The sequence below is a fragment of the Streptomyces inusitatus genome (assembly GCF_014651115.1).
GTDB classification, from domain to species: domain Bacteria; phylum Actinomycetota; class Actinomycetes; order Streptomycetales; family Streptomycetaceae; genus Streptomyces; species Streptomyces amakusaensis.
Window position 1 is genome coordinate 115,343 of record NZ_BMWG01000004.1, and the last position, 115,343, is coordinate 230,685.

Consider the following 115,343-nt stretch of genomic DNA (forward strand, 5'->3'; position numbering starts at 1 on the left):
GGCGAAGTCGCCCAGGTGCTCGGTGACGAAGGCCAGGGACTCCTCGTCGAGGCGGACCTTCGCGTACGAGAGGTCGTCGTCGTTCAGCAGGATCACCGCGGGCCGGCGGGTGCCGGCCGGGAACGGCACCTCGGTCAGCTCGCCGTCGACGTCCAGCTCGATCCGGTCGGTGCGGACCAGCTTGCCGCTCGCGTCGAGGTCGTAGCAGCCGATCGCGATCCGGTGCGGCCGCAGCGTGGGCTCGCCCTTGGCCCCGGCGGGGAGCGCGGGGGCCTCCTGGCGCACGGCGAAGGAGGTCACGAAGCCCTCGGCGGACACCTCGATCTCCGGCCGCAGCACATTGATGCCCGCCGTCTGGAGCCACTTCTGCGACCAGGTCGTCAGATCGCGGCCCGAGGTCTTCTCCAGCGCGCCCAGCAGATCGGTCAGCCGGGTGTTGCCGAAGGCGTGCGCCTTGAAGTACGCCTGGACGCCCCGGAAGAACTCGTCCTCGCCGACGTACGCCACCAGCTGCTTGAGCACGGAGGCGCCCTTGGCGTAGGTGATCCCGTCGAAGTTCACCAGGACGTCGTCGATGTCCCGGATCTCGGCCATGATCGGGTGCGTGGACGGAAGCTGGTCCTGACGGTAGGCCCAGGTCTTCATGGAGTTGGCGAACGTGGTCCACGAGTGCGGCCAGCGCGAGCCGGGGGCGGCGGCCTGGCAGGCGATCGAGGTGTAGGTGGCGAAGGACTCGTTCAGCCAGAGGTCGTTCCACCACTCCATGGTGACGAGGTCGCCGAACCACATGTGGGCCAGCTCGTGCAGGATCGTCTCCGCACGCACCTCGTACGCCGCGTCCGTCACCTTCGACCGGAAGACGTACTGGTCGCGGATGGTCACCGCGCCCGCGTTCTCCATCGCCCCCGCGTTGAACTCCGGTACAAACAACTGGTCGTACTTCTCGAAGGGGTACGCGTAGTCGAACTTCTCCTGGAACCAGTCGAAGCCCTGCCGGGTGACCTCGAAGATCGCGTCCGCGTCCAGATACTCGGCGAGCGAGGGCCGGCAGTAGACGCCGAGCGGCACGGACTGGCCGTCCTTCTCGTACGAGCTGTGCACCGAGTGGTACGGGCCGACGATCAGGGCCGTGATGTACGTGGAGATCCGGGGCGTCGGCTCGAACCGCCAGAGGGTGCCCTCGGGCTCGGGGGTGGCGGAGTTCGAGATCACCGTCCAGCCCTCGGGGGCCTTCACCGTGAACTGGAACGTCGCCTTCAGGTCCGGCTGCTCGAAGTTCGCGAAGACCCGGCGCGCGTCCGGCACCTCGAACTGCGTATAGAGGTACGCCTGCTCGTCCACCGGGTCGACGAAGCGGTGCAGGCCCTCGCCGGTGTTGGTGTACGCGCAGTCCGCGACCACCGTCAGCGTGTTCTGCCCGTGGTGCAGATGGTTCAGCGCGATCCGCGAGTCCCGGAAGACGGCCGCGACATCGAGCGACTTGCCGTTGAGCACGACCTCGTGGACGGCCGGGGCGACCAGGTCGATGAAGGTCTCCGCGCCCGCCTCGGCGGAGTCGAAGCGCACATGGGTCACCGAGCGGTAGAGACCGCCCTCCTGTGCTCCGCTCAGGTCGAGATCGATCTCGTACGCGTGGGTGGTGATCAGGCGCGCCCGCTGCTGCGCCTCTTCGCGGGTCAGGTTCGTGCCAGGCACGCGGTCATCTCCTCGGGTTCGTGACGTTTGCCGCCATCCTTCCACGCGGCACATCCCAAGGGCCCGCGGGTAATCGCGTCGGCACGGAGAAACCCGAGGTCCGGTGCGCCGCGCCCCCGGCCCGGGGCGGGCAGGGGGCGCGGCGCACCGGGGCGGGGGTCAGCCCCGAAGCTCGTCGGCCACCAGCTCGGCGATCTGGACGGCGTTCAGCGCGGCGCCCTTGCGGAGGTTGTCGTTGGAGAGGAAGAGCGCGATCCCGTGCTCCACCGTCTCGTCCGCCCGGACCCGTCCGACGTACGAGGCGTCCTTGCCGGCCGCCTGGAGCGGGGTCGGGATCTCCGAGAGCTCCACCCCGGGGGCCTCGGCGAGCAGCTCGTACACCCGCTCGACGCTCAGCGGGCGCTCGAAGCCGGCGTTCACCTGGAGCGAGTGGCCGGAGAAGACCGGCACCCGTACACAGGTTCCGGACACCTTCAGCTCCGGCAGCTCCAGGATCTTGCGGGACTCGTTGCGGAGCTTCTGCTCCTCGTCGGTCTCGAAGGAGCCGTCGTCCACCAGGTTGCCCGCCAGCGGCAGCACATTGAAGGCGATGGGCCGCTTGTAGACGCCGGGCTCCGGGAAGTCCACCGCGGAGCCGTCGTGGGTCAGCTCGGTCGCCCGCTCGGCGGTCCGCTTGATCTGGCCGTCCAGCTCGGCCACGCCCGCGACACCGGATCCGGACACGGCCTGGTAGGTGGTGGCGACCAGGGTGATCAGCCCCGCCTCCAGCGACAGCGGCTTCAGCACCGGCATCGCGGCCATGGTGGTGCAGTTCGGGTTGGCGATGATCCCCTTCGGGCGGTCCTTGACCGCGTGCGGGTTCACCTCGGAGACCACCAGCGGCACCTCGGGGTCCATCCGCCACGCCGAGGAGTTGTCGATCACGACGGCGCCCTGTCCGGCGACCTTCTCCGCCAGCGCGCGGGAGGTCGCGCCGCCCGCCGAGAAGAGCACGATGTCCAGCCCCGAGTAGTCGGCCCCGGCCGCGTCCTCGACGGTGATCTCCCGCCCCTCCCACTCGATCGTGGACCCGGCGGACCGGGCCGAGGCGAAGAGCCGCAGCTCGGCGACGGGGAACTTCCGCTCGGCGAGGATGCTGCGCATGACTGTGCCGACCTGACCGGTCGCTCCGACGATTCCGACCCTCACCGATGTCTCCTCTGTGCGTTTTGTGCCAATTTTACGAGGCTGAGTGCACCCCATGATGCGTATGTCCCCGGCCGGATTGTCCAGTCCGTTGTCCGAGGGACGGACGGTGTGACGCAGGACATGCCCGGCGACGGCGGCGGGGCAGGGGAAAGGGGGGCGTCCGGCTTGGGACGCCCCCCTCGGTTCAGCGTGTCGCGGTTACGGCGTGACCTTCTCGATCACGACGCTGCCCCCGCCCGCGGCGGTGCCGCGCGCGTTGACCAGCCGGGCCTCGCCGAAGAACTGACGTCCCTCGGGCGCGGCGCCGGCCACCACGACGTTCGCGCGGGCCTGGGCGGTCTCGCCGTAGCCCAGCTTGACCGCGCTCGCCGCGTCCACCTTCAGCTCGCCGAGCGACGGCGCGAAGAAGACGTCCCGGTAGGCGTACTCGGTGGTCCCGGCCGGGACCGAGTAGCCGTCGACCACGATGCGGTAGGTGCCCGCGGCCGGCTTGGCGAGGCTGACGGCTTCCTCGGAGTCGCCGTCCGCGGCCTGTCCGACCAGCGTGCTGCCCCGGTAGACCGCCAGGTCCAGATCGGCCTTGGCGTCCGAGACCCCGCCGATCGCGACATCGAGGCGCTCGACGCCCTCGCCGATCACGACGGTCGTCTCCTGGATCTCACCCTGCTTGACCGTCGGCCGGGCCGTCTTCGCCGAACCGAGCGAACCGCCCGCCAGCTTGCCGTCCACGGCCGCGCCGCGGTTGGTCACCGTCCACTCGACGGCGGTCGGCGTGCCGATCTTCGCCTCGGCGAGCTTCTGCGGCTCCGGCGCGAACTCCGCGCCCAGCACGGTGACGTCCAGCTTGTACGGGTTGTCCAGCAGCGGAGAGGTACGCCGCGACTCGACCTCGATCTCCCAGACGCCCGGCTGCGGGTTGGCGTACGAACGCAGGTCCGGACGGCACTTGTTCGCCGGGTTGTTGTAGTTCGGGTAGCAGTTGACCGTCGCGCTGTCCTCCATCTGCACCCCGTACGGGTGGAGGGAGATGAACCGCGTCTGGCTGCCCTCGGCGAGGGAGCCGAGCGCGACCTCAAGGGTCTTCGCGCCCTGCGGCACCGTGACGAAGTACGAGTGGTGGCTGTTGCGCTGCACGGTGTCGGAGGCCGACAGGGCGTACTGCGTCTTCGCCAGCTCGGTGGAGACCACGACGGTCGACAGAACCTGCTTGTCGACGCCCTCGGTGCGCGTGTCGTCCAGCTCCAGGATGGCGCTGTGCACCCCGGCCGCCTTCGGCCGCGCCTGCACGGTCACGGTGACCGGCTGGTTCAGCGGCAGCCGCACCCGGTCGCCGTTCAGCAGCCGGAAGGTGCTGCCCGGGTTGTTCTTCCACTTCAGGTCGTGCCAGCGCGCGCCCGCCGGACCGGTGGTCCTGGTGACGGTGATGTCGTACGTCTTCGACTTGCCGGCCGTCAGACCGCCCTCGCGGTCGTAGAGACCGGTGCCGAAGCCCGGGGTCTTCAGCGCGCCGTCGATCGCGGTGTCGACCGGGGCCTTGACGCTGTACTCGTGCGCGGTCGCGCCGGCCAGGACCGACTTCCAGGCGTCCACCACGTCGATCATGCCCGCGCCCTGCTCATGGGCCTTCACACCGGGGATCTTGTTCGCGGTGCTGGTGACCGCGGTACGCAGATCGGCCGGGGACAGCTCGATGCCGCGCTGCTTGGCGGCCGAGAGCAGCAGCGCGCCCGCGCCCGCCACCTGCGGCGAGGACATCGAGGTGCCCTGCATCATCGTGTAGCCGGGCGGCAGCGCGTAACCGGACTCGGCGACCGGTCCGCCGGCCTGCCAGGTCTGGGTGGTCTGGATCGCCGCGCCGGGACCGGTGATGGTCGGCGTGAAGCCGCCGTCCTCACGCGGGCCCCGGGAGGAGAACGGCATCATGGCGTTCTTCTTGGTGACCGCGGAGCCGTAGTTGGAGGCCCAGGTCTCCTTGGTGATCGACGCGCCGACGGAGATCGCCTTGTCGGCGACGCCGGGGTCGCCGATGGTGTTGACGCCCGGGCCGTCGTTGCCCGCGGAGATGACGAGCTGGACGCCGTAGAGGTCGATCAGCCGGTTGTACATCAGGGCGCGGGTGTTGTTGCCGTCGTTCAGTGCGGGCAGACCGCCGATGGAGATGTTGACGATGTCCACACCGCGCTCGATGACGAGATCGGCCAGACCCTCGGTCATCGCGATGTTGGTGCAGCCGCCGGTCCAGGAGCAGGCGCGCGAGGAGACCAGCTTGGCCCCGGGCGCGGCGCCGTTCATCTTGCCGCCGAACAGCCCGTTGGCGGCGGTGATGCCGCCGACGTGGGAGCCGTGCGAGCCCTCGATGACACCGATGCTGACGAAGTCGGCCGTCGCTCCGGCAGCGTTGTAGACGACGTCCTCACGGACCTCGATCACGAACGGGATGCGCTCGGCGACCGGGGTGGCCGGGTCGTCCTTGCCGAAGTAGCCGATCTGGAAGCCGTTGCGGTACGGCTTCATCACCTTGTCGTCGGTGAAGTCGCCGTCGTTGTCCAGGTCGACGCGGACGGTCCGGGTGCCGGTGTCGTACAGCGTCGCCCAGCTGTCGGTGGTGTCGCCGTCGCGGTTGAGGTCGCCCGCCATGTCGCCGCCGAGGGTGGCCCGCTCCGAGAAGACGCTGAAGCGGTACGAGCCCGCCGGGGCGGTGTAGGCGCGACCGGCCTCGGTGAACGAGGGGCCGGTGACGCTCTTGTCCATCCGCAGCCAGGTGCCGTCGCGGTCCAGGACCGGGTCGGTCGCCGTCACCCAGTCGACGATCTTGCGCTCGCCGGTGGTGGTCTTCTGGAGCGCCGGGTGGGAGACGTCGATGCCCGAGTCGAGGATGCCGATGGTCACGCCGCGGCCGTCGTACTTCGGGTTCTTCTTGACGAAGTCAACCGCGCCCGTCTCGAAGGACGGGTTGTACGGGTTCTTCGCCGGGGTGTCCTTCCCGGGAGCCGGGTAGGCCGCCGCCTGCTTGCCCGCCTTGCGCGCCGACTTCGAGGCGTCGCCGCCGGGGGTCGGGTCCTCCAGCTCGATCTCGTGCTTGAGGTCGATGCCCTGCACACTGGAGAGCTTCGCGGCGGCCTTCAGCGCGCCCTCGGCCTTCGCGGTGGGGATCGTGGCGCGGACATAGCCGAGCTTGTCGTACGTCTTGCCGACGAACGCGCCCTCGATGGCGTCCAGCTGCCGGGACACCTGCTCGGTGGCGCCGGGCGCGGTGGCGACCATCACGGTGACGGTCTTGTCGCCCTCGGCCTGGGCCTCGGCGAGCAGCTCCTCGTCGGCGGAGCCGAGCTTGTCGGCCGGCTTCGCCGACTTGACGGGCGAGACGGCGGCGGGGTCTTCGCCCGTGGTGGCGGCGAACACCGGCACGGTGCCCGCGGCCACCAGCGCGGCGACCATGGAGGCCGCGGCCGCGATACGGCCCGCGCGTCTGGGACCTGGCACGGAGCGCCCGGATATGGAGCTCTGGGAATCGGGGGTCATCAGCATCCCTGGTTGTGAAAGAGACGTTTCCCTGGCGGTAATCAGTCAGTCCGGATTTCGGTGCCGGATGACCGCTCAGCCTCTCTTATGGGACCGGGTTTTGTGGAGAGCTGACGGATGTCTGATGTGGTCATGGCATAGATCCGCCACTGTGCAGGACCTGCCACAGAGAGTAAACAGGGATCTATCGGATGATTCCCTCTCGCCCGGGCCCTGTTCAGCGCGGCAGCACCACCACATACGCGGCGGGCTCACGGTCGCAGGCGGCGGTCAGCGCGGTGCGCACGACCATCGCCTGCTGCTCGGGCGACTCCCGCAGCCGGTGCGGGGTGAGATGGACGACGGTGATTCCCAGCCGCTCCAGATGCTCGCGCTTACGGGCGTGCTCCGACCAGCCCGCGTCCTTGTCGCGGCGCGGGGCCCGGGTGTTCAGCTCGACCGCCACGGCGTGGTCGGGCCAGTAGGCGTCCACCCCGCCCAGCCGGGGGCCGCCGGGGATCCGCAGCTCCACATTCCACACCGGGTCGGGCAGCCCGTACTCGCGCACCATCGTGTAGAGCCGCTCCTCGGCGAGCGCGCGCCCCTCGGCGAGCAGCCGGTCGACCGCGTCCACCACATGGGGGCGGTCCAGCAGCCGGGCCCGGTTCAGCTCGGCGACGACCGCGCCGGGCTCGCAGTGACCGCGCCGGACCGCCTCGGTGAGCAGCGCGCTCACCGCGCCCGGGTCGGTGAGCCGCTCCACGGCGTCGGCGACGGCGCGCTCGACGGGGGCGACGGGCAGCCCGGTGACCTCCACCGGCTCCGGCATCTCCTGCGCCCGGACGATCCGGGCGCAGCCGGTGGACCGCAGCCTGCGGGTCCGGTCCACCAGGACGTCGATGTGCTCCAGGTCGAGCAGTGGGGGCGCGGCGGCGAACTGGTGGAGCGCGAGGGCGGCGAGACCGGTGATCATCGCCGTGCCGTACGGGGGAGCGGTGCCGCCCTGCGAGGTGCCGCCCTGCGAGGGAACGGCGGGCCGCCCGGCGTAGAGCAGCACCCCGTGCAGCCGCTCCTGGCTGGTGGCCGCCGAGCGGTGGAGCAGATAGACCCCGGGGAGCAGGGCCTGCCAGGGGCCGCCGGGCCGGACGCGGGCGGCGGCCTGGGCGGGTGTGAAGCCGTGCGCCCGGAGCTGCCCGGCGGAGAGCACACGGGGGAGGGCGACGGGGGCGGGGGCGCGGGTGTCGTGTCTCATGCACGGGGCATGCCCACGGCTCGCCGTACCGCTAACCTCCGTGACGAAGCTGTCGAGGGACTGGGACGCGCTCGCCCTCAAGTCCCTTGGGATACGGGCCTCTCGGGCTCCGAAACCTTCTGGCGGGGATACGTCCGCCCGGGTGGCGCGCCCCGCTGAAACATTCCGCGGCCACTTTCGCGCGGCCTGTTTCCGGGCGGCCCGTGCCCGTCCCCGGACCTGCCGCCGGGGCGGGGGTCACGTCCCCCGCCCCGGCGCATGCGGGTCAGCGGGCCGAGGCCGCCTCGGCGTCCCGAGCCTGCCCGCGGAGCCCGCGCGCGAGGTCGTCACGGGCCTCCAGCACCAGCCGGCGCAGCGCGGGCGCGGACGACTCGTGCGCGGCCAGCCAGGCGTCCGCCGCCGTCAGCGCGGACTGCCCCTGGTACATGGGGAAGAGGCCGGAGACCACGTCCATGCCGATCTGGATGGACCGCTCCGCCCAGACCCGCTCGATCGCGGCGAAGAACCGGTCGGTGTACGGGGCGAGCAGCTCCCGCTGGCCCGACTTCGCGAACCCGGCGATCGTCGCGCCCGCCAGCGCGTTGGAGAGCGTGTCCGACTCCACCACCTGCGCCCAGGCGCTTTCCTTGACGGCGGCCGAGGGCCGGGCCGCCAGACAGCGGAGCTGGTGACGGCGGCCCGAGGCGGTGTCGTCCCGGGAGAGTTCCGCCGCGATCGCCCGCTCGTCGGCGAGCCCGTGCGAGGCGAGCGGCTCCAGGAAGGCCCAGCGCAGCTCCTGGTCCACCTCCAGGCCGTCGATCCGCGCGGTGCCCGCCAGCAGCCCTTCGAGCAGTTGCAGATCGGCGGCCGATTCGGCGGCGGAGGCGAAGAACCGCGCCCAGGTCAGCTGGTGCTGGCTGGCCGGCTCGGCCAGTCGCAGCTCCCGCAGCGCGCCCTCGGCGAGCAGCCGCCCGCCCTCCTCGCGCCACTCGGGGGCCGCGTAGTGCGTCAGCGCCGAGTGGGTCCAGGCGTGCAGCATCTGGAGGACGCCGATGTCGCTCTCGCGCCCGGAGAACCGAAGGACCAGGTCGACGAAGTCGCGGGCGGGCATCAGCGCGTCCCGCGTCATGTTCCACAGCGCCGACCAGGCGAGCGCGCGCGCCAGCGGGTCGGTGATGTTCCCCAGCGAACTCCGCAGGGTGGCCAGCGAGGTCTCGTCGAAACGGATCTTGCAGTAGGTCAGATCGTCGTCGTTGACCAGCACCAGTTCGGGCCGCTCGGCCCCGATCAGCTCCTGGACGTCGGTCCGCGCGCCGGTGACGTCGACCTCGGCCCTCGCGTACCGCACCAGCTCCGTGCCCTCGTGCCGGTAGAGCCCGACGGCCACCCGGTGCGGGCGCGGCTCGTCCCCGTCCTGGACGACGGCGAGTTCGGTGATCCGGCCGCCCGCGTCGCAGGTCACCACCGGGGTCAGCGAATTGACGCCGGCGGTCTGGAGCCAGGAGCGCGACCAGGCGGCCATGTCCCGGCCGGAGGTCTCCTCCAGCACCGACAGCAGATCGCCGAGGCGGGTGTTCCCGTACGCGTGCCGCTTGAAGTACCGGCGCGCGCCCTCCAGGAAGGCATCCTCGCCGACATAGGCGACCAGCTGCTTGAGCACGCTGGCGCCCTTGGCGTAGGTGATGCCGTCGAAGTTGAGCTTGGCGTCCTCCAGGTCACGGATGTCGGCCGTGACGGGGTGGGTGGAGGGCAGCTGGTCGGCGCGGTACGCCCAGGCCTTGCGGTTGTTGGCGAAGGTGACCCAGCCGTTGGTGAAGCGGGTCGCGCCGACCATCGAGTACGAGCCCATGAAGTCGGCGAAGGACTCCTTCAGCCAGAGGTCGTCCCACCACACCATGGTCACGAGGTCGCCGAACCACATGTGCGCCATCTCGTGCAGGATGACATTGGCCCGGCGCTCGTAGGACGCCTGGGTCACATTGCCCCGGAAGACGAACTCCTCGCGGAAGGTGACACAGCCCGGGTTCTCCATGGCCCCGATGTTGTACTCCGGTACAAACGCCTGGTCGTACTTGCCGAAGGGGTACGGGTAGTCGAAGCGGTCGTGGAAGAAGTCCAGGCCCTGCTTGGTGACGAGGAAGATGTCGTCGGCGTCGAAGTGCTTGGCGAGCCCCTTGCGGCACATCGCGCCGAGCGGGATCTCCAGCACCGTGGAGTCCTCGAAGGTCCGCCGGTAGACATCCGTCTCATAGTGGTACGGACCGGCCACCACGGCGGTGATGTACGTGGAGATCGGCTGGGTCTCGGCGAACCGCCAGACCCCGTCGGCCTCCCGCTCGCCCGCGCTGTTGCTCCAGACGGTCCACTCCTCGGGAGCGGTCACCGAGAAGCGGAAAGGAGCCTTCAGGTCGGGCTGCTCGAAGTTGGCGAACACCCGCCGGGCGTCGGCCGGCTCGTACTGCGTATAGAGGTAGACCTCGCCGTCCTCCGGGTCCACGAAGCGGTGCAGCCCCTCGCCGGTGCGGCTGTAGGCGCACTGAGCGTCCACGACCAGCACATTGGACTCGGCGAGCGAGGGCAGGGCGATCCGGGTGCCGTCGAAGACCTCCGCCGGGTCCAGCTCCGTGCCGTTCAGCGTCACCGAGGTGACCCCGGGCGCGAGCAGATCGGCGAAGGACGAGGCCCCGGGGCTCGCGCAGCGGAACCGGAGCGTGGTCACCGAGCGGAAGGTGCGGGGACCGGCGTCCGCCGTGTCCTCAGGGGCGTCCCCGACGGCGGAGCGCAGATCGAGATGGACCTCGTACCCGTCGACGGACAGCAGTTCCGCCCGCTGGCGGGCCTCGTCGCGGGACAGATTCTCACCGGGCACGGGAGCACTCCTTCAGATCTCATCGGTGAACGCGGTTCTCCGGCAGGGCGGGCGCGCGATCGAACGTACGCCCGAACGCGGTGGTCGGCACAGCGCCGGGGACAGCGACAAACGCCCCGATACTCCCATGCGCGTCCGCTCACCGGTATCCCGGGAATCGGATCCCGACCGGCGGCGTTGCCCCGATGAGGCGCGGAGTGCGTTCCGGCGAAGCACTCCGGCGACATTCCCGATGAGGAGAGAGATGTCCGACAACGGCAAGACTCCGGTGGACTTCTGGTTCGATCCCGTGTGCCCCTGGGCCTGGATGACCTCCCGCTGGGTGCTGGAGGTGGAGAAGGTCCGCGACATCGAGGTCAGCTGGCATGTGATGAGCCTCGCCGTGCTCAACGAGGGCCGGGAGGACGAGCTTCCCGAGGAGTACCGCGACAGCCTGAAGCGTGCCTGGGGTCCGGTCCGGGTCGCCGTCGCCGCCGCCGAGCAGCACGGCGCCCAGGTCCTCGGCCCGCTGTACACCGCGCTGGGCACCCGCATCCACAACAAGGGCGAGGGCCCCACCCCCGAGGCGGTCGCCGGCGCGCTGGCCGACGCGGGCCTGCCCGCCTCGCTCATCGAGTACCTGGACAAGGGCGACTACGACGCCGAGGTGCGCGCCTCCCACAAGGAGGGCATCGACAAGGTCGGCCAGGACGTCGGCACCCCGGTCATCGCGGTCCCCGGCGCGGACGGCGAGCAGATCGCCTTCTTCGGCCCGGTGGTGACCCCCGCCCCGAAGGGCGAGGAGGCCGCCAAGCTGTGGGACGGCACCCTGCTGGTGGCCTCGGTCCCCGGATTCTTCGAGCTCAAGCGCACCCGTACCGCCGAGCCCGACTTCTCCAACCTCTGAGCCCGCTGAACCCTTGAGCGGCCGGTAACGGGAAGAACCCCCGCGAGTCACGTCCTCGTGGGGGTTCTTCCGTTCATCCGTCCGCACGTGAAGGCTGAGAAGACGATCACGAGCAGGACGACGGGGGACGCGCGGGCCGCGCCCCGGTGTTCCGGGGGCGCGGCCCGGCGCGTCACGGCGCGATGAGCGGGGTGCGCTCCTTGGCCTCGGCGTAGCGCTTGGCGACGTCCTGCCAGTTCACGACCTGCCACATGGCGTCGATGAAGTCGACCTTCTGGTTCTTGTACTGAAGGTAGAAAGCGTGCTCCCAGGCGTCGAAGACCAGGATCGGCACCGAGCCCTGACCGACATTGCCCTGGTGGTCGTAGACCTGCTCCACGATCAGACGGCGGCTGACCGGCTCGTACGCCAGTACGCCCCAGCCCGAGCCCTGCGTCGTCGCGGACGCCTTGGTCAGCTGCGCCTTGAACTTGGCGAAGGAGCCGAACGACTCCGCGATCGCGTCCGCCAGCTCTCCGACACCGTCCTTGTCCAGCGGCTCGCCGCCGCCGTCACCGGTCATGTTGTGCCAGTAGATGCTGTGGAGGATGTGGCCCGAGAGATGGAACGCGAGGTTCTTCTCCAGACCGTTGATCGCTCCCCACTGGTCCTTGTCCCTGGCTTCCGCGAGCTGCTCAAGCGTGTCGTTCGCGCCCTTGACGTAGGCGGCGTGGTGCTTGTCGTGGTGCAGCTCGATGATCTGCGGGTTGATGACCGGTTCGAGCTCGGTGTAGTCGTACGGCAGATCAGGAAGCGTGTAGATGGCCATTGTTGTCCGGTCCCTCCGACTGCTTATTGCGCATCCTATGCATCTGCACGTTAGCAGCAGGGGGTGTCCGGGAGTGATCAGGCATTGGTCCTAGGTCCCGCGCGTCCGCGCCCGTTCGCGAGACTTAGGGCCTGTTCTGGAGGATCAGGCGGCGTCAGGCCGCATCAGGCCGCGTCAGACCGCGCGGGCCCTCGCCCGGGCGGCGGCGAGGCGTTCGAGATGGTCGTCATAGGCCTTGGCGTAGAAGTCCGCGCGCCCCGGATCGGGCTCCACCACCGCTGTCGGAGCCGTCCACCCGGCGGTGTCCAGCCCCACCCCGTACCGCTCGGCGGCGGCCAGCACCGCACCCCGCGCGCCCACCTCGCCCTCCACGATCCGCAGCGGCCGGCCCAGCACATCGGCGAACAGCCGGGTCCACGCGGACGACCGGGTGCCGCCGCCGCAGATCGCCAGCGTCCCCGACAGGCCCGCCGCCGACAGACAGTGACGGGCGGCGAAGGCGATGCCCTCGCAGGTCGCGCGGATCAGATCGGCCCTGGAGGACTCCAGCGACACCCCGGTCAGCTCGGCGCGCAGCCGGGGCTCGACGAAGGGCGCGCGCTCGCCCGAGGGCGCGAAGTACGGCAGCACCCGCACCCCGTGCGCACCGGGCGGGGCGGCGTCCAGCAGCCCGTCGACCTCCGTGTGCGCCACCCCGGTGATCGCCAGCACCCAGTCCAGGGCCGCGGTGCCCACCATCGCGGGCATCGCCCTCAGCCAGTGCCCGGCCCGGTCGGTGGAGATGTGCAGCCCGGCCGGTTCGCCGTCCAGGGCGAGCGCGTCGACGGCGACCAGCGCCGCCAGACACGTCCCCACGATCAGCAGCCCGTCGCCCGGCGCGGTCACCCCCGCGCCCAGCGCGCAGGCGGGCAGATCGTACGGCCCGTTCGCGATCCGCGCCCCGAGCGCGCCCGTACCCTCCGCCGTCACCTCGGCGACCGCGACCGGATCGCTGATCCTTGGCAGCAGCCCGCGCCGCCGCGCGAGCCCCAGCGACTCCAGCACCTCGCCCGAGTACGCCCGCTCCCGGGGATCCAGGAACGGCATGGACGCGTCCGACACATCCGTCGCCCGCACCCCGGTCAGCCGCTGGAAGACCATGTCCTTGCAGTAGACCGCCGAGGCCGCCGCGTCCAGGGCGGCGGGCTCATGACGGTCCAGCCAGGCCAGCACCGGACCCGGACAGCCGGGGAACATCGCGCTCCCGGTGCGCCGGAACACCGACTCCACCACCCCCGAGGAGTGCCAGGCGTCGAGCAGCTCGTGCGCCCGCCCGTCCATCCAGGAGATCGCGGACCGCACCGGACGGCCCTCGCCGTCCACCAGCCAGACGCCGTCGCCCTGCCCGGTGAGACCGATGAGGGCGACGGGCCCGCCGACCGCCCCGGTCAGCGCGGAGAGCACCTCGGAGACCGCGCCGAACACCTCGTCCATGTCCTGCTCGGCACGGCCGTCGTGAAGATCGAGGGAGACCGGCCGCGACTCGACCCGCAGGGTGCGCCCCCGCTCGTCGAAGGCCGCCGCCTTGACCATGGACGTACCCGCGTCGATCCCGATGTAAGTCGACAATGTCAGCACACTCCTCACTGCCCCGCGCGTACGGGAAACCGGGCCGGGGCCCGGCGGGGAACGGGTCAGGCCAGGGCGTGCGCCAGAGGCTCGCCCCGGACCAGCCGGCCCACCTCCGCCGCCGCGATCTCCGCCGCCTTGCGCGCCACCGCCCGGCTCGCGCCCGCCACATGCGGCGTCAGCACCACATTCGGCGTGGACCGCAGCCGCGAGGAGACCGGCAGCGGCTCCTGCTCGTAGGTGTCCAGCGCCGCCGCCGCCAGCCGCCCCGTCTCCAGCGCGTCGCACAGCGCCCCGGTGTCCAGCAGCGCGCCGCGCGCCGCGTTCACCAGCACCGACCCGTGCGGCAGCAGCGCCAGTTCCCGCGCGCCGATCAGCCCCCGGGTCTCCGGCGTCAGCCGGGCGTGCAGACTCAGCACCCGGGAGCGGCTCAGGAGCGACTCCAGCGAGCGCGCCCGCACCCCGAGCACATCACCGCGCACATACGGGTCGTACACCTCCACCTCCGCCCCGAAGGCGGTCAGCACCCGGGCCACCCGGCTGCCCACCGCGCCGTAGCCCACCAGCCCGACCGGGGTGTCCTCCAGTTCGAGCCCGCTCCGCTCGTACGTGTAGAAGGAACCGTCCCAGTCGCCCTCCAGGGCGAGCGACTGATGCGCCGAGGGGATGCGGCGCAGCGCGCACAGCATCAGCCCGATCGTGAACTCCGCCGTCGACGCCGCGTTCCGCCCCGGCGCGAAACACACCCGCACCCCGCGCGCCGCCGCCGCCGCCGCGTTGACGTTGACCGGCCCGCCCCGGCACACCGCGATCATCCGCAGCGAGGGCGCGGCCGCCAGCACCCGCTCCGTGAACGGGGCCATCTGGGTGACGCAGACCTCCACCCCGTCCAGCGCCTTGATCAGCTCGTCCTCGGCGTCGCTCGCCTCCGCCACCTCCGCCACCGGCCCGAACGGCTCCAGCGGCCACGGCAGGGTCAGCTCGGCCAGCTCGTACGAGGTGTCGCCGAGATGGCGGCGCAGCGCCCCGGCGATCAGATCGTTGCGGACGAAGTGGTCTCCGGCAGCCAGGACTCTCATGCAGTTCCTCCGCGTCGTCGTCAACCCGGCCCGGGGCCGGTACGAGGCCGCCCGCCGGCCGCCCGCCACACCGCCAGCGGATCGTAGTCCCCGCCGGGCACACTCGGGCGGACGGCGCGCACGGCCGGCTCCGGTACGGTGACGCCGCCGGAACCGAGAGGGCCCTTCGCATCGCAACAGAGCTTGGAACCAGGACCGGAGGCCGTCAATCCTCCGCGCACGGGTTTCTCCCGGCGGAAGATGAGAACGCATCGGAAGAGACCGGGACGCGACGAGCCGCGGGAGACGCCATGTGGATGGGGATCGATCTGGGCACCCAGAGCGTCCGCGCAGTGCTCGCCGACGACGAGGGCGAGATCCTCGGCAGCGGCTCCGCGCCGCTGACCGGCCGCCGCGACGGCCCGCTCCACGAACAGCTCCCCGGCGACTGGTGGACGGCCACCGCCGCCGCGGTCCGCTCCGCGCTGAGCGGCGGCCACCGCCCGCGCGCGCTCGCGATCTGCTCCACCTCCGGCACCGTGCTGCTCACCGACGACCGGGGCCGGGCGCTCACCCCCGCCGTGATGTACGACGACGGCCGCGCCCCCGGCCGGGGCCCGGGCCGCGCCCGGCTCCTCCTCGACGCGTACGGCCCCGGGCACATCGCCCACCAGGCGGACCACATCGCGGCCCGGCTGGCGGGCCGCAGGCTCCCCACCGACTCCAGCCACGCGCTCAAGACCGGCTACGACCCCGAGCGCGAGGTCTTCGACGCCCCCGGGGTGCCGGGGCTGCCCGAGGTGGTGCGGCCCGGCACCCTCGTCGGCGAGGTGGGACGGGAGGCCGGGGCCGAGACCGGACTCCCCGCGGGCACCGCGATCGTGGCCGGGATGACCGACGGCTGCGCGGCGCAGATCGCCTCCGGCTCGCTCTCGGTGGGCTCCTGGAACTCGGTGCTCGGCACCACCCTCGTCCTCAAGGGAGTCACCGCCGAACCCCTGCGCGACCCCTCCGGAGTGGTCTACAGCCATCGCTCCCCGGACGGCGGCTGGCTCCCCGGCGGCGCGTCGAACGTCGGCGGCGGCGCGCTGCGCGCGGCCTTCCCGGGCGCCGATCCGGCCGCGCTCGACGCCCTCGCCCGCGCCCATGAGCCGGCCGGCCCGATCGCCTATCCGCTGGGCGCGCGCGGCGAGCGCTTCCCCTTCCGCGCCCCGGACGCCACCGCGTTCCTGCTCGGCGAGCCCGCCTCCGAGGCCGACCACTGGGCCGCCCTCCTCCAGGGCGTGGCCCTGACCGAACGGCTCTGCCTGGACTATCTGGACCTCCTCGGAGCCCCCGTGGACGGCCCCCTCACCTTCACCGGCGGCGCGGTCCGCAGCGCCTACTGGACCGGGCTGCGCGCCCGTGTCCTGGGCCGTGAGGTGCGCGTCCCGCGCTCCAGCGAACCCGCCGTCGGCATGGCGGTCCTGGCGGCGTACGGGGCGGGCGCGGCGGGCGCGGTGGCCTCCCCGGCTGCGGCGGCCTCCCCGGCCGGGACGGCCACTCCGGCCGGCACGGCCACCCTCGCCGGGACGGCCGCGCGGATGGTCCGGCCGGGGACGAGGGTCGAGGGGGCGGGACCGGACCGGTTCGCCGGGCCCTACCTCGCCCTCGTGGACGAACTCGAATGCCGCGGCTGGCTTCCGCCCGAGGTCGCGGCGCACGCACACACCCGTACGGAGAGGCGAGAATGAGCGCGACACTGCTGCTGGCCCGCCACGGTCAGACCGTCTGGCACGCGGAGAACCGCTATGCCGGGGTGAGCGATGTCGCGCTCACCGACGAGGGCCGCCGCCAGGCCGCGCGGCTGGGGGAGTGGGCGGCCCGGAATCCGGTGGACGCGATCTGGACCTCCCCGCTCTCCCGCGCGATCGAGACGGCCGCCCCGGCCTGCGAGGCGCTCGGGCTCACCCCGCGCCGCGAGCCCGGGCTGCGCGAGTGCGACTTCGGGGCGGCGGAGGGGCGCACCCTGGCCGAGTTCCGCCGGGAGCACCCCGAGGCCGCGCTCGGCTTCACGAAGGACCCGGTCGCGCACCCCTTCCCCGGGGCGGAGGACCCGAGGGCCGCCGCCGGGCGGGCGGTCGAGGCCCTGCGCCGGGTCGCCGGGGCCCATGAGGGCGGGCGGGTCCTGGTGGTCGCGCACAACACCCTGCTGCGGCTGGCCCTGTGCGAGCTGCTTTCCATCCCGCTCGGGAACTACCGCCGGGTCTTCCCCGGGCTGGGCAACGCGGCGGTCACCGAGCTGAGGCTCGGCCACGACACCGCGTCGCTCCTCGCCCTCAACCTTCCGACGGACGGCTGAGAGCACCCCGGTCGGCCGCCCTACTCCTCGCGCCGGGCGGCGGACCGCTGGAGCCAGAATCCGGTCAGCGCCAGGGCCAGCGTCAGCAGCCCGGTGTAGTAGAGCTGGGTCCGCGTCTCCGCCTCCCGCGCCATCAGCGCGAAGATGGTAGCCATCCCGGCGAGCGCCACCCAGGTCAGCCCCGGGTACCACCACATCCGCACCACCAGCCGCGCCGGGTCCTCCCGCTCGGTGCGCCGCCGCAGGATCAGCTGCGAGACGCCCACGAAGAACCACACCACCAGGGTGATCGCGCCGATCATGTTCAGCAGCCACATGAAGACGTCGTCCGGCCGCCAGTAGCTGAGCAGCACACAGACGAATCCGAACCCGGACGACATCACGACCGCCGCCCTCGGCACCCCCCGGCGGAGGCGTCCCAGCGCCTTCGGTCCCTGCCCGCGCTCCACCAGGGAGCGGAGTATTCGCGAGGACGAGTAGATGTTCGCGTTCATCGCGGACAGCAGCGCGATCAGGATGACGACGTTCATGATCTCGCCGGCCGCCGGGATCCCCAGATGGTCGAGGGTGGCGACGTACGGCCCCTGCTGGGCCACCGCCGGGTGGTCCCACGGGACCAGGGTGACGACAACCGCCATGGAACCGACGTAGAAGATCGCGATACGCCACATGGCGGTGCGCACCGCCCGTGCGACGCCCTGGACCGGCTGCTCGGACTCGGCCGCCGCGATGGTGACCGTCTCCAGACCGCCGTAGGCGAAGACCGACGCCAGCAGGCCAAAGACCAGCCCCTCGGTCCCATTGGGCAGGAAGCCCTCCCCGCCGGTCAGATTCGAGGTCCCCGGGGAGTCGCCGCCGCCCGGCAGCAGACCGGCGATCGCGAGGACCCCGATCCCGAGGAAGAGCACGATCGCGCCGACCTTGAGCGCCGCGAACCAGAACTCGAACTCGCCGAAATTCTTCACCCGGGTGAAGTTCGCGAGACAGAAGGCCACGGTGAAGAGCGCCACCCAGGCCCACTCGGGGGTGCCCGGGAGCCAGCCGGCCATGATCTTCGCCGCGCCGATGCCCTCCAGGCCGACGACCACGCAGAGCAGGAACCAGTAGAGCCAGCCGGAGGTGAATCCCGCCCAGGGGCCGATGGCCCGCTCGGCGTGGACGGAGAAGCTGCCGGAGGAGGGGTACGCGGCCGACATCTCGCCGAGCATCCGCATCACCAGCATCACGAGCAGCCCGGAGAGGGCGTACGCGACGATGATCGAAGGGCCGGCCTTGGCGATGCCCGCGCCGGATCCGACGAAGAGGCCCGCGCCGATCACGCCGCCGAGGGCGATCATCGAGAGATGGCGCTGTTTCAGACCGTTGCCCAGTCCCCGGGCCCCGGGATCACCGTCGGCGGGCAGCCCGGAACCGGAGACGGCGGAGGTCTTGGACGCCGAGATCTTGGACATGGGTGTGTCCTGTTTCCGTAGCAGGGGGAGAGAGCGGACTCACAAGTGAGCACGCGCGCCGATCGCAGGGCAACGCATCTCCACTAAACGGCCACGATCGTCACCCAAAGTACACATGCGCGTACATGATGCGGGCGACTTGCGCACGCTCCGCGCTTTGGTAGAACCCTACAGTCCCATTCGTCCCTATCCTTGCGCCGAACCGGCTCCCGCCTCAGTGACGAGCATCACCCAGGACAAGGCATGATCTCCGCGCTTTGTTTGATCTCCATGAAGGCGGCCCATCGCCCTTGTCGATGGCTGACGGTGAACCCCCGACCGGCCCTGGGCTACGGTCGCACTGATCCCCCGTACCCCCGCCACCCTCCCCTCGCCGCTGCGGAGTCCCGATGAGCACAGCCACTGCCACCTCCCGTCCGGGCGCGGTCCTCGCGGACCTGCTGCCCGCCTCCCGCACCCGGGAGATCGCCCTCGTCGTCGGCGGTGCGGCCCTCACCGGCCTCGCGGCCCAGATCGCCCTCCCGATCCCGGGCTCCCCGGTCCCCGTCTCCGGGCAGACCTTCGCCGCCCTGCTCGTCGGCACCGCCCTCGGCGCCCGGCGCGGCTTCCTCTCCCTCGGGCTCTACGCGATCGCGGGCATGGCGGGCATGCCGTGGTTCGCGGAGGGTCAGTCCGGCTGGTCCATGCCGTCCTTCGGCTACATCCTCGGCATGCTCCTCGCCTCCACGATCGTCGGCGCCCTGGCCCGCCGCGGTGCGGACCGCTCCGTACCGCGCATGGCGGGCGCGATGGTCGTCGGCTCCGCGATCGTGTACGCGATCGGCGTCCCCTATCTGGCCCTCGCCACCGGGATGACCCTCTCCCAGGCTCTCGCGGCCGGCCTCACCCCCTTTCTGATCGGCGACGCCCTCAAGGCCGCCCTCGCGATGGGCGTCCTGCCCACCGCCTGGAAGCTGATCGGCCGCCGCGACTGACCCCGCCCCGACACCGAAAGCCCCGGTCCGGCCCTCGCACATATGGGCACGACCGGGGCTTTCTCCATGCCGCCGGCCGCCGACCCCGCTTGCGCCCACCCGGATCCGCGCGTGCCACACTCGGACCCATGCGCGTGTACCTCGGTTCCGACCATGCCGGATACGAACTCAAGAACCACCTCGTCGAGTGGCTCAAGGCCCACGGCCACGACCCCGTCGACTGTGGTCCTCACATCTATGACGCACAGGACGACTACCCGCCCTTCTGCCTCCGCGCGGCCGAGCGGACCGCCGCCGACCCGGAGAGCCTCGGCATCGTGATCGGCGGCTCGGGCAACGGCGAGCAGATCGCCGCCAACAAGGTCAAGGGCGTCCGCGCGGCCCTGGCGTGGAGCGAGCAGACCGCCGCCCTCGGCCGCGAGCACAACAACGCCAACGTCATCGCCGTCGGCGGCCGCATGCACACCGTCGAGGAATCCACCAAGTTCATCGAGATCTTCCTCGCCACCCCCTACTCCGGCGAAGAGCGCCACACCCGCCGCATCGACATGCTCACCGCCTACGAAACCACCGGCACCCTTCCCCCCATCCCCCCTCACCACCCCCAGCCCTGACCCCTCCCGTCCCGTCGACGGCCCCGCCCGGCCCGCACGATCGCGGCCTGTCGGGGCCGTCAGTCCAGACCGGGGTCAGCAATTCGGCTCCGCCGGAAGAGCGGGCCGATTTCAGCCCTGCCGGCCTGGGACGGAAAAAAGCCAGGGGAGACCCCGGCGGGGCTTATTTCGCCGACCCCGGTCTGGAGGTGCGCCAATTCGGCCTCTCCGGTACTGGAGGGCCGGGGCCAGGCGTGGGCCGGAGACATCTGCGCGGTGCGCTTCGGTAACTCAGAGACTGTTTCAGCTATTTCCGGGCTGCCGAACGGCGGTATCCAGGCCGCCGGCCTCGGTGAGGCGCACGACAAGCCTGGCTGCCGGGCTCGCATTGAATTTCAGACTGGAATTCCGCGCCCCCAAAGCTCCTCGGCGCTGCTGACGAACTGATCATACAGCCCCTTTTCGTCCATGCGCTTCAAGTGGAGCATGGGGGAATCGTGCCCCACCACTGATGCGAGATGCGGAGTCACAAGAGCTTCCGAGTCCATGCGGAAGACGCTGAGTGAAACGTGATTCACCGCATCCGAATCCGCGCAATAGCGGGCCTCGATCTGAGGGATGCCAGCAAGTTTTTGAAGATTCCCCAACGTGATCCTGATTCGTGTTGAAACGGGGAACGAGCTGTCCTCCACTTCTTCCCTCATGCGGGTAATGGAACTCTCCGGATTCCCGACCAAGAATCGAATTCTGCACCCCGAAAGGGCTTTTCTTCGCAACGTCTCGGAAAGTTGTGGCTGTTCGGTCCAGAGGAAGTAGTTTGTGTATCCAGCGAAAAGCAAATCGTGCTGCGCGCGGTCGATCAGGGTGGTCCAGACCGAGTTGGGGCACGAGGACCTGAAAGGGTAGGCCGCGACGATCTCGCGATCCGGCCCAGCTTTCACGGCCTGCCTTATTGATGTGGGCCACAGCATCTCAACAGTTACCCCTAGTTCTTCTGCGACCCGCACCGCTGTTCGCGTGTGGGGTTTACGCCCTTCATTTGCGATCCATCGTTCCACGGTCTCACGCGTCACCCCAGTGCGGGTGGCCAGCTTCCGGGATGACAACTCCGCGTCGCGCTTAGCACGTTCAAGGGCCCTGTTCAAGATTTGAACCTCCGACGTTTCGACCACTTCGCACCCTAGGGGGCAGGTGGTCCACGTGTCCTCGCATCGGCACTTACCGACTCGCGGGCAGTTCTGTTGGGCTGACTGCAAGCGATACAGAGTTCCGCAGCGAAGGGGTACGGCCACCGATGTTGACCAACGACCACCGCGCTCGCCGTGTCGGGCAGGTGCATCAGCGGCTTGCCCTTGCGGTCAGGGCCGTCGAGATCTGGTTACGGGTCCGTTTCCCCCGGCTGGTGTGGGTGCTGACTCCCCGCTGCCGGGAGCGGCGCGCGCTCCGGGCGGAGTTGCGGCGAGTGGAGACCGATCCGGAGTACGCCGCCCAGTGGCGCGCGGAGCTGGACGAGGGTGTTCGTCAGCTCCGGTTCGAACGGGCCCTGGAAGCGCTGGTCCAGGATCTGGCGGACGGGGGCGACCCGTCGTGACCGGACCGGCGGAGCCGAGACGTGAGTACCGCTGCGACGTGATCGCCGAAGGGGCCGTGTACGGGACCGCTGAGCGCGTGATGTTCATCCTCGCGGCCACGGTGGCGGTCTCACCCCAGCAGGCACTGCTGTGGATGTGCGACCAGGCCCGCCGTATCGCGGACCGGCTGGACCCCGACCCGGTACGTGTCCCCTGGGGTGAGCGGGTACCCGAAGAATCTGCCGACGGGCAGCGCCCGGACGGGCCCACCAGGCTCCGCGACTGGGCCGGCGACCACTGGACGCAGCGGGAGCTGCGCACCCGGCTCGGGGAGGGCGGTCCGGTGTCCCTCGCCGTGGCCGACGGTGCCAACGGTGTCTTCTGCTTCCAGGCCCGGCCGGTGGCCGTTCGGGCCACACAGACCCGCCAACCTCTGATGGGAGACCAGTGCCACGCCGTTCGGCAGCAGAGCTGGCAGCCGCCCGGAAACGCGTGCACGACGAGCGGGCCGACGTGGTCAGGCGCTACCGCGAGGGCGCGTCCATGAACGCGCTCGCCCGTATGTACGACGTGCACGTGCCATGGCTCCGCCACGCCTTCATCAAGTGGAACGTGCCGCTGCGCGACCCGGCGGAAGCCAACCGACCCCAGGGCGCCCCGCCCGTCAGAGAGGTGCACAGTGTCTGAGCGTGTCTTGTGGGACGAACTTCCGGGAAGCTTGCGGAAGGAGATTGAGCAGTGCACCGGGGAGGTGGTCGGCGCGGAATCCGTGGCCGAGGGGCTGAACTGCTCGCTCGCCCTGGTGCTTCACACTCGCGGGTCCGGCTCCCTCTTCCTCAAAGGCGTCCGCGCATCCGCTGAAGCGGAGGTGGCGGGTCTCCTCCGCGAGGAATGGATCAATGGGCTGGTGGACGGTGTCGGCCCGCCCATCCGTCATCGTTTCGAGCGGGGCGGCTGGCTGTGCCTCGCGTTCGCCTACGTCGAGGGGCGGCACGTCGACTACGGCCCCGGCACACGGGACCGCCCGGCCCTCACGCGCGCCACTCGACGCCTGCACCGGCTGCCGGCTCCGACGTTTCCCGTACCGCGACTCTCGGACCGGTTCGCCGGTCATCTGAGTCCTGGTGAAGCGGACGCGCTCAAGGGCTCGCATCTGCTCCACACGGACACCAACCCGCACAACGTTCTGATCGGCCGGAGCGGAGTCGCGTACATCATCGACTGGGCGATGCCCGCTCTCGGACCCGCGTGGATCGACGCGGCCGATATCGCTGTGTGGCTCATGGCCTACGGACACACACCCGAGGAAGCTCAAGCATGGCTGTCGCGCTCCCCCGGCTGGCGGCAGGCCGAGAGCGCGGCCGTCGAAGCGTTCGTGAGTGCCACGTGCCGGAACTGGACGGCCCGGGTGGGCGAGACCGATGCGGAGTCCCAGAACACCAGGGTCCGGCGTCTGCTCGACTTTCATCCGGAGACCGCAGGCTTCCGCCACTGAGCGGCGGCCGGCTGCCGCCCAGGCTGTAGGGTCCACCGGGGCAGCGCCCCGCCCAGGACCCGCACAGGCAGGGCCCCGCGCACCAGCGCCCGCACGGGCCTGGCCCCGCACAAACCAGCCCCCGCACAACGAGGACCCCCCGTGCCCGAAGGCCACACCCTCCACCGCCTCGCCTCCGACCACCGCACCCGCTTTCTCTCCCACCCCCTCCGCGTCACCAGCCCCCAGGGCAGATTCACCGCCTCCGCCGCCCTTCTCGACGGCCGGGTGATGACCGGTGCCGAGGCTCACGGCAAACACCTCTTCCTCGGCTTCGGCGGGAGGGGCTGGGTCCATATCCACCTCGGCCTCTTCGGCCGGTCCGACTTCGGCCCCGCCCCCGCCCCGCCGCCCGCCGACACCGTCCGGCTGCGTCTGGCAGGCCCAGGCGCCTACGCCGATCTGCGGGGCCCCACCACCTGCGCGCTGATCACCGACGGGGAGAAGGACGCGGTCCACGAGCGCCTCGGCCCCGACCCGCTGCGCGCGGCTGACGACCCGGACCGGGCCTGGGCCAGGATCTCCCGCTCCCGTACGACGGTCGCCGCCCTGCTGATGGATCAGAAGGTCATCGCCGGAGTGGGCAATGTCTACCGCGCGGAGGTCCTCTTCCGGCACGGCGTCGATCCCTACCGGGCCGGCCGGGACCTCGCCCGCGCGGAGTGGGACGCGATCTGGGCGGATCTGGTGGAGCTGATGCGCGAGGGGGTGCGCAACAACCGGATCGACACCGTCCGGCCGGAGCACACCCCCGAGGCGATGGGCCGCGCGCCGCGCGTGGACGACCACGGCGGCGAGGTCTATGTCTACCGCCGGGCCCGTATGCCCTGTCTCGTCTGCGGCGGCGAGATCCGCACCGAGGGCCTCGCCGCCCGCAATCTCTTCTGGTGCCCGGTCTGCCAGCCGCGCTGAGCGATCGGCCGGGGGATCAGAAGGTGTGCGGCCCCCACGGCGCGACATCGCCGCCGAACGCGAGCGAGGCCGCCGCCAGCGCCCCCGGCGACAGCTCCCGCACCCGGCCGGCGTCGGCCAGCCCGCGCAGCGGGAAGCCGCCCAGATACGCCGTGCCCAGCTCCCGCACGGAGAGCGCGAGATCGGCCCCGTCCGTCGTCCGCTCGCAGGACGCGCCGCCGGTGTCCCCGCTCAGCCGCCAGCGGCCGGCGTTCCAGGGACAGAAGGCGTCCTCGACCTCCAGCACCACGTCCACCGGGGCCCGGTAGGTCCGCGCCGCCAGGGCCGCGCCGACCTCCACCGGGCGGATGTACAGACCGTCCCACGACCGCAGGGCGCAGCGCCGGGTGTCCGAGACCAGATGCTGCCAGGGGTCGTCCACAGGCCTGCTGGACATGCTCACCGTGGAGGTGAGGTCGATCCCGAACAGATACCGCATGAGCGCCGCGTGCCCCTGCGGCTCCAGCGCCTGGAGATCCTGGAGGGCGACCGTGCCGTTCGGCCCGCTCTCCTCCCAGGAGGGCTTGATCCGGTAGAGCGCGTACCCGACGACCTCCCCGTCCCGCTCGGCGAGCACGCACTGCAAGGGGGAGGCGCCCGCCCGGTCGGCGGGGGTGTCGAGGATCTGGAGCCGGTCCCACGCCGGCAGCCGGGCGATCAGCCCGGGACGGCCGGGGAGCTGCCGGGCGTAGACCGCCTCGATGTCCGCCAGCACCTCGTCCGGCTCCGCCTTCCGCAGCCGGATCGCGTCGGTGCCCTCGGGCACCGACAGCGTCACCCGTGCGGTGTCGATGTCGGCCCTGAGCTGCTTGGTCGCCGCCCCGTAGCCGTACCGGCCGTAGATCGCGGGCTCGGACGCCAGCAGCACGGCCAGCGGCTCGCCCCGCTCCCGTACGTCGTCGAGCTGGCGGCGCATCATCGCGGAAAGGATTCCGCGCCGCCGGTGGGTCGCGGCCACACTCACCATCGACACCCCGGCCGTCGGAGTGAGCGCCCCGCCGGGCACGCTCATCCGGAAGGAGAACGAGGCGGCGGTGGCCACGCACTCCGCACCGTCCCAGACGCCGAGCGTCCGGTCGAACTCGGTGATCTCGCGGATCAGCCCGGTGTGCTCCGGGGCGGCCGCCACACCGCCGAAGGCCAGGACCACCTTTGCGTACCACTCGTCCCACTCGGAGGGTTCGACCACTCGCGGCTCAGTCTTCATGCCACCATCTCTACCAGGGGTGTTGCCCGGACCGCGATCGAAATACGGCGGTCGGACGAGTCGGGCGAAAGCTCCGCGCCGGACGGGACTCAGCGCGCGTAGAGCTGCTGTCATATGCCATGACTATCAAGCGTCAGCGTGCCGGAGTGACCCGATTTCCCCTGCAATGTCGCAGGGGTCCCCTGCACGGATGGCCGATGGATCGATAAGGTCACACGAAATGGCTCAAGGTGTCGGAGTGGATTCGTTCAAGGCCCGGTTGCGCAAGGCGGTGCACCGGGCACGCATCGCGCTGCGCAAATCCGCCGTCGACTATTTCCGCGGCGACGGCTCCGACACGCTCGCCCTCTCCGGTCTGCTGCTGACCGTCCCTGCCCTCACCTGGGGCACCATCGAGATCCCCGAATGGATCTCGCCGGCCGCCCTCGTCCTGCCGATCGTGGCCGGCGCGCTCCTGCTGCGGCCCGCGAGCCTGCTCGGTCTGTACGCGGCGTGCGCGGCCGGTCTGATCGTGGAGACCTTCGTCCTCGGCCCCTACACCGACGGCCCGGCCAGGGTCACCCCCGGCACCGTCCTCGTGGTCGCCGCCGCCGGATTCTTCGGACTGCTGATCGCGCAGTTCCGGGCCCGCGTCGGCGTCCCCTGGCGGCGCGGCGGCACCATGCTCTTCGACCTCCGCGAACGCATCCGGGTCCAGAGCGCCCTGCCCCGGCTGCCCAAGGGCTGGCACCGGGAGATGGCGCTGCGCCCGGCCGGCGGCCAGTCCTTCTCCGGCGACTTCGTGGTCGCCGCCCGCACCAACGGGGGCCGCACCCTGGAGATCGTCCTCACCGACGTCTCCGGCAAGGGCATGGACGCCGCCTCCCGCGCGCTGCTGCTGTCCGGCGCGTTCGGCGGGCTCCTCGGCTCGCTCCCGCCGCACAGCTTCCTGCACGCCGCCAACGGCTATCTGCTCCGCCAGGACTGGGACGAGGGCTTCGCCACCTCGATCCATCTCGTACTGGATCTGGAGTCCGGCGACTACGAACTCCTCTCCGCGGGCCACCTCCCCGCTCTCCAGCTGAGCGCGGGCACCGGCCGCTGGGAGGAGATGACCGGGGAGGGCCCCCTCCTCGGGGTGTACGACGGGGCCCAGTTCGACCCGGTCAAGGGCTCGCTGCGCCCCGGCGACGTGCTGATGCTCTTCACCGACGGCCTGGTGGAGTCCCCGGGCCGGGACCTCAGCGAGGGCATGGACCGGCTCACCGGCGAGGCCGACCGCTATGTCACGGCGGGCTTCGAGGGGGCCGCCTGGCATCTCATCGAGGCGGTCGCCAAGGACGTCAACGACGACCGCGCCCTGCTGATCCTCTGCCGGGAGCCGTAGGCCCTCTCATCGCCGGTACGGATGCCCCTGCTCCGGTCCTCCCTGCTCCGGCCCGTATCCGTACCCCTGGTGGTCGGGCCCGTATCCGTATGCCTGGTCCTGGCCCTGCTCCGGCGCGTACCCGTATCCGTATCCGTAACCCGGCTCCTGCTGGTACCCCTGCTGGTACCCCTGTTCCGGCCCCTGCTCCCGGTCCGGCAGCCGGCCCCGACCGTCGTGGGCGTGTGCCGTCTCCCGGCTCGGCGGCCGGAGCGTGGCCAGCGCCCCCACGACGAGCAGTGCGAGCGCGACGACCCCGCCCGCGACCATCGTGAACGAGACACCGCCCCCGTTCCCGCCCTCCCGCGCCGCCGCCGAGGGCTCGGCGTCGGCGGAGGCCGAGGAGGTGTCCTTCGCGCCCGCCGTCTGCTTGCCGTGGAGGCCGAAATTGCCGCTCTCCGGGACCTCGCCGGTCAGCACCACGTCCGAGCAGGAGTAGTACGTCTCCGACGCGCCCTCCGAGCCCTCCGCGCCGTCGTTCCGCCAGACCGTGTAGAGGACATGGGCCCCGGTCAGCTCCCCCGGAAGCGTTCCCTCGATCCGGTACGACCCGTCCTTGAGGGCGGGGTCCTTCACCGTGGCGAACGGCTCGCTCGCCAGATCCGCCCAGCGCAGCGCCTTGGCGGGGTCGTACCCCTCCTTGGTCAGATAGAGGTCGAAGGTCCCCGGCCGCCGCACGGTCGCCCGGTACTCCAGGGTGAACCGCCCGCCCGCCGTCAGCTCGGTGGTGGGCCATTCGGTGTGGGCGATGTCCAGCCCCCGATAGGCCTCCAGCCCGGCGCTGCACAGCCGGCCGTCCGGTATGCGCTCGCGGTCCCGGCCCTGGACCCCGGCCACCCGCACCCGGTCCCAGGCGTCGAACGCCACACCGCCGTTCGCGGCGACGGCGGCCACACAGGCCGCCGAGGTCTGTCTCGCGCCCGTCGTGCCGCAGGCGGCGGCCCGGCTCACCGGGTCGACCGGTGCGCCCTGGGCGTACGCGGTCCAGGGCACTGTGGTGGCGAGCAGTACGGGTACGGCGACGAGGGTCGCGCGGCGCAGGGCGTTTCTGGCGGCGGTGCGGGGGTCGATCGTCATTGGCGGACCTCCTGTTCGGCCCGGTGCCTGCCGTCGACTGCGAGCGGGCGCGGCGAAGCGTTCACTTCACAGGGGACGGGCCCGCTTCACTCACCGCGACGGCCTGTGCACCGGTGGGAGCATCCTTGTGGCCGGAAAGGCCACCCGCAATGCCCTGGTCAGTAGAAAATCCACCGATTTTGCTGGCGCTGGAAAGAGAGGCGGAATGTCCTGATTCAACAGTGGCGCCCGCCCGGGTCGATCGCCCCGGAAGGGCACGACTCGGAGCCCCGAAGGCCCGCGTCCGGGGCCGGGGAAGGGTGAGGGCAGGAGGGGGCGGGGCCGTGGGGAACGGTCCGCGCCGCCCCGGTCCACCGGGAGTTCGTCCCGGGGAGCGTGGCGTGATCCAGACTCTAGCGGGCTCAAAGTCGTTGTGGTGGCGTGTTCTCAACTTTTTCCTGAACCCAGGATTCCGCTGCTCCGCGGCCGGGCGTCAACGCCGATCGAGGATGGGGCGCGATTGTAGCCATGCGTAATCACTAGAGCGTGCTCCGGCGGGGAAGGCACCCAATCAACCGTTCCTCACCTGGAGTTATCGTGCAATTGATCGACCCGGCATCCGCCTCAAGTTATCGGATGAGCTTTACGGTGGGTGAGCATTCCCCCCGTCATCTACGCCGTATCACCCGGGCGTATCTCCATCTCTGGTCCCTGGAAGAGGTGGTGGACGCCGCCGAGCTGGCCGTCACCGAGCTGCTCGCGAATGTCGTACGCCATGTCCCGGACCGGCGGTGCGCGTTGCTGCTGCTGCGCCTGGACCGGGGGGTGCGGATCGAGGTGAGCGACCACTGGGTCCGGATGCCGCGGCACCCCGCCCCGCTCGACCGCTCGGGGGAGCCGGCCCTGGACGAGGGCGGCCGGGGGCTGATGCTGGTGGAGGCGGTGGCCGACCGCTGGGGGGTGGTGCCGCTGCCGCCCGGCGGCAAGACGGTGTGGTGCGAGTGCGACACGAGGAGACTCGCCGGGCGCTGAGCCCGCCGGGGTCAGCTTCCGGAGCCGGACTCCGGCCCGGAATCGGGGGCGGGGGCGGGGTCGGCGACGCTCAGGCCGTGGACCATCCGGGCGACCAGGGTGCGGGTCCGGTCGAAGGGGGCCTCGCTCAGCGCGGGCGAGCCGACGACCGAGCGCAGCACCCCCATGCCGAGCAGCAGCGCTCCCATCAGCTCGGCCCGGAGTTCGGCGTCCTCCCCGTCGAGACGGTCGGCGAAGTCGCGCAGATATCCCTCGCACAACTGGGTGCGCAGCTGGTCGCGGACGGCGGGCCGGCCGGAGGAGCGCAGCATCCCCAGCACCGGATGCTCGCCGTCGAACTGCCGCCAGTCGCCGTAGACCACGTCATGGAGCAGTTCGTCCGCGAGACGGGCGAGCGGTCGGTGCGGATCCGCCTCCGCGCTCTCGGGCGCGGTCACGCGCACCGCCTCCGCGTACAGCTTCTCCTTGGAGCCGAAGTAGCGGAAGACCAGGGCCGCGTCGACGCCCGCGTCCCCGGCGATCTCGCGGACCCCGGTGCCGTCGAACCCCTGCCGGGAGAAGCGCAGCCGGGCGGCGTCGAGGAGCGCGGCGCGGGTGGCCGCGCTGTCGCGGCGGCGCGGGGGCCGGGGAGTGGGGCCGGTCATGGGGTCAGGGTAAGTCACCGAACGCTGACCGGCACGGGGTCGACGGCCCCGCGTCGCCCCGGTTTCTCACCAGCACTCGACGGACGACGCGGTGTCGTTCTGGGCGCGCGGGAGGTCGGCGCGGCGGCCGTCGCGCAGGTCGTGGATCGTGCCGCCCCGGCCGTACTCGGTCCACCAGTCGCAGATCTGGCCGGTCTCGTTGGACCAGGACGACATCCGGTCGTCGAAGCCGTGGTCGGCGAGCCGCTCCACATAGGTGTCGGGCCCGATGGCGACGCCGCCGCCGGTGAAACCCCGGTGACGGTACAGACAGAGGCTGTCCGCGGGGCAGTCCGAGCCGCTGAACAGGGTCACCGACCCGGCGGGTGTGGCCGCCGAGGGGGCGGCGGCGAGACCGGTGGAGATCATCAGAGTGGCGGCGAGCAGCGCGACACGGCGCACGGAACCTCCGTAAGGACACGGGAACACGGGAACACGGGAACACGGGAACACGGGAACACGGGAACGTGGGGACACGGAGACACGGCGAGCGCGGCCGTCGGCCCGCCCCCGGGATACCCGGCTTCCGCTCCCGCATCCGCCCGGCCGCCGGTCTTCACCCCAAGGTGTCCGGCCCGTCCCCGGGTTGACGTACCGTCCGTACGGTTCCGGGCCTGCGGTAGAGCTGCCGGGAGCCGCCCTCCGGGCCCGGTTCGGCGGCCTCGGCGGGACCCGCGCGCCACTGGCGACGGCCCCCGGGTGATCCGGGCCGAAGGTCACCACCTCGATGGCGCCCGGCGTCCGGACGAACCGCCGCTCCGCCTCGGCCATCAGCAGCCGGCCGACGCCCCGGCCGCGTACCCGCTCCGCGACGACCAGCCACTCCACGTGGTACGGCGGGCCGTCCGGGCCGAACAGCAGCCCGCCGGCCGGCTCCCCGCCCGGCGGGAGGGCCACGAGCGCCGTGCCCCGGCGCACATGGGTGTCCAGGGCCCGGTGGAAGCCGGGCTCGTCGGTCATCGGTCCGAACCAGTGCTCGACCTCGGCCGCGAGTCCGAGGATGCCGGGGAGGTCGGCCGTCCTTGCCGGTCTGACGATCATTCGGGCAAGTCTGCCACCGGGGGACCGGGTCCCGAAGACCCCGAAGCGGGGAGGTCCGGGGCTTTCGAGCCCGGGCCTCCCCGCTTCGGCCGGTGACGCGGGATCAGAGCCGGGACGGCTCCGCCTCCCGGGTCCCCGGCATGAACCGCGCCAGGAGCTGGGACCGGCCGGCCACCAGCGGGGCGAGGACGGCCAGGATCAGCACATACCCCGCGATGAAGGGCGAGAGCCGCTCGTCCAGGCCGGCCGCCGCCGCCATGGTGGCGAGGATCAGCGCGAACTCGCCGCGTGCCAGCAGGGTGGTGGAGATGTTCGCCGCCTGGCCGGGGCCGAAGGAGTGGATCCGCGCGGCGATGATTCCCGCGAGCACGTTCATCGCCAGCGTCACCACGACCGCCGCCAGCACCGGCCAGAGCACGGTGGGCAGATCGCCCGGGTCGATCGAGAGGCCGAAGGCGAAGAAGAAGATGGCCCCGAAGGCGTCCCGCAGCGGGTGGACCAGCTTCCGGATGCGCTCGCCCGAGGTGGTGCTGCCGAGCATCAGACCGACCATGAACGCGCCGATGGCGTCCGCGACCCCGAACCACTCCGAGACGCCGGCCATGAAGACCGCGGCCCCGAGGAAGGAGATGACGAGGAGTTCGTCGTCGCGGGTGTTGATGAGCCGTCCGACGACCCTGGTCCCGAACCGGGCGGCGAGGGCCAGTGCCAGCAGAAAGCCGAAGGCCTTTCCGGCGTCCATCGCGGCGGCGGAGAGGCTGTCCGCGCCGGACAGGATCGGCTGGAGCGCGGCGAGGTAGAGCGCGAGGAAGATGTCCTCGACCACGATGATGCCGAGGATGGGCTTGGTCTCGGGGTTCCCGATCCGGCCCAGGTCGACCAGGACCTTCGTCACGATGGCGGACGAGGAGATGCCGAGGACTCCGGCGAGGACCAGCGCCTCCGAGGTGCCCCAGCCGAGCGCGAAGCCGAAGCCGAGGCCCGCTCCCACATTGAGGAGCAGATACGCCCCTCCGGCCAGCGCCATCCGCCGGCCGCCGGCCTTCAGATCGTCGAGATGGAACTCCAGCCCCAGATAGAAGAGGAGCAGGACCAGCCCGAGGGCCGAGAGCATCTCCAGCTCGTGCGGGTCCGAGAGCAGCACGATGCCGGGGGTGTGCGGGCCGAGAAGGATTCCGGCCAGGATGAACAGGGGGATCGTGGGCAGGCCTATCCGGCCGCCGAGGCGGGCGAGGAGGGCGGCGGCGAGGAATGCGCCGCCCATGGCGATGAGAGTGTCCGCGTGTCCGATGGGGTCGTCCTCCGTTTGGGGTCAAGAGGGCGTCAAGGATCCGTCAGTAATTAGTTTACCAAATGATTGACTCTCGCAACTATATGAGTCTTCGACAGGGCGGCCCCCAGCCTCCGGGGTAGGGCTGCCCCCACCCCGGGTCCGCCAGCAGCCGCCATGGCCCCGACCTGCCGTCCGTCCGTAGCGTCAAGGCATTGACCTGCACGTTTACCGATGACGGAGGACACGATGGGGCTGCGGCGCCGCAACCGACGGGACACTGAGGACACGTGGGGGAGTGACTCGTACCCCACCGGCCCCCACCCCGCCGGCCCGGCCGCCGCCGTCGAGCTCCGGGGCGTACGCCGCCGATACGGAAAAGGGAACGGCACGGTCCATGCCCTGCGGGGCATCGACCTCACCCTTCCGCGCGGCAGCTTCACCGCCGTGATGGGCCCCTCCGGCTCCGGGAAGTCCACCTTCCTCCAGTGCGCCGCCGGACTCGACCGCCCCACCGAGGGCTCCGTCCGCCTCGGCGGCACCGAGATCACCGGAATGAACGAGAACAGACTCACCGTGCTGCGCCGCACCCGGCTCGGCTTCGTCTTCCAGGCCTTCAATCTGCTGCCGTCGCTGACGGTCGAGCAGAATGTGCTGCTCCCCATGCGGCTCGCGGGCGACCGGCCCGACCGCCGCCGGGCCGCCGAAGTCCTCGCCCAGGTCGGCCTCCACGACAAGGGCGGCCGCCGCCCCTCCCAGCTCTCCGGCGGCCAGCAGCAGCGCGTCGCCCTCGCCCGCGCCCTGGTCACCCGGCCGGACGTGGTCTTCGCCGACGAACCCACCGGCGCGCTGGACACCACCACCGCCTCCGAAGTCCTCGCCCTGCTGCGCTCGGCGGTGGACGGCCTCGGAGCCACCGTCGTCATGGTCACCCACGACCCCGTCGCCGCCGCCTACGCGGACCGGGTGCTCTTCCTCGCGGACGGCTCGATCGCCGACAGCCTCAGCGGCGCCGGACCCGAGCGGATCGCCGCCCGGATGCGATCCCTGACCTCGCCCGCCGCGTACCAGGGGACGGCCGCCTGATGTTCCGTCCCAACGGCCTGGCCCGCGCGGCCGTCCGCTTCAAGCCCTCCTCCTTCATCGGCACCTTCGTCGCCCTGCTGATGACCTCCGCGATCGTCGCCGCCTGCGGCATCATGCTGGAGACCGGACTGAGAGCCTCCGTCCCACCGCAGCGGTACGAGGGCGCTCCCGTCGTCGTCGAGGCGGACCAGCGCTCCCACCTCTGGATCGGCTCCGGCGAGGAGCGCCGCGACAACCACGCCGAGATCCCCGACCGGGCCCGCCTCGACCAGGCCCTGGTCGAAAAGGCCGCCTCGGTCCCCGGAGCGGCCGCCGCCATCGCCGACATCGCCTTCCCGGTACGGGACAGAACCGCCGCGCTCACCGCCCACGGCTGGGGATCGACCGCCTTCACCGGCACCGCGCTCCGCTCCGGCACCGCCCCGCGCACCGGCGAGGTGGTCCTCGGCGGCGGGGCGAGGATCGGCGAGGCGGTGACCCTGGACACCCCCGCCGGCACCCGGCGGTTCACCGTCTCGGGCCTGGCCGGAACGCCCGGGGCCTGGTTCGCCGACCCCGAGGCGATCCGGCTGTCGGGCCGCCCCGGCAAGGTCGACGCCATCGCCGTACTGCCCCGGAAGGGCACCGACGCCGCCGCGCTCGCCGCCCGGCTCACCGAGCTCTTCGGCACCGGCGACGACAAGCCCCGCGTCCGCACCGGCGACGACCGGGGAGCGGCCGAGAGCTCCGCGCTCGCCGGGGCCAAGGAGGTCCTCACCGGAATCGGCGGATCCTTCGGCGGAATCGCCACTCTCGTCGCGGTCTTCACCGCCGCCGGCACCGTCGCGCTCTCGGTCGGACTGCGGCGGCGCGAGTTCGCCCTGCTGCGGGCGATCGGCGCGACCCCCGGCCAGGTGCGCCGCTCCATCGCGACCGAGGCCCTGCTGGTGGCCCCGATCGCGGGAGCGCTCGGCTACGCGCCGGGGCTCGCGCTCGCCGCCTGGTGGTTCGGACAGCTCCGCGACAAGGGCGCGATCCCCGCCGCCGTCGAACTCGGCGTCTCCTGGATCGTGCCGGCCGCCGCCACCGGCACCGCGATCGTCACCGCGCTCCTCGCCGGATTCCTGGCCGCCCGCCGCCCCTCGAAGATCAAGCCCGGCCAGGCCCTCGCCGACGCCTCCGTCGAGCGCGCCGGCTTCGGCTGGATCCGCACCCCGCTGGGCATCGCCGCACTCGCCGGCGGAGTGGTCTTCGCCGGAATCGCGGCCACCGAGACGGGAAGCGACGCGGCGAACGCCGCACTCGGCGTCGTCATGACCTTCATGCTCGCGGTCGCCCTGCTCGGCCCGCTCATCGCACGGGCCTGCGCCGCGCTCCTCGGGCTGCCGCTGCGCGCCGCCGGGGCCGCCGCCTCGCTGGCCGCCGCCAACTCCTCGGCCAACGCCCGCCGGCTCGCCTCCGCGATCACCCCGATCGTGCTGGCCACCGCCTTCTCCTCGGTCCTCGTCTTCCTCCAGACCAGCACCGAGCGGGCCACCGAACAGCAGCAGCGGGACGGGATCACGGCCGACCACGTGGTGACCGCCGACGACACCGGACTGCTCCCGCTGAACGCCTCCGAGCGCGCGGCGAAGACCCCCGGAGTGAGCGCCGCCGTCTCGCTGCTGCGCACCTCCATCCTCGTCAAGACCGATTCCGGGCCCGAGGCCACACTGCTCAGCGCCTCCGTCCAGGGCGTCGCCGGCCGCCCGGGAGACCTGGCGAAGGTGCAGGACCTGGAGGTGCGGAAGGGCTCGCTGAGCGACCTCGGCCCCGGCCGGATCGCGCTGGACGCGTCCCTCGCCGACTCCGCCGGGGTGGGCGTCGGCGACCGGTTCGACTTCCTGCTCCCCGACGGCGTCCGCTCCTCCGCAGAGGTCGCGGCGGTCTACGGACGCGGACTCGGCCTCGCCGAGGTCACCCTCCCAGCCGCCGCGCTCACCGGCCATGTGACCTCCCCGTACCCGAACACCCTGCTGGTCGGCGGTGACGCCGGGGCGGCCATCGGACTGGCCGCGCTGGGCACCGTCCACGACCGGGAGGGATACGCGGCGGCACAGCACCTCGACCGTGAGCTGACCTCGTGGGCGAACATCACGATGGCCTCCATCCTGGGCGGATTCGCGGCGGTCGCCGCGGCGAACACCCTGGTGATGACCGTCCTCGACCGCCGCCGTGAACTCGGGATGCTGAGGCTGATCGGCTCCACCCGCCGCCAGGTGATGGGGATGATCCGCTGGGAGGCGCTGCTCGTCGCCCTCGCCGGGGTCGCGCTCGGCACCGGGATCGCCCTGGCCACCCTCGTCCCCATGATGAACGGCCTCACCGGCCAGGCCCCCCACATCCCCCCGCTGATCTACGGCTCCCTGGTCGCCGGAGTCCTCGCCCTCGCGCTCGCCTCCACCACCCTCCCGGCCCGTGCCGCCCTGCGCCCCTGAGTCCCCGTCCGGGGGCCGGGGACGGGACACGGACGTAAAGTCGAACGCATGTCACAGTCGCTGACCCTCGCCGAGGTCGAATCCCTGGCCCGCGACGCCCACGCGGGCCACACCGACAAGTCCGGCCGCCCCTACGCCGAACACATCGCGGCCGTCGCGGAAGGCGTCCGCGCCCGGGGCGGCAGCGAGGAGCAGATCGCCGCCGGCTGGCTCCACGACGCCGTCGAGGACCACGCCCTCTCCCTGGAGTGGCTCCAGACCGCCCCGCTCCACCAGTCCGTCAAGGACATCGTCCTCGCCCTCACCCGGGGCGAGGACGAGGACCTGGAGTCCTACACCCGGCGCATCCGCACCACCCCGGGAGCCCTCCTGGTCAAGGAGGCCGACCTCGCGAGCAACACCGACCCGGCGCGGCTCGCCGCCCTCGACCCGGCGACCCGCGAACGCCTCACCGCGAAGTACGCCAGGACCCGCGCCCTCCTCGGCCTCACGGACTCCTAGGGCCCTCCGGGGGCACGGCGTCCCGGCGGAACGCCCACTCCATGTCCGGCTCGGTCGCCCAGCGCAGCGCCCGCCGCACCAAAGGGGTGCAGAGCAGCGTCACCATGACCGTGGTCACCAGGGTGAGCAGGATCTCCCCGGCGGGTTCGCTCAGCCAGGCGTTCGCCTCGAAGAAGCCGGTGTACTCGGCGGCCTTCAGCGGCAGCCCGTGCAGCAGATAGCCGCAGATCGTGCCCACGCCCAGCGCCGTGAACCAGGTACGGCGGCGGGGCGTCCACGCCAGGAACCCGGCGGTCAGCAGCACCCCGAGCGCGAAGATCACCAGCGTCACCGGCACCCCGGTCCACCAGGGCATTCCCAGCTCCTGGGCGCTGTCGGAGCGGTAGAACCAGCCCAGCGGCACATCGGGGGCCACCCAGTACGCGAGCCCCAGCACCGCCGCGACAGCGGCACCGCCAGCACCCGGGCCTCGCGCCGCCGCACCAGATGGAAGTGCTCGGGCCGCAGCACGAGCCCCAGCACGAAGAAGGGGAGGAACTGGAGCACCCGCTGGAGGTTGAGATCCTCCCCGATGCCCGGGGAGACCGCCGCCAGCGCGGCGATCACGATCGCGACCGGCAGCGGACGGCGGATCTGCCGCCACAGCGGGGCCGTCAGCCGCCAGACGAAGAGCGCGGCCAGGAACCAGGTCAGATAGAAGGGGTCGAGCAGACTGATCGGCTGGTCGGAGCCCTTGTCCAGCCACCGCCGCTGAAGGGAGTAGACCAGCTCGAAGACGGCGTACGGCAGGGCGATCCCGGTCAGCAGCCGTCTCACCTGGTGCGGGCGGCCGGAGTAGCTCCGGGAGAAGTAGCCGGAGATCACGATGAACGCGGGCATGTGGAAGGTGTAGACGACGAGGTACAGCGCCCGGGTGGCCCGGCTGCCCTCCATCACCGGCTCCCACGCGTGCGCCACCGCGACCAGCACGATGGCCAGGTACTTCGCGTTGTCGAAGAAGGGATCCCGCCCGGGATCGGCGGCAGAGGCAGAGGCAGAGGCAGCGGCGGCGGCAGTGGGATCGGGATCGGGAACGGCGGCGGGGGAGGCGCGGGCGGCCGGCTGCCGGGCGGCCTGGGGGCCCGGGGCCCGGCGATATCCCTGCGGAGCGTGGAGCATTCGAGGCACCTCAGCTGTGCGGAATGGAATTCGTAAAACCCCTCCGCGCCTTCCCCCTGAGACGGCCTCAAACCTGGGATGCCTTTAAATCTGAGAAATATTTGTCGGATATGCCCCAGTTAATCCCTATTAAATAGGGCATATCAATACGACTTTGTGACCCTCGGAAATATCGCTCCACCATGTTTGAATTTCTTGTGACCGCCAAGTGGCCGCATGGAAACGATCGAGCCGAATTCTTTTCCGTATCCCCGGTTTCTCATGCTCCCGGGCCCGCCCGGGACCCCCGCGTACTGCGACGATGGCGGCCACTGCCCGTCGGATGGCGTGATTCCGCCCCGGACGTTCCGTCAGCCGGCCGCATACAACGCGTGGTTGGTGGCACGATGGAGTTGAGGCGGGGGTGTGCAGGGCCGCATGTCCCCGGCCGGTGAGCGGGACCGACCGAGGGTGTGTGATCAGTTGTGGCCATTTCGCTGTCCGTTGTGGTGCTGTTGGGAATCATCCTCGTCATCATGATTCGTTCCGGGCAGCTCAAGGGCGGGCCGGTGATCGTCCCGATACTCTTCGGCTTCTTCCTCGCCTCGTCGGGCATGGCCCCGTCCATCGAGCGGTTCCTCAACTCGATAGCTTCGACGATCAACGACATCAGCTTCTGAGGCCTCCGGGCCTTCCGAGCCTCTCGGGCCTTCCGGCACGGGCCGACCGGGTGTGACCACCGGTCGGCCCCTCCGCCGTTTCGTGCGCCGTTCGTACATCCGGTACGCGAAAGACCTCGGGCCCGGTCGTCACGAATGACGACCGGGCCCGAGGCCATGAACAGAGCGGGCGACGGGAATCGAACCCGCGTAGCTAGTTTGGAAGACTAGGGCTCTACCATTGAGCTACGCCCGCAAGCGTCGCACCGCAGGTCACAGGCTGATCGCCCGACCGCGGTACGAGAAGCATCGTAGCGGGTCCCGGCCCTGTGTCGCACACCCCGTCCGGCCCCCGCCCGCCTTCCCCGCGCACCGCCGTGAAAATCCGGCGGCCACCCGGTCGGCGAGCATGTACCCTACGTGTCGCACCGGCGGGGTGTGGCGCAGCTTGGTAGCGCGTCCGCTTTGGGAGCGGAAGGTCGTCGGTTCGAATCCGGCCACCCCGACCACGTTTGTCATCGACCCCCCACAAGATCGCGTTGTGGGGCTCATCCTGCGTGCGGCTACTATGCAAGCTGCGTGCCCGTGTGTCCGGCGATGAGTCCGACCGAGTGAGACGACTGAGACGACGATCCGGGCCGATCAGCTCAGCCGCTGCCTGTGCGGCGGATGCGGCAGAACCCCAGAATCAGCCATCAAGGAGACCGAACCGTGAAGAGCGCCGTGGAGACCCTGAACCCGACCCGGGTTCGGCTCACTGTCGAGGTGCCCTTCGAGGAGCTCAAGGACAGCCTCGACGCGGCGTACAAGAAGATCAACCAGCAGGTCACGGTGAAGGGCTTCCGTAAGGGCAAGATCCCGGCCCGGATCATCGACCAGCGGTTCGGCCGTGGTGCGGTGCTGGAGGAGGCTGTCAACGACGCCCTCCCGAAGTTCTACACCGAGGCCGTCAATGAGGCGGAGATCAACCCGCTCGGCCAGCCCGAGGTCGACATCACGGAGCTGAAGGACGGCGAGACGCTGAACTTCACCGCCGAGGTCGACATCCGCCCCGTCATTGAGATCCCGGACTACTCCGGCATCGAGGTCACCGTCGACTCCATCGAGGTCACCGACGAGGACATCGACAAGGCCGTGGAGGAGCTGCGCGAGCGCTTCGCCTCCACCAGCCCCGTCGAGCGTGCCGCCGAGGACGGCGACATCGTCACCATCGACCTGGAGGCCAAGGTCGAGGGCGAGGTCCTGGAGGACGGCGTCGCGACCGCCGTCCAGTACACGATCGGCTCGGGCGAGCTGCTCGAAGGCATCGACGAAGCCGTGACGGGCCTGGAGGCCGGTGGCGAGGCCACCTTCACCTCCCAGCTCAAGGGCGGCTCGGCCGAGGGCAAGGACGCCGAGGTCACCGTCAAGGTCACCGCGGTCGCCAAGCGTGAGCTGCCCGAGCTGGACGACGACTTCGCCCAGCTGGCGAGCGAGTTCGACACCCTCGAAGACCTCAGGGCCGACAGCCGCAAGCGGCTGACCGGCATCAAGCAGTACGACCAGGCCACCCAGGCGCAGGAGCGCGTCCTGGAGAAGCTGCTGGAGATCGCCGAGGTGCCGATCCCCGAGAAGCTGCTTGAGGACGAGATCAACACCCGCAAGCACAACCTGGAGCACCACCAGCTCGGCCAGATGGGCCTCGACCTCGCGAAGTACCTGGAGATCCAGGGCAAGACCGAGGACGAGTTCGTCGCCGAGACCAAGGAAGCCGCGGTCAAGGGCATCAAGACCCAGTTCATCCTTGACGAGCTGGTCTCCAAGGAGAAGCTCAACGTCAACCAGGAGGAGCTCACCGAGCACCTCATGCGCCGCGCCGCCTCCTCCGGCATGAGCCCGGACCAGTTCGCCCAGGCCGTCGTCGAGGGCAACCAGGTCCCGATGCTCGTGGGCGAGGTCGCCCGCGGCAAGGCGCTCGCCCTGGTCGTCGAGGCCTCCAAGGTCCTCGACACCAACGGTGACGTCGTCGACCTGGACGACGAGGACGAGACCGAGACCGCCGCCGAGACCGTCGAGGCCGTCACCGACGCCGACGCGGCCGAGGCCGACGAGAAGGGCGAGGACAAGCCGGAGGCCTGAGCCCCCCGCTGAGCCCCGCTCACCGCACCGCCCGAGCACAGGGCCCGGACCCCGCCGCGTCCGGGCCCTGTGCCGTATCCGAACCCGCTATCCGAACCGCCGTATCCGAACCCCCGTATTCCGCTCAACCCTCGCTCGCGCACCTTGCGCTCCGAGCGAACAGTTCGGGAACCGGGATGGCGTTGTCCGACCTGCGCGTTAGGGTCCATGAGTACGAGGGTTGGGGAGTACCCGCCCCCGGTTACGAAGACGCTGAGACGGCAGGCAGCCGTCAGAGACGAGCAGGTGGATACGTGACGAATCTGATGCCTTACGCCGCCGGTGAGCCGTCCTTCGGCGGTGGCCTCGGTGACCAGGTCTACAGCCGGCTGCTCGGCGAGCGCATCATCTTCCTCGGTCAGCAGGTCGACGATGACATCGCCAACAAGATCACCGCACAGCTGCTGCTCCTTGCCGCCGACCCCGACAAGGACATCTACCTCTACATCAACAGCCCCGGCGGCTCGGTGACGGCGGGCATGGCGGTCTACGACACCATGCAGTACATCCCGAACGACGTGGTGACCATCGGTATGGGCATGGCGGCCTCGATGGGCCAGTTCCTGCTGACCGGCGGCGCCGCGGGCAAGCGCTTCGCGCTGCCCAACACCGACATCCTGATGCACCAGGGCTCGGCCGGCCTCGGCGGCACCGCCTCCGACATCAAGATCCAGGCCGAGTACCTGCTGCGCACCAAGCAGCGCATGGCGGAGATCACCGCCCGTCACTCCGGCCAGACCGTCGAGGCGATCATCCGCGACGGCGACCGCGACCGCTGGTTCACCTCCGAGGAGGCCAAGGATTACGGCCTCATCGACGAGATCATCACCGCCGCTTCCGGCGTCCCGGGCGGCGGCGGCACCGGCGCCTGAGCAGGCCCCGCACCCCCTCCGCGGCCCGACCGGCCGCAGGAGCGGGGCCCCGCGCCCCCCGGCGTGCGGGCCGCCGCTCCGCCCCGGGGCCCAGCGCCTCCCAAGCCACTCTCCAGCCCGCGAAACGCCGCGAACGCCCGCGCACGTTACGCAGAACGCCACCAGGACGGTGAACACCCACATGAGCATCAACTCCGCGAGCGGCCTCTACACCGGCCCGCAGCTGGACAACCGCTATGTCGTCCCGCGCTTCGTCGAGCGCACCTCCCAGGGCGTGCGCGAGTACGACCCGTACGCGAAGCTGTTCGAGGAGCGCGTCATCTTCCTCGGCGTGCAGATCGACGACGCCTCCGCCAACGACGTCATGGCGCAGCTGCTGTGCCTGGAGTCGATGGACCCCGACCGGGACATCTCCATCTACATCAACAGCCCCGGTGGCTCCTTCACCGCGCTGACCGCCATCTACGACACGATGCAGTTCGTGAAGCCGGACATCCAGACGGTCTGCATGGGCCAGGCGGCCTCCGCCGCGGCCGTGCTGCTCGCCGCCGGCACGCCCGGCAAGCGGATGGCGCTGCCGCACGCCCGGGTGCTGATCCACCAGCCGTCCTCGCAGACCGGCCGGGAGCAGCTCTCCGACCTGGAGATCGCCGCGAAGGAGATCCTCCGGATGCGTGAGCAGCTGGAGCAGATGCTGGCGAAGCACTCCACCACGCCGATCGAGAAGGTCCGCGACGACATCGAGCGGGACAAGATCCTGACCGCCGACGACGCCCTGGCGTACGGTCTGGTGGACCAGATCGTCTCGACCCGCAAGAGCACGGCCGGCGCGGCGGCCTGACCGGCTCGCGGCCCTTGGCGCGGGTCATGGGGGCGGTCCCGAACGGGATCACTACCATGTGAACCGCGCCAAGGGGGGCCCGAACGAGGGCCCCGGCAAGGTACCGTCGGATATGAGGCACCAGGAGTCGGCCGAACCAAGCCGCTCCCAGGCGAAGGGGAAGCACCTCGTGGCACGCATCGGTGATGGCGGCGACCTGCTCAAGTGCTCGTTCTGCGGAAAGAGCCAGAAGCAGGTGAAGAAGCTCATCGCAGGCCCCGGTGTGTACATCTGCGACGAGTGTATTGATCTCTGCAACGAGATCATCGAAGAGGAGCTCGCCGAGACGTCCGAGGTGCGCTGGGAGGAACTGCCCAAGCCGCGCGAGATCTACGAGTTCCTCGAAGGCTATGTCGTCGGCCAGGAGCCCGCGAAGAAGGCCCTCTCCGTGGCGGTGTACAACCACTACAAGCGGGTCCAGGCCGGTGAGACCGGCGGTGCGCAGGGCCGTGACGACGGCATCGAGCTGTCGAAGTCCAACATCCTGCTGCTGGGCCCCACCGGCTCCGGCAAGACCCTGCTGGCGCAGACCCTCGCCCGGATGCTCAACGTCCCCTTCGCCATCGCCGACGCCACGGCGCTCACGGAGGCGGGCTATGTCGGCGAGGACGTCGAGAACATCCTGCTGAAGCTCATTCAGGCGGCCGACTATGACGTCAAGAAGGCCGAGACCGGGATCATCTACATCGATGAGATCGACAAGGTCGCCCGGAAGAGCGAGAACCCCTCGATCACCCGTGATGTGTCGGGCGAGGGCGTCCAGCAGGCGCTGCTGAAGATCCTGGAGGGCACCACCGCCTCCGTGCCGCCGCAGGGCGGACGGAAGCACCCGCACCAGGAGTTCATCCAGATCGACACGACGAATGTGCTCTTCATCGTGGGCGGCGCGTTCGCCGGCCTGGAGAAGATCATCGAGTCGCGGGCGGGCGCCAAGGGCATCGGCTTCGGCGCGACGATCCGCTCCAAGCGGGAGATCGAGGCGAGCGACCAGTTCCAGGAGGTCATGCCGGAGGACCTGGTGAAGTTCGGGATGATCCCCGAGTTCATCGGCCGGCTCCCCGTCATCACCTCCGTGCACAACCTCGACCGCGAAGCGCTGCTGAAGATCCTGGTCGAGCCGCGCAACGCGCTGGTGAAGCAGTATCAGCGGCTCTTCGAACTCGACGGTGTGGAGCTGGACTTCGACCGCCCGGCCCTGGAGGCCATCGCCGACCAGGCCATCCTGCGCGGCACCGGAGCCCGTGGGCTCCGCGCCATCATGGAGGAGGTCCTCCAGTCGGTGATGTACGAGGTGCCCTCCCGCAAGGACGTCGCCCGCGTCGTCATCACGGCCGATGTGGTCCGCAACAACGTCAACCCGACGCTGGTGCCCCGTATCGTGCCCAAGAGCGACGGCCGGCACGAGAAGTCCGCGTAGCCGTCCGGCACATGACGAAAGGGGCGCCCCGGTGGGGCGCCCCTTCGCGCTGTCGCGGCCGGCTCCGCCGGGGTCTGTTCAGATCTTGGCGCGCGAGGTGTTGTACGCCTTCGCGGTGAGTTCGGCGACCTTGTCCAGCGGGGTGGCCTTGCCGGTGCCCATCACATTGGCCATCTCCACGGACATGACGACGGCGACCGTGCTGTAGTCGGCCCAGACGCAGATCGGCATCTCCATCGCCTTCTGCGCGGCGCCCGCCCCCTTCAGCTTCGCGCTCTGGCACTTCATCAGCGCGCCCTCGAAGCCCGCCGGCTTGAAGGCCTTGGGTGTGCCGACCAGCTCCAGCTTCTGGGCCTTGTCCTCCAGGGAGCCCTTCTCGGCGGTCAGGAACATGCCGTCGATCGACTTCTCGGGATCGGCGATCTCCCCCCAGAGGCCGCTGACCGTCAGCATCTTCTGGGACATCGGGTCCTGCTTGGACCCCGCCTCGTACTGGGCCGCCGTCTCGTTGGGGTTCTGCACCCCGATCTTCTCGGCCATGGCCTTGCTGTCCTTCGCGGTGACCGGCTTGGAGTCCTCGGACTCGGTCTGCCGGTAATCGCCGACCGTGCCGGGCAGCTCCAGCTTGTGCCCCTTGGTGGCGGCGGAGACGGCGCCGCCACCGCCGCTCCCGCCCTCATCGCCCAGCAGGAAGTACGCGCCGCCGGCGATCACGGCCAGGGCCACGGCACAGGCCCCGACGATCAGGCCGGTCTTCTTCTTCGGCGCGGGCGGCGGGGGCGGCACCTGCCCCGGGAAGGGCTGCTGCCCGTACCCCCCGGGCTGCTGGGGGAACCCCTGCTGCTGCGGATAGCCGTACCCCGGCCCGCCCGGCCCGCCCGGCTGCTGCGGCGGATACCCGTAGCCGGGCTCCCCGCCCTGCGGCGGCTGCCCGTAGGGACCCGGCTGCGCATAAGGACCCGGCTGCCCGTAGGGACCGGGCTGCCCCTGAGCGCCGGGCTGCCCCTGGGGCTCGGCGGGCTGTCCATAGGGACCAGGCTGCCCATAGGGACCCGGCTGGCCGTACGGACCCGGCTGCGGGGGCTGCTGGGGCTGCTGCCCGTACGGGCCCGGCTGGTTGTGGCTCATTCCTGGGTTCCCCTCAAGACGCTCATGCGGTTCGGCGACATCCTCACTCAGCTCCGGGGCGGGAGGAGCGGCAGGGGTCACACCGTTACGGAACTCTCCCGTTTCAGTACGGCACCGTGACACCCCTAAACTGGGCCCGTGACCGAGAACACTCAGCAGACGCCAGCCAGCAACCCCGAACTGCCGACCCAGTACGCACCGGCCGAGGTAGAGGGGAAGCTGTACGAGCGCTGGGTAGAGCGGGGTTACTTCACGGCGGACGCCAAGAGTGAGAAGCCGCCGTACACCATCGTCATCCCGCCGCCGAACGTCACCGGGGCCCTCCACCTGGGCCACGCCTTCCAGGTCACCCTGATGGACGCGCTGACCCGCCGTAAGCGCATGCAGGGGTACGAGGCCCTCTGGCTGCCCGGCATGGACCACGCGGGCATCGCCACCCAGAACAAGGTGGAGCAGCAGCTCGCCGAGGAGGGCAAGTCCCGCCACGACCTCGGCCGCGAGCAGTTCACCGAGCGGGTGTGGCAGTGGAAGGAGGAGTACGGGGGCCGGATCCTCGGCCAGCTCCGCCGCCTCGGCGCCGGTCTCGACTGGAGCCGCGAGCGCTTCACCATGGACGAGGGCCTCTCCCGCGCCGTCCAGACGATCTTCAAGAACCTCTACGACGACGAGCTGATCTACCGCGCCGAGCGCATCATCAACTGGTGCCCGCGCTGTCTCACCGCGATCTCCGACATCGAGGTCGACTACCAGGACGACAACGGCGAGCTGGTCTCGCTGAAGTACGGCGAGGGCGAGGACACCCTCGTCGTGGCGACCACCCGTGTCGAGACGATGCTCGGCGACACCGCCGTCGCCGTCCACCCCGACGACGAGCGGTACGCCCATCTCATCGGCAAGCGGATCAAGCTGCCGCTGACCGACCGCACCATCCCGGTCGTCGCCGACACCCATGTCGACCCCGAGTTCGGCACCGGCGCGGTCAAGGTGACCCCCGCCCACGACCCGAACGACTTCGCCATCGGCCAGCGCCACGGCCTGGAGTCCCTCACCGTGATGGACGAGCGGGCCGTCATCACCGTCCCCGGCCCCTTCGAGGGCCTGGACCGCTTCGAGGCGCGCTCCGCGATCGTCGCCGCCCTGCGCGAGCAGGGCCGGGTCGTCGCCGAGAAGCGGCCGTACGTCCACTCCGTCGGCCACTGCTCCCGCTGCAAGACCACCATCGAGCCGAGGCTCTCGCTCCAGTGGTGGGTCAAGGTCGGCCCGCTGGCCCAGGCCGCGGGCGACGCCGTCCGCGACGGACAGGTGAAGATCCACCCGGCCGAGCTGTCGAAGCGCTACTTCGACTGGGTCGACAACATGCACGACTGGTGCATCTCGCGCCAGCTCTGGTGGGGCCACCGCATCCCCGTCTGGTACGGCCCGAACGGCGAGACCGTCTGCGTCGGCCCCGACGAGCAGCCGCCGAGCGGCGAGGGCTGGACCCAGGACGAGGACGTCCTCGACACCTGGTTCTCCTCCGGCCTGTGGCCCTTCTCCACCCTCGGCTGGCCGGAGCAGACCCCGGACCTGGAGAAGTTCTACGCCACCGACGTCCTGGTCACCGGCCACGACATCATCTTCTTCTGGGTCGCCCGGATGATGATGTTCGGTCTGTACGCGATGGACGGCGAGGCCCCCTTCCACACCGTCGCCCTCACCGGCCTCGTCCGCGACGAGACCGGCAAGAAGATGTCGAAGTCCAACCCGAACTCGGTGGACCCGCTGGACTGGATGGACGCGTACGGCTCCGACGCCGTCCGCTTCACCCTCGCCAACGGCGCCAACCCGGGCGCGGACGTCCCGATCGGCGAGGACTGGGTCAAGGCCTCCCGCAACTTCGCCAACAAGATCTGGAACGCCACCCGCTTCGCGCTGATGAACGGCGCGACCGTGGAGGGCGAGCTGCCGCCCGCCTCGGAGATGTCGGCCGCCGACCGCTGGATCCTCTCGCGACTGAACAAGGTCGTGGCCGAGGTCGACGCCCACTACGACGACTACCAGTTCGCCAAGCTGGCCGACGCCCTCTACCACTTCGCGTGGGACGAGGTCTTCGACTGGTACGTCGAGCTGTCCAAGACGACGTACTTCGCCGGCGGCGAGCAGGCGAAGGTCTCCGCCCGCGTCCTGGGCGAGGTCCTCGACGTCACGCTCCGGCTGCTCCACCCGATCACCCCCTTCGTCACCGAGACGCTGTGGACCACGCTCACCGGCAAGGAGTCGCTGGTCGTCGCCGACTGGCCGGCCGACAGCGGATTCCGCGACGAGGCCGCCGAGCGTGAGATCGAGCTGGTCCAGCGGGTCGTCACCGAGGTCCGCAGGTTCCGCTCCGACCAGGGCCTCCAGCCCGGCCAGAAGGTCCCCGCCCGCCTCGGCCTCGACGGCACGGCGCTCGCCCCGCACGAGGCCGCCATCCGCCAGCTGCTGCGCCTCCAGCCGGAGGGCGAGGACTTCAGCGCGACGGCGACCCTGCCGGTGGCGGGGGCGACGGTGGCGCTCGACCTCTCGGGCACCATCGACGTCGCGGCCGAGCGCAAGCGCCTCGCCAAGGACCTGGCCGCCGCCCAGAAGGAGAAGGCCCAGGCCGAGGGGAAGCTCGGCAACGAGGCATTCCTCGCCAAGGCCCCGGACAACGTGGTCGAGAAGATCCGGGGCCGGCTCGCCGCCGCCGAGGAGGACATCGCCCGGATCACCGCCCAGCTGGAGAGCCTCCCGCAGGCGTGACCCGCCTGCGGTGAGATGACTGGAGGCCCCGGGCAGTCTTCCCCCGGGGCCTCCTTCCGTCCGCCCGGCGGGCGGCCCCGGACGCCGGTGCGGTGAGCCCGGGGATGTGGGCGGGCCCCCGGACCATAGACTGGACCCGTGAGTGAGCATCCGGCCGACCGTCCCGCAGAGCCCGACCCCTTTGACGAGATCGTCGACGCAGAGACCGACCGTGACCCCGACCTGGCGGTGATCGAGGCCGGCAGCCGCACCCTGCGCGCCCAGTCCGGTGCCCCGTCGCACGACGCCGTCCCCGCCCGGCCCGCCGACCCCGAGCTCGACCGCGCCCTGCGCGCCGTCGAGACCGAGCTGGCCGGCCGCTGGGGCGAGACCAAGCTCGAACCCTCGGTGACCAGGATCGCCGCGCTGATGGACGTCCTCGGCGAGCCCCAGCGCGCCTACCCCTCCATCCACATCACCGGCACCAACGGCAAGACCTCCACGGCCCGCATGATCGAGGCCCTGCTCTCCGCCTTCGAGCTGCGCACCGGCCGCTACACCTCCCCGCACGTCCAGTCGATCACCGAGCGGATCAGCCTCGACGGCGCGCCGGTCGACCCCGAGCGCTTCATCTCCACCTACGAGGACGTCAAGCCGTACGTCGAGATGGTCGACGCCGCGCAGGAGTACCGGCTCTCCTTCTTCGAGGTGCTCACCGGCATGGCGTACGCGGCCTTCGCGGACGCCCCGGTGGACGTCGCCGTGGTCGAGGTCGGCATGGGCGGCGCGTGGGACGCCACCAATGTGATCGACGGATCCGTCGCCGTGATCACCCCGATCGCCCTGGACCACACCGACCGTCTCGGCTCCACCACCGGTGAGATCGCCGCGGAGAAGGCCGGTGTCATCAAGCAGGACGCGACGGTGATCCTGGCCCAGCAGCCGGTGGACGCGGCGCAGGTGATCCTGAAGAAGGCCGTCGAGGTCGACGCCACCGTCGCCCGCGAGGGCATGGAGTTCGGCGTGGTCTCCCGCGAGATCGCCGTCGGCGGCCAGCTTCTGACCCTGCGCGGTCTCGGCGGCGAGTACGGCGAGATCTTCCTCCCGCTGTACGGAGCCCACCAGGCGCACAACGCGGCGGTGGCGCTCGCGGCGGTCGAGGCGTTCTTCGGCATCGGCGCGGACCACGCGCGCACGCTGGACGCGGACACCGTCCGCAAGGCGTTCGCCGCGGTCTCCTCGCCTGGCCGGCTCGAAGTCGTCCGGCGCAGCCCCACAGTGGTCCTGGACGCGGCGCACAATCCGGCGGGCGCGCTCGCCGCCGCCGAGGCCGTGACCGAGTCCTTCGGGTTCTCCCGGCTGATCGGTGTGGTCGGCGCGAGCGGCGACAAGGACGTCCGGGGGCTGCTGGAAGCCTTCGAGCCGGTCTTCGCCGAGATCGTCGTCACCCAGAACTCCACCCCCCGCGCGATGGACGCGGACGCGCTCGCGGCGGTCGCGGTGGAGGTCTTCGGCGACGATCGGGTGGTGGTCGAGCCCCGGCTCGACGAGGCCATCGAGGCGGCGATCACGCTGGCCGAGGAGGAGGCCGAGTACGCGGGCGCGGGCGTCCTGGTGACCGGTTCCGTGATCACGGTCGGCGAGGCCCGGCTGCTGCTGGGGAGGGGCTGACATGCGTACGCTCTGCGCGTCCACGCTGATCGGCGAGTTCTTCGTCATCGGGTTCGCCGGACTGGTCGCCATGAAGGACCCGGAGCTGTCCATGGGGCTGGTGTGGACGGTCTGTGCCGTCGGCATGGTGCTCTCGGTGCTGCTCTGCGGGATGCTCTCCCGCCCCTTCGGGGTGCAGCTCGGCTGGGCGCTCCAGATCGGTCTGGTCCTCAGCGGTCTGGTGGTCCCGATGATGTTCCCGCTGGGCCTGTGCTTCGCCGGACTGTGGTGGGCCTCCGTCCACTACGGCCGCAAGATCGACGAGACCAAGGCGCGCTGGGCGGCGCAGGCCGAGGCCGGGCCCCAGGCCTGAGCCCGGGGCCCGGTTCGGCCGGTCTCAGGTCCGGGTGCGGGTGCCGCGGAGGCCCCCTGTAGCCTCGGCTCACCGCACACGTATGCCTGCAAGGAGCCCCGCACCATGACTCAGCGCACCCTCGTCCTCCTCAAGCCCGACGCGGTCCGGCGCAAGCTGGTCGGCGAGATCCTCGGCCGGATCGAGGCCAAGGCCGGCTGGACCATCAGCGCTCTGGAACTGCGCACCCTGGACCAGGAGACCCTGGAGCAGCACTACGGCGAGCACAAGGGCAAGCCGTTCTACGAGCCCCTGGTCGCGTTCATGGCCTCCGGTCCGGTCGTCGCGCTCGTCGTGGACGGCGAGCGGGTCATCGAGGGCGTTCGGCAGCTCGCCGGCCCCACCGACCCCATCGCCGCCCAGCCCGGCTCGATCCGCGGCGATTTCGGCACCATCGTCCGTGAGAACCTCATCCACGCCTCAGACTCGGAAGAGTCCGCCATTCGGGAACTGAAGATTTTCTTTCCGGGACTTTCCTGACCCCACATCAGCCATACAGCGCTCATGACCTGGGGCGACCGAAGGAATTCGGTCGCCCTTCGGCATATGCGAACGCAATGCGGGAACGGATCGCCGCGACACTTCGTCACCTAAAGAGAGGCGTACCACCGCGCCGTCTCCGTGCGGGCGGCATTACGATGTAGCCCTCACGCCACAGCACCCAACCTGCCGTCCTGAAAAGCTGTCAGCTCGATTCGGGAAGGCCAGACGCATCCTCATGGGGAACAACATGTCGTTCATCGGCCGTGACATGGCTGTCGACCTCGGGACCGCCAACACGCTGGTGTACGTCAGGGGCCGGGGGATCGTTCTCAACGAGCCGTCCGTCGTCGCCATCAACACCAACACGGGCGGCATTCTCGCGGTCGGCTCCGAGGCGAAGAAGATGATCGGACGGACGCCGGGCAACATCGTGGCCGTCCGGCCGCTGAAGGACGGCGTCATCGCCGACTTCGAGATCACCGAGCGGATGCTCCGCTACTTCATTCTCAAGATCCACAAGCGCCGTTATCTCGCCCGCCCGCGGGTCGTCGTCTGTGTGCCCTCCGGCATCACGGGAGTCGAGCGCCGCGCGGTCATCGAGGCGTCGACGCAGGCGGGCGCGCGCCAGGTGCACATCATCGAGGAGCCCATGGCCGCCGCCATCGGCTCCGGACTCCCGGTCCATGAGGCCACCGGCAATATGGTGGTGGACATCGGCGGCGGAACCACCGAAGTCGCCGTCATCTCCCTCGGCGGAATCGTCACGGCCCAGTCCATCAGGGTCGCGGGCGACGAACTGGACAACGCGATCATTCAGCACATCAAGAAGGAGTACTCACTCCTTCTCGGTGAGCGGACCGCCGAACAGATCAAGATCACTATTGGCTCCGCATACGACATGGGCCAGGACGAGCACACCGAGATCCGCGGCCGTGACCTCGTCTCCGGTCTGCCGAAGACCGTCGTCATCTCGGCCGCCGAAGTCCGCAAGGCGATCGAGGAGCCGGTCAACTCGATCGTCGACGCGGTCAAGACCACCCTCGACAAGTGCCCGCCCGAGCTGTCGGGCGATGTGATGGACCGGGGCATCGTCCTCACCGGCGGCGGCGCGCTGCTGCGCGGTCTCGACGAGCGGCTCCGCGTCGAGACCGGCATGCCCATCCACATCGCGGAGAACCCGCTGGACTCGGTCGCGCTCGGCTCCGGCAAGTGCGTGGAGGAGTTCGAGGCGCTCCAGCAGGTGCTGGACGCCCAGCCGCGCCGATAGCCCAGGCCCACGGCGGACGCCGCCGGTTACACGTGCCGCCGGCGCACTGGCCCCCGGATCCCGAGAGGGGCCCGGGGGTCCCCGATACGGGGGCCTGCCAACCCGTACGGCAGATCGTTGATATACAGACATCTCCATTCCTACGAGGAAGGCACGGCCGCCGCACGTGAGGGACACACGAGAGAGCCGGCTGCTCCTGGTGCTGCTGATCGCCATCGCGTTCGCTTTGATCACGGTGGACATCCGGGGCGGCGAGGACTCACCGATCGACGGCGCCCGGCAGGCCGCCGCCACGGTCTTCGGGCCGGTGGAGAACGGCGTCGCCTCCGCGGTCGACCCGGTCGGCAACGCGATCGGAGCCGTCCGCGACTCCGGCGAGCGCCACGACCGCATCAGCGTGCTGGAGCGGGAGAACGCCCAACTCAAGGCCAGACTGGGCAGCGACGACCGCAACCGCAGCCGCGCGCGCGAGCTGGACCGGATGCTGCGCACGGCCGGGGCCGGACAGTACGGCATCAAGGGCGCGGAGGTCATCGCCATAGGAGCGGCCCAGGGCTTCTCCTGGACGGTCACCATCGACATCGGCTCCCTCGACGGCATCCGCCGCGACATGACCGTGCTCAACGGCGACGGGCTCGTCGGCCGGGTCACCACCGTCGGCCCGCACACCGCGACCGTCCTGCTCGCCAATGACCCCGGCTTCACCGTCGGCACCCGGATGGAGAGGACCGACGAGCTGGGCTTCGCCACCGGCCAGGGCGACCGCCCGCTCTCCGTGCAGCTGCTGAACGGAAAGCACAAGGTCAAGAAGGGCGACCGGCTGGTCACCTTCGGCTCCCGGGCCGACAAGCCCTTCGTGCCCGGCGTCCCCATCGGCCAGGTGGTCCGCGTGGACCCCGCCGGCGGCGATCTGACCCGGACCGTCCATGTCGAGCCCTACGTCGGCTTCAGCAAGCTCGACATCGTCGGCGTGGTCGTCCAGGCCCCCCGTACCGACCCCCGGGACACCGTGCTGCCCGCCAAGCCCGCGGGGCCCAGGCCCACCCCGACCGTCACCGTGACGGTCACCCCCAGCGCTCCCGGCACCGGCGGCGAACTGCCCCAGGGCGGTGCCGCCGAACGGGCGCCCGGCGATGCCCTGGCCCCCGCGACCACCCCGTCCCCCGGCGCGAGCCGGGCCCCCGCCGCCACCGGGTCCCCGGACGGCGGAGCGCCCCAGGGCGACCCCGACCCCGACCCGGCCGGCGGCCGGGACGACGAGCAGCAGTAGGAGCTGATCCGTCATGCGCGTCAACCGGACGCTTCTCTCCGCGGCCCTCGTCGTGGTCGCGCTCGTCCTCCAGGTCTCCGTCCTCTCCCGGCTCCAGCTCCCCGGCGCGGTCCCCGATCTGCTGCTGCTGACCGTCCTCGGCCTCGCCCTCGTCTACGGGCACCTCGCCGGCGCGTTCATCGGCTTCGGCGCCGGACTCCTCGCCGACCTCGCGCCCCCCGCCGACCACGCGGCCGGACAGTACGCCCTGGTCCTCTGCGTCATCGGCTATCTCGCGGGCCTCGCCCGCCCCGAGAACGGCAAGCTGAAGTCCGCCACCGGCCCGATGCTCGTGGTCGTCGCCGCGGCCCTCGCCTCCACCCTGCTGTACGCGGGAGTCGGCGCGCTCGTCGGCGACAGCCCCGTCCGCCATGTGGGCCTCGGCGATCTGCTGTTCACCGCCGCCGTCTACGATCTGCTGCTCGCGCCCTTCACCGTGCCGCTCATCATGGCGCTGGCCCGCCGCACCGAGAACGACCCGCTCTCCGACAGCCAGAACGCCGGCGCGGGCGATGTCTCCTCGGGCTGGCTCGCCTCCGGCACCGGACTGCGCATCGGCTCCCAGCGCGGGGGACTGCGCGTCAAGGCCGCCCGCAACAGAGCCACCCGCGCCGGACGGATCAAGGGGGTCAAGCGACTGTGAGCAACATCCCGGAGACCGGCCGGACCCCGCGGGTCCAGATCCGGCTGGTCGTCATCCAGGTACTGGTCTTCTCCCTGCTCCTCACCCTCGGCGGACGGCTCTGGTACCTCCAGATCCGCAACGGCCAGGAGTACACCGACGAGGCGAAGAACAACGGCGTCCAGCGGGTCGTCCAGCCCGCCGTCCGGGGCTCCATCCTCGACGCGCGCGGCGTGCCGCTGGCCGACAACGAGACCCGTCTCGTCGTCTCCGCCTCCCGCACCGAGCTGATGAAGATGCGCGACGACGGCAAGGGCGTCCTCACCCGGCTCGCCGAAGTCCTCGACATGAAGCCCAGGGAAGTCCAGGACAAGGTCCGGCTCTGCGACGCCAAGACCGGGAAGCCCTGCTGGAACGGCTCCCCCTACCAGCCGATCCCCGTCACCGACGAGGCCACCACCCAGCAGGCCCTCCAGATCCGCGAGCGCGCCGAGGACTTCCCCGGCATCACCGCCGAGCCCACCGCCGTACGCCGCTACACCGCCCCCGGCAAGGCCAACACCGCCCAGGTCCTCGGCTATCTCTCACCCGTCACCGACGGCGAGATCGAGGAGGCCAAGGACACCGAGTCCCCCTTCCTCCGCTCCGACCAGGTCGGCCGCTCCGGCCTGGAGCGCACCTACGACAACGCGCTGCGCGGCAAGGCCGGCATCACCCGCTACGAGGTGGACAACCTCGGCCGGGTCATCGGCGAGGCCGAGCGCGACAAGGCCCAGCCCGGCGCGAACCTCGTCACCTCCATCGACGCCCGCGTCCAGGCCGTCGCCGAGTACGAGCTGAACGAGGCCATGAAGGCCGCCCGCAAGGAAATCGACAAGAACAACACCGGCAAGAACTACAAGGCCGACGCGGGCGCGGTCGTGGTGATGGAGAACAAGACCGGCCGCGTCATCTCCATGGCCTCCCTGCCGACGTACGACCCCAACGCCTGGGTCGGCGGCATCTCCGGCAAGGACTACGCGCGGCTCACCGACAAGCGCTCCAACTACCCGCTGCTCAACCGGGGCATCCAGAGCCAGGCCGCCCCCGGCTCCATCTTCAAGGTGATCTCCTCGACCGCCGCCGTCAACGCCGGATACGACTTCGACGGCAACTACCCCTGCCCCTCCTCGCTCTCCTTCGGCGGCCGGGAGTTCAAGAACTTCGAATCCCGGGGCTACGGCGTCATCGACCTCGGGCGCGCGCTCGAAGTCTCCTGCGACACCGTCTACTACGGCCTCGCCCACCAGGAGTGGCTGAACGACGGCGGCATCAACCCCAAGAAGAAGCCCGACGACTGGTTCTACAAGACCGCGCACCAGTTCGGCCTGGGCGCGAAGACCGGCATCGACCTCCCCAACGAGGTCGGCGGCCGGGTCCCCGACCGCCAGTGGAAGCAGAGCTACTGGGAGCAGCTCAAGGACACCTGGTGCAAGGAGGGCAAGAAGGGCGGCACCTACGTCGAGCAGATCGCCTTCGAGAACTGCCTCGAAGGCAACCGGATGCGCGCGGGCGACTCGGTCAACTACTCCATCGGGCAGGGAGACACCCTCGTCACCCCGATACAGATGGCGTCGATCTACGCGGCCATCTCCAACGGCGGCACGATGTACCGGCCCACCGTCGGCAAGGCCGTCATCAGCGCCGACGGCAAGTCCGTCCGGGAGATCAAGCCCGAGCGGGCCGCCAAGCTCCCCATGGACGCCGCGACCAACAAGAAGATAAACGATGCCCTCGCGGGAGTCGCGACCCGCGGTTCCGCCGCCTGGCGATTCGGCGGCTGGCCGCAGGACAGGATCCCGATGCACGCCAAGACGGGCACCGCCGAGGTCTACGGCAAGCAGACCACCTCGTGGTTCGCCTCCTACACCGACGACTACACCATCGTGATGACGATCTCCCAGGGCGGCACCGGCTCCGGCGCCTCGGGACCCGCCGTCCGCAAGATCTACGAAGCGATGTACGGACTCGACGAGAAGGGCGGCCAGGACCTCAAGCGCGCCCTGCTGCCCGCCCCGCAGAAGGCCCTGCCGAGGATCGGGGCCGACGGCTCCATCGACGCGCCCGGGATCAAGCCGTACAAGCCGCGCAAGCCGCTGCCGCCGCAGACCCAGCAGGCGGCCGCCACCACCGGCGACCGCCGCCCCGGCACCCTGCCGGACACCAGCCTGCGGCTCGCGGCGGCGACCGCGCGAAGGGACTGAGGCTGAGGCATGGCCGGCACCAATGGCTTCTCCGTCTCCGGATACGGACCCCAGCGCGGCGGACTCTGGTCCCAGCTCTCCGCCCGCGACTCGGTGGTCCGGCGGCTCGACTGGCCGCTCCTCCTCTGCGCCTTCCTGCTCTCCGGCATCGGCGCGCTGCTCGTCTGGTCGGCCACCCGCGGCCGGACCGAGCTGACCGGGGGAGACCCGTACGACTTCCTCTTCCGGCACATACTGAACACCGGCATCGGCATCGCGCTGATGATCGCCACCGTCTGGCTCGGCCACCGCACCCTGCGCGGCGCGGTCCCGGTGCTCTACGGCATCTCCGTGCTGCTCATCGTCCTCGTCCTCACCCCGCTCGGCGCGACGATCAACGGTGCGCACGCCTGGATCGTCATCGGCGGCGGCTTCTCCATCCAGCCCTCGGAGTTCGTGAAGATCACGATCATCCTGGGCATGGCGATGCTGCTCGCCTCCCGCGTCGACGCGGGCGACCTCGCCCACCCGGACCACCGCACCGTCGCCAAGTCGCTCGGCATCGCCGTGCTGCCGATGGCGATCGTCATGCTGATGCCCGACCTCGGCTCGGTCATGGTCATGGTCGTCATCATGCTCGGCGTCCTGCTCGCCTCCGGCGCGCCCAACCGCTGGATCCTCGGGCTGATCGGCAGCGGGGTGGCCGGGGCGGTCCTCGTCACCGCGCTCGGACTGCTGGACGAGTACCAGATCAACCGCTTCGCCGCCTTCGCCAACCCCGAGCTGGACCCGGCGGGCGTCGGCTACAACACCAACCAGGCCCGGATCGCCATCGGCTCCGGCGGACTGCTGGGCACCGGCCTCTTCAAGGGCTCCCAGACCACCGGCCAGTTCGTCCCCGAACAGCAGACCGACTTCGTCTTCACCGTCGCGGGCGAGGAGCTGGGCTTCGTGGGGGCCGGGCTGATCCTGGTGCTGCTCGGCGTGGTCCTCTGGCGCGCCTGCCGGATCGCCCGCGAGACCACCGAGCTGTACGGCACGATCGTCGCCGCCGGGATCATCGCCTGGTTCGCCTTCCAGTCCTTCGAGAACATCGGGATGACCCTCGGGATCATGCCGGTGGCCGGGCTGCCGCTGCCCTTCGTCTCCTACGGGGGCTCGTCCATGTTCGCGGTCTGGGTGGCGATCGGACTCCTCCAGTCCATCCGGGTGCAGCGGCCGATGTCGGCCTGACCGCCCGATCGGTCGTGGCGCGGGTCTGCCGCTTCGCGTGTTCGCGAACTAGATTCGGTTCATGGCGGACACCAAGCGCGAAATCGAGCGGAAGTACGAAGCCACCCCCGAGACCCGGCTGCCCGAGCTGACCCGAGTGGCCGGGGTCGCGGCCGTCGCCGACCACGGCATGGCCGAGCTGGACGCGGTCTACTACGACACGGCCGATCTGCGGCTCGCCGCGGCCTCCATCACCCTCCGCAGGCGCACGGGCGGCGCCGACGCGGGCTGGCACCTCAAACTGCCGGTGGCCCCCGGCGTACGGGACGAGATCGGCGTCCCCCTCTCCGACGAGATCCCGCGCACCCTGCGGGCGCTGGTGCGGGCCCGCGTCCGGGGGGCGGAGCTGCTCCCCGTGGTGCGGCTGCGCTCCTCCCGGCGCCTGTGGCTGCTGACCGACGCCGACGGCCGTCTCCTCGCCGAAGTGAGCCGTGACGCCGTCCGCGCCCGGCGGCTGCTCGGCGAGGGCGAGGGCGAGGGTACGGGTGAGGGTACGGGCGGGGCCGAGGGCTCCGGCCGTGAGGCGGCCTGGGACGAGATCGAGGTCGAACTCGGCGACGACGCCGACCCCGCCGTACTCGACCGGGTCCACAAGAAGCTCACCAAGGCCGGGCTGCGGGCCTCGGCCGCCCCCTCGAAGCTGGCCAGAGCCCTCGCCGAGACCGGCCTTGAGGTCCCCGGCCACCGCCACCGCCTTGCCGAGCCCGTCGACGCCGGCGGCCACCTCCTCGTACATCTGCGCGAACACATCGAGGCGCTCCTCGCGTACGACCCCGCCATACGCCGGAACCTCCCCGACTCCGTCCATCAGGCCCGGGTCTCCACCCGCCGGCTGCGCAGCGCCTTCCGCAGCTATGGAAAGGTACTCGACCGGGCGGTGACCGACCCCATCGGCGAGGAGCTGAAATGGCTCGCGGGCGAGCTGGGAGTAGCCCGCGACCAGGAAGTCCTCGCCGAACGGCTCCGCTCCCGCATCGACGCGCTGCCCCGCTCCCTGCTGCTCGGCCCGGTCCGCGGCCGGCTGCGGATCTGGACGACCGCCCAGGGCTCGGGAGCCCGCCGCCGGGCCCTGACCACCCTGGACAGCAGGCGCTACCTCGCCCTGCTGGACTCCCTGGACGCCCTTCTCGCGGACCCCCCGCTGCTCGGGCCCGCCGCCCGCCCCCCGCGGCCCGTGTTCGCCAAAGCCCTGGTCAAGGAGTACGCCCGACTCGCCGCCCGGGTCGAACACGCCCTGGAGCTGCCACCGGGACCCGAGCGCGATCTCGCCCTCCACGACGCCCGCAAGGCCGCCAAACGCGCCCGGTACGCCGGGGAGGCCGCCACCCCCGCCCTCGGCGGTCCCGCCAAGCGGTTCGCCCGGCGGACGAAGGCCGTGCAGACCGTCCTCGGCGACCACCAGGACAGCGTGGTGGCCCGCGACGCCCTGCGGAATCTCGCGATCCAGGCCCATGCGGCGGGGGAGTCGGCCTTCACCTGGGGACTGCTCCACGGCCAGGAGCAGCGCTCCGCCGCCGACCGAGAGCGCGAGCTGCCCGGGGTCTGGGCCGAGGCCACGGACCAGGAGGTGCGCGAGCTGCTCGACGGCTGACCGGCCCGGGGGCCCGGGGCCCGGCGGCCCGGGGCGTGAGGCGGCGGCTCTCCAGCGCGTTACGCTAGAGAGTCGCCCCCTTGCCAGCTCACGAAAGTCCCGAGATGTCTGCTGCTGAGTCGGTCTTCCCACAGCTCGAAGCGCTGCTCCCGCATGTGCAGAAGCCCATCCAGTACGTGGGCGGTGAGCTGAACTCCACCGTCAAGAACTGGGACGAGTGCGATGTGACCTGGGCGCTCATGTACCCCGACGCCTATGAGGTCGGGCTGCCCAACCAGGGCGTCATGATCCTGTACGAGGTACTGAACGAGCGCGAGGGCGTGCTCGCCGAGCGGACCTACAGCGTCTGGCCCGACCTCGAAGAGCTGATGCGCGAGCACGGCGTCCCCCAGTTCACCGTGGACAGCCACCGGCCCGTCGGCGCCTTCGACGTCTTCGGCCTCAGCTTCTCCACCGAGCTGGGTTACACCAACATGCTCACCGCCCTCGATCTCGCGGGCATCCCGCTGGCGGCACGCGACCGCACCGTCGACGATCCGATCGTCCTCGCGGGCGGCCACGCGGCCTTCAACCCCGAGCCGATCGCCGAGTTCATCGACTGCGCCGTCATCGGCGACGGCGAGCAGGCTGTCCTCGACATCACCGAGATCGTCCGCGCCTGGAAGGCGGAGGGCCGCCCCGGCGGCCGCGAGGAGGTCCTCTTCCGGCTCGCCAAGACCGGCGGGGTCTATGTTCCCGGCTTCTACGACGTCGAATATCTGCCGGACGGCCGGATCGCCCGAGTGGTGCCCAACAAGTCCGGCGTCCCGTGGCGGGTCTCCAAGCACACTGTCATGGACCTCGACGAGTGGCCCTACCCCAAGCAGCCCCTCGTCCCCCTCGCCGAGACCGTCCACGAGCGGATGTCCGTCGAGATCTTCCGCGGCTGCACCCGCGGCTGCCGTTTCTGCCAGGCCGGCATGATCACGCGCCCCGTGCGGGAGCGAAGCATCACCGGCATCGGCGAGATGGTCGACAAGGGTCTCAAGGCCACCGGCTTCGAGGAGGTCGGCCTCCTCTCCCTCTCCAGCGCCGACCACACCGAGATCGCCGACATCGCCAAGGGCCTCGCGGACCGCTACGAGAAGGACAAGATCGGCCTCTCGCTGCCCTCCACCCGCGTCGACGCCTTCAACGTCGACCTCGCCAACGAGCTGACCCGCAACGGCCGCCGCTCCGGCCTCACCTTCGCCCCCGAGGGCGGCTCCGAGCGGCTGCGCAAGGTCATCAACAAGATGGTCTCCGAAGAGGACCTGATCCGCACCGTCTCCACCGCCTACGGCAACGGCTGGCGCCAGGTCAAGCTCTACTTCATGTGCGGCCTCCCCACCGAGACCGACGAGGACGTCCTCCAGATCGGCGACATGGCCGTCAACGTCATCGCCAAGGGCCGTGAGGTCTCCGGCTCCCAGGACATCCGCTGCACCGTCTCCATCGGCGGCTTCGTCCCCAAGCCCCACACCCCCTTCCAATGGGCCGCCCAGCTCAGCGCCGAGGACACCGACGCCCGCCTCACCAAGCTCCGCGACAAGATCCGCGGCGACAAGAAGTACGGCCGCTCCATCGGCTTCCGCTACCACGACGGCAAACCCGGCATCGTCGAAGGCCTCCTCTCCCGCGGCGACCGCCGCATCGCCGCCGTCATCCGCGCCGTCTACGAGGACGGCGGCCGCTTCGACGGCTGGCGCGAACACTTCTCCTACGACCGCTGGATGGCCTGCGCCGACAAGACCCTCCCCCAGACCGGCGTCGACGTCGACTGGTACACCACCCGCGAGCGCACCTACGAGGAGGTCCTCCCCTGGGACCACCTCGACTCCGGCCTCGACAAGGACTGGCTCTGGGAGGACTGGCAGGACGCCCTCGACGAGACCGAGGTCGACGACTGCCGCTGGACACCGTGCTTCGACTGCGGCGTCTGCCCCCAGATGGACACCCAGATCCAGATTGGCCCGACGGGCAAGAAGCTGCTGCCGCTGTCGGTCGTCAACCAGTAGCGCATTTCCGACGGCCCCGCCCTGGCGGGCGGGGCCGTCGGCCACTCAAGGGCCCGGCCTGCGAAAGCGTCCCCCTCAGTCCTGAGCCGTTGCCGGATCCAACCCCTCCAGTTCGGCCGCACAGTGGGCAGTGGCCCTTTCGACTGTGGCCTGACGGTCGCGGCCACCCGAGCCCCGTGCGTACTCCCTGACCCGGACCGGGGCAGGGAGGGTGATCGAGGCGGTGGGCGGGGTTCTGGAGGATGAGCGGGGTGGGAAGCGCCGGTATTGGATCCGAACGGGTGTCTGAGGCGTCATGAGCGGCATGGATGATCCGAAGTGCGACCGGTCGCCGATGTCCGCTCATGAAAGGGGCGGGAGGGCGGATGTCTGGCGGCTGCGGTGCGGCTGCCCGTGCGGGTGGTGGTGCTGGTTGTCGTCGTACCCGTGCGGATGCTCTGGGAGCTGCTCGCTCCGCTGAGGCCGGTGGTGGGGAGGGTGCTGGTCTTCATCGGGAAGCTGATCTTCGTGTGGCCCTGGGTGGGGCTCTGGAGGTATGTGCTGGTGCCGGTGTGGAGGTACGGCATCGAGTGGCCGGTGGTTCGGCTGCACCGGTATGTGCTGCGGTATGTGGTGGTGGTTCCGCTGGTGTGGCTGGGGAAGAAGGTGTTGCTGCCGGTGGCCCGGGGGGTGGCGTGGGTCTTCGTCCGGCTGGTGTGGCGGCCGCTGTGCTGGGTGGTGGTGCGGGTGGTCGCACCGCCGCTGAGGTTGCTGTGGAGGTATGTGCTCGCGCCGGTGGGGAGGGAGATCCTGGCCGCGCTGGCTGTGGCGGGCCGGATCGGGGTGCGGCTCGCCCGGGTCGTCGGGGCGGCTCTGGTGTGGTGCTTCGGGCCGGTGTGGAGGTCGGCGGTGCGGACGGCGCGGGAGACCGTGGAGCAGATCCGCGGGGTGCTGGGGGCGGGGTCGGGGCGCTGACGGGCCCCGGAAAAGGGCTCGGGGGAACCGGGCGGGCCCATGGCGCGTACTCTGGGTAGTACAACGACTGTCCCCGGCGCGGCGGCCGAGCCCGAGATCTCCCTCCATCAGCGGGGGTGAGCCGGGCGAGGCCCGCACGGGGCGCCCCGCATTCCGAGGGCGGCGTCACCCGCGCCGTCCCGCACCGAGGAGAAGAACCACTGGGCAAGCGACAGCCCGAAGGCCCGCCGCCCGCGCCTGCGGTACAGCGGATCAGACTGCGCTACACCAAGCGCGGCCGCCTCCGGTTCACCAGCCACCGTGACTTCCAGCGCGCTTTCGAGCGGGCGTTGAGGCGTTCCGAGGTGCCCATGGCGTACTCGGCAGGCTTCACCCCGCACCCGAAGGTGTCGTACGCCAATGCCGCACCCACCGGCACGGGCAGCGAGGCCGAGTATCTGGAGATCGCCCTCACCGAGCACCGTGACCCCGCGACTCTGCGGGATCTGCTCAATGAGTCGCTGCCGAGCGGGCTCGACGTCACCGACGCCGTCGAGGCCCGCACGTCCGGACTCGCCGACCGGCTCACCGCCTCCGAATGGGAACTGCGGCTGGACAAGGTGGCGGCCGAGGACGCGGAGAGGGCGGTCGCCCTCTTCCTCGCGGCCGAGACCGTGGACGTCCAGCGCCGCGCCAAGAACGGCATGCGCACCTTTGACGCGCGTGCCGCCGTGGCGCGGCTTCAGGTGGTCTCTCCACAGCCTGATAGGCCCGTGGACGGCCCCTGTGCGATACTGCGGCTGGTTGTTCGGCACGTAACGCCTGCCGTGCGACCCGACGACGTCCTGTCCGGTCTCCGCGCTGTGGCCGACCTGGCGCCGCCGGTCCCCGCAGCGGTGACCAGGCTGGCGCAGGGGCTCTTCGACGAGGAGTCCGGCACGGTGACCGACCCGCTCGCACTCGATCGCGAGGCAGTTCCGACCGCCCCACCCACGGCCGTCGGGACGTCCTCCCCCCAGCTCTGACCGGGGGGTCCACGCGGCGAAACGGGTGTTTTGGTCCCGCCGCGCTCACAGGCAGTCGTTGCAGCACGGCCCTGGTACTCGGGAGCCACCTGAGTCGGGCCGCGCGACACCACACAAGACTTTCGCCAGGCCGTGCGTACATCGCGTAGGGAACCGGCGAGCCAGACATTGAGCTCCCGTGCGGCGCCCGCGCCCCGGACGACACCACCGCGCCCCGCGCGGTTCGTGGACGTACGGCAAGCCGGCGCCCGGGAGCGTGACGGGAGAACCGCCCGCATGCTTGAGCGATCCGAAACCGGCACCGCCGGAGACCACATCGAGGCCAACGGCGACAGCCCCAGCGACACGCTGCCGCCCCGCCGCCGTCGCCGCGCCGCGTCCCGCCCGGCGGGACCGCCCGGCGGTGCCGCCGCCGAGGCCGCGCCCGCCGAGAACACCGGGAGCGCCGCGAGTGCCGCCCCGGAGGCCGCCGAGCCGGTCGCCGCCGAGGAGACCCCCGCGCCGCGTGCCCGCCGCCGGGCCACCCGTAAGGCCACCGCGCCGGTCGTGGAGACGGCCGAGACTGTCGAGGAGGCTCCCGCGCCGCGTGCCCGCCGGGCCACCCGTAAGACCGCCGAGCCGGTCGTGGAGACGGCTGAGGCTGTGGAGGAGGCTCCGGCCGCGCCGAAGCGTCGTCGTGCGACTCGTGCGGTGAGCACCCCCGAGCCGGAGGCCGTCGAGGCTCCGGCCGTTGAGGAGGCTCCCGCGCCGCGTGCGCGTCGTGCCACCCGTAAGGCCACTGCCCCGGTCGTGGAGACGGCTGAGGTCGTGGAGGAGGCTCCGGCCGCGCCGAAGCGTCGTCGTGCCACTCGTGCGGTGAGCACCCCCGAGCCGGAGGCCGTCGAGGCTCCGGCCGCCGAGGAGGCTCCCGCGCCGCGTGCCCGCCGTGCCACCCGTAAGGCCACCGCTCCGGCCGTCGAGCCGGTCGTGGAGACGGCTGAGGTCGTGGAGGAGGCTCCGGCCGCGCCGAAGCGTCGTCGCGCGACTCGTGCGGTGAGCACCCCCGAGACCGCCGCCGCCGAGCCGGTCGCCGAGAGCGCCCCGGTGACCCCCGAGGCCCCCGCCGAGGCCGCGCCCGCCGCCCCGGCCGGCCGTGCCCGTCGCCGCGCCACCCGTGGGGCCTCCGCCCCCGTCACGGCGACCGAGGCCCCCGTGACCATTGAGGCGGCCCCGGCCCCCAAGGCCCCGGAGGCCGTCGAGGTCGCCGAGCCGGTCGCCGCCGAGGAGGCTCCCGCGCCGCGTGCCCGCCGCCGGGCCACCCGTGGCGCGTCCGCCCCCGCCGCCGCGCCGCAGGCCGTCGAGCCCGCCGCCGAGAAGGCCGCGAAGGCCGAAGAAGCCGATGAGGCCGCCCCCGACTCGCGCCGTCGCCGTCGTGCCACCCGCGCGGTGAGCACCCCCGAGGCCCCCGCCGCCGAGCCGACCCCGGCCCCGGCCCAGCGGCAGCCCGTACAGTCCGCCGAGCAGCCCGCCCCCCGGGGCCGTGGCCGCAGGCGCGCCTCCTCGCCCGAGTTCACCGCGCAGTCGGACGCCTCCCCGGCGCGCCGCGCCGCCCGGCCCGCCGTCGCCGTCTTCCAGGCCCCGGTCTTCGCCGAGCCGGTGTTCCAGACGCCGGAGACGGCCGCCGCGGCTGCCGCCGCCGCGACCCTCGACATCGACGAGGAGGAGGAGCTGATCGAGCCGGAGGAGGCGCCCGTCGCCGTCGCCGAGCCGGTCGCCGAGCCCGCCGGACGCCGCCGTCGCCGCCGTCGCGGTGAGAGCGCCGAGGCCCCCGCGCCGGTCGAGAAGGCCGTGGCCAAGGCCGCCCGGCCGGTCGAGCAGCAGATCGCCGAGCCCGTCGAGGAGCCCGAGGTCGAGGCCGAGGTCGAGGCGGAGATCGAGCCCGCCGCGGGCGAGGAGCACGACGAGTTCGAGGACCGCCCCTCGCGCCGCCGCCGCCGGGGCGGCCGTCGCCGCCGTCGCGGTGAGATCGCCGACGCCGACGAGGCCGCCGAGGAGCAGCAGCAGGACGAGCGGGCCGAGGAAGCCGCCGCCGTCGACGAGGAGGCGGAGGACGAGGACGAGCACACCGGGTCCGGCAGCTCCAGCAGCCGTCGCCGTCGTCGTCGCCGCCGTCGCAGCGGTGACGCCCTGAGCGAGGAGGAGACGGCCACCGGCGACCCCGAGCGCACGGTCGTCAAGGTCCGCGAGCCGCGCGCCGCCCGCACCCGCAGCAGCGAGGAGCCGTCGGACGAGGTGCAGTCCATCAAGGGCTCCACCCGGCTGGAGGCCAAGAAGCAGCGCCGCCGCGAGGGTCGTGAGCAGGGCCGCCGCCGTGTGCCGATCATCACCGAGGCCGAGTTCCTCGCCCGCCGTGAGGCCGTCGAGCGCGTGATGGTCGTCCGCCAGAGCGGCGAGCGCACCCAGATCGGCGTCCTTGAGGACAATGTGCTGGTCGAGCACTACGTCAACAAGGAGCAGGCGACGTCGTACGTCGGCAATGTCTACCTGGGCAAGGTGCAGAACGTCCTGCCGTCCATGGAGGCCGCCTTCGTCGACATCGGCAAGGGCCGCAACGCGGTCCTGTACGCCGGCGAGGTCAACTTCGAGGCGCTCGGCATGGCGCACGGCCCGCGCCGGATCGAGGCCGCGCTCAAGTCCGGCCAGTCGGTGCTCGTCCAGGTGACGAAGGACCCGATCGGCCACAAGGGCGCCCGGCTGACCAGCCAGGTCTCCCTGCCCGGCCGCTATCTGGTCTATGTGCCCGAGGGCTCGATGACCGGGATCAGCCGCAAGCTGCCCGACACCGAGCGCGCCCGGCTGAAGACCATCCTCAAGAAGATCGTCCCCGAGGACGCGGGCGTCATCGTGCGCACCGCCGCCGAGGGCGCGAGCGAGGACGAGCTGCGCCGTGACGTGGAGCGTCTCCAGGGCCAGTGGGAGGAGATCCAGCAGAAGGCGAAGAGCGGCAACGCCCCGACGCTGCTCTACGGCGAGCCGGACATGACCGTCCGGGTCGTCCGCGACATCTTCAACGAGGACTTCTCCAAGGTCATTGTCAGCGGTGACGAGGCCTGGGGGACCATCCACGGCTATGTCAACCAGGTCGCGCCGGACCTCTCGGACCGGCTCCAGCGCTGGACCAGCGAGGTGGACGTCTTCGCGACGTACCGCATCGACGAGCAGCTGATGAAGGCGCTGGACCGCAAGGTCTGGCTGCCCTCCGGCGGTTCGCTGGTCATCGACAAGACCGAGGCCATGATCGTGGTCGACGTCAACACCGGGAAGTTCACCGGCCAGGGCGGCAACCTGGAGGAGACCGTCACCAGGAACAACCTGGAGGCGGCCGAGGAGATCGTGCGTCAGCTGCGGCTGCGCGACCTCGGCGGGATCGTGGTGGTCGACTTCATCGACATGGTCCTGGAGTCCAACCGCGATCTGGTGATGCGCCGGCTGCTGGAGTGCCTGGGCCGCGACCGTACGAAGCACCAGGTCGCCGAGGTCACCTCGCTGGGCCTGGTCCAGATGACCCGCAAGCGGGTGGGCCAGGGTCTGCTGGAGTCCTTCTCCGAGACCTGTGTCCACTGCAACGGGCGCGGTGTGATCGTGCACATGGAGCAGCCGACCTCCGCCGGTGGCGGCGGTGGCGGCAAGCGTGCCAAGAAGCGCGGCCGCGGCGGCGCCGAGCACGTCCACGAGCACGAGACGGAGACGGCGCTCGGCCGTGAGGCCGAGCACGGGACGGAGCCGGAGAGCGAGACGGAGGCGGAGGTCGCCGCCGAGGTGGCCGAGCCCACCGCGCTGCCCGAGCCCGCGTTCGCGCCCGACGAGGACCTGTACAGCAGCGCCGCCGAGGCGGAGGCGGTCGCCCTGCGCGGCCGCGGCCGCCGCCGGGCGACCCGCGGGGGGGCGGCTCCGGGCCGGGCGCCCAGGGCCGCCGCCCCGGAGGTCGTGATCGAGGCGAAGGCGAAGGCGAAGACGGAGGCGAAGGCGGAGGTCGTGCCGGAGCCCGTCGCGGTTCCCGAGCCCGAGCCCGCCGCCGCGCCTGCCGCTGTCGTGCCCGACGCCGCCCCGCCGAGGGCCCGCCGCCGGGTGACCCGCAAGGTCACCGCGCCGGCCGGTTCCCCCTCGGGCGGCGAGGACGCCGCCGTGGTCGTGGTCGAGACCCCGTCCGCGCCCGCCGTCGAGGCGGTCGAGCCCGCCGCGACGGACCCGGCCCCGGCCCCGGCCAAGAAGGCGGTCCGCAAGACGGCCGCCAAGAAGGCCCCCGCGAAGAAGGCCGCCGCCAAGAAGACGGCGGCCAAGACCACGGCCAAGAAGACGGCGGTCAAGAAGACCACCGCCAAGAAGGCCACGAAGAAGACGGCCGCGGCCGAGCAGCAGTCCCCGGCGTCGGTCACGGCGTCGACCGACGGCTGACCGACCGACCGGCCCCGGCCTCCGGGCCGTACGTACAGAAAGCGCCGTGCCCCCGTCCCGCCCCCCCGGAGGGGGGCACGGCGCTCTCGTACCCCTGGAGCCCCCCTGGGGGGGGCTTGGGGACCGAATGGTTGACGCGCCGAGTTGACGGCGCGTTCGTATTGCGCCGAACGGGTGTTCCCCGCCTCGTGGGTCCCTCGTGGGACCCCGGCCCCGCCCTCCCCCTCCTGCACGATGGCTCTGCCGCGGGCACTGCCGCGATCAAGGAGGGCGTCCATGACGACCAGCAGTCGGCACCCCATCCCCATCCCCGCCGCTCGCCCGGTCATCGACGAGGAGGAGATCGAGGCCGCCGTCCGGGTCCTGCGCAGCGGCCGGGTGGTGCAGGGCCCCGAGGTCGCCGCGTTCGAGGAGGGCTTCTCGGAGCTGGTCGACGGACGGCACTGCGTCGCGGTCAACTCCGGCACCTCCGCGCTCTATCTGGTCCTGCTGGCACTGGGCCTCGGCCGCGGCGACGAGGTCGTGGTGCCGTCGTTCTCGTTCGCCGCCACCGCCAATGTGGTCAGACTGGCCGGCGCGGAGCCCGTCTTCGCCGACATCGACCCCGCCAGCTACTGCCTAGACCCCGCCGCCGTCGAGGCGGCGATCACCCCGCGCACCGCCGCGATCATCCCGGTGCATCTGTACGGGCACCCGGCGGCCATGGACCGCATCATGCCCATCGCCGCAGCCCACGGCCTCGCCGTGGTCGAGGACGCCTGCCAGGCGCACGCGGCGGCGCTGCACGGAACCCCCGTGGGGGCGTTCGGCACCGCCGGGACCTTCAGCTTCTATCCGACGAAGAACATGCACTCCCTCGAAGGCGGCATGGTCTCCACCGCCGACGCGGGGCTCGCCAGAACCCTGCGGCTGCTGCGCAACCAGGGCATGGAGCAGCGGTACGCCAACGAGATCATCGGCGTCAATATGCGGCTGACGGACGTCGCCGCCGCCGTGGGCCGGGTGCAGTTGGCGAAGCTGCCCGCGTGGACCGAGCGCCGGATCGCCAACACCGCCTACCTCAGCGAGCACATCACCTCGCCCCGGGTGGTCAAGCCGTCCGTGGCGAAGGGGGCGCGGCACAGCTGCCACCAGTACACGATCCGGGTCCCCGGCGACCGGGAGGCGGCGGTGGCGAGGCTGGCCGATGCGGGGGTGGGCAGCGCGGTCTACTACCCGACGCCGATCCACCGGCTGAAACCTTTCTGGGAACCGGACCAGCTCGCCGGCCGCCGCTGGGAGCTGCCGGAGACCGAGCGCGCGGCGGCGGAGGTCGTCTCGCTGCCGGTGCACCCCTCGCTGACCCGGCCGGAGCTGGCGCGTATCGCCGCCGCCGTCAACGCGCTGGGGGAGCTGTGGTGAGCGCCGCGCCCCCGGTGGTGACCGCCGGGACCCGGGGCCCGCTGCGGGTCGGGCTCACCGGCCTGGGCTCGATGGGCCGCCATCACGCCCGGGTGCTCGCCTCGCTGGAGGGGGTGCGGCTGGTCGGCGTGGTGGATCCGCTGGGCGACCGGGAGGGCTGGGCGCAGGGTGTGCCCGTGCTGCGCACGCTGGGGGAGCTGATCGCGCTCGGCATCGACTACGCGGTGGTGGCCTGCCCGACCGCGCTCCATGTGGACGTCGGTCTGGAGCTGGCGGGGGCCGGGGTCGGCGCGCTGATCGAGAAGCCGGTCGCCGACAGTGTGGAGGGCGCTCGCGCCCTGGTGGCGGCGTTCGAGTCGCGCTCCCTGGTGGCGGGCGTCGGCCATATCGAGCGGTGCAATCCGGCGCTGCGCTCGCTGCGGCGACGGCTGGAGGACGGCGAGCTGGGCGATGTCTATCAGGTGGTGACCCGGCGTCAGGGGCCCTTTCCGCACCGGATCGCCGATGTGGGGGTGGTCAAGGACCTCGCCACCCATGACATCGATCTCACCGGCTGGGTGACCGGCCAGGAGTACGTCTCGATCGCCGCGCGCACGGTCTCCAAGTCGGGCCGTCCGCACGAGGACATGGTCTCGGCGGTCGGCCGGCTCTCGGCCGGTGCCACGGTCAACCACCTGGTCAACTGGCTGAGCCCGCTGAAGGAGAGATTCACCTCGGTCACCGGCGAGAAGGGCTGCTTCGTCGCCGACACCCTCACCGCCGACCTCACCTTCTACTCCAACGCGGCGCAGGCCACCGAGTGGGAGGCGCTCCAGGCCTTCCGGGGGGTCTCCGAGGGGGACATGGTCCGGTACGCCATCCCCAAGCGGGAGCCGCTGCTGGTCGAGCACGAGCTGTTCCGGGACGCGATGCTCGGCGGGCCCGCCGACATCTGCACCCTCCGCCAGGGGCTGCGGACGGTGGAGGTGGCGGCGGCGGTGCTGGAGTCGGCCGCCGGCGGCCACACGGTGGATCTTCCCGCGCCCGCCGTGGTCCGGTAGGGCGGGTGCGTGCCGTGACCGTGCCGCAGCGTCCGCCGGGAGCACCCCGTACCGCCGTCGCGGTAGCCGGGCGGCCCGATGTCACGGTGATCCTCGCCGTCTACAACACGATGCCGTATCTGACCGGGTGTCTGGACTCGCTGCTGGCGCAGTCCATCGGTCCGGACCGGCTGCGGATCGTGGCCGTGGACGACGGTTCGACCGACGGCGGCGGGGCCGAGCTGGACCGGTACGCCCGCGCGCACCCGGACACCGTGACGGTGGTCCATCAGCCCAACTCGGGCGGTCCGGCGGCCCCCAGCAACCGGGCGCTGGAGGCGGCCACCGGCCGGTACGTGTACTTCATGGGCTCGGACGACCGGCTCGGGCCCGAGGCGCTGGCCCGTCTGGTGGCCTGCGCCGACGAGTACGGCTCCGACATCGTGGTCGGGAAGATGACCGGGGTGGGCGGACGCTATGTCCATCAGGCGCTCTTCACCGAGAGCGGGCCGAGCGCGCCGGACGTGGGGCTGTACGACTCGGCGCTGCCGTTCACGCTCTCCAACGCGAAGCTGTTCCGCCGTGAGCTGGTGGAGCGGCACGGGCTGCGCTTCCCCGAGGACATGCCGGTCGGCAGCGATCAGCCGTTCACCATCGAGGCCTGTGTCCGGGCCCGCAGGATCTCGGTGCTCGCGGACTACACGTACTACTACGCGCTCAAGCGCCGGGACGCCGGGAACATCACCTACCGGGCCGGTCATCTGGACCGGCTGCGCTGCACCGCGCGGATCATGGACCACACCGCCGGGCTGATCCCGCCAGGACCCGAGCGGGACAGCGTCCTGCACCGCCATTTCACCTGGGAGCTGGCGAAGCTCCTCCAGTCGGACTTCCCGGCGCTGGCCGCGCCGGTCCGCGACCGGGTCCGCGAGGGGATCGGCGCGCTCGCCGACGCCTATCTGACCGATCCGCTGCGCGATCTGCTGCCGGTCCGCCGCCGGGTGCGGATCGAGCTGGCCCGGCGCGGGGCGGCCGAGGCCCTGGTCCGGGCGATCGAGGACGAGGAGCGGAACGGTCCGGTGTTCGCGCTGACGGACGACGGGCGGGCGCGTCTGCGCTGCCCCGGCTTCCGGGATCCGGCGCTCGGCCTGCCCGACCGGGTCTTCGAGGTACTGGGCGAATCGATTCTCCCCGCGCTGTCGTCCGGCACCGAGCTGCTGGAATCCGCCTGGGAGCAGCACGGTGACGATCTCGCCCTCACCCTCGCGGTGCGCACCCCGCTGACCGGCGACACCTCGTCCGCCGTCATCCGGCTGCTGCCCGGATCCCTGCCGAAGAGCGCCGACGGCCCCGGCGGCCGGCTGCTGCCCGCCGACCACGAGCCGCCGCCCGCCGTCGGCCGGTTCACCCGCGAGGAGCTGCCCGGCGGCACGGTGCTCCGCGCCAGGATCCCGATCGAGGCGCGCACGGCCTCCCTCGCCGTACGCCTCCATGTCCACGTCGCGGGTGGGTGGTACGAGATCCCCGTACGGGGACGGGGCAAGCCGATGCCGCTCGCCCGGCGCTGGCGGCTGGACGACTCCTACCGGGTCTCCGCCCGCGTCAACGCCAAGGGCCGCATGGTCGTCCGCACCGGCCCGCTGTTCCCGCCGCGCGTGCCCTGGCCGGCCCGGGTGCGCCGCCGGCTGGCCGCGCTGCTGCCCGGCCGCTGGTTCGCCCGCCTGTCCGCCCGCGCGAAGAGGAAGTGATCCGATGGACATCTGTGTGGTGGCGCTCGGCAAGATCGGTCTCCCGCTCGCCGTCCAGTTCGCGGCCAAGGGCCACCGGGTCACCGGCGCGGACACCGACGAGCGGGTCGTGGAGCTGGTCAACGCGGGCACCGAGCCCTTCCCCGGCGAGGCTGGCCTGGACCGCCTCCTCAAGGACGCCGTCGGCGCCGGGCTGCTCACCGCCACCACCGACACGACCGCCGCCGTCGCCCGCGCGGAGGCCGTCGTCATCGTCGTACCGCTGGTCACCGACGAGGCGGGCGTCCCCGACTTCACCGCGCTGGACTCCGCCACCCGCGCCGTCGCCCGGGGTCTCACCCCCGGGACCCTCGTCTCCTACGAGACCACCCTGCCCGTCGGCACCACCCGCACCCGCTGGGGGCCGCTGCTCGCCGAGGGCTCCGGACTCGCCCCCGGCGAGGACTTCTTCCTCGTCTTCTCGCCCGAACGCGTCCTCACCGGCCGGGTCTTCGCCGATCTGCGCCGCTACCCCAAGCTCGTCGGCGGCGTCGACGCCGCCTCCGCCCGGCGCGGAACCGACTTCTACACCCGCGTCCTCGACTTCGACCCGCGCCCCGACCTGCCCCGCCCCAACGGCGTCTGGGACCTGGGCGCCGCCGAGGCCGCCGAGCTGGCGAAGCTCGCCGAGACCACCTACCGCGATGTGAACATCGCCCTCGTCAACCAGTTCGCCCGCTTCGCCGACCGGCAGGGCATCGACATCGACATCGAGGAGGTCGTCGACGCCTGCAACTCCCAGCCCTACAGTCGGCTGCACCGGCCCGGCATCGCGGTCGGCGGCCACTGCATCCCGGTCTACCCCCGGATGTATCTGTGGAACGACCCCGACGCCACCGTCGTACGCGCCGCCCGCGAGGCCAACGCCGCCATGCCCGGGTACGCGGTCGAACTGCTCGCCGACGCCTACGGCGAGCTGCGGGGGGCCCCGGTCCTGGTGCTCGGCGCGGCCTACCGGGGCGGAGTGAAGGAGACCGCCTTCTCCGGCGTCTTCCCGACCGTGGCGGCGCTCGCCGCACGCGGCGCGATCCCCTATGTCTCCGACCCCCTGTACACCGCCGCCGAACTCACCGCGCACGGGCTCACCCCGCACCGGGGCGAACCGGTCACCGCCGCGATCCTCCAGGCCGACCACGCCGAATACCGCGAGCTGACCCCCGCCGACCTGCCCGGGGTGCGCGTCCTGGTCGACGGCCGCCGCACCACCGACCCCGCCCGCTGGGCGGGCGTCCACCGGGTCGTCATCGGCGGCTGACCGCTCCGCCCCACCACAGCGAAGGACTCGATGCGCATGCCCCCGTCCCCCACCCCGCCCAAGCTGGCCGTCGTCGTCGCCAACGGCATCACCGGGGACTCCCGGGTGCAGAAGACCGCGCTCGCCGCCGCGCACGCGGGCTGGGACGTCACCCTGGTCGGCCGGGCCGCCGGGAAGAAGCCCGAACACTCCTGGCTCGGCCCCGTCAAAGTCGTCCGCCTGCCCGTCGGCAACCGGATGGAACGCCTGGTCAACGCCAGAAAGAGCCGGGGCGGACCGCGCGCCAGACTCACCCAGTGGGGCATCCGCGACCGCGCCGCCCTCGACCAGATCCGCGACGCCCACCGTGTCTGGGTCCGCGAGCAGACCACCCGGATCGGCCATCTCGCCGCCACCCCGCTCGGCGGGGCCGCCGCCGTCGGCCTGCGCGCCCTGGTCCGCGCCGGGCGCGGCGCGCACCGGCTCCGGCTCCGCGCCTACCGCTGGGAGCAGCGCCGCAAGACCACCGGGACGACCACCGGCGACTGGCGGCGCGACTGGCCCGCGCTCCTCGATCTCGATCTCGCCTTCGGACCGTTCATCGAGGAACTCGCCCCCGACGTCGTCCACGCCAACGACATCACCACCATCCACACCGCCGCCCGCGCCGCCTCCCGGCTGCGCGCCCGGGGCCGCCGCTGCGCCTGGCTGTACGACTCTCACGAGTACGTCGCCGGCATCGCCTGGGCCAAGGCGGCGATGCGCAGCGCCTTCCCGGCGGTGGAGCGGGAGTACATCCACCGGGCCGACGCCGTGGTGACCGTCTCGCCCGAGCTGGCCGCCCTGATCCGCGCCGACCACCGGCTCCCCGAGACCCCGGCCGTGGTCCGCAACGCCCCCGTCCGCGCGGTCGTCGGGGCGGCGGCCGGCCGGGTCTGCGTCCGTACCGCCTGCGGTCTGCGACCGGGCGTTCCGCTGCTGGTGTACGCGGGATGGCTCGCCCCCGACCGGGGCGTCGGCACCGCCGTCGAGGCCCTGCCGCTGCTGCCGGACCATCATCTGGCGCTGGTCGCGGGAGCGCCGGGGGCCGGGCTGACCGCGCTGCTGGACCGGGCGGCGGAGCTGGGGGTGCGCCACCGGGTGCATGTGGTGCCCTATGTGCCCCAGCACCAGGTGGCGGACTATCTCGCGGGCGCCGATCTGGGTCTGGTGCCCTTCCACCGGATGCCCAACGCGGAGCACTCGCTGCCGACGAAGGCCGCCGAGTATCTGCACGCCGGGCTGCCGCTGGTCTCCAGCGACATCCGGGCCACCAGCGAGTTCGTCCGCGCCCACGGGGTGGGAGAGGTCTTCACCGCCGAGGACGCCGCCTCCTTCGCGGCGGCGGTGCTGCGCGCCACCGCCGACCGGGACGGACTGCGGAAGAACATCACGGACGAACTGCTGGACGGGCTCTCCTGGGAGCGCGAGGCGAAGACCCTGCTGCGGCTCTACAGCCGGATCTCCGGGAAGACGCCCGCCCGGGGGACGGGCGGCGGGCCGTACTGGGACGCCGAGGAGAGGGCGGCGGCCCGGGGCGGCCCCGCCCCCGAGGGCGGCGGCTGGCGACCGCTGGGGGCCACCCCCGTACGGCTCGGTCTCGCCCCGGCCAACCACGCGGGGCAGCTCGCCGCCTTCGCGACCGCGATCACCCACCGCCGCGAGGGCGTCTCCGCCGAGGTCGTCAAACACCGCTCGGCGGGCCGCCGCCACGACTACCCCGCCGATGTGCTCGTCGACGGCGCGGCCCTGAAGAATCTGGACGTCCAGCTCGAACAGGTCCGCCGGACCCTGCGCCGCTACACCCATCTGCTCGCCGACGCCTTCCGCCCGGTCTTCGGCCCCCTCAACGGCACCAGCATCGAGGGCGACCTCCCGGCGCTCGCCCAGGCCGGCGTCAGGGTGGCCCTCCTCGCCCACGGAGGCGAGGTCCGCGACCCCGGGCGCCACCGCGCGCGCCATCCGTACTCCCTCTTCCGCGACGCCCCCGAGGGGTACGAGGCCACCCTGACCCGGCTGGCCGCCCGCAACCGGCGCATCGCCGAGGAGTCGGGGCTGCCGGTGTACGTCACCACCCCGGACCTCCTGCTCGATCTGCCGGGCGCGGTCTGGGCCCCGCTGGTGGTCGACACCGGGGCCTGGACCGGCACCCGCCCGGTGATGACCCGGCGCAGACCGCTGGTGGTGCACGCGCCCTCCGCGCGCTGGACCAAGGGCACCGAACGGGTGCTGCCGCTGCTCCAGGAGTACGACCGCCGGGGCCTCATCGACTTCCGGCTCGCCGAGGGGCTGCCCCCGGCCGAGGTGCGCACCCTGGTGCGCGGCGCGGACGTGGTGATCGACCAGTTCGCGATCGGCACCTACGGGGCCTTCGCCTGCGAGGGGATGGCGGCGGGCCGGCCCGTCGTCGCCCATGTCGACGAGGAGTCCGTCGCGGCCTGCGGAATCCGCCCGCCGATCGTCAGCGCCACCCCGGACACCCTGGGCGCGGCGCTGGAGCGCCTCCTGGACGACCGGGAGTTCGCCGTCCGCACCGGCCACGAGTCCGCCGCCTTCGTCCGCGAGCACCACGACGGCACGGCGACCGCCGCCGCGCTCGACGCCTTCCTCAGCTCCTGAGCCTCAGTGGTAGCTCCCTGAGCCTCAGCGGTGCACCGCCGCCCGCGCCGGTACGGCCTCCTCCTCCAGCAGCCGTACGACCCGCCCGGCCGCCGTCCCGTCCCCGTACGGCTCCCCGCGCGGCGACCGGGGCGCGGCACGGCCCGCCAGGGCGGACCAGCGGTCGGAGGGCAGTTCGTGCGGATCCGGTACGAGGACGTTCCAGCCGCCGTCCAGCGTCTCCACCCACTCGGTCTCCGGGCGGAGCGTGGTGCAGGGCCGGCCGAGGAGGAACGCCTCCTTCTGGAGCCCGCCCGAGTCCGTCACCACCCCCGCCGACGCCAGCACGGCGGCGACCAGCTCCGCGTACGGCAGCGGGCGGCACACCCGCACCGAGCCGCGCGCCAGCCCGACGCCGTACTCCCGGGCCCGCGCGACCAGCCGGGGATGGGCGAGCAGCGCCACCGGCAGCGGCAGCGCCGCCAGCGCGCCGATCAGCGAGGCCAGCCTGACCGGGTCGTCGGTGTTGTCCGGGCGGTGCAGGGTGGCCAGCAGAAACGGCCGCCCGGCCGGGATCCGCGCGGGCGGCACGGGCGCCCCGGCCGCCAGCACCCGGTCCCGCACCCGCAGACAGATGTCCACCATCACGTCCCCGGCCAGCCGGGTGCGGCCCGCCAGCCCCTCCCGGGCGAGATGCCGCACCGCCTCCTCGGTGGGGGCGAGCAGCAGATCCGCGCAGTGGTCGGTGAGCACCCGGTTGTGCTCCTCGGGCATCCCCCGGTTGAAGGAGCGCAGCCCCGCCTCCAGATGCGCCACCGGCAGCCGCGACTTCACCGCCGAGAGCGCGCCCGCCAGCGTCGAGTTGGTGTCCCCGTACACCAGCACCCAGTCCGGCCGCTCCCGGGCGAAGACCTCGTCCAGGGCGGCCAGCGCCGCCCCCGTCTGCACCCCGTGGCTGCCGGAGCCGACGCCGAGATGGACGTCCGGGGCGGGGATGGAGAGCCCGGAGAAGAAGACGTCGGAGAGATCGGCGTCGTAGTGCTGACCGGTGTGGACGATGACATGCCGGTGCTCGGTGGCCGCGAAGGCCGCCGCGACCGGAGCGAGCTTGACGAGCTGGGGGCGGGCCCCGACCACACTCAGAACCTTCACGCTGCCCCTGTTTCCTGGGTTCGTACCGCGATCGCCAGGCTGATCCCGCACCGGCCGCGCGTGGCGAATGCACCGGAAAACCGATCAAACCATGACGATGGTGCGGCCGGCGGGAATACCGGCCGGGATCACCGCCCGGCGTCGGCATCGGCACATCGGGAAAGGCGTGCGCATGGAGCCCTCGAACGGCACCCGGGGCCGGGTCGTCATGCTCGTCGACAACGGCGTCAAGGCCGACTCACGCGTCCAGAAGACCGCCCGCTCCGCCGCCGAGGCGGGGTGGGACGTCATCCTGCTCGGGGTGTCGCCCACCTCGAAGATCCAGAGCTGGCGGCTCGGCGGGGCCCGCGTACGGCTGATCCCCAAACCCGCCCATCTGGAGCCGCGCCGCCACGAGCTGCGCCATCCGCTGCTGCGCCGCCCACTGGCGTACCGCTCCCAGCGGATCGCCCGCTACCGGGTGCAGACCGCCAAGGCATGGCGCTCCGACCTGGCCTTCCGCCGGGCGGCGGCGACGGCCGCGCGCGGCGGCCACCCCGGCACCAGCGCGGGCGGCTCCCCGGCCCGGCTGCTGCTGCCGAGGGCGGCGGCCAGGGCGCTCGCCGCCTGGGTCGGGCTCCGGGCCCGGGAGACCGACCGGCTCCAGCGGCTGCGCGCCCCGCTGACCGCCCCGCTGGACCGCACCTCGACCGCCCTGTGGTCGAAGCTGATGGGCGAGCGCGCCTGGCGGCGGCTGATGCCCGGCCTCTGGGACTACGAGCTGGCCTTCGCCGCCCACATCGACGCCTTCGAACCCGATCTGATCCACGCCCACGACTTCCGGATGCTCGGCGTCGGGGCCCGGGCGGCGGTCCGGGCCAGGGCCCGGGGGCGGGCGGCCAGGCTGGTCTGGGACGCGCACGAGTACGTGCCCGGGCTGCCCGCCTTCCACGGCCGCTGGCTGCCGGGCCACATCGCCTGGGAGAAGGAGCACGCGCCCTTCGCGGACGCCGTGATCACCGTCTCGCCGCCGCTGGCCCGGCTGCTCCAGGAGGAGCACCGGCTGCCAGAGCCGCCCGCCGTCGTCCTGAACGCGCCGGTGACCCGCCCGGCGGCGGACGAGCTGGCGGACGCCCCGCCGCCGGGCGATCTGCGCGCCCTGTGCCGGATCGGCCCGGACACCCCGCTGCTGGTGTACGCCGGGGGCATCAGCCCGGTGCGCGGGGTGGAGACCGTCGTCGAGGCGCTGACCGCGCTGCCCGGCGTCCATCTCGCCCTGGTGTCGGTCACCCCGAGGAAGATGAAGGCCGTCGCGAGCACCAAGGTGGCCGCAGCCCGCGCGGGCGTCGCCGACCGGGTCCACTTCCTGCCGTACGTCCCGCACTGGCAGGTGCCCCAGTTCCTGGCCCCGGCGGACGCCGCCGTCAGCCCGCTGCGCCATCTCGCCAATCACGAGCTGGCCCTGAGCAATAAATTCTTCGAGTACGCGCGGGCCGGGCTGCCGCTGCTGGTGAGCGACATCCGGACGATGGCCGAGGTGGTCGCCGAGACCGGGACGGGCGAGGTCTTCCGGGCCGGGGACGCCGAGGACTTCGCCCGGGCGGCCCGGACCGTGCTCGCCGACCCGGAGCGCTACCGCGCCGCGTACCGCGCGCCGGGGCTGCTGGAGGGCTGGACCTGGGAGGCGCAGGCCGAGATCCTGGAGGCCCTCTACAGCCGGCTGCTCCCGGACCGGCCGCCCCTCCCGCCCCCGCCGTCGTCGTCGCTCTCGGCGAGCGTGCCGTCCGGGGACTCGCGGTAGTGCGCGCCGGTGCTGGGGCACTCCCACACCCCCGGCTCCCCGCCGCGCCCGGCCGGCCGCACCAGTCGCACCCCGGCCCGGCCCACCCAGCCCACCCGCTTCGCCGGGACCCCGGCGACCAGCGCGAAGTCGGGCACGTCCCGGGTGACCACGGCCCCGGCGGCGACCATCGCCCACCGGCCGATCCGCAGCGGGGCCACGCAGACCGAGCGCGCGCCGACCGACGCGCCCTCCGCGACGCTCACCCCCACCGGCTCCCAGTCGCCCGCGCCCTTCGGCCGGCCGTCCGGATCCACGGCGCGCGGATGGCGGTCGTTGGTGAGGACCGCCGCCGGGCCGATGAAGACGCCCCGCCCCAGCACGGCGGGCTCGTAGACCAGGGCGTGGTTCTGGAGCTTGCAGTGGTCGCCGATGCGCACACCCGCGCCGACATAGGCCCCGCGCCCGATCACACACCCCTCGCCCAGCCGGGCCCCCTCCCGGATCTGGGCCAGCTCCCAGACCCGGGTGCCCGCGCCGATCTCGGCGCTCTCGTCCACCTGCGCGGTGGGCAGGACCGTACAGCTCACCGTGTCACTCCTCGCGCACCCGGGGTCCGACGTGCGCCGAGCATAGGCCCGGTTTGACCCTCCGGAGCGATTCCCCGTACCCTTGACCCTCGGTGTGTTTCCCTACACACCCATCCCCTGAGCACCCACCTCCCGTCGGTCTCCCCGGCCCGGTTTCCCGGTCCGGTCCACCCGTACGGGGGAGGCCGCTCGTCCTTCCGGATCGTCACGGCCCCCGGGCCCGTGTGAGCGGCTGGCATCAGGGGTCCGATCCGAGCGAAAGAGAGATCCGCGTGTACGCCATCGTGCGCAGCGGTGGTCGCCAGCACAAGGTTGCTGTCGGCGACATCGTTGAGGTTGACAAGATTCCCACCGCCAAGGTTGGCGACACGGTAGAGCTCTCTACCCTGCTCGTGGTCGACGGCGAAGCCGTCACCAGCGACCCGTGGGTCCTGGCCGGGATCAAGGTCACCGCCGAGATCGTGGACCACCACAAGGGCGTCAAGATCGACATCCTGCGCTACAAGAACAAGACCGGCTACCGCCGTCGCCAGGGTCACCGTCAGCAGTACACGGCGATCAAGGTCACCGGCATCCCCACGGCCGCGAAGTAAGGGACTGAGGAGACATGGCACATAAGAAGGGCGCATCGTCCACTCGGAACGGTCGCGATTCCAATGCTCAGCGGCTCGGCGTGAAGCGCTTCGGCGGTCAGGTCGTCAACGCCGGTGAGATCCTGGTCCGCCAGCGCGGCACCCACTTCCACCCGGGCTCGGGCGTCGGTCGCGGCAGCGACGACACCCTGTTCGCGCTGAGCGCCGGAGCGGTCGAGTTCGGCCGTCACCGTGGCCGCAAGGTCGTGAACATCGTTCCGGTCGCTGGCTGATCGATTTACTTCGATTTCCCGGAGCCGTAGAACGGTTTTGGCCGCGGAGTATTCCGTGAGTTTTGCGTGGAGGCGGATCTCACTTCCCTTATCGGGAAGCGGGTCCGCCTCCGCTGTGTTACAGCTAGGAAAGTTCCGTAAACAATGGAGGCACACCCATGACCACCTTCGTGGACCGCGTCGAACTGCATGTCGCCGCGGGTAACGGAGGCCACGGCTGCGCCTCCGTTCACCGGGAGAAGTTCAAGCCGCTCGGCGGCCCCGACGGCGGAAACGGCGGTCGCGGCGGCGATGTGATCCTGGTGGTGGAGCAGTCGGTGACCACCCTGCTCGACTACCACCACAGCCCGCACCGCAAGGCCACCAACGGCCAGCCCGGAGCCGGTGACAACCGCTCCGGCAAGGACGGCCAGGACCTGATCCTGCCGGTCCCGGACGGCACCGTCATCCTCGACAAGCAGGGCAATGTCCTCGCCGACCTCGTCGGCCAGGGCACCACCTTCGTCGCGGGCCAGGGCGGCCGCGGCGGCCTCGGCAACGCGGCGCTCTCCTCCGCCCGCCGCAAGGCCCCCGGCTTCGCGCTGCTCGGCGAGCCCGGCGAGTTCCGCGATGTCGTGATGGAGCTCAAGACCGTCGCCGACGTGGCGCTGGTCGGCTACCCGAGCGCAGGCAAGTCCTCGCTGATCTCGGTGCTCAGCGCCGCCAAGCCGAAGATCGCGGACTACCCCTTCACCACCCTGGTGCCCAACCTGGGCGTCGTCACCGCCGGTTCCACCGTCTACACCATCGCGGACGTCCCCGGTCTGATCCCCGGCGCCAGCCAGGGCAAGGGCCTCGGCCTGGAGTTCCTGCGCCATGTCGAGCGCTGCTCGGTGCTGGTGCACGTACTGGACACCGCGACGCTGGAGTCCGACCGCGACCCCGTCTCCGACCTCGATGTCATCGAGGCCGAGCTGAAGCAGTACGGCGGCCTGGACGACCGGCCCCGGATCGTCGTCCTCAACAAGGTCGACATCCCCGACGGCCAGGACCTCGCGGAGATGATCCGCCCCGAGCTGCTCGCCCGCGGCTACCAGGTCTTCGAGGTCTCGGCCGTCGCCCGCACCGGGCTGAAGGAGCTGTCCTTCGCCCTCGCCGGGATCATCGCCGAGGCCCGCGCCGCCAAACCCGTCGAGGAGGCCACCCGTATCGTCATCCGCCCCAAGGCGGTCGACGACACCGGCTTCACCGTCGTCCGCGAGGAGGGCGACCTCTACCGGGTGCGCGGCGAGAAGCCCGAGCGCTGGGTCCGCCAGACCGACTTCAGCAACGACGAGGCCGTCGGCTATCTGGCCGACCGGCTCAGCCGCCTCGGCGTCGAGGAGAAGCTGATGAAGGCCGGCGCGCGCGCCGGTGACGGCGTCGCCATCGGCCCCGAGGACAACGCGGTCGTCTTCGACTGGGAGCCGACCATGATGGCGGGCGCGGAGATGCTCGGCCGCCGCGGCGAGGACCACCGTCTGGAGGCCCCCCGGCCCGCCGCCCAGCGCCGCCGCGACCGCGAGGCCGAGCGGGACGACCCGCAGCGCGAGTACGACGAGTTCCACCCGTTCCAGTGACGGAACCGATCCGGTGAGGAACCGATCCGGTGACGGGAGCGATCCCGTCCCGGACCGTTTCCGTCACCGGCGGTCCCCGCCGATCCCCATGACGAAAGGCCCGAGCGCTCCGCCGGGCCTTTTCGCCGTTCCCCGCCCCCGCCGGCCGGGGGCGGTCCCCCGTCCCGCCGACGGTCCACTCTGGTCAGCGCGGCCGCCCGTACCGCTCTCGCGGACCGGGTCTCTTCGGCGTGTCCCGATGCGCCGCGGGCGGCACGGCACGCTGATGCCGTAAGTGTTCTGGAGAGCGGTAAAAGCGGTGGAAACCGCGCAAAAAGGACTGGGCGGACGAGCGGAGCACCTGTGAAGATCTCTTTCCTCATCCACACCATCTACGGAATCGGCGGGACCATCCGGACCACGCTCAATCTGGCGGAGGAACTCGCCGCCGAGCACGAGATCGAGATCGTCTCGGTCTTCCGCCACCGCAATGTCCCCCTCTTCGACATCGACCCCCGCATCACCGTCGTCCCCCTGGTCGACACCCGCCCCGGCTCGCCCGCCCAGGAGAAGGACCACCCCGAGCACCGCACCCCGGCCGTGCTCTTCCCCCGCTCGGAGGCGCGGTACGAGGAGTACAGCGCCCTCACCGACCGGCGGGTGCGCGAGCACTACGCCGCCTCCACCGCCGATGTCGTCATCGGCACCCGCCCCGGCCTGGTCGTCTACGCCGCCCGCTGCGCGCCCCCGGGCGCGGTGGTCATCGGCCAGGAGCACATGAGCCACAACCACCACAGCGAGGCCCTCCGCGAGGAGATGCGCCCCCACCTCGCCGCGCTCGACGCCTTCGTGACCGTCTCCGAGGGCGACGCGGCCGTCTGGCGGGCCCGGATGCCCCTCCCGGACACCCGGGTCCTCGCCATCCCCAACAGCGTCCCCCGGCCCGTCGTGGCCCCTTCCGCGCTGACGGCCCCCGTCGTCGTCGCCGCGGGCCGGCTCTCCCGCGAGAAGCAGTACGAGGTGCTGATCCGCGCCTTCGCCAAGGTCGTCGCCGAGCACCCGGAGTGGACCCTGCGGATCTGCGGCTCGGGCGCGGAGAAGGACCGGCTCCGCCGCTGCGTCCAGAAACATCTGATGAGCAACCACGTCCTGCTGATGGGGCCGCGCTCGCCGATCGACCCGGAGTGGGTCAAGGGCTCCGTCGCCGTCTCCACCTCCCGCCACGAGTCCTTCGGCATGACCCTCGTCGAGGCGATGCGCAACGGCCTGCCCGTCGTCAGCACCGACTGCGACTACGGCCCCCGCGAGATCCTCAAGGACGGCGAGGACGGACTGCTCACACCGGTCGGCAAGGCCGACGCGGTGGCCGCCGCGCTGCTCACGCTCATCGAGGACGAGGGACTGCGCCGCAAGATGGGGGCCGCCGCCGCCCGCAACTCCCGCCGGTTCGACCCCTCCGCCGTCGCCCGGCGGTACGCGGACCTCTTCGCCGAACTCGGCGCGGGCGACCGGGCCTCCGCCTCCCCCCTTCCGGAAGGCAGCGGCACCGGCAGCGGCACCGGCACCGGCGGCGGTACCGCGCCGGACGCCGTCTTCGAACCGGTGGCGGACTGCGTCGCGGAGGACGACGGCTCGCTGACCGTCACCCTCGTCACCCCGCCGGACGCCGTGCTCACCCACCCCGGACTGCGCCTGGTCTGCGTCCGCACCGGCGGCTCCGGCGCGGCGGACGAGCGGATCTACCCCTTCCGCCCGGACGGCACCGCGACCGTCCCGGCCGGCGACGAGTTCGCCGAGGGCCAGTGGCTCTGCACCGCCGACCGCCCCGGCGGCGGCCGCCGCACCGTACTGCTGAGCCGCTCGGTCGACCAGCGCGGCTCGCTCCTCGCCCCCGGCCGGCTCGTCCCCGGCTCCGGGGTGCGCCACCGGGTGCCCCACCGGCGCGGCCCCCGCCACCAGCTCGCACTGCGCTCCTGGGTACGGCCCGTGCACGCCGAGGCCGGCGACATCAGCCGCTCCGGCACCCGGCTCACCCTCCGGGGCCGGCTGCTGGGCCCCGCCCTGCCCGCGGGCCGCCCCGAGCTGGTCCTGCGCCGCCGGGGCGGTCCCGAGGAGGAGATCGTCCTCCCCGCCGACCGGGAGGGCCCGCACGGCTTCCTGGCCGTCATCGACGGCGAGACGCCCGCCGCCCGCCAGCTGACCCCGAACGACGTCTGGGAGGTCTGGCTGCGCCCGGCCCCCGGCCGGGAGCCGGTGCGGGTCGCCCGTCTCCTCGACGACGTCGTCGACAAGAGCGGAGTCTTCGTCTACCCGGACGCCCTCACCCACAAGCGCCGCCCGCTGCTGCTGCCGCGCCGGGTGCTGCGCAGGCTGTTCGGCAGGCCCCAGCGGCTGGTGAAAGTCTCACTCGGCTACGAGGGGGACAATGGACTCGTCCTGAGACTCACCGACCGGCCCACCGACCGGTCCGCCAAGCGATGACGGCGGACCCGGCGGACCCGGCGGACCCGTCCGCCGATGACGGCGACCCGCCCCGCCAGGGGCGCAAACCCGCCTCGTCTGTGGCGTCCGTCACGGCCCGATCGAGGGTCCCCGGCCCCAACCTCCCTGGCCACCGAGTGAACGCGCGGTGGACCCGGGGGAAGTGTCCCCCCATACCCGCCTTGCGATGCGGTCACACAGAGTGCGACCATCGCACCGTCTCACTCGTCTGAAGGTAGGTCGTTCTGTGTCTGTGCCGCACGAAGCCAAGCCCCGTACCACGGCAGTCGTCCTCGCCGGGGGTACCGGCCAGCGCGTGGGTCTGTCGATCCCGAAGCAGCTGCTGAAGATCGCCGGCAAGGCTGTCATCGAGCACACACTGACGATCTTCCAGCAGGCCGACTCCATCGACGATGTGATCGTGCTGATGGCCCCCGGGTTCGTACCCGACGTCGAGAAGATCGTCGCCAAGGCCGGACTGACCAAGGTCACCAAGGTCATCGAGGGCGGCTCCACCCGCAACGAGACCACCGAGCGCGCCATCGCCGCCCTCGGCGAGGGCCTGGCCGAGGGCGAGGACCGCAATGTCCTCTTCCACGACGCCGTCCGCCCGCTGCTGTCACAGCGAGTGATCCAGGACTGCGTGGACGCGCTGGAGCGCTACCAGGCCGTCGACGTCGCTATCCCCTCCGCGGACACCATCATCGTGACCCGCACCCACGGCGAGGACGGCGAGTTCATCACCGACGTGCCGGACCGCTCCCGGCTGCGCCGCGGCCAGACCCCGCAGGCGTTCAAGCTCTCCACCATCCGCCGGGCCTACGAGGTCGCCGCCGGGGACCCCAACTTCCAGGCCACCGACGACTGCTCGGTGGTCCTGAAGTACCTGCCCGACGTGCCGATCCACGTGGTCGCGGGCGACGAGTACAACATGAAGGTCACCCAGCCCGTCGATGTCTTCATCACGGACAAGCTCTTCCAGCTCGCCTCCACCGCCGCCCCCCGCCAGGCCGACGAGGCCGCCTACCGCGAGCTGCTGGAAGGCCGCACGCTGGTCGTCTTCGGCGGCTCCTACGGCATCGGCGCGGACATCGCCGAGCTGGCCAGGACCTACGGCGCCCAGGTCTACGCGCTGGGCCGCTCCACCACCGGCACCCATGTCGAGAACCCGGAGCACGTGGACGACGCCCTCTCCAAGGCGTACTCCGAGACCGGCCGGATCGACTACGTCATCAACACCGCGGGCGTCCTGCGCATCGGCAAGCTCGCCGAGACGGACAACAGCACCATCCAGGAAGCGCTGAACGTCAATTACCTGGCCCCGGTGCAGATCGCCCGTGCCTCGTACAAGTACCTGGCGGAGACCAAGGGCCAGCTGCTGCTCTACACCTCCTCCAGCTATACCCGAGGCCGTGCCGAGTACAGCCTTTACTCCTCCACCAAGGCCGCCATGGTGAATCTGACCCAGGCGCTCTCCGACGAGTGGGCGAATGACGGGATCCGCGTCAACTGCGTCAATCCCGAGCGGACCGCGACCCCGATGCGCACCAAGGCCTTCGGCGCGGAGCCCGCGGGCAGCCTCCTCTCCTCCGAGGCCGTCGCGCGCACCTCTCTCGACGTACTGCTCTCGGAGCTGACCGGCCATGTCATCGACGTGCGCCAGCAGGACCCGACCCGGGGCGCGAGCGAGGCGTCCGGATTTGAACAGGCACTCGCCGCGGTCCTGACCCGCGAAGAAGATATGCAATAATTCGCTGTTAAAGCGATGAATGCTGCCACAGCAGTTTCACAGCAGTTTTACGGGCCTCCATGCCCCTCCCTGTGTGCGAAATGCCGGGGATACCGGGGGCGTGGGGGCCCGGCCGTGCGCTGTGTGAAGTCCTGACTCCGCCTTCGGGTTGCGAAGTTCCGGATTCGCAATTCTCGCAAAGAGGATCAAATCACACCCTTGGAGCAGGTTCTTCGTGATTTCCACAGCCATTCGTCTGGCGCGCGTCGGCAGCCTGTCCGAGCTGGCCGCCGCGGTTCTCCTCGGACTCGGCTATCCCTGCGTCATGATCGCCGCACTGCTGCCGAACGTCTGGATGTTCGCCGCCGCGGCGACCGCCACCTACGCGGCCGACTGGTATCTGCACCGCAAGGGCAGCTATCTGATCAACCGCCTCGGCAAGGTGCGCGTCGGCATCACCATCCGCTTCCTGCTGCGCCAGGTGATGCTGATCCTGCTGCTCGCCCGTGAGGGCCTCGCCGAGACCACGCTCTTCTACGTGGCCGTCGCCGGCTTCCTGATCTTCTACGGCATCCAGGCCCCGCACGGCGCGCTGGTGACCCTGATCCGGCTCCGCCGCGGCATGCCGGTCGTCACCCGCAACGTCGACCTCCAGGCCCTCGGCATCCCCGACGCGCCGCCGGCCGCCCTCCGGGTCCGCGCCGCCGAGAAGATACTGCACATGGACATCCCGGCGGTCCTCGGCGTGCTGCTCGCCACCGCCCTGAACCGGGACGCCATCGGCTACGCGGGCCTCGCCGTCAGCCTCGGCCTCGCCGTGCTCTACATCCTGGCGCTCGCCCCGTATCTGCGCCGCAAGCGCCGGGTCCCGGCCGCCCCGGAGGTCCTCGAAGCGGTCAGCGACTGGCTGCGCGAGTACCGGCCCACCGTCGTCCTGTACTTCTCCGGCTCCAAGGAGTCCGCCTACCAGGCCAACATGTGGCTGGAGACGATGGAGAACGTCGACGGCCGGCCGCTGATCATCATGCGCGAGCGCGGACTGGTCAACAAGCTCCACCCGACCACCGTCCCCGTCATCTGCGTCCCCGGCGCGACCCACCTGATGAACATGGACCTCTCCTCGGTCCGGGTGGCGCTCTACGCGGCCAACGTCGGCAAGAACATCCACCTGCTGCGCGTGCCCACCATCCAGCACGTCTTCATCGGCCACGGCGACAGCGACAAGCTCGCCAGCGTCAACCCGTACAGCAAGGTGTACGACGAGGTCTGGACCGCCGGCCGGGCCGGCCGCGACCGCTACGCCCTCGCCGACGTCGGCGTCCGCGACGACGACATCGTCGAGGTCGGACGCCCCCAGCTCGCGCCCATCAAGTCCTGGACCGGCACCCCGAAGAACCCCATCCCGACGGTGCTCTACGCGCCCACCTGGGAGGGCTGGGACGACAACCCGGGCAACACCTCGCTGCTGCTCGCCGGCGAGAACATCATCAGCCGGCTGCTGACCGCCGAGCACCCGGTGCGCGTGATCTACAAGCCGCACCCCTTCACCGGCATCCGCGACAAGGAGGCCAAGGTCGTCCACCAGCGGATCCGGGCGATGATCGCGGAGTCCAACGAGGCCCGTCTCACCGACCCCCGCTGGTCGGGACAGGCCGAGTCCGCCAAGCCCGCGCAGGAGGCCGCCCGCGAGGAGATGGCCCGCATCTCGGCCGAGCTGACCGCGCTCGCCAAGCCGGGCCGCGCGCGCCGCGACTCTGCCGAGGAGTCGCGCGACTCGCTCGCCGACCCGCAGCGACTGGAGCGGATCAAGGAGCTCCGGGCCGAGTGGAACGAGGCCTACTGGCTCTCCAAGGGCTGGTGGGAGCACCTGGTCGTGACCGGTGCCGAGCCCAAGCTGTACGACTGCTTCAACGAGTCCGACGCGATGGTCTCCGACATCTCCAGCGTGGTCTCGGACTTCATGGCCAGCGGCAAGCCGTACGCCCTGACCGACTCCGCCGAGCTGGGCGCCGCCGAGTTCCAGCGCCAGAACACCGCCGCCCGCGCGGCGGTCGTCCTGACCAACAGCGCGGAGGAGCTGGACGTGCTGCTGGCGGCCGTCGCCTCCCCGGAGCGCGATCTGCTGGCGGCGGACCGCCAGGAGCTGAAGGAGTACCTCCTCGGCCCCGACAGCCCCTCCTCCATGGAGCGCTTCAACGCCGCCGTACAGGCCCTCGCGGCCGAGTCCGAGGCCCGCAACCTGGGCGTCGAGCAGCGGCTGAACGAAGAGGCGCAGTTCGAGCTGAACCTTCAGCCCGACGCCGGACCGGAGGCCGTCCCGGCCGAGGCCGAGTCCCTCGACCGGGCCTGACCCAACCGGCCTCACCGGCCACACCAGCGCCGCCAGGGCCCGCACGGCATCCGCCGTGCGGGCCCGGCCGGCTGTCCAGCCGGTGAAATGCCGGGGCGTCCGGGGCCCGCCCTGACATAGATTCCCTCTGTGACAGTGGCAAGACAGCAGGTAACCCAGGCCCGCAGGATCGTCGTCAAGGTCGGCTCCTCCTCCCTGACCACCGCCTCGGGCGGCCTCGACGCCGACCGGGTGGACGCGCTCGTGGACGTGCTCGCGACGGTCCGGTCGGGAGGCGAGAAGGAGATCGTCCTGGTCTCCTCCGGCGCGATCGCGGCCGGGCTCGCGCCCCTGGGCCTGGCCCGCCGCCCCAAGGACCTCGCCCGCCAGCAGGCCGCCGCCAGCGTCGGCCAGGGCCTTCTGGTCGCCCGCTACACCGCCTCTTTCGCCCGCTACGGCGTACGGGTCGGCCAGGTGCTGCTCACCGGCGACGACACCAGCCGCCGCGCCCACTACCGCAACGCCTACCGGACCCTGGACCAGCTGCTCGCCATGGGCGCAGTCCCCGTGGTCAACGAGAACGACACCGTCGCCACCGACGAGATCCGCTTCGGCGACAACGACCGGCTGGCCGCCCTGGTCGCCCATCTCGTCCGCGCCGATCTGCTGGTCCTCCTCTCGGACGTGGACGGGCTCTACGACGGGGATCCGGCCAGGCCCGGCAGCTCCCGCGTCGACGAGGTGCGCGGCCCCGCCGACATCGCCCATGTCGAGACCGGCGGCGCGGGCAGGGCGGGCGTCGGCACCGGAGGCATGGCCACCAAGGTGGAGGCCGCCAGGATCGCGGCCGCGGCCGGCGTCCCGGTCGTCCTCACCTCCGCCGTGCACGCCGCCGACGCGCTCGCCGGCAGAAGCACCGGCACCTTCTTCCACCGCACCGGACGCCGCTCGGCGGACCGGCTGCTCTGGCTCGCCCACGCCTCCACCCCGCGGGGCGCGCTGATCCTCGACGACGGAGCGGTGGAAGCGGTCGTCCACGGCCGCAAGTCGCTGCTGCCGGCCGGGATCGCCGCGGTCGAGGGCGAGTTCAGCGCCGGGGACCCGGTGGAGCTGCGCGACGCCCGGGGCGGCGCGATCGCCCGGGGGCTGGTCAACTTCGACGCCAAGGAGATCCCCCAGCTCCTCGGCCGCTCCACCCGCGACCTCGCCAGGGAGCTGGGTCCCGAGTACGAGAGGGAAGTCGTACACAGGGACGATCTGGTCGTCCTGCACCCCTGAAACGGCTGAAAGTCCCGCCAACCAACAGGGACCTTTACCAAAACCACCCCATGTTCCGTCCAGGACTGGTCAACTTTGTTGCGGGGGATGCCGGGGTACAAGCAGGACGACACATGCAAACAGGAGGCCGCCGGTGAGACGAGCGCGCCCAGGGGATGTGCCCCGAGGAACCGGGGGCGTCCCGAACATCCGCAGGACCGCGGGCGACCACACCCGAAGGACGGCGGGTGAGAAACGACCCCTGACGAGTGTCGAGGCGGGCGCCGACTTCGAGGGCGCCGACTTCGACGACTCCGAGGAGGGGCACGAACAGGACCGGGCGGAGCGGCGGCCGCGTTCCCGGGGCGAGGGCCGGGCGCCGCACCCCGGCCCGGCGGGCCGGACGGGAGAGGCACAGGCCCGCGCCGAGGAACGGACGCAGTCCAAGCTCTGGCACATCACCCTCAGCGTCGCCGGCGCCGAGGCACCGCTCAAGGAGGTCAGGCGTGGTCTCGAACAGCTGGCCCATGACCACCCCTTCCTGCTGACCAGCCGGTACGCGGTCGATCACGCCGAGATCCGGTACTGGGAGGAGGCACAGGACCTGCACGACGCGGCGGCCGTCGCGCTCCGGCTGTGGGGCGAGCACCGCTCCACGTCGAAGCTGCCGCCGTGGAAGATCGTGGGGCTGGAGGTCATCGACCGGCAGACCTACCACCAGCGGATCGCGGAGGGCTACGGCCCGCCGCCCGCGTCCCCGGTGGGTGTCCATCCCTTCTGAGCACCCGGGGTCTCCATCTCGCAGTGCGGGACAAGACGGAATACGGGCCGGACGGCTGCGGCGAGCGCACTACCCTGCGGGTATGACCACGCCCTCGCCGCTTTCGCCGTACGACAACCTCACCCCGGTCACCCAGGCTGCCTACCGGGCCCGCTCCGCGGCCGCCGACCTCGCGCCACTGCCGCGCTCGGCGAAGGACGACGCGCTGCTGGCGATCGCCGACGCGCTTGAGGTCCGTACGAGTGAAGTCGTCTCGGCCAATGCCGAGGACATCGCCCGCGCCAGGGAGGCGGGCACCAGCGAGTCGATCATCGACCGGCTCACGCTCACCCCGGAGCGGGTGCGGGCGATCGCCGCCGACGTCCGCCATGTCGCCGCCCTGCCCGACCCGGTCGGCGAGGTGGTGCGCGGCTCCACCCTGCCCAACGGCATCGATCTGCGGCAGATCAGGGTGCCCCTCGGCGTGGTCGGCATCATCTACGAGGCCCGGCCCAATGTCACCGTCGACGCCGCCGCCCTCTGCCTCAAGTCGGGCAACGCGGTCCTGCTGCGCGGCTCCTCCTCCGCGTACTCCTCCAACACGGCGCTGGTGCGGGTGCTCCGCGACGCGATCGGCGGGGCGGGGCTGCCCGCCGACGCGATCCAGCTGGTGCCCGGGGAGTCCCGCGACTCGGTCCAGGAGCTGATGCGCGCCCGGGGCCTGGTGGACGTGCTGATCCCGCGCGGCGGCGCGGGCCTGATCCGCACGGTGGTCGAGCAGTCCACCGTCCCTGTCATCGAGACCGGCACCGGCAACTGCCATGTGTATGTCGACGCCGAGACCGACATCGACATGGCCGTCGACATCCTGATCAACTCCAAGGCCCAGCGCCCCAGCGTCTGCAACGCGGCCGAGAGCCTCCTCGTCCACCAGGACATCGCCGCGGCCTTCCTGCCGCGCGCCCTGGACGCCCTCGCGGAGGCCGGGGTCACCGTCCACGGCGACGAGCGGGTGCGGGCGCACGCCGCCGAGGCCGGGACCAAGGCCACGGTCGTCGCGGCCACCCCGGAGGACTGGGAGACCGAGTACCTCTCCTACGACATCGCCGCCGCGGTGGTGGACTCGCTGGACGCGGCGGTGGCCCACATCCGGCTCTGGTCCTCCGGCCACACCGAGGCGATCGTCACCACCTCGCAGGCGGCGGCCCGCCGCTTCACCCAATTGGTCGACTCCACCACGGTCGCGGTGAACGCCTCCACCCGCTTCACCGACGGCGGCCAGTTCGGCTTCGGCGCGGAGATCGGCATCTCCACCCAGAAGCTGCACGCCCGAGGCCCCATGGGGCTGCCCGAGCTGACCTCCACGAAGTACATCGTCACCGGCGACGGCCATATCCGCTGAACCTCCCTCCACCACTTCGCACCCTCCGCCCGCCCGGCGCGCGACCGGTCGCGCGGGCGGAGGGAGAGTTCCTCCTCGGTCTGCCCAAACCCGGCGGCCGGGTCTACTCTGATGGCGTGCCGGACGACGTGGGGGGCAGGCCGTTCCCGGACGGCTGGGAGCCCGACGACGACCGCGGAGGCGCGGACGAGGACTTCGCCCCCGTGGTGTTCGACGAGGACTTCGTCAAGGCCGCCCTGATCCGCGAACCCAGCGCCGTCGAACGCCTGCTGGCCGCCGCCCGGGCCCGCGCCGAGGCCGAGGCCGCCCGCGCCGCCGCCGCGGCCCATGACGACGGACACGGCCTCCACGACCGCGACCGGCTCCGGGACGACGAGAGTCACCCCGACGACGAGGACGGCCCCTACGGCAGCCACGGCGGCGCTCTGCGCCCCTACCGGGGCACCGCCCGCTGGCACCGCCCGGTGGCCTGGGTGCTCGCCCTGCTGATGGGCATCGGGATGGTCGCGCTCGCCTTCACCGCCGTGTACCGGGGAGCCTCAGGCAGCCGCCAGGACCAGGTGCCCGCGCCCGCGACCAGCGGTGTCGACGCCACCACCTCCACCGCCGACCGGCTCGTCGTCCCCTCCCTCTCCACCGGCCCCGGAGCGCCCTGACCCCCCTTCGCCGCGCTCCCCACGCACCCGCCCATGAACACCTTCGTGGGAACTCGTCAGAGTTTGTCGCCCCCTGCGGTGTTTATCAGGGCTCCGCCAGACCGAGCCTCAAGGTATGGCAGGTCGGGGAGACCCGCCTGAGGGAACACCCGAGGGAACACCCGAAGGGCTTCCCGGGGGCGGAGAGGACGAGTACCGGTTCGTCGTCTTCGACGAATCGTTCGTACAGGCTGCGCGGCTTCAGGAGTTCTCCGCGACGGAGCGGATGGGCCCCCACGCGCCCGCCGTGCGCTCGCTCCCCGTCTGGCGTCTTGGAACCGGTTCCACACCGGCCCTCCTCCTGGTCCTGGTCGTGGCCGTCGCCGTCGTCTTCGGCACGGCGATCTATCTGAGCCTCCGCCCGCCGCACCACACCTCGCCCGCGAAACGGGCCGAACCCCTGCGCGTCACCCTGATCCCCCTCGCCCCCTCGGGCCCTGTCCCCGGCGGCACCCCCACCGATCTCCAGGCCCGCGGCCCCGCCGCGCGATTCCGCGCCGGCGCCGCGGGGATCGCCCTCCCCGGCGTCCGCCCCACCGAGAACTTCTCCGTGAGCCAGGTGATGGCCGCGCTCACCACCGCCAAGGACTATCTGGTGGAATCCTCGCTCGACCCCGATGTGCTCACCGGCGGTGCGATCCGGCCGGTGCGGGTGCTGCTCGACCCCGACCAACTGGAGCAGTTCGACCGCAGCATGGCCAGGCCCGCCGCGGACGGCCGCCACGCCGCCACCGGCTGGCTGGTCCGCTACGACCCGGCCGAGGTCGCCCTCGCCGCCCCGGAGGTGCGCGTCGGGGGCACTCTCCATGTCACCGAGACGAGCCCCGACACCCTGGAAGTGACCTCGGACCACACCTTCGCCTATGTCCTCCGCCCCGCCGGGGACACCGCTCCCGCCGCCCGGAGCGGCGCGGGCGGGGCCTCGCTCTTCACCGTCCGCCGGGAGCTGCGCTTCCGGTTCGACCGGGAGGATCTTCTGAGGCACCGGACGGAGCTGCTGACCAGCTCGGTACAGGCAGGACCGCAGAGCTGCTCGGCCGAGACCGCCGGGGTGCTGCGCCCGCTGCTGGCGGGCCGCAGCCCGTCCACCCGCGCCCCGGCCGGCACCGACCCGTACGCGCTGGGCGACACCACTCCGGCGCTCTGCGGCTCCCTCGCCCCGGGGGCCCAGCCCCACCACCCGCTCCGGCCCCGGGCCCCCGGCCGCTGACCGGGCCCCGGCCGGCCGCCTCAGCTCGCGGTGCCGTCTCCGGTGCCGCCGCTTCCGTTCCCGTTGCCGTTGCCGCTTCCGCCGCTGTTTCCGGTGAACTTGTCCCGCAGCTTGCCGCCCAGGTCGCCCGCGCCGCCGGCTATGTCCCCGACCAGCTTCATCAGCGGATCCTTGCTGGTGCGCACGGTGTCCGCGTAGTGCGAGGCGGACTCGCGGAGCGAGTCGGTGACCGAGGTGTCCCGGTCCTCCGAGCGCCTGGGGTAGTGGCCGTCCATGATCCGCTGGTAGTCGCGGCTCTCGGCCCACTTCTTCAGCTCGGCCGCCCGCACGGTGGTGAACGGGTGCGAGCGCGGCAGCACATTGAGGATCTTCAGCACGGAGTCGCGGAGATCGCCTCCCGCCTCGTACTCCTCGGCCTGCTCCAGGAACGCGTCCACGTTCATCTCATGGAGGTGATTGCCGCCGGCGATCTTCATCAGCCCGCGCATCGAGGCCTGGAGATCCTGTCCCACCAGCAGCCCCGCCCGGTCCGCCGACAGCTCCGACTTGCGGAACCACTCCCGGAGCGCGGTGACGATTGCCATGATCGCCACATTGCCGAGCGGGATCCAGGCGACCTTGAGCGCGAGATTGGTGAGGAAGAGCAGGACCGTGCGGTAGACGGAGTGGCCGGAGAGGGCGTGACCCACCTCGTGGCCCACGACCGCCCGCATCTCCTCCTCGTCCAGCAGCTCCACCAGACCGGTGGTCACCACGATGATCGGCTCGTCGAGGCCGATGCACATGGCGTTGGGGCGCGGATCCTGGGTGACGTACATCGCCGGGACCTTCTCCAGGTCCAGGATGTAACAGGCGTCCCTCAGCATGGAGTGGAGATGGGCGAACTGCCGCTCTCCCACCCGTACCGAGTCGGAGAGGAAGAGCAGCCGCAGACTGCGCTCCGGTAGCAGCCCGCTCAGCGCCTTGAAGACGGTGTCGAACCCGGTGAGCTTGCGCAGCGCGATCAGCGCCGAGCGGTCCGCGGGATGTTCGTACGCCCGGGAGGAGATGCCGGGGAAGCGCTTCCGCTGCCGACTCGGCACATTCTCCTGATTGCTTTCGGTCATTCATGCCCCCTGTGTGACCCGGATGGTGCTTGGTGCGTCATGGTGCGGTGATGGGTGTGGCTGATGTGCTCGTCCCCCTGACAGACCCCAGCGTAGGCGGTGGGCCCAGTGGCCGTCGGAGCCTGTGGATAACCCCGGAACGGCCAGGCGTCGCAAGCCCTGTGCCGACCCGGCGCCGCCGCCGGAACGGCGTCGTGATCACCACAACGACCGAGTCGGCGTGAGCGTGCCCGAGCCGCCCGCATACGATGTGGGCGAAGTCTCTCCGCTTTGTTTCTCCGATCGATAAGGGCCCGCCGAAGATGAGCCTCACCAGCACCGCCACCCACCTGGTCACTCTCGCCGAGGGCGCCGAGGGCGGGGGCCGCCACCAGAGCCTCGAACCGATCGTCACCGGCGCCGGCGCGCTGGCCGTGCTCCTGCTGCTGCTGTGGATCACCACCCGCTTCAACCGCGACCGCTGACGGCCGGGGGGTCGGGCCGGGCCGCCGTGCCAGTAGGCTCTGCACGCATGGGAGAGCACGAAGTGCCGGTGGGCTCAGTGCCCGGCCGGCGGCGACTCGGCGTGATGGGCGGGACGTTCGACCCGATCCACCACGGACACCTGGTGGCCGCCAGTGAGGTGGCCGCCCTGTTCCACCTCGACGAGGTGGTGTTCGTGCCGACCGGGCAGCCGTGGCAGAAGAGCGAGAAAGCGGTCTCGCCCGCCGAGGACCGCTATCTGATGACGGTCATCGCCACGGCGTCCAACCCGCAGTTCTCGGTCAGCCGGATCGACATCGACCGCCCGGGGCCGACGTACACCATCGACACCCTGCGGGATCTGCGCTCCCTCAACACGAACGCGGACCTGTTCTTCATCACCGGAGCCGACGCGCTCTCGCAGATCCTCGGCTGGCGGGACGCCACCGAGCTGTTCTCGCTGGCGCACTTCGTCGGTGTGACCCGGCCGGGTCACGATCTGACGGACGACGGACTGCCCGAGGGGAAGGTCTCCCTGGTGGAGGTCCCCGCGCTGGCGATCTCCTCGACCGACTGCCGGGGGAGGGTCGCCCAGGACGACCCGGTCTGGTATCTCGTGCCCGACGGTGTGGTGCGCTACATCGACAAGCGGCAGTTGTACCGCGGCGAGTGAGCCGCGGAGAGGGGCACCGGTGAACGACCAGCAGAACCCGTACGACCCGTATTACCCGCAGCCGGGGATCGTCGGCTACGACGAGTACGGGCAGCCGGTCTATGAACAGCCCCAGCAGCCCCAGCAGTACGACCCGTACGCACAGCAGCAGCAACAACAACCGCAGCAGCCGCCGGACCCGGGTCACGGCCAGGTGTACGGCTATGACCCGTACGTGCAGCCGCAGCCCGTGTCGTACCAGCAGCCCCAGCAGTACGACCCGTACGCCCAACAGCAGCCGGACCCTGGGCGCGCCCAGGGATACGGCCAGGGATACGAACCCTCCGGGCCGTCGCAGCCGCCCCAGCAGCCGCCCCAGCCCCAGCCCCAGCAGGCTCCGCCCGCCCCCGCGGAGGCCGAGCGGAGCCGTGCCGAAGCCGTCGTCCCCGGTCAGCGGCGGCCCGAGGGCGAACGCGACTACCGCACCGAACAGTTCTCCTTCATAGAGGAGCCGGACGCCGACTCCGAAGACGTCATCGACTGGCTGAAGTTCACCGAGAGCCGTTCCGAGCGGCGCGAGGAGGCCAAGCGTCGCGGCCGCGTCCGGAACATCGCCCTCATCGTGGTCCTGGCGCTTGTCGTCGTGGGCGCGGGCGGCTATCTCTGGTACGCGCAGACACGGCCCGGCCAGTCGTCGGAGGGCGGCTCGTCCGCCGCGGGCCCGCAGAAGCGGGACGTGATCGTGCTGCATCTCCACAACACCAAGAAGAAGGGCACCTCCACGGCCCTTCTCGTGGACAACGTCACCACCCGGCAGGCCGCCACCGTCCTGCTGCCGGGCGCGCTCACCGTCGCCAATGACGACGGCACCGTGACCACCCTCGCCAAGTCCGTCGAGGACGACGGCTCGGACGGCACCCGGGAGGCGGTCGGCACCCTCCTCGGCGCGAAGATCACCGGCACCTGGCGGCTGGACACCCCCTTCCTGGAGAACCTGGTGGAACTGGTCGGCGGCATCGACCTGACCACCGACACCGCCGTTCCCGGGGCCAAGAGCGGCGACGCCCCGCTGGTCGAGAAGGGCGAGAACCGGACTCTGAACGGCCGCGCGGCCGTCGCGTACGCCACCCACCGCGCGCCCGGCGAGGCCGAGCCCCGGCAGCTCGCCCGGTTCGGCCAGGTCATGCAGGCCGTGCTGAAGAAGCTCCCGAGCGACGCCAGGTCGGCCACCGTCACCGTGGAGACCCTCGCGCAGATCCTCGACCCCTCCCTCACCGAGAGTGACCTGGGCGCTTCGCTGGCGAAGCTGGCCGAGCGCGCCAAGGGCGGCGACCACAAGACGGAGCTGCTCCCCGTGCAACAGGACGGCACCCTCACCGCACAGGCCTCCGGCACGGTCGTCAAGGACATCCTCGGCGGCTCGGTCAGCGCACCCGACAAGGGGGACGCCGTCCGCGTCGGCATCAGGAACGCCACCGGCGCCACCACGGCCACCGAGACCGCCCGGGTCTCCCTGGTCAACGGCGGCTACGCGGTCGTCGACAGCGGCAAGGCCGACCCCGCGATCACCTCACAGGTCACCTACGGTGACGAGGCGCGCAAGGAGGAGGCGATCGAGGTCGCCAAGACCCTGGGCCTGCCCGCCGACGCGGTCAAAAAGGGCGACACAGCCCCCAACGCCGACGTCGGCGTGGTGCTCGGCCAGGACTTCAAGACGGGGTGATGGGGCCGACAGGCACCGTGTGACCTGCACGGACGACAGAATGACGATCATGGACGGGCAATCGCCGCGAGGAGTGTCGGCGGTACGTGAGACCCTGGTGGGGTCATCCGACCGCCGACGAAAGCCTGCTTGTGACCGCTACGGACCGCTCCATCGAGCTCGTCAGCACCGCCGCCCAGGCGGCTGCCGACCTGCTCGCCCACGACATCATCGCGTACGACGTCAGCGATGTGCTGTCGATCACCGACGCCTTCCTGCTCGCCTCCGCCCCCAACGACCGTCAGGTCAAGTCGATCGTCGACGAGATCGAGGAGCGGCTGAACAAGGAGCTGGGCGTCAAGCCGGTGCGCCGCGAAGGCGACCGCGACGCCCGCTGGATCCTTCTCGACTACGTCGACATCGTCGTCCACGTCCAGCACAGCGAGGAGCGTGTCTTCTACGCCCTGGAGCGGCTCTGGAAGGACTGCCCCGAGCTGCCGCTGCCCGAGGACGCCCTGAAGACCCGTGGCAAGGGACAGGAGCACGCCCAGCTGACCGGCAACCCGGACGGTGAGTTGAGCTGAACGAGGACGCCTACAAGAAGACCGGCCGCCGGATAGTCCTGTGGCGGCACGGTCAGACGTCGTGGAACCTGGAGCGCCGCTTCCAGGGCACCACGGACATAGCCCTGACCGAGACCGGTGTCGCCCAGGCGCGCCGGGCGGCCCGGCTGCTCGCCTCCCTCAAGCCGGACGCGATCATCGCCTCCGACCTGAAGCGGGCCTCGGCCACGGCCGAGGAGCTGGCCGGGCTGACCGGCCTCCCCGTCCAGTACGACCAGGGCCTGCGCGAGACCTACGCGGGCGTCTGGCAGGGGCTGAGCCACCAGGAGATCATCAAGCGGTACGGCGACGAGTACTCCGCGTGGAAGCGCGGCGAGCCGGTGCGCCGGGGCGGTGGCGAGCTGGAGAGCGAGGTCGCCGACCGGGCCGCTCCCGTGGTGCTGCGCCACGCGGAGAAGCTCCCCGAGGACGGCACTCTCGTCGTGGCCAGCCACGGCGGCACCATACGGACCACCATCGGCCGTCTGCTCGGCCTGGAGTCCCAGCACTGGGAGAGCCTGGGCGGGCTCACCAACTGCTGCTGGTCGGTGCTGGGCGAGGGCGCGCGCGGCTGGCGGCTGCTGGAGCACAATGCCGGCACCCTCCCGGAACCGGTCCTCGGCGACGACGACTGACTCCGGCCCGGCCTCCGGGACCGGCCCGTACGCGGCCGGCCCGGCCGGACCGGAGTGGTCCGGGCAGGCCCCGTACCCCCGGATTTCGCTTTCGGGCAGGTCGCAGGCTAAAGTTCTTCTTGTTCGCAGCGCAGAGCGCGAAGAACACAAGGGGCTATAGCTCAGTTGGTAGAGCGCCTGCATGGCATGCAGGAGGTCAGGAGTTCAATTCTCCTTAGCTCCACAGAATGAAACGCACGGATCCCGTCCTCGATAGAGGGCGGGATTCGGCGTTTCACGCATCCCTTCGTGTCAACGCCGCTGACCTGGTTGCGTGGTCATGGCAGAATCGGACGGCCGGAAGGGACCACCGGCCAGAGCGGGAAGGAGAGCGCCATGTCGGCTCTCCTCGGCTGCCCGTCCTGCGGATCCGTGCATGTCGCCCAGGTCCTCGGCGACAACGGCGGAGTTTCTTACGTGTGTACGTCCTGCGGTCACAGCTGGAGCTGAGCGATGGGGGCACACAGGCGTAAATGCGACTGGTGCGGCAGCGGTACGCCGATTGTCCGCGACATGGATCCCATCAACCCCGAGTACCAGTACTGGTGCGAGGAGTGCGCTCGGGCGCTGATCATAAAAGGCGACCCGATCGAGACCTACCGTGAGCTGGAGGGCGAGCCGATCTACGGCCGCCTCCTCGACGAGCACTGCACCCTGAAGCGCTTCTACTCGTTCGCCACCGACTGAGGGCCGTCCGCCGCGCGGCCCGGGGGCAGCCCCGGGAGGCTCTTCGCGACAGTCGGTTTTCGGCCTTCCTTGGCGGCGGGGTCCCCCCGCGCCCCCGGTTCCTCGCGGAGGTGCGGGAACGGATCGGGAACGGATTTGGTGAAGCGCGCGAGGGGGCGTTAATGTTGTCCACGTCGCCGCAACGGAGAAAAGTTCGGAACGGCGGCATCTCGCAAGGGGCTATAGCTCAGTTGGTAGAGCGCCTGCATGGCATGCAGGAGGTCAGGAGTTCAATTCTCCTTAGCTCCACAGTGAAGAAGCGGTGGGTCACCCGGTCGGGTGCCCACCGCTTCCGCGCTGCCCGCCGGCCGCCCGCCTTGCCCTCCTGGGGGCACGCGAAGCGCCCGGGCGGCCCGTGAAGCCCCCGGGCCGTCGGGGCCCGGGCCCCGACGGTGCCCGTCCCCGCGCCCGGAACGCCCGCTGCGGTACCCTGAAGCCATGCGTGCCGTACGCCTTCTGCTTAGCGAGCCGCGCTGATCAGTCCCGGCGGATGAAGAGATCCGGTCGGAATCGGCGCGGCGTCCCCTCCTGTGTGAGGGGTCCTTTTGTTTCCGGGACACGCCCCCCGTGAACCGCTGGCAGAGACGATCGATGGAGCTTTAAGGATCATGAGCGAGACGAATTCTGCTGCTTCCGCCGCCGAGGTGGCCGCACCTCACCGCTACACGGCCGCCATGGCCGCCGATGTGGAGGCGCGCTGGCAGGACTTCTGGGACGCCGACGGCACGTACGAGGCGCCCAACCCGAGCGGAGACCTGGCCGGGGACCCCTCGGCGGTGGCCAGGCCCAAGAAGTTCATCATGGACATGTTCCCGTACCCCTCGGGCGCGGGTCTGCACGTCGGACACCCCCTGGGCTACATCGCCACGGACGTCTTCGCCCGCCACCAGCGCATGACCGGGCACAACGTGCTCCACACCCTGGGCTTCGACGCCTTCGGCCTGCCCGCCGAGCAGCACGCCGTCGCCACCGGCACCCACCCCCGGGTGTCGACCGAAGAGGCCATGGCGAACATGAAGCGCCAGCTCCGCAGGCTGGGCCTGGGCCACGACCAGCGCCGCTCGATCGCGACGATCGACCCGGAGTACTACAAGTGGACCCAGTGGATCTTCCTCCAGATCTTCAACTCCTGGTACGACGAGACCGCCCAGAAGGCCCGCCCGATCGCGGAGCTGGTGGCGCAGTTCGAGAGCGGCGAGCGCGCGGTCGAGGGCGCCACGCGCCCCTGGAGTGAACTGAGCGCCGTCGAGCGCGCCGAAGCGCTGGGCCGCTACCGCCTGGCGTACGCCTCCGACGCTCCCGTCAACTGGTCTCCCGGCCTGGGTACCGTGCTGGCGAACGAGGAGGTCACCGCCGACGGTCGGTCCGAGCGCGGCAACTTCCCGGTCTTCAAGGCCAAGCTGCGCCAGTGGAACATGCGGATCACCGCCTACGCCGACCGGCTGCTGGACGATCTGGACGCCCTGGACTGGCCCGAGGCGATCAAGCTCCAGCAGCGCAACTGGATCGGCCGCTCCGAGGGCGCGCGGGTCGACTTCGCCGTCGAAGGCCACACGGACGCCAAGGTCACCGTCTTCACCACCCGTCCCGACACCCTGTTCGGCGCGACGTACATGGTGCTGGCGCCCGAGCACGGCCTGATCGACTCGATCCTGCCCGCCGAGTGGCCCCAGGGCGTCAAGGAGACATGGACCGGCGGTGCCGCCACCCCGGCGGAGGCCGTGGCCGCGTACCGCAAGCAGGCGCAGACCAAGAGCGACGTCGAGCGCCAGACCGAGCACAAGAACAAGACCGGCGTCTTCAGCGGCGCGTACGCCGTCAACCCGGTCACCGGCACCCGTATCCCGGTCTTCGTCGCCGACTACGTCCTGATGGGCTACGGCACCGGCGCGATCATGGCCGTGCCCGGTCAGGACGAGCGCGACTGGGAGTTCGCCGAGGCGTTCAGCCTGCCGATCATCCGCACCGTGCGGCCGCCGGAGGGCTGGGAGGGCGAGGCGTTCACCGGCCAGGGCCCGGCGATCAACTCCTCCAACGACGAGATCTCGCTGGACGGCCTGGAGGTCGCCGAGGCCAAGGCGCGCATCACCCAGTGGCTGACCGAGCGCGGCATCGGCGAGGGCACGATCAACTTCCGGCTGCGCGACTGGCTGTTCAGCCGGCAGCGCTACTGGGGCGAGCCCTTCCCGATCGTCTACGACGAGGACGGCGTCGCGCACCCGCTGCCCGAGTCGATGCTGCCGCTGGAGCTGCCGGAGGTCGACGACTACTCGCCGCGCACCTTCGACCCCGAGGACGCCGACAGCCGGCCCGAGACCCCGCTCTCCCGCAACGCCGAGTGGGTCAATGTCACCCTCGACCTGGGCGACGGCCCCCGGCGGTACCGCCGCGAGACCAACACCATGCCCAACTGGGCCGGGTCGTGCTGGTACGAGCTGCGCTATCTGGACCCGCACAACAGCGAGCAGCTGGTCGCGCCCGACATCGAGCGCTACTGGATGGGCCCGCGCGACGGCATGCCGCACGGCGGCGTCGATCTGTACGTCGGCGGTGCCGAGCACGCCGTACTGCACCTGCTGTACGCGCGGTTCTGGTCCAAGGTGCTGTTCGACCTGGGTCATGTCTCCTCCGCCGAGCCGTTCCACAAGCTCTACAACCAGGGCATGATCCAGGCCTATGTCTACCGGGACGCCCGGGGCTTCCCGGTCCCGGCCGCCGAGGTCGAGGAGCTGCCCGACGGGACGTTCGCGTACCAGGGCGAGCCGGTCAGGCGCGAGCTGGGCAAGATGGGCAAGTCCCTGAAGAACGCCGTCACTCCGGACGAGATCGCCGCCGAGTACGGCGCGGACACCCTGCGTCTGTACGAGATGGCCATGGGCCCGCTGGACGTCTCCCGGCCGTGGGACACCCGCGCCGTCGTCGGCCAGTACCGGCTGCTCCAGCGGCTCTGGCGCAACATCGTCGACGAGTCGACCGGTGAGGTCACCGTCGTCGACGGCGAGGCGGACGTGACCGTGCTGCGCGCGCTGCACAAGGCGATCGACGGCGTCGGACAGGACATGGCGGCGCTCCGCTTCAACACGGCGATCGCCAAGATCACCGAGCTGAACAACCATCTGACGAAGGCGGGCGGCCCGCTGACCCGCGGCGTCGCCGAGAGCCTGGTGCTGCTGGTCGCGCCGCTGGCACCGCACATCGCCGAGGAGCTGTGGCGCAAGCTGGGCCACACCGACTCCGTGGTGCACCAGGACTTCCCGGTCGCCGACCCGGCGTATGTCGTGGACGAGTCCGTGATCTGCGTGGTGCAGATCAAGGGCAAGGTCAAGGCGCGGCTCGAAGTCTCCCCGTCGATCTCCGACGACGAGCTGGAGGCTCTGGCGCTGGGTGACGCGGGAGTGGTCGCCGCGCTCGCCGGCGCGGGCATCCGCAAGGTGATCGTGCGCGCGCCCAAGCTGGTCAACATCGTTCCCGAGTAGGCCCGCCGGGTCTCCCCGGGGCGATCCCCGGGGTTACCCCTACGGGCAGGTCGGGGGTTCCGGTGGAACCCCCGGCCTGCCCGTTGCGTTTACGGTGGAGGAAGCACAATCGACGTACGCAGCCGGCGCACACAGCCGACGCCGAAAGGGTCCGCATGGATGTCGTGATCACGATACTGGCGCTGCTCGCCATCGCCTTGGTGGCGCTGGGGGTGTACGCCACGGTGAAGGCGGTCGGCGTCGCCAAGCGCGGTGTGGAGCGCACGGTCACGCAGGCCCGCCGCACGGTCGAGGACACCACGCTGCGCGCCAAGAGCCTGGGCCAGGTCGGTGTCGCCGGTGAGCTGGCGCAGTTGCGGCTGTCGCTGCGCACCTCGATGAGGGCCACTCAGGAGGCCCTTCAGGCTGGGGCGTCGGAAGACGCCTCGCTCTCCGAGACCATCGTCCTCTTCGAGCGGCTGAGTGTGCACGGCCGTGAGCTGGACGACGAGCTGAAGCGTCTGGAGCGCGAGCCCGACCGGTCGACGGTGGCCTCCCGGCTGCCCGATCTCCGTGAGCGTACGGAGCGGATCACGCACTCCGCGGAGTCCCTGCGCTGGGCGGCGCGGGACCGTGCGCGGAAGTTCGCCGACGACGATCTGGACCTGCTCAGCTCCGAGATCGACATGGAGGCCGGGGCGCTGCGCCACTGGTCGGAGACCGAGAGCGGAACCGGGACTGGGACTGGGGCCGGGTCCACTGGAGCCGAGGGGAGTCGGCCGCGGGCGGGGTCCGCCGGGTCCGCCGGGGCCTCCGGACCGGCGGCGGAGCCTCAGGCGATCACCGCGCGTGACCCCCGGCAGCAGACCGCGTACTCCTGGGAGAAGACCGACCGCCCCGAGCCCGAGACCAGGAACTGACCGGGCGGACGGCGGGCCGGGGCCGGGGCGGCGATGTCGGCCGGGGTGGCGGCGGTGGCCCGGTCCGGACCCAGGCTGCCGTGCGGTGCCCGTGACCGGTAACCTCCCGCTCATGTCCCGCCATGTCGCGATCGTCACCGATTCCACGGCCTACCTGCCGCCGCCGGCGATGGAACGCCACGGCATCGTGGCGGTGCCGTTGACCGTCGTCCTCGGCGGCCGCCCCTTCGAAGAGGGCACCGAGATCTCGGCCCGTTCGCTCGCGCAGGCGTTGCAGAAACGACGCTCGGTGACCACATCGCGGCCGAGCCCCGAAACCTTCGCCGAGGTCTACCGTGCCGCCGCGGCGGCCGGAGCGACCGGAATCGTCTCGCTGCATCTGTCCGCGGAGATGTCCGGCACCTATGACGCCGCGGTGCTCGCCGCCAAGGACGCACCCGTGCCGGTGCATGTCGTGGACACCGGGATGATCGCGATGGCCCTCGGGTTCTGCGCGCTCGCGGCGGCCGAGACCGCCGAGAGCGGCGGATCCCCCGACGAGGTGGTGGCCGCGGCGGAGAAGCGCGCCTCGGGCACCTCCGCCCACTTCTACGTCGACACCCTGGACTATCTGCGGCGCGGCGGCCGGATCGGGGCCGCGCAGGCCCTGCTGGGCTCGGCGCTGGCGGTGAAGCCGCTGCTGCGGCTGGACGGCGGGCGGATCGAACTGCTGGAGAAGGTGCGCACCGCGTCCAAGGCGATCGCCCGGCTGGAGGAGCTCGCCGTCGAGCGGGCGGGCGTGAGCGCCGTGGACATCGCGGTGCACCATCTGGCCGCCCCCGAGCGGGCCGAGGCGCTCGCGGACCGGCTGCGGGAGCGGGTGCCGGGGCTGGTCGATCTGCATGTCAGCGAGGTGGGCGCGGTGATCGGGGCGCACACCGGGCCGGGGCTGCTGGGCGCCGTGGTCTCGCCGCGCTGAAGCCGGCGCCGATCGGAACACCCGCCCCAGGGCCCCGAAAGGGCTCCGGAAAGGCTCCGGAAAGGTGACGGAGTTTTCCACAACACCGTTGTTCTCCACCGGAATCCGGCCTGCCCGGCGGGTTCCGTCGCGGGACCCTACCGTCCTGTTCATGGCTCCTCGATCACGATCCGCGACCAGCGGGCCGGGCCGCGCCCCGGCCTCCGACAGCCGTGCCCGTGTCAGACGCGGCGCGGCTCCCGGCCCGGGCCGCACAGCCCGGGGACCGGCCCGTGCGCTCTCCCGGGTACGGGGCGGCCGGATCGCCGCCGGGCCGCCCCGGCCGTGGGGGTCCGCGTCGCTCGCGGGCGGCACGGGTTCCCGGGCCGACAACGCCACCGGCACGGATCCCCGTCCCCGCGTCGACGCCGAAGCGCCGACGGGCCCGGCTCCGGAGCCGAAGGCGGCCTCCACGGCCGGTGGGCGGTGGCGTCCGGGCCCGGCGCTGCGGGAGCGGCTCCCGCTGTGGATCCAGCTCCACTGCGGACTCAGGCCCAGAACCCTGGCCGCCCTGTCCGTCCTCCTCGTCGCGGCCGTGCTCCTCGCCCTCCAGCACTTCTGGGCCGGGCGGCCGCAGAGCGTACGCGCCCCGGAGCAGGTCCGCCCCGGAGTGTCGGCGTCGCCGCCGCCGGGGCGCGCGACACCGACGGCCGGGACCGGCGGGCCCGGGCGGGTCGTCGTCGACGTCGGGGGCGAGGTCCGGCGGCCGGGAGTGCTGCGACTGCCCGCGGGCTCCCGGGTCGCCGACGCGCTGCGGGCCGCCGGGGGAGTCACCCCGGGCGCGGATCTGACCGGGCTCAACCGGGCCCGGGTGCTCATCGACGGCGAGCAGGTCGTCGTCGGCGCGCCGCCCGCCCAGACGGCCCCGCCTGCTCCCGGCACGGGCACGGCGGCCCCCGGGACGGCCCCCGGTCCGCTGAGCCCGCTGAGCCTCAACACCGCCACCGCCGACCAGCTGGACGCGCTGCCGGGGGTGGGCCCGGTGCTGGCGCGGCACATCATCGACTACCGCACCCGCCAGGGCGGATTCCGCTCCGTCGACCAACTGCGGGAGGTGGAGGGGATCGGCGACCGCCGGTTCACGGACCTCCAGCCGCTGGTACGGCCATGAGCGGCCGCGATCCGGCGGCGCGCACCGCGCAGCGCCCCCGCCGGGCGGTGCACGCCGCGTCGGGCCGCCGACTGGGCGCGGCCGACCCGCGCCAGGAGGGACCGGCCGATCTCCGGCTGGTGCCCCCGGCCCTGGCCGCGTGGGCGGCCTCCGCCGTGGCCGTGGGCGCTCCGGGACGGTGGACGGCGGCCGCCGTGACACTCTGCGTCCTCCTCGCCGCCACGGCCCTCCGGCGGGCACGCCAGGCCCCTCCCGCCGGCTCACCGAACCGGCGGGACGGGCGGCCGCGCGCGCGAGTCAACGCCACCGCGCTCGCGGCGGTCCTGCTCTGCGCCGCCGCCGGAGCCACCACCGCCGGGCTGTACGGGGCGGATCTGCGGCGCGGCCCGCTGCCCGCCCTGGCCCAGGAGTACGTCCACGCCACCGTGGAGCTGACGGTCGGCTCCGACCCCCGCCTCACCCGCCCCCGGGCCGTCGGCGGCCAGGGCGCGGCGAGAGCCCTGGTCTTCGACGCGGAGGCGACCAGGGTCACCGCCTCCGACGGGACGGCCACCCGCGTCCGGACCCCCGTACTGGCGGTGGTGCGCCCGGGGCTCTCCCGGGGAGACCTCGCCCACTGGCAGCGGCTGCTGCCCTCGACCCGGCTGCGCCTGGCAGGCCGGCTCGCACCGCCGCTCGACGGGGACGACCGGTTCGCCGCCGTCCTGAGGGTGAGAGGAGACCGCCCGGAGATCACCGGAGGGCCCACCGCCGTGCAGCGCACGGCCGGAGAGCTCAGAGCCGGGCTGCGCCGCGCCTCCGACCGGCTCTCCCCGGACGCCCGCGCGCTGCTGCCCGGACTGGTCGTCGGAGACACCTCCCGGATCACCCCGGACCTCCAGCGAGCCTTCGAGGCCACCGACCTGACACATCTGCTCGCCGTCTCCGGGAGCAACCTCACCATCCTCCTCATGGTGCTCGTCGGACCACCGGGCAGAGCGCTCCGCGCCGAGCGGGGCGGGCTCGCGCCCCGGCTGGGCATCACCCTGCGCGGGACAGCCCTCGCCGGAGGAGCGCTGACGCTCGCCTTCGTGATCGTGTGCAGACCCGAGCCGAGCGTCCTCAGAGCAGCCGCCTGCGGGGCCGTCACCCTGCTCGCGATCGGCACCGGCCGCCGCCGCTCCCTCCTCCCAGCGCTCGCCGCCGCCGTGCTCCTGCTGGTCCTCTGCCTCCCGGAGCTGTCCCGCAGCTACGGCTTCCTGCTCTCCGTACTGGCCACCGGCGCGCTGCTCACCGTCGCACCCGGCTGGAGCGCGGCCCTGCGCCGCCGGGGCGTGCCACCGAGACTCGCGGAGGCGCTGGCGGCCGCCGGAGCGGCACAGGCGGTGTGCGCCCCCGTGGTCGCGGTCTTCGCCGCCCGGGTCAGCCTGGTGGCGATCCCCAGCAATCTGATCGCCGAGTTCGCCGTGGCCCCGGCCACGGTCCTGGGCTTCGCCGCGCTCGCCGCCGCCACGGTGTCCATGCCGGCGGCCGAGGTGCTCGCCGGTCTCGCGGGCTGGCCCGCCGGCTGGATCGCCTCGGTCGCCCGGGCCGGGGCGTCACTGCCGGGAGCCGAGCTGGACTGGCCGGGCGGCTGGCGCGGCGGACTGCTGCTCGCGGCGGTCATGGCGCTCACGGTGCTCGCCGCCCGCCGACTGTGGCACCACCCCTGGACGGCCGTCGGCTGCGCCCTGCTGCTTCTGCTCGCGATCCTCCGCCCGGCCCCGCTGACCAGGGCCGTCACCGGCTGGCCGCCGCCCGGCTGGACATTCGCCATGTGCGATGTGGGTCAGGGCGACGCGACGGTGCTCGCGGCGGGCGACGGCACGGCGGTGGTGGTGGACGTGGGGCCCGACCCGGAGCCGATGGACCGCTGTCTGCGCGATCTGGGGATCAGGACGATCCCGCTGATCGTCCTGACGCACTTCCACGCCGACCACGTCGGAGGGCTGCCCGGAGCGCTGCGGGGCCGAGCGGTCGGCGCGGTGCAGACGACGACGCTCGAAGAGCCCAGGGAGCAGAGCGCGTTCGTCCGCAGGATCGCGGCGGGGGCGGGAGTGCCGCTGGTACGGGCGGCGGCGGGGGAGCGGCGGCGGACCGGGCGGCTGGAGTGGCGGGTCCTCTGGCCGGACCAGGGTCCCGCCCCGGGGCCGGCGCCCGGCGGACCGCCGGTGGAGCCCAACGACGCCAGCGTCACCATGCTGGTGCGGATCGACGACGGCCCGACCCTGCTGCTCCTCGGGGACCTGGAACCGCCGGCCCAGCGGGGGCTGCTGCTCGCCCACCCCTCGCTGCCGCCGGTGGACGTCCTCAAGGTGGCGCACCACGGATCCGCTCAGCAGCACCCCGCCCTGTTGCACGCCGTGCGCCCGAGGATGGCTCTGATCTCGGCGGGCCGGGACAACACCTACGGCCACCCCTCTCCGCTCACCGTGGCCGCCCTTGAGGCCCGGGGAGCCGTGGTGCTGAGCACCGACCGGTCCGGGCCGATCGCGGTGTCCGGAGCGGGCTCCGGTCTGCGGGCGCATCCGCGCCGGGAGAGCCCCGGCGGGGCCGCCGGGGTGCGGTCAGACCAGCCAGACGCCGTCCCGCATCAGCTCCCGGTCGGCGATCTCGTTCACCTCGCGCCAGGCCTTCACGGCCGACGGAGTCACCCGGAGGAAGACCCAGGGCTTCTGCGCACGGGGGTCCCACCCGTGCTGTTTCACCGTGAACGCCTCGGCCGACTCGGGCTCCAGGTCCGCCCCCTCCACCACCTCGGCGGTGCCCTCGATCAGCACCACGTCCCTGGTGTGCCCCAGAGTGAGGACCATCCGTCCGGTCGGGGTCACATTGCGCGCGGTCGGGTTCGTCCGCCGGGTGGACATCAGCAGCGTCTGCCGGTCCCAGACGAACGACAGCGGCACCAGAGTGGGCTCACCCGCCCCCGCCGCGGTGGCCACCCAGACGTCCTCCTCCGTCTCCAGCTTCGCCAGTACGTCCCGCTTGCGCTGCTCCGGCGTGCGCGCCGGCTCTCTCTGAACGCTCATGCCCCGCACGCTAGTCGGCCCCGGCCCTCTCACGCCTCCGACGCTGGTCCTAAGACCGGAAGAGCATGGTGCGCGGTGGCCCCCGGGCGCAGACTGACCACATGGACGCGTACCTTCGCCGTATCGGGGCCGAGCGCCCTCGCCGTGCCGACCTCGAAGCCCTCCGAGATCTCCAAGTGCGGCACCTGCTGGCTGTTCCCTTCGAGAACCTCTCGGTCCACTTGCGCGAGGAGATCGTGCTGGAGGAGGCGGCGCTCGTCGCCAAGGTGGTGGAGAGGCGGCGCGGCGGCTTCTGCTACGAACTCAACGGGGCGTTCGCCGCGCTGTTGCGGGACCTCGGATTCGGGGTCGGTCTGTTGCCGGCCCGGGTCTACGACGAGAACGGCCTGCTCGGCATCCCCTACGACCATCTCGCCCTGCTGGTGGAGACGGAGGACGGCGGACGCTGGCTCGTCGACGTGGGGTTCGGCGACAACTCGCACCATCCGCTGGTGTTCCACGAGCGGGGGGACCAGAAGGACCCCGCCGGGACCTTCAGGATCGTCGCCACCGACGAGGGCGACCTCGATGTGCACCGGGACGGGAAGCCCCAGTACCGCCTGGAGACCAGGCCGCGCACGCTCCAGGACTTCCGGGGCGGTGCCTGGTGGCACAGCACATCGCCCCGATCGCCCTTCCTCAAGTCGCTGGTCTGCTCCAGGCTCACCGCCGACGGCCTGGTCACCCTCAGCGGGCGCAAGCTGGTCCGCACCGTGCGCGGCGAGCGCGTGCGGGAGCTGCTGGCCGACGACGCGGCGGTCCTGGCCGCCTACCGTGACCACTTCGGTCTGCTGCTCGACCGGCTGCCGCCCGATCCGCGCGAGGCCGGCGGGCAGAGCCCGTGGGACGAGCTGGGCGGCCCGAGCGCCTAGGGCCGGAGCGGGAGGGCCCGGCGGGTCCGCCCGCTCAGGGGGCCTCCAGCCACCCGTCGTACTCGGCGACGAGCGTGTCGAGGGCGGCGGGGTCCAGCCGGGCGGCGGGGTCCTCCACCACGACCAGCCACTGGGCGTCCTCGGCGTCGTCCTCGCCGGCCAGCGCGTCCCGAACCAGCTGGGGTTCCTCGGCCACACCGAAGCCGTCCGCCAGCTCCCGCGCCACCTCCTCGGCGGCGTCGCGGTCGGGCAGCACCAGTACATGTCGTCCATCGCTCACCCTCGTATTGTCCGGCACGCCGGAGGGTGTCGGTGGCCCGTGGGATGCTGGACGCGATGGCCACCAGGAAGAATTCGACCGACGATCCGCTCGCCCCCGTCACGCTCGCCGTGGGCCAGGAGGATCTGCTTCTCGACCGCGCGGTGCGACAGGTGGTGGCGGCGGCGCGCGCCGCCGACGCCGACACCGATGTGCGCGATCTCACCGCCGACCAGCTTCAGCCGGGCACCCTCGCCGAGCTGACGAGCCCGTCGCTCTTCGCCGAGCGCAAAGTCGTCATCGTGCGGAACGCCCAGGATCTGTCCGCCGACACGATCAAGGACGTCAAGGGGTATCTCTCCGCTCCGGTGGAGGAGATCACCCTGGTCCTGCTCCACCCCGGGGGCGCGAAGGGCAAGGGGCTGCTGGACGCGGCCCGCAAGGCCGGAGCGCGCGAGGTCGCCTGTCCCAAGACGACCAAGCCCGCCGAGCGGCTCTCCTTCGTGCGGTCCGAGTTCCGGACCCTGGGCCGGTCGGCGACGCCGGAGGCGTGCCAGGCGCTGGTGGACTCCATCGGGAGCGATCTGCGGGAGCTGGCCAGCGCGGTGTCACAGCTGGTGGCCGACGTCGAGGGCACCATCGACGAGGCCGTCGTCGGCCGCTACTACACGGGCCGGGCCGAGGCCTCCAGCTTCACTGTCGCCGACCGGGCGGTGGAGGGGCGGGCTGCCGAGGCGCTGGAGGCGCTGCGGTGGTCTCTCTCGACCGGGGTCGCGCCCGTGCTGATCACCAGCGCGCTGGCGCAGGGGGTGCGGGCGATCGGGAAGCTCTCCTCCGCTCGGGGCGGCCGGCCGGCCGATCTGGCCCGGGAGCTGGGGATGCCGCCCTGGAAGATCGACAGGGTGCGTCAGCAGATGCGGGGATGGACGCCGGACGGGGTGGCGGTGGCGCTGCGGGCGGTCGCGGAGGCGGACGCGGGGGTGAAGGGCGGCGGGGACGATCCGGAGTACGCCCTGGAGAAGGCCGTCGTGGCCATCGCCCGGGCCGCCCGGGCCCGCGCCTGACCCCTGGCGCGGCGGCCGGGCACGGCCCCGGAGCTCGGCGGGATCGGGCTCTGCCGCCCGGCCCCGGGCATGCCGAAGGCCCCCGGTCCCGGTTCCTCCGTCCTGGGGAAGGACGGGAGGAGAAGGGATCAGAGGCCTTGGCGAGGTCTTGCGGTGGACTCGCACCCGCGTGGCGAACGCAGGTCCAAGTGCGAGTCCGGAGGATGCCGGTCGGGGAGCGGATGAGAGAGGGCCCGCTCGGGTCCGTCCGGCGATCAAGTCGTCCGGCGATTCACCCCGGAGGGCGCCGCGCCGGAGTCACAGCAAGAGTGCTCAGCCCTGCAGGGAGACCAGCTTGGACGCCAGCGCCGACTTCTTGTTGGCGGCGGCGTTCTTGTGGATGACACCCTTGGAGACAGCCTTGTCGAGCTTGCGGGTGGCCTCGCGAGTGGCCGCGGTGGCCTTCTCGACGTCGCCCGCGGCAGCGGCCTCACGGGCCTTGCGGATAGCGGTCTTGAGCGAAGACTTGACGGCCTTGTTGCGCAGGCGCGCCTTCTCGTTCGTCTTGTTCCGCTTGATCTGGGACTTGATGTTCGCCACGAAAGAGCCTTCTCAGGTTCGATTGATCTTCGATGAGCGTCTCGTGCGCCATGGAATACACCATGGAATGAGACACAGCTAGCCAGGCTACCAGCAGCATCAGCGGCGGCCCAAACCGGCCGCAGTCCCTCACCCGTGGGACGATGGGGGCTACGTATCGATCCGCCATCGCCCGAGACGAGACGCCCCGCGTCTCAAGAATCAGGACCCTGCGTGCCCGCGACTCCTTCCAACGTGCCCGAGCCGAGCCGTACAGACCCGGCGCTGATCCGCAATTTCTGCATCATCGCGCACATCGACCACGGCAAGTCCACGCTTGCCGACCGGATGCTTCAGCTGACCGGTGTGGTCGACCAGCGGCAGATGCGTGCTCAGTATCTCGACCGGATGGACATCGAGCGCGAGCGCGGCATCACGATCAAGTCCCAGGCCGTCCGGCTGCCCTGGGCCCCCAAGGAGGGCGAAGGCCAGGGCACGACCCACATCCTCAACATGATCGACACCCCGGGGCACGTGGACTTCACCTATGAGGTCTCCCGTTCCCTGGCCGCCTGCGAAGGCACGATCCTGCTGGTGGACGCGGCCCAGGGCATCGAGGCGCAGACTCTCGCCAACCTCTATCTGGCGATGGAGAACGATCTCGCCATCGTTCCCGTCCTCAACAAGATCGACCTCCCGGCCGCCCAGCCGGAGAAGTTCGCCGAGGAGCTGGCCAACCTGGTCGGCTGCGACCCGGACGATGTGCTGAAGGTCTCGGCGAAGACCGGTCTCGGCGTCGAGGCGCTCCTCGACCGCGTGGTGCGCGAGGTCCCCGCCCCCGTCGGGGTCGTCGACGCCCCCGCCCGCGCCATGATCTTCGACTCGGTCTACGACTCCTACCGGGGCGTCGTCACCTATGTGCGAGTCATCGACGGCCAGCTCGGCAAGCGCGAGCGGATCCGGATGATGTCCACCGGCGCGACCCACGAGCTGCTGGAGATCGGCACCAACTCGCCCGAGATGCTCCCGGCCGACGGCCTCGGCGTCGGCGAGGTCGGCTATCTGATCACCGGTGTGAAGGACGTCCGCCAGTCCAAGGTCGGCGACACCATCACCCAGCAGCACAGGGGAGCCACCGAGGCGCTCGGCGGCTACAAGGATCCCAAGCCGATGGTGTTCTCCGGCCTCTACCCGCTGGACGGCTCCGACTACCCGGAGCTGCGCGACGCCCTCGACAAGCTCCAGCTCAACGATGCCGCGCTGGTCTACGAGCCGGAGACCTCCGCCGCGCTCGGCTTCGGCTTCCGCGTCGGCTTCCTCGGTCTGCTGCACCTGGATGTGATCCGGGAGCGCCTGGAGCGCGAATTCGGCCTCGATCTGATCGCCACCGCGCCCAACGTGGTCTACCGCGTCCTCATGGAGGACGGAACCGAGCACACGGTCACCAACCCGAGCGAGTTCCCCGAGGGCAAGATCTCGGACGTGTACGAGCCGGTCGTCCGGGCCACCATCCTCGCGCCCAGCGAGTTCATCGGCGCGATCATGGAGCTGTGCCAGACCCGCCGGGGCACCCTCATCGGCATGGACTACCTCTCCGAGGACCGGGTCGAGATCCGCTACACCCTCCCCCTCGCCGAGATCGTCTTCGACTTCTTCGACCAGCTGAAGTCCAAGACCCGCGGCTATGCCTCGCTCGACTACGAGCCCACCGGCGAGCAGGCGTCCAGCCTGGTCAAGGTGGACATCCTGCTCCACGGCGACAAGGTCGACGCGTTCTCCGCGGTCACCCACAAGGACGCCGCGTACGCCTATGGCGTGCGGCTCGTCGCCAAGCTGCGCGAGCTGATCCCCCGGCAGGCCTTCGAGGTGCCGATCCAGGCCGCCATCGGCTCGCGGGTCATCGCCCGTGAGACCATCCGCGCCATCCGCAAGGACGTCCTCGCCAAGTGCTACGGCGGTGACATCTCCCGTAAGCGGAAGCTGCTGGAGAAGCAGAAGGAAGGCAAGAAGCGGATGAAGATGGTCGGCAGCGTGGAGGTTCCGCAGGACGCCTTCATCGCCGTCCTCTCCAGCGACGAGAGCGGCGGCAAGAGCAAGAAGTAGCCACCGCCGCTCACCGTCACTCACCCGAGACGCGCCCCTGGCGGGGCCGGAGTAATCCGTTCCGCAGGGGGTCGCCCCTTTCTCTCAGGGGCGGGGAGAAGCGTTGGGGAAAGCGTCCGTCCCATCCCCGGGGCGGGCGCTTTCGCCGTCCCCGAAGCCGTCCGGGATCCGTCCGGACAGGTCCCGGACAGGTCCCGGACGGCTTCGGGACGGCTTCCGGACGGACCCCGAGCGGGTCCCGAGCGGGTCCCGAGCGGGTCCCGGACCGGCCTCTCCGTCCCCCGCCGGGCCGTGTTCTTCGTTATCAAGCGGCAGCCCGCATCCCCTTACGCACCGGCAGAGTGCGCTCTACTCTGATCACGGCTCGTTGGTTACTCGCCAGTTAAAGAGCCAGCCCGTCGTGCAGTGCTGCCGCAGGCCCGGAGGATGTCGTGAGCGACACACAGACCCAGATCGAGAACCGGCCGCCGTCGGTGGCCGCCCTCTTCGCCGAGCGCGTCGCGGCGACCCCGGACGCCGAGGCCTTCCGCCATCCCGTGCCCGCCGCGTCCGGGCGCGGCCCCGATGGCTGGAAATCGCTCAGCTGGAGCGGGGCCGCCGAACGGGTCTACGCCGTCGCCGCCGGTCTGATCGATCTCGGTATCGAACCGGAGGAGCGGGTCGCCCTGCTCTCCGCCACCCGTATCGAGTGGATCGTCGCCGACCTCGGGGTGATGTGCGCGGGCGGCGCCACCACGACCGTCTACCCCTCCACCAACGCCGAGCAGTCGGCGTACATCCTCGCCGACTCCGGCAGCCGGATCCTCATCGCCGAGGACGCCGTACAGCTGGCCAAGGCGCGCGAGCGGCGCGCCGAGCTGCCCGAGCTGCGGCATGTCGTCGTGATCGACAGCGCGGGGGTGACGGCCGAGGAGGACGACCCCGACGGCTGGGTGCTCACCCTCGCGGAGCTGGAGGCGCGCGGAGCCGCCTATCTGCGACAGCACCCCGAAGCCGTCAAGAAGCGCGTCGAAGCGATCACCGCCGATCAGCTGGCGACCGTGATCTACACCTCCGGGACCACCGGCCCGCCCAAGGGCGTACGGCTGCCGCACGACAACTGGTCGTACATGGCGAAGGCGATCGCCGCGACCGGGCTGCTCTCCAAGGACGACCTCCAGTACCTCTGGCTGCCGCTCGCCCATGTCTTCGGCAAGGTGCTGCTCTCGGGGCAGATCGAACTCGGTCATGTCATCGCCGTGGACGGCCGCATCGACAAGATCGTCGAGAATCTGCCGGTCGTCCGGCCGACCTACATGGCCGCCGTGCCGCGCATCTTCGAGAAGGTCTACAACGGCGTCGCCGCCAAGGCCCGGGCCGGCGGCCCCGCCAAGTACAAGATCTTCCAGTGGGCGGCCGAGATCTCCCGCGAGTACTCCAGGGCCACCCAGGACAATTTCCGCCGCACCGGCACCGTCTCCGCGCCCTTCGCCCTGACCGCCAAGCACAAGGTCGCCGACAAGCTCGTCTACGCCAAGCTTCGCGCGGCCTTCGGCGGCCGGCTGCGCGCCGCCGTCTCCGGCTCCGCCGCCCTCTCGCCCGAGCTGGGCCACTTCTTCGGCGGCGCGGGCATCCACATCCTGGAGGGGTACGGACTCACCGAGTCCAGCGCCGCGTCCTTCGTCAACCCCGGCGAGGCCTACCGCACCGGCACGGTCGGCAAGCCGCTGCCCGGCACCGAGGTACGCATCGCCGACGACGGCGAGATCCTGCTGCGCGGCCCCGGGATCATGGAGGGCTACCACGGGCTCCCCGAGAAGACCGCGGAAGTGCTGGAGCCGGACGGCTGGCTGCACACCGGGGACATCGGCGAACTCTCCCCGGACGGCTATCTGAGCATCACCGACCGCAAGAAGGACCTGATCAAGACCTCCGGCGGGAAGTACATCGCCCCGACCGAGCTGGAGATCCAGTTCAAGGCCCTCTGCCCGTTCGTCTCCAACATCATCATCGTCGGAGCCAACCGCAACTACTGCACCGCGCTGATCGCCCTGGACGAGCCGACCCTGCTGAACTGGGCGAAGGAACACGGCCTCGACGGCAAGACCTACCCCGAGGTGCTCGCCGCCCCCGCCGCCCGCGAGCTGATCCAGGGCTATGTGGACCGGCTCAACGAAGGCCTCCAGCGCTGGCAGACGATCAAGAAGTTCCGGCTGCTGCCCCGGGACCTCGACGTGGAGCACGGCGACCTCACCCCCAGCCTCAAGCTGAGGCGGCCGGTGGTCGAGCGTGAGTTCCAGCACCTGATCGAGGAGATGTACGCCGGGACACGGGAGCCCTAGCACCGCAGACCGCCCCCGGGCGGGCCCTCGCGCCCGCCCGGCGGGCCGTCCGTCACCGGCCGCGGCACCGCTCGCCGCGCCGGTGACGGACAATGGAGGACATGCCTTCCGTACTGCCCGACGGCGAGACCATGCCCGAGGACGGGTCGCTCCCCGCTTCCGCCCTCGCCGGGGCCGGTGACCGGCCGCTCGCCTTCTATCTGCATGTTCCGTACTGCGCCACGCGCTGCGGCTACTGCGACTTCAACACCTACACGGCCACCGAGCTGCGCGGCTCGGGCGGTGTGCTGGCCTCCCGCGACAATTACGCCGACACCCTCGCCGACGAGATCCGGCTCGCCCGAAAGGTCCTCGGCGACGATCCCCGCCGGGCCCGCACGGTGTTCGTCGGAGGGGGTACGCCGACGCTGCTGGCCGCCGCCGATCTGGTGGCGATGCTCGGGGTCGTACGGGAGGAGTTCGGCCTCGCCGACGACGCGGAGATCACCACCGAGGCCAATCCGGACTCGGTGAACCCGGAGTATCTGGCCGAGCTGCGGGCCGGGGGG

87 protein-coding genes, 4 tRNA genes and 3 pseudogenes (2 of these 94 running past the window's edge) are annotated in these 115,343 nt (G+C 71.6%); 69 read left to right on the forward strand and 25 right to left on the reverse strand.

The window, feature by feature from the left end; genetic code table 11:
- From pepN (IE247_RS10010) to pepN (IE247_RS10030), 5 genes are all read right to left on the reverse strand, one after another.
- Positions 1-1,695: the 5' portion of an aminopeptidase N gene (gene pepN / locus IE247_RS10010; RefSeq protein ID WP_190122636.1), read on the reverse strand. The gene continues 879 nt to the left of window position 1, outside the view; the window shows 1,695 of its 2,574 coding nt (coding positions 1-1,695); it begins with the start codon at positions 1,693-1,695; its stop codon lies off the left edge, out of view.
- A 159-nt stretch (positions 1,696-1,854) separates the two neighbouring features.
- Positions 1,855-2,883: an aspartate-semialdehyde dehydrogenase gene (locus tag IE247_RS10015; protein ID WP_190122637.1), complete on the reverse strand. Its 1,029-nt coding sequence runs from the start codon at positions 2,881-2,883 to the stop codon at positions 1,855-1,857.
- 198 nt (positions 2,884-3,081) lie between these two features.
- Positions 3,082-6,411: a S8 family serine peptidase gene (locus IE247_RS10020; protein ID WP_190122638.1), complete on the reverse strand. Its 3,330-nt coding sequence runs from the start codon at positions 6,409-6,411 to the stop codon at positions 3,082-3,084.
- 211 nt (positions 6,412-6,622) lie between these two features.
- Positions 6,623-7,636, reverse strand: coding sequence for a hypothetical protein (locus IE247_RS10025; RefSeq protein ID WP_190122639.1), 1,014 nt, complete (start codon positions 7,634-7,636; stop codon positions 6,623-6,625).
- Between the two features lie 265 nt (positions 7,637-7,901).
- On the reverse strand, positions 7,902-10,484 hold the full coding sequence (gene pepN, locus IE247_RS10030; protein ID WP_190122640.1) for an aminopeptidase N: 2,583 nt from the start codon (positions 10,482-10,484) through the stop codon (positions 7,902-7,904).
- 244 nt (positions 10,485-10,728) lie between these two features.
- On the opposite strand from pepN (IE247_RS10030), the gene IE247_RS10035 reads away from it, so the two are divergent.
- Positions 10,729-11,370 carry a mycothiol-dependent nitroreductase Rv2466c family protein gene (locus IE247_RS10035; RefSeq protein ID WP_190122641.1) on the forward strand — a complete coding sequence of 214 codons (642 nt, stop codon included), beginning with the start codon at positions 10,729-10,731 and terminating at the stop codon, positions 11,368-11,370.
- A gap of 172 nt (positions 11,371-11,542) precedes the next feature.
- Here IE247_RS10035 and IE247_RS10040 read toward each other — a convergent pair whose 3' ends face one another.
- The 3 genes from IE247_RS10040 to IE247_RS10050 all read right to left on the reverse strand — a co-directional run bounded on the left by IE247_RS10040 (position 11,543) and on the right by IE247_RS10050 (position 14,865).
- On the reverse strand, positions 11,543-12,178 hold the full coding sequence (locus IE247_RS10040) for a superoxide dismutase (RefSeq protein WP_190122642.1): 636 nt from the start codon (positions 12,176-12,178) through the stop codon (positions 11,543-11,545).
- Positions 12,179-12,352: 174 nt separating this feature from the next.
- Entirely contained in the window at positions 12,353-13,786 is a 1,434-nt protein-coding gene (locus IE247_RS10045) for an FGGY-family carbohydrate kinase (RefSeq protein WP_190122643.1), read from the reverse strand.
- A 65-nt stretch (positions 13,787-13,851) separates the two neighbouring features.
- Positions 13,852-14,865: a 2-hydroxyacid dehydrogenase gene (locus IE247_RS10050; protein WP_190122644.1), complete on the reverse strand. Its 1,014-nt coding sequence runs from the start codon at positions 14,863-14,865 to the stop codon at positions 13,852-13,854.
- 290 nt (positions 14,866-15,155) lie between these two features.
- Between IE247_RS10050 and IE247_RS10055 the strand changes: the two genes are divergently transcribed.
- Together IE247_RS10055 and IE247_RS10060 are read left to right on the forward strand one after the other, a co-directional pair.
- Positions 15,156-16,577, forward strand: a complete 1,422-nt coding sequence (locus IE247_RS10055; RefSeq protein WP_190122645.1) for an FGGY-family carbohydrate kinase — start codon at positions 15,156-15,158, stop codon at positions 16,575-16,577.
- Positions 16,574-17,185, forward strand: coding sequence for a histidine phosphatase family protein (locus IE247_RS10060; RefSeq protein ID WP_190122646.1), 612 nt, complete (start codon positions 16,574-16,576; stop codon positions 17,183-17,185). Before IE247_RS10055 ends, IE247_RS10060 begins: the two co-directional genes overlap by 4 nt.
- Positions 17,186-17,205: 20 nt before the next feature.
- Here IE247_RS10060 and IE247_RS10065 read toward each other — a convergent pair whose 3' ends face one another.
- Positions 17,206-18,636, reverse strand: a complete 1,431-nt coding sequence (locus tag IE247_RS10065) for an amino acid permease (protein WP_190122647.1) — start codon at positions 18,634-18,636, stop codon at positions 17,206-17,208.
- Positions 18,637-19,025: 389 nt separating this feature from the next.
- Between IE247_RS10065 and IE247_RS10070 the strand changes: the two genes are divergently transcribed.
- Both IE247_RS10070 and IE247_RS10075 read left to right on the forward strand, forming a co-directional pair.
- The gene (locus tag IE247_RS10070) at positions 19,026-19,610 is read left to right on the forward strand and encodes a biotin transporter BioY (protein WP_190122648.1); all 585 of its coding nucleotides are present in this window, start codon (positions 19,026-19,028) and stop codon (positions 19,608-19,610) included.
- 128 nt (positions 19,611-19,738) lie between these two features.
- Positions 19,739-20,224: a ribose-5-phosphate isomerase gene (locus IE247_RS10075; RefSeq protein ID WP_190122649.1), complete on the forward strand. Its 486-nt coding sequence runs from the start codon at positions 19,739-19,741 to the stop codon at positions 20,222-20,224.
- Positions 20,225-20,598: 374 nt separating this feature from the next.
- On the opposite strand, the gene IE247_RS10080 is transcribed toward IE247_RS10075, so the two are convergent.
- Positions 20,599-21,375: a helix-turn-helix domain-containing protein gene (locus IE247_RS10080; RefSeq protein ID WP_308433216.1), complete on the reverse strand. Its 777-nt coding sequence runs from the start codon at positions 21,373-21,375 to the stop codon at positions 20,599-20,601.
- Positions 21,376-21,497: 122 nt separating this feature from the next.
- On the opposite strand from IE247_RS10080, the gene IE247_RS10085 reads away from it, so the two are divergent.
- The 4 genes from IE247_RS10085 to IE247_RS10100 all read left to right on the forward strand — a co-directional run bounded on the left by IE247_RS10085 (position 21,498) and on the right by IE247_RS10100 (position 24,220).
- Complete coding sequence (locus IE247_RS10085; protein WP_190122650.1) at positions 21,498-21,794, forward strand: hypothetical protein; 297 nt, start codon at positions 21,498-21,500, stop codon at positions 21,792-21,794.
- Positions 21,791-22,321: a hypothetical protein gene (locus tag IE247_RS10090; protein WP_190122651.1), complete on the forward strand. Its 531-nt coding sequence runs from the start codon at positions 21,791-21,793 to the stop codon at positions 22,319-22,321. Before IE247_RS10085 ends, IE247_RS10090 begins: the two co-directional genes overlap by 4 nt.
- A gap of 171 nt (positions 22,322-22,492) precedes the next feature.
- Positions 22,493-23,269, forward strand: coding sequence for a phosphotransferase family protein (locus tag IE247_RS10095; RefSeq protein ID WP_229868984.1), 777 nt, complete (start codon positions 22,493-22,495; stop codon positions 23,267-23,269).
- 141 nt (positions 23,270-23,410) lie between these two features.
- The gene (locus tag IE247_RS10100) at positions 23,411-24,220 is read left to right on the forward strand and encodes an Fpg/Nei family DNA glycosylase (RefSeq protein WP_190122653.1); all 810 of its coding nucleotides are present in this window, start codon (positions 23,411-23,413) and stop codon (positions 24,218-24,220) included.
- A 16-nt stretch (positions 24,221-24,236) separates the two neighbouring features.
- Here the strand turns inward: IE247_RS10100 and IE247_RS10105 are convergent, their stop codons facing one another.
- Complete coding sequence (locus IE247_RS10105) at positions 24,237-25,466, reverse strand: GNAT family N-acetyltransferase (protein WP_190122654.1); 1,230 nt, start codon at positions 25,464-25,466, stop codon at positions 24,237-24,239.
- Positions 25,467-25,686: 220 nt separating this feature from the next.
- On the opposite strand from IE247_RS10105, the gene IE247_RS10110 reads away from it, so the two are divergent.
- On the forward strand, positions 25,687-26,832 hold the full coding sequence (locus tag IE247_RS10110) for a PP2C family protein-serine/threonine phosphatase (RefSeq protein WP_190122655.1): 1,146 nt from the start codon (positions 25,687-25,689) through the stop codon (positions 26,830-26,832).
- A gap of 6 nt (positions 26,833-26,838) precedes the next feature.
- Here the strand turns inward: IE247_RS10110 and IE247_RS10115 are convergent, their stop codons facing one another.
- Positions 26,839-27,948, reverse strand: a complete 1,110-nt coding sequence (locus IE247_RS10115; RefSeq protein ID WP_190122656.1) for a lytic polysaccharide monooxygenase — start codon at positions 27,946-27,948, stop codon at positions 26,839-26,841.
- Positions 27,949-28,563: 615 nt separating this feature from the next.
- Between IE247_RS10115 and IE247_RS10120 the strand changes: the two genes are divergently transcribed.
- Positions 28,564-28,959 (forward strand): ATP-binding protein, encoded by a 396-nt coding sequence (locus IE247_RS10120; protein WP_190122657.1) that lies wholly within the window; start codon positions 28,564-28,566, stop codon positions 28,957-28,959.
- Positions 28,960-28,970: 11 nt separating this feature from the next.
- Here the strand turns inward: IE247_RS10120 and IE247_RS10125 are convergent, their stop codons facing one another.
- The 4 genes and pseudogenes from IE247_RS10125 to IE247_RS10140 all read right to left on the reverse strand — a co-directional run bounded on the left by IE247_RS10125 (position 28,971) and on the right by IE247_RS10140 (position 31,947).
- Entirely contained in the window at positions 28,971-29,603 is a 633-nt protein-coding gene (locus IE247_RS10125; protein WP_190122658.1) for a TetR/AcrR family transcriptional regulator, read from the reverse strand.
- Positions 29,604-29,669: 66 nt separating this feature from the next.
- Positions 29,670-30,011, reverse strand: coding sequence for a peptidase inhibitor family I36 protein (locus tag IE247_RS10130; protein ID WP_229869035.1), 342 nt, complete (start codon positions 30,009-30,011; stop codon positions 29,670-29,672).
- Positions 30,012-30,198: 187 nt separating this feature from the next.
- Positions 30,199-30,683: pseudogene (locus tag IE247_RS10135) on the reverse strand (GNAT family N-acetyltransferase).
- Between the two features lie 103 nt (positions 30,684-30,786).
- On the reverse strand, positions 30,787-31,947 hold the full coding sequence (locus tag IE247_RS10140) for a cation:proton antiporter (protein ID WP_190122660.1): 1,161 nt from the start codon (positions 31,945-31,947) through the stop codon (positions 30,787-30,789).
- 255 nt (positions 31,948-32,202) lie between these two features.
- On the opposite strand from IE247_RS10140, the gene IE247_RS10145 reads away from it, so the two are divergent.
- The 3 genes from IE247_RS10145 to IE247_RS10155 are packed head-to-tail and all read left to right on the forward strand — an operon-like array spanning position 32,203 to position 35,996.
- Positions 32,203-33,039, forward strand: a complete 837-nt coding sequence (locus tag IE247_RS10145; RefSeq protein WP_190122854.1) for an ABC transporter ATP-binding protein — start codon at positions 32,203-32,205, stop codon at positions 33,037-33,039.
- Positions 33,039-35,495, forward strand: a complete 2,457-nt coding sequence (locus IE247_RS10150) for an ABC transporter permease (RefSeq protein ID WP_190122661.1) — start codon at positions 33,039-33,041, stop codon at positions 35,493-35,495. Before IE247_RS10145 ends, IE247_RS10150 begins: the two co-directional genes overlap by 1 nt.
- 48 nt (positions 35,496-35,543) lie before the next feature.
- On the forward strand, positions 35,544-35,996 hold the full coding sequence (locus IE247_RS10155) for an HD domain-containing protein (protein WP_190122662.1): 453 nt from the start codon (positions 35,544-35,546) through the stop codon (positions 35,994-35,996).
- Here the strand turns inward: IE247_RS10155 and IE247_RS10160 are convergent.
- Positions 35,983-37,154, reverse strand: a pseudogene (locus tag IE247_RS10160) (acyltransferase family protein). The gene IE247_RS10155 and the pseudogene IE247_RS10160 sit on opposite strands and share 14 nt — an antisense overlap.
- A 464-nt stretch (positions 37,155-37,618) precedes the next feature.
- Between IE247_RS10160 and IE247_RS10165 the strand changes: the two are divergent.
- Positions 37,619-37,813 (forward strand): hypothetical protein, encoded by a 195-nt coding sequence (locus IE247_RS10165; protein WP_190122663.1) that lies wholly within the window; start codon positions 37,619-37,621, stop codon positions 37,811-37,813.
- Positions 37,814-37,977: 164 nt separating this feature from the next.
- Here the strand turns inward: IE247_RS10165 and IE247_RS10170 are convergent.
- Positions 37,978-38,048, reverse strand: a tRNA-Gly gene (locus tag IE247_RS10170).
- A 176-nt stretch (positions 38,049-38,224) separates the two neighbouring features.
- Here IE247_RS10170 and IE247_RS10175 point away from each other — a divergent pair.
- From IE247_RS10175 to clpX, 5 genes are all read left to right on the forward strand, one after another.
- Positions 38,225-38,301: transfer RNA gene (locus IE247_RS10175), tRNA-Pro, on the forward strand.
- A 202-nt stretch (positions 38,302-38,503) separates the two neighbouring features.
- Positions 38,504-39,910, forward strand: a complete 1,407-nt coding sequence (gene tig, locus IE247_RS10180; RefSeq protein WP_190122664.1) for a trigger factor — start codon at positions 38,504-38,506, stop codon at positions 39,908-39,910.
- A gap of 305 nt (positions 39,911-40,215) precedes the next feature.
- Positions 40,216-40,821, forward strand: a complete 606-nt coding sequence (locus IE247_RS10185) for an ATP-dependent Clp protease proteolytic subunit (protein WP_190122855.1) — start codon at positions 40,216-40,218, stop codon at positions 40,819-40,821.
- A 181-nt stretch (positions 40,822-41,002) separates the two neighbouring features.
- The gene (locus tag IE247_RS10190; protein WP_190122665.1) at positions 41,003-41,662 is read left to right on the forward strand and encodes an ATP-dependent Clp protease proteolytic subunit; all 660 of its coding nucleotides are present in this window, start codon (positions 41,003-41,005) and stop codon (positions 41,660-41,662) included.
- 169 nt (positions 41,663-41,831) lie between these two features.
- Positions 41,832-43,118 carry an ATP-dependent Clp protease ATP-binding subunit ClpX gene (gene clpX / locus IE247_RS10195; RefSeq protein ID WP_190122666.1) on the forward strand — a complete coding sequence of 429 codons (1,287 nt, stop codon included), beginning with the start codon at positions 41,832-41,834 and terminating at the stop codon, positions 43,116-43,118.
- 78 nt (positions 43,119-43,196) lie between these two features.
- Here clpX and IE247_RS10200 read toward each other — a convergent pair whose 3' ends face one another.
- Positions 43,197-44,246 (reverse strand): hypothetical protein, encoded by a 1,050-nt coding sequence (locus tag IE247_RS10200; RefSeq protein WP_190122667.1) that lies wholly within the window; start codon positions 44,244-44,246, stop codon positions 43,197-43,199.
- A 138-nt stretch (positions 44,247-44,384) separates the two neighbouring features.
- Between IE247_RS10200 and IE247_RS10205 the strand changes: the two genes are divergently transcribed.
- The 19 genes from IE247_RS10205 to IE247_RS10295 all read left to right on the forward strand — a co-directional run bounded on the left by IE247_RS10205 (position 44,385) and on the right by IE247_RS10295 (position 74,340).
- Positions 44,385-47,006, forward strand: coding sequence for a valine--tRNA ligase (locus IE247_RS10205; RefSeq protein ID WP_190122668.1), 2,622 nt, complete (start codon positions 44,385-44,387; stop codon positions 47,004-47,006).
- A 138-nt stretch (positions 47,007-47,144) separates the two neighbouring features.
- Positions 47,145-48,656, forward strand: a complete 1,512-nt coding sequence (gene folC, locus IE247_RS10210) for a bifunctional tetrahydrofolate synthase/dihydrofolate synthase (RefSeq protein WP_190122669.1) — start codon at positions 47,145-47,147, stop codon at positions 48,654-48,656.
- A 1-nt stretch (position 48,657) separates the two neighbouring features.
- On the forward strand, positions 48,658-49,008 hold the full coding sequence (locus tag IE247_RS10215) for a DUF4233 domain-containing protein (RefSeq protein WP_190122670.1): 351 nt from the start codon (positions 48,658-48,660) through the stop codon (positions 49,006-49,008).
- 105 nt (positions 49,009-49,113) lie between these two features.
- Positions 49,114-49,527: a nucleoside-diphosphate kinase gene (gene ndk / locus IE247_RS10220; RefSeq protein WP_190122671.1), complete on the forward strand. Its 414-nt coding sequence runs from the start codon at positions 49,114-49,116 to the stop codon at positions 49,525-49,527.
- 250 nt (positions 49,528-49,777) lie between these two features.
- On the forward strand, positions 49,778-50,797 hold the full coding sequence (locus IE247_RS10225) for a rod shape-determining protein (protein WP_190122856.1): 1,020 nt from the start codon (positions 49,778-49,780) through the stop codon (positions 50,795-50,797).
- A 166-nt stretch (positions 50,798-50,963) separates the two neighbouring features.
- Positions 50,964-52,067: a rod shape-determining protein MreC gene (mreC, locus tag IE247_RS10230; RefSeq protein ID WP_190122672.1), complete on the forward strand. Its 1,104-nt coding sequence runs from the start codon at positions 50,964-50,966 to the stop codon at positions 52,065-52,067.
- A gap of 13 nt (positions 52,068-52,080) precedes the next feature.
- Positions 52,081-52,749, forward strand: coding sequence for a rod shape-determining protein MreD (gene mreD / locus IE247_RS10235; RefSeq protein WP_190122673.1), 669 nt, complete (start codon positions 52,081-52,083; stop codon positions 52,747-52,749).
- Positions 52,746-54,971: a penicillin-binding protein 2 gene (gene mrdA, locus IE247_RS10240; RefSeq protein WP_190122674.1), complete on the forward strand. Its 2,226-nt coding sequence runs from the start codon at positions 52,746-52,748 to the stop codon at positions 54,969-54,971. The genes mreD and mrdA overlap by 4 nt, the downstream gene beginning before the upstream one ends.
- 9 nt (positions 54,972-54,980) lie before the next feature.
- Entirely contained in the window at positions 54,981-56,183 is a 1,203-nt protein-coding gene (gene rodA, locus IE247_RS10245; protein ID WP_190122675.1) for a rod shape-determining protein RodA, read from the forward strand.
- Positions 56,184-56,244: 61 nt separating this feature from the next.
- Positions 56,245-57,813 carry a CYTH and CHAD domain-containing protein gene (locus IE247_RS10250; RefSeq protein ID WP_190122676.1) on the forward strand — a complete coding sequence of 523 codons (1,569 nt, stop codon included), beginning with the start codon at positions 56,245-56,247 and terminating at the stop codon, positions 57,811-57,813.
- A gap of 104 nt (positions 57,814-57,917) precedes the next feature.
- Entirely contained in the window at positions 57,918-59,849 is a 1,932-nt protein-coding gene (locus IE247_RS10255; RefSeq protein WP_190122677.1) for a TIGR03960 family B12-binding radical SAM protein, read from the forward strand.
- Between the two features lie 381 nt (positions 59,850-60,230).
- A complete protein-coding gene (locus IE247_RS10260; protein WP_229868986.1) occupies positions 60,231-60,803 on the forward strand; it encodes a hypothetical protein in 573 nt (190 codons plus the stop codon).
- Positions 60,804-61,003: 200 nt separating this feature from the next.
- Positions 61,004-61,807, forward strand: coding sequence for a TIGR03936 family radical SAM-associated protein (locus IE247_RS10265; RefSeq protein ID WP_190122857.1), 804 nt, complete (start codon positions 61,004-61,006; stop codon positions 61,805-61,807).
- Positions 61,808-62,083: 276 nt separating this feature from the next.
- Positions 62,084-66,241: an Rne/Rng family ribonuclease gene (locus IE247_RS10270; RefSeq protein WP_190122678.1), complete on the forward strand. Its 4,158-nt coding sequence runs from the start codon at positions 62,084-62,086 to the stop codon at positions 66,239-66,241.
- A gap of 276 nt (positions 66,242-66,517) precedes the next feature.
- A complete protein-coding gene (locus tag IE247_RS10275; protein ID WP_190122679.1) occupies positions 66,518-67,642 on the forward strand; it encodes a DegT/DnrJ/EryC1/StrS family aminotransferase in 1,125 nt (374 codons plus the stop codon).
- Between the two features lie 71 nt (positions 67,643-67,713).
- Positions 67,714-68,682, forward strand: a complete 969-nt coding sequence (locus IE247_RS10280) for a Gfo/Idh/MocA family protein (protein WP_229869037.1) — start codon at positions 67,714-67,716, stop codon at positions 68,680-68,682.
- Positions 68,683-68,792: 110 nt separating this feature from the next.
- Positions 68,793-70,409 (forward strand): glycosyltransferase family 2 protein, encoded by a 1,617-nt coding sequence (locus IE247_RS10285; protein WP_229869040.1) that lies wholly within the window; start codon positions 68,793-68,795, stop codon positions 70,407-70,409.
- A 4-nt stretch (positions 70,410-70,413) separates the two neighbouring features.
- Entirely contained in the window at positions 70,414-71,703 is a 1,290-nt protein-coding gene (locus IE247_RS10290; RefSeq protein WP_190122680.1) for a nucleotide sugar dehydrogenase, read from the forward strand.
- A gap of 36 nt (positions 71,704-71,739) precedes the next feature.
- Positions 71,740-74,340, forward strand: a complete 2,601-nt coding sequence (locus IE247_RS10295; RefSeq protein ID WP_190122681.1) for a glycosyltransferase — start codon at positions 71,740-71,742, stop codon at positions 74,338-74,340.
- 24 nt (positions 74,341-74,364) lie between these two features.
- Here IE247_RS10295 and wecB read toward each other — a convergent pair whose 3' ends face one another.
- Positions 74,365-75,471, reverse strand: a complete 1,107-nt coding sequence (wecB, locus tag IE247_RS10300) for a non-hydrolyzing UDP-N-acetylglucosamine 2-epimerase (RefSeq protein WP_190122682.1) — start codon at positions 75,469-75,471, stop codon at positions 74,365-74,367.
- A gap of 172 nt (positions 75,472-75,643) precedes the next feature.
- Between wecB and IE247_RS10305 the strand changes: the two genes are divergently transcribed.
- The gene (locus IE247_RS10305) at positions 75,644-77,251 is read left to right on the forward strand and encodes a glycosyltransferase family 4 protein (protein ID WP_229868988.1); all 1,608 of its coding nucleotides are present in this window, start codon (positions 75,644-75,646) and stop codon (positions 77,249-77,251) included.
- Here the strand turns inward: IE247_RS10305 and IE247_RS10310 are convergent.
- A complete protein-coding gene (locus tag IE247_RS10310; protein WP_190122683.1) occupies positions 77,161-77,820 on the reverse strand; it encodes an acyltransferase in 660 nt (219 codons plus the stop codon). The two genes, IE247_RS10305 and IE247_RS10310, sit on opposite strands and share 91 nt — an antisense overlap.
- Positions 77,821-78,092: 272 nt before the next feature.
- Between IE247_RS10310 and rplU the strand changes: the two genes are divergently transcribed.
- The 11 genes from rplU (at position 78,093) to IE247_RS10365 (ending at position 92,125) form a co-directional block, all read left to right on the forward strand.
- Positions 78,093-78,413: a 50S ribosomal protein L21 gene (rplU, locus tag IE247_RS10315; protein ID WP_190122684.1), complete on the forward strand. Its 321-nt coding sequence runs from the start codon at positions 78,093-78,095 to the stop codon at positions 78,411-78,413.
- A gap of 14 nt (positions 78,414-78,427) precedes the next feature.
- Entirely contained in the window at positions 78,428-78,685 is a 258-nt protein-coding gene (rpmA, locus tag IE247_RS10320) for a 50S ribosomal protein L27 (protein WP_190122685.1), read from the forward strand.
- A gap of 158 nt (positions 78,686-78,843) precedes the next feature.
- Positions 78,844-80,283, forward strand: coding sequence for a GTPase ObgE (gene obgE / locus IE247_RS10325; RefSeq protein ID WP_190122686.1), 1,440 nt, complete (start codon positions 78,844-78,846; stop codon positions 80,281-80,283).
- 342 nt (positions 80,284-80,625) lie between these two features.
- Positions 80,626-82,743, forward strand: coding sequence for a glycosyltransferase family 4 protein (locus IE247_RS10330; protein WP_190122687.1), 2,118 nt, complete (start codon positions 80,626-80,628; stop codon positions 82,741-82,743).
- Positions 82,744-82,990: 247 nt separating this feature from the next.
- A complete protein-coding gene (locus tag IE247_RS10335) occupies positions 82,991-84,493 on the forward strand; it encodes a bifunctional cytidylyltransferase/SDR family oxidoreductase (RefSeq protein WP_190122688.1) in 1,503 nt (500 codons plus the stop codon).
- A gap of 214 nt (positions 84,494-84,707) precedes the next feature.
- Positions 84,708-86,822, forward strand: a complete 2,115-nt coding sequence (locus IE247_RS10340) for a CDP-glycerol glycerophosphotransferase family protein (RefSeq protein ID WP_190122689.1) — start codon at positions 84,708-84,710, stop codon at positions 86,820-86,822.
- A gap of 129 nt (positions 86,823-86,951) precedes the next feature.
- Positions 86,952-88,079 (forward strand): glutamate 5-kinase, encoded by a 1,128-nt coding sequence (gene proB, locus IE247_RS10345; RefSeq protein WP_190122690.1) that lies wholly within the window; start codon positions 86,952-86,954, stop codon positions 88,077-88,079.
- A gap of 133 nt (positions 88,080-88,212) precedes the next feature.
- Positions 88,213-88,839: a DUF8830 family protein gene (locus tag IE247_RS10350; RefSeq protein ID WP_190122691.1), complete on the forward strand. Its 627-nt coding sequence runs from the start codon at positions 88,213-88,215 to the stop codon at positions 88,837-88,839.
- A gap of 82 nt (positions 88,840-88,921) precedes the next feature.
- Positions 88,922-90,220 carry a glutamate-5-semialdehyde dehydrogenase gene (locus IE247_RS10355; protein ID WP_190122692.1) on the forward strand — a complete coding sequence of 433 codons (1,299 nt, stop codon included), beginning with the start codon at positions 88,922-88,924 and terminating at the stop codon, positions 90,218-90,220.
- Positions 90,221-90,336: 116 nt separating this feature from the next.
- The gene (locus tag IE247_RS10360; RefSeq protein ID WP_190122693.1) at positions 90,337-90,876 is read left to right on the forward strand and encodes an SCO2584 family spore wall biosynthesis protein; all 540 of its coding nucleotides are present in this window, start codon (positions 90,337-90,339) and stop codon (positions 90,874-90,876) included.
- Between the two features lie 115 nt (positions 90,877-90,991).
- Positions 90,992-92,125 (forward strand): SCO2583 family membrane protein, encoded by a 1,134-nt coding sequence (locus IE247_RS10365; RefSeq protein ID WP_190122694.1) that lies wholly within the window; start codon positions 90,992-90,994, stop codon positions 92,123-92,125.
- 20 nt (positions 92,126-92,145) lie between these two features.
- On the opposite strand, the gene IE247_RS10370 is transcribed toward IE247_RS10365, so the two are convergent.
- A complete protein-coding gene (locus IE247_RS10370) occupies positions 92,146-93,231 on the reverse strand; it encodes a M48 family metallopeptidase (RefSeq protein ID WP_190122695.1) in 1,086 nt (361 codons plus the stop codon).
- A gap of 302 nt (positions 93,232-93,533) precedes the next feature.
- On the opposite strand from IE247_RS10370, the gene IE247_RS10375 reads away from it, so the two are divergent.
- The 13 genes and pseudogenes from IE247_RS10375 to IE247_RS10435 all read left to right on the forward strand — a co-directional run.
- Positions 93,534-93,695 (forward strand): hypothetical protein, encoded by a 162-nt coding sequence (locus IE247_RS10375; RefSeq protein WP_190122696.1) that lies wholly within the window; start codon positions 93,534-93,536, stop codon positions 93,693-93,695.
- A 47-nt stretch (positions 93,696-93,742) separates the two neighbouring features.
- Positions 93,743-94,366, forward strand: coding sequence for a nicotinate-nucleotide adenylyltransferase (gene nadD, locus IE247_RS10380; RefSeq protein WP_190122697.1), 624 nt, complete (start codon positions 93,743-93,745; stop codon positions 94,364-94,366).
- A gap of 19 nt (positions 94,367-94,385) precedes the next feature.
- Positions 94,386-96,068 (forward strand): LCP family protein, encoded by a 1,683-nt coding sequence (locus IE247_RS10385; protein ID WP_190122698.1) that lies wholly within the window; start codon positions 94,386-94,388, stop codon positions 96,066-96,068.
- A gap of 131 nt (positions 96,069-96,199) precedes the next feature.
- Complete coding sequence (gene rsfS / locus IE247_RS10390) at positions 96,200-96,631, forward strand: ribosome silencing factor (RefSeq protein ID WP_190122699.1); 432 nt, start codon at positions 96,200-96,202, stop codon at positions 96,629-96,631.
- A complete protein-coding gene (locus tag IE247_RS10395) occupies positions 96,628-97,284 on the forward strand; it encodes a histidine phosphatase family protein (RefSeq protein WP_190122860.1) in 657 nt (218 codons plus the stop codon). Before rsfS ends, IE247_RS10395 begins: the two co-directional genes overlap by 4 nt.
- A 150-nt stretch (positions 97,285-97,434) precedes the next feature.
- Positions 97,435-97,507 (forward strand) — tRNA-Ala (locus tag IE247_RS10400).
- 269 nt (positions 97,508-97,776) lie between these two features.
- A complete protein-coding gene (locus IE247_RS10405; RefSeq protein ID WP_190122700.1) occupies positions 97,777-98,010 on the forward strand; it encodes a hypothetical protein in 234 nt (77 codons plus the stop codon).
- 215 nt (positions 98,011-98,225) lie between these two features.
- Positions 98,226-98,298, forward strand: a tRNA-Ala gene (locus IE247_RS10410).
- A gap of 359 nt (positions 98,299-98,657) precedes the next feature.
- Positions 98,658-101,525 (forward strand): leucine--tRNA ligase, encoded by a 2,868-nt coding sequence (gene leuS / locus IE247_RS10415; RefSeq protein ID WP_190122701.1) that lies wholly within the window; start codon positions 98,658-98,660, stop codon positions 101,523-101,525.
- Positions 101,526-101,680: 155 nt separating this feature from the next.
- Entirely contained in the window at positions 101,681-102,424 is a 744-nt protein-coding gene (locus tag IE247_RS10420; protein ID WP_190122702.1) for a hypothetical protein, read from the forward strand.
- Between the two features lie 112 nt (positions 102,425-102,536).
- Complete coding sequence (locus IE247_RS10425; RefSeq protein WP_190122703.1) at positions 102,537-103,382, forward strand: DegV family protein; 846 nt, start codon at positions 102,537-102,539, stop codon at positions 103,380-103,382.
- 151 nt (positions 103,383-103,533) lie between these two features.
- Positions 103,534-104,532, forward strand: coding sequence for a ComEA family DNA-binding protein (locus IE247_RS10430; RefSeq protein ID WP_190122704.1), 999 nt, complete (start codon positions 103,534-103,536; stop codon positions 104,530-104,532).
- Positions 104,529-107,084, forward strand: a pseudogene (locus tag IE247_RS10435) (ComEC/Rec2 family competence protein); the annotation flags it as partial. The gene IE247_RS10430 and the pseudogene IE247_RS10435, both read left to right, overlap by 4 nt.
- 33 nt (positions 107,085-107,117) lie before the next feature.
- Here the strand turns inward: IE247_RS10435 and IE247_RS10440 are convergent.
- Complete coding sequence (locus tag IE247_RS10440) at positions 107,118-107,579, reverse strand: pyridoxamine 5'-phosphate oxidase family protein (RefSeq protein ID WP_190122705.1); 462 nt, start codon at positions 107,577-107,579, stop codon at positions 107,118-107,120.
- A gap of 101 nt (positions 107,580-107,680) precedes the next feature.
- On the opposite strand from IE247_RS10440, the gene IE247_RS10445 reads away from it, so the two are divergent.
- On the forward strand, positions 107,681-108,490 hold the full coding sequence (locus IE247_RS10445) for an arylamine N-acetyltransferase family protein (protein ID WP_190122706.1): 810 nt from the start codon (positions 107,681-107,683) through the stop codon (positions 108,488-108,490).
- Positions 108,491-108,524: 34 nt separating this feature from the next.
- On the opposite strand, the gene IE247_RS10450 is transcribed toward IE247_RS10445, so the two are convergent.
- A complete protein-coding gene (locus IE247_RS10450) occupies positions 108,525-108,770 on the reverse strand; it encodes a hypothetical protein (RefSeq protein ID WP_190122707.1) in 246 nt (81 codons plus the stop codon).
- A 56-nt stretch (positions 108,771-108,826) separates the two neighbouring features.
- On the opposite strand from IE247_RS10450, the gene holA reads away from it, so the two are divergent.
- Entirely contained in the window at positions 108,827-109,813 is a 987-nt protein-coding gene (holA, locus tag IE247_RS10455; protein ID WP_190122708.1) for a DNA polymerase III subunit delta, read from the forward strand.
- 312 nt (positions 109,814-110,125) lie between these two features.
- On the opposite strand, the gene rpsT is transcribed toward holA, so the two are convergent.
- Positions 110,126-110,392 carry a 30S ribosomal protein S20 gene (rpsT, locus tag IE247_RS10460; RefSeq protein ID WP_190122709.1) on the reverse strand — a complete coding sequence of 89 codons (267 nt, stop codon included), beginning with the start codon at positions 110,390-110,392 and terminating at the stop codon, positions 110,126-110,128.
- 213 nt (positions 110,393-110,605) lie between these two features.
- Here rpsT and lepA point away from each other — a divergent pair, with 213 nt between their 5' ends.
- From lepA to hemW, 3 genes are all read left to right on the forward strand, one after another.
- On the forward strand, positions 110,606-112,474 hold the full coding sequence (lepA, locus tag IE247_RS10465; protein ID WP_190122710.1) for a translation elongation factor 4: 1,869 nt from the start codon (positions 110,606-110,608) through the stop codon (positions 112,472-112,474).
- A gap of 431 nt (positions 112,475-112,905) precedes the next feature.
- Positions 112,906-114,795 carry an AMP-dependent synthetase/ligase gene (locus tag IE247_RS10470; protein WP_190122711.1) on the forward strand — a complete coding sequence of 630 codons (1,890 nt, stop codon included), beginning with the start codon at positions 112,906-112,908 and terminating at the stop codon, positions 114,793-114,795.
- A gap of 92 nt (positions 114,796-114,887) precedes the next feature.
- Positions 114,888-115,343 carry the 5' end (the start) of a radical SAM family heme chaperone HemW gene (gene hemW, locus IE247_RS10475; RefSeq protein WP_190122712.1) on the forward strand. The gene runs 786 nt beyond the window's last position, so the window shows 456 of its 1,242 coding nt (coding positions 1-456); the start codon lies at positions 114,888-114,890; the stop codon falls past the right edge of the window.

Bases quoted from the DNA above. Each gene is read 5' to 3' on its own strand.
- IE247_RS10020 (WP_190122638.1), bottom strand. From the start codon at position 6,411: ATGCTGATGACCCCCGATTCCCAGAGCTCCATATCCGGGCGCTCCGTG.
- IE247_RS10025 (WP_190122639.1), bottom strand. From the start codon at position 7,636: ATGAGACACGACACCCGCGCCCCCGCCCCCGTCGCCCTCCCCCGTGTG.
- IE247_RS10035 (WP_190122641.1), top strand. From the start codon at position 10,729: ATGTCCGACAACGGCAAGACTCCGGTGGACTTCTGGTTCGATCCCGTG.
- IE247_RS10040 (WP_190122642.1), bottom strand. From the start codon at position 12,178: ATGGCCATCTACACGCTTCCTGATCTGCCGTACGACTACACCGAGCTC.
- IE247_RS10050 (WP_190122644.1), bottom strand. From the start codon at position 14,865: ATGAGAGTCCTGGCTGCCGGAGACCACTTCGTCCGCAACGATCTGATC.
- IE247_RS10055 (WP_190122645.1), top strand. From the start codon at position 15,156: ATGTGGATGGGGATCGATCTGGGCACCCAGAGCGTCCGCGCAGTGCTC.
- IE247_RS10060 (WP_190122646.1), top strand. From the start codon at position 16,574: ATGAGCGCGACACTGCTGCTGGCCCGCCACGGTCAGACCGTCTGGCAC.
- IE247_RS10065 (WP_190122647.1), bottom strand. From the start codon at position 18,636: ATGTCCAAGATCTCGGCGTCCAAGACCTCCGCCGTCTCCGGTTCCGGG.
- IE247_RS10070 (WP_190122648.1), top strand. From the start codon at position 19,026: ATGAGCACAGCCACTGCCACCTCCCGTCCGGGCGCGGTCCTCGCGGAC.
- IE247_RS10075 (WP_190122649.1), top strand. From the start codon at position 19,739: ATGCGCGTGTACCTCGGTTCCGACCATGCCGGATACGAACTCAAGAAC.
- IE247_RS10085 (WP_190122650.1), top strand. From the start codon at position 21,498: ATGTTGACCAACGACCACCGCGCTCGCCGTGTCGGGCAGGTGCATCAG.
- IE247_RS10105 (WP_190122654.1), bottom strand. From the start codon at position 25,466: ATGAAGACTGAGCCGCGAGTGGTCGAACCCTCCGAGTGGGACGAGTGG.
- IE247_RS10110 (WP_190122655.1), top strand. From the start codon at position 25,687: ATGGCTCAAGGTGTCGGAGTGGATTCGTTCAAGGCCCGGTTGCGCAAG.
- IE247_RS10115 (WP_190122656.1), bottom strand. From the start codon at position 27,948: ATGACGATCGACCCCCGCACCGCCGCCAGAAACGCCCTGCGCCGCGCG.
- IE247_RS10120 (WP_190122657.1), top strand. From the start codon at position 28,564: ATGAGCTTTACGGTGGGTGAGCATTCCCCCCGTCATCTACGCCGTATC.
- IE247_RS10125 (WP_190122658.1), bottom strand. From the start codon at position 29,603: ATGACCGGCCCCACTCCCCGGCCCCCGCGCCGCCGCGACAGCGCGGCC.
- IE247_RS10130 (WP_229869035.1), bottom strand. From the start codon at position 30,011: ATGATCTCCACCGGTCTCGCCGCCGCCCCCTCGGCGGCCACACCCGCC.
- IE247_RS10140 (WP_190122660.1), bottom strand. From the start codon at position 31,947: ATGGGCGGCGCATTCCTCGCCGCCGCCCTCCTCGCCCGCCTCGGCGGC.
- IE247_RS10145 (WP_190122854.1), top strand. From the start codon at position 32,203: ATGGGGCTGCGGCGCCGCAACCGACGGGACACTGAGGACACGTGGGGG.
- IE247_RS10150 (WP_190122661.1), top strand. From the start codon at position 33,039: ATGTTCCGTCCCAACGGCCTGGCCCGCGCGGCCGTCCGCTTCAAGCCC.
- IE247_RS10155 (WP_190122662.1), top strand. From the start codon at position 35,544: ATGTCACAGTCGCTGACCCTCGCCGAGGTCGAATCCCTGGCCCGCGAC.
- IE247_RS10185 (WP_190122855.1), top strand. From the start codon at position 40,216: ATGCCTTACGCCGCCGGTGAGCCGTCCTTCGGCGGTGGCCTCGGTGAC.
- IE247_RS10190 (WP_190122665.1), top strand. From the start codon at position 41,003: ATGAGCATCAACTCCGCGAGCGGCCTCTACACCGGCCCGCAGCTGGAC.
- IE247_RS10200 (WP_190122667.1), bottom strand. From the start codon at position 44,246: ATGAGCCACAACCAGCCGGGCCCGTACGGGCAGCAGCCCCAGCAGCCC.
- IE247_RS10215 (WP_190122670.1), top strand. From the start codon at position 48,658: ATGCGTACGCTCTGCGCGTCCACGCTGATCGGCGAGTTCTTCGTCATC.
- ndk (WP_190122671.1), top strand. From the start codon at position 49,114: ATGACTCAGCGCACCCTCGTCCTCCTCAAGCCCGACGCGGTCCGGCGC.
- IE247_RS10225 (WP_190122856.1), top strand. From the start codon at position 49,778: ATGTCGTTCATCGGCCGTGACATGGCTGTCGACCTCGGGACCGCCAAC.
- mreD (WP_190122673.1), top strand. From the start codon at position 52,081: ATGCGCGTCAACCGGACGCTTCTCTCCGCGGCCCTCGTCGTGGTCGCG.
- rodA (WP_190122675.1), top strand. From the start codon at position 54,981: ATGGCCGGCACCAATGGCTTCTCCGTCTCCGGATACGGACCCCAGCGC.
- IE247_RS10250 (WP_190122676.1), top strand. From the start codon at position 56,245: ATGGCGGACACCAAGCGCGAAATCGAGCGGAAGTACGAAGCCACCCCC.
- IE247_RS10255 (WP_190122677.1), top strand. From the start codon at position 57,918: ATGTCTGCTGCTGAGTCGGTCTTCCCACAGCTCGAAGCGCTGCTCCCG.
- IE247_RS10270 (WP_190122678.1), top strand. From the start codon at position 62,084: ATGCTTGAGCGATCCGAAACCGGCACCGCCGGAGACCACATCGAGGCC.
- IE247_RS10275 (WP_190122679.1), top strand. From the start codon at position 66,518: ATGACGACCAGCAGTCGGCACCCCATCCCCATCCCCGCCGCTCGCCCG.
- IE247_RS10280 (WP_229869037.1), top strand. From the start codon at position 67,714: ATGGGCCGCCATCACGCCCGGGTGCTCGCCTCGCTGGAGGGGGTGCGG.
- IE247_RS10285 (WP_229869040.1), top strand. From the start codon at position 68,793: ATGCCGTATCTGACCGGGTGTCTGGACTCGCTGCTGGCGCAGTCCATC.
- IE247_RS10290 (WP_190122680.1), top strand. From the start codon at position 70,414: ATGGACATCTGTGTGGTGGCGCTCGGCAAGATCGGTCTCCCGCTCGCC.
- IE247_RS10295 (WP_190122681.1), top strand. From the start codon at position 71,740: ATGCCCCCGTCCCCCACCCCGCCCAAGCTGGCCGTCGTCGTCGCCAAC.
- IE247_RS10305 (WP_229868988.1), top strand. From the start codon at position 75,644: ATGGAGCCCTCGAACGGCACCCGGGGCCGGGTCGTCATGCTCGTCGAC.
- rpmA (WP_190122685.1), top strand. From the start codon at position 78,428: ATGGCACATAAGAAGGGCGCATCGTCCACTCGGAACGGTCGCGATTCC.
- obgE (WP_190122686.1), top strand. From the start codon at position 78,844: ATGACCACCTTCGTGGACCGCGTCGAACTGCATGTCGCCGCGGGTAAC.
- IE247_RS10355 (WP_190122692.1), top strand. From the start codon at position 88,922: ATGACCACGCCCTCGCCGCTTTCGCCGTACGACAACCTCACCCCGGTC.
- IE247_RS10365 (WP_190122694.1), top strand. From the start codon at position 90,992: ATGGCAGGTCGGGGAGACCCGCCTGAGGGAACACCCGAGGGAACACCC.
- IE247_RS10370 (WP_190122695.1), bottom strand. From the start codon at position 93,231: ATGACCGAAAGCAATCAGGAGAATGTGCCGAGTCGGCAGCGGAAGCGC.
- IE247_RS10375 (WP_190122696.1), top strand. From the start codon at position 93,534: ATGAGCCTCACCAGCACCGCCACCCACCTGGTCACTCTCGCCGAGGGC.
- nadD (WP_190122697.1), top strand. From the start codon at position 93,743: ATGGGAGAGCACGAAGTGCCGGTGGGCTCAGTGCCCGGCCGGCGGCGA.
- IE247_RS10405 (WP_190122700.1), top strand. From the start codon at position 97,777: ATGGGGGCACACAGGCGTAAATGCGACTGGTGCGGCAGCGGTACGCCG.
- leuS (WP_190122701.1), top strand. From the start codon at position 98,658: ATGAGCGAGACGAATTCTGCTGCTTCCGCCGCCGAGGTGGCCGCACCT.
- IE247_RS10420 (WP_190122702.1), top strand. From the start codon at position 101,681: ATGGATGTCGTGATCACGATACTGGCGCTGCTCGCCATCGCCTTGGTG.
- IE247_RS10425 (WP_190122703.1), top strand. From the start codon at position 102,537: ATGTCCCGCCATGTCGCGATCGTCACCGATTCCACGGCCTACCTGCCG.
- IE247_RS10430 (WP_190122704.1), top strand. From the start codon at position 103,534: ATGGCTCCTCGATCACGATCCGCGACCAGCGGGCCGGGCCGCGCCCCG.
- IE247_RS10440 (WP_190122705.1), bottom strand. From the start codon at position 107,579: ATGAGCGTTCAGAGAGAGCCGGCGCGCACGCCGGAGCAGCGCAAGCGG.
- IE247_RS10445 (WP_190122706.1), top strand. From the start codon at position 107,681: ATGGACGCGTACCTTCGCCGTATCGGGGCCGAGCGCCCTCGCCGTGCC.
- holA (WP_190122708.1), top strand. From the start codon at position 108,827: ATGGCCACCAGGAAGAATTCGACCGACGATCCGCTCGCCCCCGTCACG.